Origin of the sequence: Bhargavaea beijingensis (genome assembly GCF_900101985.1) — a bacterium.
Classification (GTDB): domain Bacteria; phylum Bacillota; class Bacilli; order Bacillales_A; family Planococcaceae; genus Bhargavaea; species Bhargavaea beijingensis.
Map to the genome: position 1 here is coordinate 113587 of NZ_FNAR01000002.1, position 115343 is coordinate 228929.

General features: G+C 54.1%; 109 protein-coding genes, 2 pseudogenes and 3 riboswitches (1 of these 114 running past the window's edge). Of the genes and pseudogenes, 68 read left to right on the forward strand and 43 right to left on the reverse strand.

From position 1 onward, the window contains the following. The 3 genes from BLT01_RS02360 to BLT01_RS02370 all read left to right on the forward strand — a co-directional run. Window positions 1-395, forward strand: partial view of a potassium channel family protein gene (locus tag BLT01_RS02360; RefSeq protein ID WP_092094199.1) — the final stretch only. 643 nt of this gene lie to the left of the window's left edge; 395 of the gene's 1038 nt are visible here — the last part of the coding sequence; its start codon lies off the left edge, out of view; it ends in the stop codon at window positions 393-395. A gap of 149 nt (window positions 396-544) precedes the next feature. Next, window positions 545-2476: a mechanosensitive ion channel gene (locus BLT01_RS02365; protein ID WP_176764996.1), complete on the forward strand. Its 1932-nt coding sequence runs from the start codon at window positions 545-547 to the stop codon at window positions 2474-2476. Between the two features lie 80 nt (window positions 2477-2556). After that, entirely contained in the window at window positions 2557-3018 is a 462-nt protein-coding gene (locus tag BLT01_RS02370) for a DinB family protein (RefSeq protein WP_176764997.1), read from the forward strand. Between the two features lie 119 nt (window positions 3019-3137). On the opposite strand, the gene BLT01_RS02375 is transcribed toward BLT01_RS02370, so the two are convergent. The 6 genes from BLT01_RS02375 to BLT01_RS02400 all read right to left on the reverse strand — a co-directional run bounded on the left by BLT01_RS02375 (window position 3138) and on the right by BLT01_RS02400 (window position 6956). After that, window positions 3138-3326 carry a hypothetical protein gene (locus tag BLT01_RS02375; protein WP_092094203.1) on the reverse strand — a complete coding sequence of 63 codons (189 nt, stop codon included), beginning with the start codon at window positions 3324-3326 and terminating at the stop codon, window positions 3138-3140. 41 nt (window positions 3327-3367) lie between these two features. After that, window positions 3368-3997, reverse strand: a complete 630-nt coding sequence (locus BLT01_RS02380; RefSeq protein WP_092094205.1) for a response regulator — start codon at window positions 3995-3997, stop codon at window positions 3368-3370. Further along, window positions 3994-5106, reverse strand: a complete 1113-nt coding sequence (locus BLT01_RS02385) for a sensor histidine kinase (protein ID WP_092094207.1) — start codon at window positions 5104-5106, stop codon at window positions 3994-3996. The genes BLT01_RS02380 and BLT01_RS02385 overlap by 4 nt, the downstream gene beginning before the upstream one ends. Next, a complete protein-coding gene (gene liaF, locus BLT01_RS02390) occupies window positions 5103-5801 on the reverse strand; it encodes a cell wall-active antibiotics response protein LiaF (RefSeq protein WP_092094209.1) in 699 nt (232 codons plus the stop codon). The genes BLT01_RS02385 and liaF overlap by 4 nt, the downstream gene beginning before the upstream one ends. A 136-nt stretch (window positions 5802-5937) precedes the next feature. Next, window positions 5938-6588, reverse strand: a complete 651-nt coding sequence (locus BLT01_RS02395; protein WP_092094211.1) for a PspA/IM30 family protein — start codon at window positions 6586-6588, stop codon at window positions 5938-5940. Window positions 6589-6611: 23 nt separating this feature from the next. Further along, window positions 6612-6956, reverse strand: coding sequence for a lmo0954 family membrane protein (locus BLT01_RS02400; protein WP_092094213.1), 345 nt, complete (start codon window positions 6954-6956; stop codon window positions 6612-6614). A 214-nt stretch (window positions 6957-7170) separates the two neighbouring features. Between BLT01_RS02400 and BLT01_RS02405 the strand changes: the two genes are divergently transcribed. The 5 genes from BLT01_RS02405 to BLT01_RS02425 all read left to right on the forward strand — a co-directional run bounded on the left by BLT01_RS02405 (window position 7171) and on the right by BLT01_RS02425 (window position 13110). Continuing rightward, complete coding sequence (locus BLT01_RS02405) at window positions 7171-8316, forward strand: thiolase family protein (protein WP_092094215.1); 1146 nt, start codon at window positions 7171-7173, stop codon at window positions 8314-8316. Window positions 8317-8361: 45 nt separating this feature from the next. Next, window positions 8362-9132 (forward strand): SDR family NAD(P)-dependent oxidoreductase, encoded by a 771-nt coding sequence (locus BLT01_RS02410; RefSeq protein WP_092094217.1) that lies wholly within the window; start codon window positions 8362-8364, stop codon window positions 9130-9132. A 104-nt stretch (window positions 9133-9236) separates the two neighbouring features. Beyond that, on the forward strand, window positions 9237-10403 hold the full coding sequence (locus BLT01_RS02415) for an acyl-CoA dehydrogenase family protein (RefSeq protein WP_092094219.1): 1167 nt from the start codon (window positions 9237-9239) through the stop codon (window positions 10401-10403). After that, window positions 10400-11383: a CaiB/BaiF CoA transferase family protein gene (locus BLT01_RS02420; protein ID WP_092094221.1), complete on the forward strand. Its 984-nt coding sequence runs from the start codon at window positions 10400-10402 to the stop codon at window positions 11381-11383. The genes BLT01_RS02415 and BLT01_RS02420 overlap by 4 nt, the downstream gene beginning before the upstream one ends. A 113-nt stretch (window positions 11384-11496) precedes the next feature. Next, on the forward strand, window positions 11497-13110 hold the full coding sequence (locus BLT01_RS02425; RefSeq protein ID WP_092094223.1) for a long-chain fatty acid--CoA ligase: 1614 nt from the start codon (window positions 11497-11499) through the stop codon (window positions 13108-13110). Between the two features lie 141 nt (window positions 13111-13251). On the opposite strand, the gene BLT01_RS02430 is transcribed toward BLT01_RS02425, so the two are convergent. Continuing rightward, complete coding sequence (locus tag BLT01_RS02430) at window positions 13252-14595, reverse strand: MFS transporter (RefSeq protein ID WP_176764998.1); 1344 nt, start codon at window positions 14593-14595, stop codon at window positions 13252-13254. Window positions 14596-14773: 178 nt separating this feature from the next. Between BLT01_RS02430 and BLT01_RS02435 the strand changes: the two genes are divergently transcribed. Further along, window positions 14774-16108: a flavin monoamine oxidase family protein gene (locus BLT01_RS02435; RefSeq protein WP_092094228.1), complete on the forward strand. Its 1335-nt coding sequence runs from the start codon at window positions 14774-14776 to the stop codon at window positions 16106-16108. Between the two features lie 51 nt (window positions 16109-16159). On the opposite strand, the gene BLT01_RS02440 is transcribed toward BLT01_RS02435, so the two are convergent. From BLT01_RS02440 to BLT01_RS02455, 4 genes are all read right to left on the reverse strand, one after another. Beyond that, window positions 16160-16837 carry a TetR/AcrR family transcriptional regulator gene (locus BLT01_RS02440; protein WP_092094230.1) on the reverse strand — a complete coding sequence of 226 codons (678 nt, stop codon included), beginning with the start codon at window positions 16835-16837 and terminating at the stop codon, window positions 16160-16162. Window positions 16838-17425: 588 nt separating this feature from the next. Continuing rightward, the gene (locus BLT01_RS02445) at window positions 17426-18385 is read right to left on the reverse strand and encodes a metal ABC transporter solute-binding protein, Zn/Mn family (RefSeq protein ID WP_092094525.1); all 960 of its coding nucleotides are present in this window, start codon (window positions 18383-18385) and stop codon (window positions 17426-17428) included. A gap of 81 nt (window positions 18386-18466) precedes the next feature. After that, window positions 18467-19336, reverse strand: a complete 870-nt coding sequence (locus BLT01_RS02450) for a metal ABC transporter permease (protein ID WP_092094232.1) — start codon at window positions 19334-19336, stop codon at window positions 18467-18469. After that, window positions 19333-20073 carry a metal ABC transporter ATP-binding protein gene (locus BLT01_RS02455; protein ID WP_092094234.1) on the reverse strand — a complete coding sequence of 247 codons (741 nt, stop codon included), beginning with the start codon at window positions 20071-20073 and terminating at the stop codon, window positions 19333-19335. The genes BLT01_RS02450 and BLT01_RS02455 overlap by 4 nt, the downstream gene beginning before the upstream one ends. A gap of 173 nt (window positions 20074-20246) precedes the next feature. On the opposite strand from BLT01_RS02455, the gene BLT01_RS02460 reads away from it, so the two are divergent. The 3 genes from BLT01_RS02460 to BLT01_RS02470 all read left to right on the forward strand — a co-directional run bounded on the left by BLT01_RS02460 (window position 20247) and on the right by BLT01_RS02470 (window position 23155). After that, window positions 20247-21551, forward strand: a complete 1305-nt coding sequence (locus tag BLT01_RS02460; protein ID WP_092094236.1) for a DUF4139 domain-containing protein — start codon at window positions 20247-20249, stop codon at window positions 21549-21551. Window positions 21552-21706: 155 nt separating this feature from the next. Next, complete coding sequence (locus BLT01_RS02465; RefSeq protein WP_092094238.1) at window positions 21707-22318, forward strand: DedA family protein; 612 nt, start codon at window positions 21707-21709, stop codon at window positions 22316-22318. Between the two features lie 6 nt (window positions 22319-22324). Then, on the forward strand, window positions 22325-23155 hold the full coding sequence (locus BLT01_RS02470) for an undecaprenyl-diphosphate phosphatase (protein ID WP_092094240.1): 831 nt from the start codon (window positions 22325-22327) through the stop codon (window positions 23153-23155). A gap of 229 nt (window positions 23156-23384) precedes the next feature. On the opposite strand, the gene BLT01_RS02475 is transcribed toward BLT01_RS02470, so the two are convergent. Continuing rightward, window positions 23385-24371 carry a nuclease-related domain-containing protein gene (locus BLT01_RS02475; RefSeq protein WP_092094242.1) on the reverse strand — a complete coding sequence of 329 codons (987 nt, stop codon included), beginning with the start codon at window positions 24369-24371 and terminating at the stop codon, window positions 23385-23387. A 346-nt stretch (window positions 24372-24717) separates the two neighbouring features. Here BLT01_RS02475 and BLT01_RS02480 point away from each other — a divergent pair, with 346 nt between their 5' ends. The 3 genes from BLT01_RS02480 (at window position 24718) to BLT01_RS02490 (ending at window position 29000) form a co-directional block, all read left to right on the forward strand. Continuing rightward, on the forward strand, window positions 24718-25908 hold the full coding sequence (locus tag BLT01_RS02480; protein ID WP_092094244.1) for a M14 family zinc carboxypeptidase: 1191 nt from the start codon (window positions 24718-24720) through the stop codon (window positions 25906-25908). 201 nt (window positions 25909-26109) lie between these two features. Continuing rightward, on the forward strand, window positions 26110-27153 hold the full coding sequence (locus BLT01_RS02485) for a M14 family zinc carboxypeptidase (protein ID WP_092094246.1): 1044 nt from the start codon (window positions 26110-26112) through the stop codon (window positions 27151-27153). A gap of 308 nt (window positions 27154-27461) precedes the next feature. After that, window positions 27462-29000 carry an AbgT family transporter gene (locus BLT01_RS02490; protein WP_092094248.1) on the forward strand — a complete coding sequence of 513 codons (1539 nt, stop codon included), beginning with the start codon at window positions 27462-27464 and terminating at the stop codon, window positions 28998-29000. Between the two features lie 86 nt (window positions 29001-29086). Here BLT01_RS02490 and BLT01_RS02495 read toward each other — a convergent pair whose 3' ends face one another. Continuing rightward, window positions 29087-29818 (reverse strand): IclR family transcriptional regulator, encoded by a 732-nt coding sequence (locus tag BLT01_RS02495; protein ID WP_092094250.1) that lies wholly within the window; start codon window positions 29816-29818, stop codon window positions 29087-29089. Between the two features lie 141 nt (window positions 29819-29959). Here BLT01_RS02495 and BLT01_RS02500 point away from each other — a divergent pair, with 141 nt between their 5' ends. From BLT01_RS02500 to BLT01_RS02515, 4 genes are all read left to right on the forward strand, one after another. After that, complete coding sequence (locus BLT01_RS02500; protein ID WP_092094252.1) at window positions 29960-30835, forward strand: dimethylarginine dimethylaminohydrolase family protein; 876 nt, start codon at window positions 29960-29962, stop codon at window positions 30833-30835. A gap of 44 nt (window positions 30836-30879) precedes the next feature. Continuing rightward, window positions 30880-32487 carry a M20/M25/M40 family metallo-hydrolase gene (locus tag BLT01_RS02505; RefSeq protein ID WP_092094527.1) on the forward strand — a complete coding sequence of 536 codons (1608 nt, stop codon included), beginning with the start codon at window positions 30880-30882 and terminating at the stop codon, window positions 32485-32487. 27 nt (window positions 32488-32514) lie between these two features. After that, complete coding sequence (locus BLT01_RS02510) at window positions 32515-33282, forward strand: dimethylarginine dimethylaminohydrolase family protein (RefSeq protein WP_092094254.1); 768 nt, start codon at window positions 32515-32517, stop codon at window positions 33280-33282. 165 nt (window positions 33283-33447) lie between these two features. Further along, window positions 33448-34860, forward strand: a complete 1413-nt coding sequence (locus tag BLT01_RS02515) for an amino acid permease (protein WP_245696845.1) — start codon at window positions 33448-33450, stop codon at window positions 34858-34860. 136 nt (window positions 34861-34996) lie between these two features. On the opposite strand, the gene BLT01_RS02520 is transcribed toward BLT01_RS02515, so the two are convergent. Both BLT01_RS02520 and BLT01_RS02525 read right to left on the reverse strand, forming a co-directional pair. Further along, window positions 34997-35332, reverse strand: a complete 336-nt coding sequence (locus BLT01_RS02520) for a zinc ribbon domain-containing protein YjdM (RefSeq protein WP_092094256.1) — start codon at window positions 35330-35332, stop codon at window positions 34997-34999. Window positions 35333-35478: 146 nt separating this feature from the next. Beyond that, on the reverse strand, window positions 35479-36213 hold the full coding sequence (locus BLT01_RS02525) for an MBL fold metallo-hydrolase (RefSeq protein ID WP_092094258.1): 735 nt from the start codon (window positions 36211-36213) through the stop codon (window positions 35479-35481). Between the two features lie 186 nt (window positions 36214-36399). On the opposite strand from BLT01_RS02525, the gene BLT01_RS02530 reads away from it, so the two are divergent. From BLT01_RS02530 to yedF, 16 genes are all read left to right on the forward strand, one after another. Beyond that, window positions 36400-37092 carry a response regulator transcription factor gene (locus BLT01_RS02530; RefSeq protein ID WP_092094260.1) on the forward strand — a complete coding sequence of 231 codons (693 nt, stop codon included), beginning with the start codon at window positions 36400-36402 and terminating at the stop codon, window positions 37090-37092. Then, window positions 37089-38456, forward strand: coding sequence for a sensor histidine kinase (locus BLT01_RS02535; protein WP_092094262.1), 1368 nt, complete (start codon window positions 37089-37091; stop codon window positions 38454-38456). The genes BLT01_RS02530 and BLT01_RS02535 overlap by 4 nt, the downstream gene beginning before the upstream one ends. A gap of 69 nt (window positions 38457-38525) precedes the next feature. Then, complete coding sequence (locus tag BLT01_RS02540; RefSeq protein ID WP_176765000.1) at window positions 38526-39224, forward strand: PepSY domain-containing protein; 699 nt, start codon at window positions 38526-38528, stop codon at window positions 39222-39224. A gap of 314 nt (window positions 39225-39538) precedes the next feature. After that, window positions 39539-40111, forward strand: a complete 573-nt coding sequence (locus tag BLT01_RS02545; RefSeq protein WP_092094266.1) for a PepSY domain-containing protein — start codon at window positions 39539-39541, stop codon at window positions 40109-40111. Window positions 40112-40320: 209 nt separating this feature from the next. Continuing rightward, window positions 40321-42669: an Ig-like domain-containing protein gene (locus BLT01_RS02550; RefSeq protein ID WP_092094268.1), complete on the forward strand. Its 2349-nt coding sequence runs from the start codon at window positions 40321-40323 to the stop codon at window positions 42667-42669. 40 nt (window positions 42670-42709) lie between these two features. After that, a complete protein-coding gene (locus BLT01_RS02555; RefSeq protein ID WP_092094270.1) occupies window positions 42710-43282 on the forward strand; it encodes a class D sortase in 573 nt (190 codons plus the stop codon). A gap of 385 nt (window positions 43283-43667) precedes the next feature. Beyond that, window positions 43668-44363, forward strand: coding sequence for a response regulator transcription factor (locus BLT01_RS02560; RefSeq protein ID WP_092094531.1), 696 nt, complete (start codon window positions 43668-43670; stop codon window positions 44361-44363). Window positions 44364-44481: 118 nt separating this feature from the next. Beyond that, window positions 44482-45507 (forward strand): sensor histidine kinase, encoded by a 1026-nt coding sequence (locus tag BLT01_RS02565; protein WP_092094272.1) that lies wholly within the window; start codon window positions 44482-44484, stop codon window positions 45505-45507. Window positions 45508-45919: 412 nt separating this feature from the next. Next, complete coding sequence (locus BLT01_RS02570) at window positions 45920-48418, forward strand: NEW3 domain-containing protein (RefSeq protein WP_092094274.1); 2499 nt, start codon at window positions 45920-45922, stop codon at window positions 48416-48418. Window positions 48419-48592: 174 nt separating this feature from the next. After that, window positions 48593-49756, forward strand: coding sequence for an ROK family transcriptional regulator (locus BLT01_RS02575; protein ID WP_092094276.1), 1164 nt, complete (start codon window positions 48593-48595; stop codon window positions 49754-49756). A gap of 17 nt (window positions 49757-49773) precedes the next feature. Next, window positions 49774-50901 carry an extracellular solute-binding protein gene (locus tag BLT01_RS02580; protein ID WP_245696846.1) on the forward strand — a complete coding sequence of 376 codons (1128 nt, stop codon included), beginning with the start codon at window positions 49774-49776 and terminating at the stop codon, window positions 50899-50901. A gap of 108 nt (window positions 50902-51009) precedes the next feature. Continuing rightward, window positions 51010-52107, forward strand: a complete 1098-nt coding sequence (locus BLT01_RS02585) for an ABC transporter ATP-binding protein (protein ID WP_092094279.1) — start codon at window positions 51010-51012, stop codon at window positions 52105-52107. A 49-nt stretch (window positions 52108-52156) separates the two neighbouring features. After that, window positions 52157-53845, forward strand: a complete 1689-nt coding sequence (locus tag BLT01_RS02590; protein ID WP_245696847.1) for an ABC transporter permease — start codon at window positions 52157-52159, stop codon at window positions 53843-53845. A 26-nt stretch (window positions 53846-53871) separates the two neighbouring features. Then, window positions 53872-55272: an argininosuccinate lyase gene (gene argH / locus BLT01_RS02595; RefSeq protein WP_092094281.1), complete on the forward strand. Its 1401-nt coding sequence runs from the start codon at window positions 53872-53874 to the stop codon at window positions 55270-55272. A gap of 193 nt (window positions 55273-55465) precedes the next feature. Beyond that, a complete protein-coding gene (gene yedE, locus BLT01_RS02600; RefSeq protein ID WP_092094283.1) occupies window positions 55466-56677 on the forward strand; it encodes a selenium metabolism membrane protein YedE/FdhT in 1212 nt (403 codons plus the stop codon). Continuing rightward, the gene (gene yedF, locus BLT01_RS02605) at window positions 56667-56894 is read left to right on the forward strand and encodes a sulfurtransferase-like selenium metabolism protein YedF (RefSeq protein ID WP_092094285.1); all 228 of its coding nucleotides are present in this window, start codon (window positions 56667-56669) and stop codon (window positions 56892-56894) included. The genes yedE and yedF overlap by 11 nt, the downstream gene beginning before the upstream one ends. Window positions 56895-56940: 46 nt before the next feature. Here the strand turns inward: yedF and BLT01_RS02610 are convergent, their stop codons facing one another. Beyond that, window positions 56941-57339 (reverse strand): VOC family protein, encoded by a 399-nt coding sequence (locus tag BLT01_RS02610; protein ID WP_092094288.1) that lies wholly within the window; start codon window positions 57337-57339, stop codon window positions 56941-56943. A gap of 262 nt (window positions 57340-57601) precedes the next feature. Between BLT01_RS02610 and BLT01_RS02615 the strand changes: the two genes are divergently transcribed. From BLT01_RS02615 to BLT01_RS02685, 15 genes are all read left to right on the forward strand, one after another. Continuing rightward, window positions 57602-58396 (forward strand): ABC transporter ATP-binding protein, encoded by a 795-nt coding sequence (locus BLT01_RS02615; protein WP_092094290.1) that lies wholly within the window; start codon window positions 57602-57604, stop codon window positions 58394-58396. Then, on the forward strand, window positions 58383-60335 hold the full coding sequence (locus BLT01_RS02620; protein WP_092094292.1) for an ABC transporter permease: 1953 nt from the start codon (window positions 58383-58385) through the stop codon (window positions 60333-60335). The genes BLT01_RS02615 and BLT01_RS02620 overlap by 14 nt, the downstream gene beginning before the upstream one ends. Window positions 60336-60478: 143 nt before the next feature. Then, window positions 60479-61813, forward strand: a complete 1335-nt coding sequence (locus tag BLT01_RS02625; protein ID WP_092094294.1) for an LLM class flavin-dependent oxidoreductase — start codon at window positions 60479-60481, stop codon at window positions 61811-61813. A gap of 54 nt (window positions 61814-61867) precedes the next feature. After that, a riboswitch (guanidine-I (ykkC/yxkD leader) is annotated at window positions 61868-61972 on the forward strand. A gap of 88 nt (window positions 61973-62060) precedes the next feature. Beyond that, window positions 62061-62405, forward strand: coding sequence for a DMT family transporter (locus BLT01_RS02630; RefSeq protein ID WP_092094537.1), 345 nt, complete (start codon window positions 62061-62063; stop codon window positions 62403-62405). Beyond that, window positions 62387-62701 carry a DMT family transporter gene (locus BLT01_RS02635; RefSeq protein WP_092094296.1) on the forward strand — a complete coding sequence of 105 codons (315 nt, stop codon included), beginning with the start codon at window positions 62387-62389 and terminating at the stop codon, window positions 62699-62701. Before BLT01_RS02630 ends, BLT01_RS02635 begins: the two co-directional genes overlap by 19 nt. A gap of 88 nt (window positions 62702-62789) precedes the next feature. Beyond that, the gene (locus BLT01_RS02640) at window positions 62790-63293 is read left to right on the forward strand and encodes a DUF2628 domain-containing protein (protein ID WP_176765001.1); all 504 of its coding nucleotides are present in this window, start codon (window positions 62790-62792) and stop codon (window positions 63291-63293) included. A 182-nt stretch (window positions 63294-63475) separates the two neighbouring features. Then, window positions 63476-63654, forward strand: a riboswitch (cobalamin riboswitch). 327 nt (window positions 63655-63981) lie between these two features. Continuing rightward, on the forward strand, window positions 63982-66183 hold the full coding sequence (locus BLT01_RS02645; RefSeq protein ID WP_092094300.1) for a ribonucleoside-diphosphate reductase subunit alpha: 2202 nt from the start codon (window positions 63982-63984) through the stop codon (window positions 66181-66183). An 81-nt stretch (window positions 66184-66264) separates the two neighbouring features. Continuing rightward, the gene (locus BLT01_RS02650; RefSeq protein WP_245696848.1) at window positions 66265-66762 is read left to right on the forward strand and encodes a flavodoxin; all 498 of its coding nucleotides are present in this window, start codon (window positions 66265-66267) and stop codon (window positions 66760-66762) included. Further along, window positions 66759-67811, forward strand: coding sequence for a ribonucleotide-diphosphate reductase subunit beta (locus BLT01_RS02655; RefSeq protein WP_092094302.1), 1053 nt, complete (start codon window positions 66759-66761; stop codon window positions 67809-67811). The genes BLT01_RS02650 and BLT01_RS02655 overlap by 4 nt, the downstream gene beginning before the upstream one ends. Before the next feature lie 123 nt (window positions 67812-67934). After that, window positions 67935-68609 (forward strand): transposase, encoded by a 675-nt coding sequence (locus BLT01_RS02660; protein WP_092094304.1) that lies wholly within the window; start codon window positions 67935-67937, stop codon window positions 68607-68609. 68 nt (window positions 68610-68677) lie between these two features. Further along, window positions 68678-69637 carry a 2-hydroxyacid dehydrogenase gene (locus BLT01_RS02665; RefSeq protein ID WP_092094306.1) on the forward strand — a complete coding sequence of 320 codons (960 nt, stop codon included), beginning with the start codon at window positions 68678-68680 and terminating at the stop codon, window positions 69635-69637. Window positions 69638-69741: 104 nt separating this feature from the next. Then, on the forward strand, window positions 69742-69951 hold the full coding sequence (locus BLT01_RS02670; protein ID WP_092094308.1) for a hypothetical protein: 210 nt from the start codon (window positions 69742-69744) through the stop codon (window positions 69949-69951). A gap of 72 nt (window positions 69952-70023) precedes the next feature. After that, complete coding sequence (locus BLT01_RS02675; protein ID WP_092094310.1) at window positions 70024-70440, forward strand: VOC family protein; 417 nt, start codon at window positions 70024-70026, stop codon at window positions 70438-70440. A gap of 6 nt (window positions 70441-70446) precedes the next feature. Beyond that, window positions 70447-70755, forward strand: coding sequence for a hypothetical protein (locus BLT01_RS02680; RefSeq protein ID WP_092094312.1), 309 nt, complete (start codon window positions 70447-70449; stop codon window positions 70753-70755). A 211-nt stretch (window positions 70756-70966) separates the two neighbouring features. After that, window positions 70967-71911: a nuclease-related domain-containing protein gene (locus BLT01_RS02685; protein WP_176765002.1), complete on the forward strand. Its 945-nt coding sequence runs from the start codon at window positions 70967-70969 to the stop codon at window positions 71909-71911. A gap of 242 nt (window positions 71912-72153) precedes the next feature. Here BLT01_RS02685 and BLT01_RS02690 read toward each other — a convergent pair whose 3' ends face one another. The 10 genes from BLT01_RS02690 to BLT01_RS02735 form a co-directional block, all read right to left on the reverse strand. Then, entirely contained in the window at window positions 72154-73356 is a 1203-nt protein-coding gene (locus tag BLT01_RS02690; RefSeq protein ID WP_092094316.1) for a M20 family metallopeptidase, read from the reverse strand. A gap of 19 nt (window positions 73357-73375) precedes the next feature. Next, window positions 73376-74242: a MetQ/NlpA family ABC transporter substrate-binding protein gene (locus BLT01_RS02695; RefSeq protein ID WP_092094318.1), complete on the reverse strand. Its 867-nt coding sequence runs from the start codon at window positions 74240-74242 to the stop codon at window positions 73376-73378. A gap of 16 nt (window positions 74243-74258) precedes the next feature. Continuing rightward, the gene (locus BLT01_RS02700; protein ID WP_092094320.1) at window positions 74259-75128 is read right to left on the reverse strand and encodes a MetQ/NlpA family ABC transporter substrate-binding protein; all 870 of its coding nucleotides are present in this window, start codon (window positions 75126-75128) and stop codon (window positions 74259-74261) included. 46 nt (window positions 75129-75174) lie between these two features. Continuing rightward, window positions 75175-75837, reverse strand: coding sequence for a methionine ABC transporter permease (locus BLT01_RS02705; protein ID WP_092094322.1), 663 nt, complete (start codon window positions 75835-75837; stop codon window positions 75175-75177). Then, complete coding sequence (locus tag BLT01_RS02710) at window positions 75827-76852, reverse strand: methionine ABC transporter ATP-binding protein (protein ID WP_092094324.1); 1026 nt, start codon at window positions 76850-76852, stop codon at window positions 75827-75829. Before BLT01_RS02710 ends, BLT01_RS02705 begins: the two co-directional genes overlap by 11 nt. Before the next feature lie 81 nt (window positions 76853-76933). Further along, a riboswitch (SAM riboswitch) is annotated at window positions 76934-77046 on the reverse strand. A 387-nt stretch (window positions 77047-77433) separates the two neighbouring features. Beyond that, window positions 77434-78135 (reverse strand): ABC transporter permease, encoded by a 702-nt coding sequence (locus tag BLT01_RS02715; RefSeq protein ID WP_176765003.1) that lies wholly within the window; start codon window positions 78133-78135, stop codon window positions 77434-77436. Further along, complete coding sequence (locus tag BLT01_RS02720; RefSeq protein WP_092094539.1) at window positions 78135-78980, reverse strand: ABC transporter ATP-binding protein; 846 nt, start codon at window positions 78978-78980, stop codon at window positions 78135-78137. Before BLT01_RS02720 ends, BLT01_RS02715 begins: the two co-directional genes overlap by 1 nt. Before the next feature lie 155 nt (window positions 78981-79135). Further along, window positions 79136-80173, reverse strand: a complete 1038-nt coding sequence (locus tag BLT01_RS02725; protein WP_092094328.1) for a LytTR family transcriptional regulator DNA-binding domain-containing protein — start codon at window positions 80171-80173, stop codon at window positions 79136-79138. A gap of 147 nt (window positions 80174-80320) precedes the next feature. After that, entirely contained in the window at window positions 80321-81466 is a 1146-nt protein-coding gene (locus tag BLT01_RS02730) for a M20 peptidase aminoacylase family protein (RefSeq protein ID WP_218123184.1), read from the reverse strand. Beyond that, entirely contained in the window at window positions 81444-82292 is an 849-nt protein-coding gene (locus BLT01_RS02735) for a MurR/RpiR family transcriptional regulator (RefSeq protein ID WP_092094332.1), read from the reverse strand. Before BLT01_RS02735 ends, BLT01_RS02730 begins: the two co-directional genes overlap by 23 nt. Before the next feature lie 131 nt (window positions 82293-82423). On the opposite strand from BLT01_RS02735, the gene BLT01_RS02740 reads away from it, so the two are divergent. From BLT01_RS02740 to menC, 6 genes are all read left to right on the forward strand, one after another. Beyond that, entirely contained in the window at window positions 82424-84001 is a 1578-nt protein-coding gene (locus BLT01_RS02740) for an ABC transporter substrate-binding protein (RefSeq protein ID WP_092094334.1), read from the forward strand. 79 nt (window positions 84002-84080) lie between these two features. Continuing rightward, window positions 84081-85031, forward strand: coding sequence for an ABC transporter permease (locus BLT01_RS02745; RefSeq protein ID WP_092094336.1), 951 nt, complete (start codon window positions 84081-84083; stop codon window positions 85029-85031). A 16-nt stretch (window positions 85032-85047) separates the two neighbouring features. Then, window positions 85048-85956, forward strand: coding sequence for an ABC transporter permease (locus BLT01_RS02750; RefSeq protein ID WP_092094338.1), 909 nt, complete (start codon window positions 85048-85050; stop codon window positions 85954-85956). Window positions 85957-85999: 43 nt separating this feature from the next. After that, window positions 86000-87019 carry an ABC transporter ATP-binding protein gene (locus BLT01_RS02755; protein ID WP_092094340.1) on the forward strand — a complete coding sequence of 340 codons (1020 nt, stop codon included), beginning with the start codon at window positions 86000-86002 and terminating at the stop codon, window positions 87017-87019. Beyond that, on the forward strand, window positions 86997-88010 hold the full coding sequence (locus tag BLT01_RS02760; protein WP_092094342.1) for an ABC transporter ATP-binding protein: 1014 nt from the start codon (window positions 86997-86999) through the stop codon (window positions 88008-88010). The genes BLT01_RS02755 and BLT01_RS02760 overlap by 23 nt, the downstream gene beginning before the upstream one ends. 14 nt (window positions 88011-88024) lie before the next feature. Next, the gene (gene menC / locus BLT01_RS02765) at window positions 88025-89149 is read left to right on the forward strand and encodes an o-succinylbenzoate synthase (protein WP_092094344.1); all 1125 of its coding nucleotides are present in this window, start codon (window positions 88025-88027) and stop codon (window positions 89147-89149) included. Between the two features lie 406 nt (window positions 89150-89555). Here the strand turns inward: menC and BLT01_RS02770 are convergent, their stop codons facing one another. Next, a complete protein-coding gene (locus BLT01_RS02770) occupies window positions 89556-90419 on the reverse strand; it encodes a glycerophosphodiester phosphodiesterase (RefSeq protein ID WP_092094346.1) in 864 nt (287 codons plus the stop codon). Window positions 90420-90843: 424 nt separating this feature from the next. On the opposite strand from BLT01_RS02770, the gene BLT01_RS02775 reads away from it, so the two are divergent. The 4 genes from BLT01_RS02775 (at window position 90844) to BLT01_RS02790 (ending at window position 92880) form a co-directional block, all read left to right on the forward strand. After that, the gene (locus BLT01_RS02775; protein WP_092094348.1) at window positions 90844-91044 is read left to right on the forward strand and encodes a hypothetical protein; all 201 of its coding nucleotides are present in this window, start codon (window positions 90844-90846) and stop codon (window positions 91042-91044) included. Window positions 91045-91159: 115 nt separating this feature from the next. Next, a complete protein-coding gene (locus BLT01_RS02780; protein WP_092094350.1) occupies window positions 91160-92056 on the forward strand; it encodes a hypothetical protein in 897 nt (298 codons plus the stop codon). Then, window positions 92053-92259, forward strand: coding sequence for a hypothetical protein (locus BLT01_RS02785; RefSeq protein ID WP_092094352.1), 207 nt, complete (start codon window positions 92053-92055; stop codon window positions 92257-92259). The genes BLT01_RS02780 and BLT01_RS02785 overlap by 4 nt, the downstream gene beginning before the upstream one ends. 102 nt (window positions 92260-92361) lie before the next feature. Next, entirely contained in the window at window positions 92362-92880 is a 519-nt protein-coding gene (locus tag BLT01_RS02790; protein ID WP_092094354.1) for a YfiT family bacillithiol transferase, read from the forward strand. A 53-nt stretch (window positions 92881-92933) separates the two neighbouring features. Here BLT01_RS02790 and BLT01_RS15145 read toward each other — a convergent pair whose 3' ends face one another. Beyond that, a complete protein-coding gene (locus tag BLT01_RS15145; protein ID WP_176765004.1) occupies window positions 92934-93218 on the reverse strand; it encodes a hypothetical protein in 285 nt (94 codons plus the stop codon). A gap of 159 nt (window positions 93219-93377) precedes the next feature. Here BLT01_RS15145 and BLT01_RS02795 point away from each other — a divergent pair, with 159 nt between their 5' ends. Both BLT01_RS02795 and BLT01_RS02800 read left to right on the forward strand, forming a co-directional pair. Then, the gene (locus tag BLT01_RS02795) at window positions 93378-94046 is read left to right on the forward strand and encodes a GntR family transcriptional regulator (protein WP_176765005.1); all 669 of its coding nucleotides are present in this window, start codon (window positions 93378-93380) and stop codon (window positions 94044-94046) included. A gap of 20 nt (window positions 94047-94066) precedes the next feature. After that, window positions 94067-95269 carry a trans-sulfuration enzyme family protein gene (locus tag BLT01_RS02800; RefSeq protein ID WP_092094358.1) on the forward strand — a complete coding sequence of 401 codons (1203 nt, stop codon included), beginning with the start codon at window positions 94067-94069 and terminating at the stop codon, window positions 95267-95269. A gap of 241 nt (window positions 95270-95510) precedes the next feature. Here BLT01_RS02800 and BLT01_RS15150 read toward each other — a convergent pair whose 3' ends face one another. After that, window positions 95511-95678, reverse strand: a complete 168-nt coding sequence (locus BLT01_RS15150) for a hypothetical protein (RefSeq protein WP_176765006.1) — start codon at window positions 95676-95678, stop codon at window positions 95511-95513. A gap of 514 nt (window positions 95679-96192) precedes the next feature. On the opposite strand from BLT01_RS15150, the gene BLT01_RS02810 reads away from it, so the two are divergent. From BLT01_RS02810 to BLT01_RS02815, 3 genes are all read left to right on the forward strand, one after another. After that, on the forward strand, window positions 96193-97185 hold the full coding sequence (locus BLT01_RS02810) for a nuclease-related domain-containing protein (RefSeq protein ID WP_092094362.1): 993 nt from the start codon (window positions 96193-96195) through the stop codon (window positions 97183-97185). Between the two features lie 94 nt (window positions 97186-97279). Continuing rightward, window positions 97280-97438: a hypothetical protein gene (locus BLT01_RS15155; protein WP_176765007.1), complete on the forward strand. Its 159-nt coding sequence runs from the start codon at window positions 97280-97282 to the stop codon at window positions 97436-97438. Window positions 97439-97674: 236 nt separating this feature from the next. Then, a complete protein-coding gene (locus BLT01_RS02815) occupies window positions 97675-98823 on the forward strand; it encodes a glycerate kinase family protein (protein WP_092094364.1) in 1149 nt (382 codons plus the stop codon). 1406 nt (window positions 98824-100229) lie between these two features. Here the strand turns inward: BLT01_RS02815 and nhaC are convergent. Continuing rightward, window positions 100230-101609 (reverse strand): Na+/H+ antiporter NhaC, encoded by a 1380-nt coding sequence (nhaC, locus tag BLT01_RS02825; RefSeq protein WP_092094368.1) that lies wholly within the window; start codon window positions 101607-101609, stop codon window positions 100230-100232. A 469-nt stretch (window positions 101610-102078) separates the two neighbouring features. On the opposite strand from nhaC, the gene BLT01_RS02830 reads away from it, so the two are divergent. Both BLT01_RS02830 and BLT01_RS02835 read left to right on the forward strand, forming a co-directional pair. Next, window positions 102079-103044, forward strand: a complete 966-nt coding sequence (locus BLT01_RS02830; protein WP_092094370.1) for a S8 family peptidase — start codon at window positions 102079-102081, stop codon at window positions 103042-103044. Further along, window positions 103041-103832 carry an endonuclease I family protein gene (locus BLT01_RS02835; protein ID WP_092094372.1) on the forward strand — a complete coding sequence of 264 codons (792 nt, stop codon included), beginning with the start codon at window positions 103041-103043 and terminating at the stop codon, window positions 103830-103832. Before BLT01_RS02830 ends, BLT01_RS02835 begins: the two co-directional genes overlap by 4 nt. 713 nt (window positions 103833-104545) lie before the next feature. Here BLT01_RS02835 and BLT01_RS02840 read toward each other — a convergent pair. From BLT01_RS02840 to BLT01_RS02890, 13 genes and pseudogenes are all read right to left on the reverse strand, one after another. Continuing rightward, window positions 104546-105256 carry a PoNi-like cognate immunity protein gene (locus tag BLT01_RS02840; protein ID WP_092094374.1) on the reverse strand — a complete coding sequence of 237 codons (711 nt, stop codon included), beginning with the start codon at window positions 105254-105256 and terminating at the stop codon, window positions 104546-104548. Beyond that, window positions 105238-105396: a hypothetical protein gene (locus BLT01_RS15160; protein ID WP_176765008.1), complete on the reverse strand. Its 159-nt coding sequence runs from the start codon at window positions 105394-105396 to the stop codon at window positions 105238-105240. The genes BLT01_RS02840 and BLT01_RS15160 overlap by 19 nt, the downstream gene beginning before the upstream one ends. 149 nt (window positions 105397-105545) lie before the next feature. Further along, window positions 105546-105881 (reverse strand): PoNe immunity protein domain-containing protein, encoded by a 336-nt coding sequence (locus tag BLT01_RS02845; protein ID WP_245696849.1) that lies wholly within the window; start codon window positions 105879-105881, stop codon window positions 105546-105548. A gap of 522 nt (window positions 105882-106403) precedes the next feature. Then, the gene (locus BLT01_RS02850) at window positions 106404-107117 is read right to left on the reverse strand and encodes a PoNi-like cognate immunity protein (protein WP_092094541.1); all 714 of its coding nucleotides are present in this window, start codon (window positions 107115-107117) and stop codon (window positions 106404-106406) included. A gap of 3 nt (window positions 107118-107120) precedes the next feature. Continuing rightward, window positions 107121-108188: pseudogene (locus BLT01_RS15375) on the reverse strand (T7SS effector LXG polymorphic toxin); the annotation flags it as partial. Window positions 108189-108264: 76 nt separating this feature from the next. Further along, the gene (locus tag BLT01_RS02860; RefSeq protein ID WP_092094380.1) at window positions 108265-108981 is read right to left on the reverse strand and encodes a PoNe immunity protein domain-containing protein; all 717 of its coding nucleotides are present in this window, start codon (window positions 108979-108981) and stop codon (window positions 108265-108267) included. 19 nt (window positions 108982-109000) lie between these two features. Then, window positions 109001-109165, reverse strand: coding sequence for a hypothetical protein (locus BLT01_RS15165; protein WP_176765009.1), 165 nt, complete (start codon window positions 109163-109165; stop codon window positions 109001-109003). After that, window positions 109162-109779 (reverse strand): hypothetical protein, encoded by a 618-nt coding sequence (locus BLT01_RS02865; protein WP_092094382.1) that lies wholly within the window; start codon window positions 109777-109779, stop codon window positions 109162-109164. Before BLT01_RS02865 ends, BLT01_RS15165 begins: the two co-directional genes overlap by 4 nt. A 245-nt stretch (window positions 109780-110024) precedes the next feature. Continuing rightward, window positions 110025-110738 (reverse strand): PoNi-like cognate immunity protein, encoded by a 714-nt coding sequence (locus BLT01_RS02870; RefSeq protein WP_092094543.1) that lies wholly within the window; start codon window positions 110736-110738, stop codon window positions 110025-110027. A 4-nt stretch (window positions 110739-110742) separates the two neighbouring features. Continuing rightward, entirely contained in the window at window positions 110743-112308 is a 1566-nt protein-coding gene (locus BLT01_RS02875) for a T7SS effector LXG polymorphic toxin (protein ID WP_245696859.1), read from the reverse strand. 199 nt (window positions 112309-112507) lie between these two features. Continuing rightward, window positions 112508-112716 (reverse strand): annotated as a pseudogene (locus BLT01_RS15015) (PoNe immunity protein domain-containing protein); the annotation flags it as partial. After that, window positions 112691-113179, reverse strand: coding sequence for a hypothetical protein (locus tag BLT01_RS02885; protein ID WP_092094388.1), 489 nt, complete (start codon window positions 113177-113179; stop codon window positions 112691-112693). The gene BLT01_RS02885 and the pseudogene BLT01_RS15015, both read right to left, overlap by 26 nt. A gap of 1081 nt (window positions 113180-114260) precedes the next feature. Then, complete coding sequence (locus BLT01_RS02890; protein WP_245696850.1) at window positions 114261-114968, reverse strand: GDSL-type esterase/lipase family protein; 708 nt, start codon at window positions 114966-114968, stop codon at window positions 114261-114263. 102 nt (window positions 114969-115070) lie between these two features. Here BLT01_RS02890 and BLT01_RS02895 point away from each other — a divergent pair, with 102 nt between their 5' ends. After that, a complete protein-coding gene (locus BLT01_RS02895; RefSeq protein ID WP_092094390.1) occupies window positions 115071-115292 on the forward strand; it encodes a DUF2188 domain-containing protein in 222 nt (73 codons plus the stop codon). Window positions 115293-115343: the final 51 nt, after the last annotated feature.

Here is a 115343-nt window from a genome sequence, read left to right on the forward strand (position 1 = left end):
GTGCCGAGAAGGAAGGTTCCGAGGAAGTGCTGAAGCGCGCAGGAGCCACCCGGGTCATCAACCCGTCCAGCATCGGCGGCAGAGAGCTCGCGCTGTCCGTCGTCAGCCCGTCCGGCATCGATTTCATCAACGACCTGATGATGGCCGAAAAAAAGGAATTTGTCGTTGGCGAAGTGATCCTCGGGGACCGTTGCCCGCTTGTCGGCAAGTCGGTCGAGTCGTCGAAACTCCGGCGGGAATACGGGGTTACACTGCTTGCGATCAACCGGGAAAAAGGCGTGCTCAGCAACCCGGATCCCGACGAGCCATTCAAGGCCGGAGACAAGCTGATCGTCGCGGGCAATCAGGACAGCATCGCCTCGCTCGACGGGAAAGTGAACGGGACAACCGAATAAAGCGTCCATATCATCTTGACGGACCCAGCCGAAAGGCTCCGGATACCCGGGGTCTTTCGTCCTTTTCTGACGTTTCCGGGTTTATGGGTACATATGAATAGGAATAGTCATACCAGGATAGCAATCTACCAAATCGGAGGGGACGCGAGTTGAACGCATTTGAATTTGAACGGTATTTCGGATGGTTGCCCGAGTTGCTTCTCGGCATCGTCGTACTGATTGTCGGGTTGATCATTGCGAAAATACTGGAGAACATGACGGAGAAGGGTCTCCGGAAAGCCCGCGTCGATGAACGCACGGGCATGACGAAGGACAAGACAAAATGGACGCCGGCCCTCATCCTTTCAAAGATTGTCTTCTGGGGCATCCTTCTTCTCGCATTCATGATTTTCTTCAATATGGTGAATATGGGTCCCGTCGCCCAGCCGTTCGGTGAGATTTTCACCGGATTCGCAGGGCTGGTCAAGGGCATCATTAAAGCAGGCCTCATTCTTCTCGCCGCTTGGATCATTGCGACACTTGCAAGAAAAGGCATCCGGCTGCTTGGCGGCAAAGTCAATCTGGACAAGTGGATGCAGAAGACGGGGCAGAAAGGCACTGCCGATTCCTCCAAGTGGGTGGATACGGCGGCGAATATCATCTTCTATCTGATTCTGTTGCTGTTCCTGCCGGCAGTCCTTGACGCCCTTAACCTGAGCGGCATCGCAGGGCCGTTCACGGATCTTCTCAACGGCTTCCTCGGGTTCATCCCGAATCTTGTCGGAGCGGCGATCATCCTTGCGGTGGGCTACTTCGTTGCGAAGCTCGTCCGTGACATCCTGACGAAGTTCCTGGAAGCGGCGGGCCTGAACCGCCTGGCTGACAGGCTGCACCTCTCGGACTATGTGAAGGGCTCAAGCCTGGCGAAGGCGGCCGGCACGGTCGCGTTCATCCTGATCATGATTCCGGTCGTGATTTCAGCCTTGGAACGGCTGAACATTGAGGGGATTTCCGGACCGGCAATCGCGATGCTGAACGATGTCTTGGGGATGATTCCGAACATCGCGGTCGCTGTCCTCCTTGTCTTGGCGGGTGTTTTCCTTGCCAAATGGCTGAAAGGCGTCATCGTTACGCTGCTCGGCACCCTTGGACTGGATTCGCTGGCAGGGAAGATGGGCATGAAAGAGTCTGCCGGAGCAGGCATTTCGCTGTCGGCCATCATCGGGACGATTGTCCAGATTGTCGTCATCGTGCTGTTCGCGGCAGAGGCGCTCCAGCTGGTCGGGCTGGACTTCATGACCGGTCTCGCGACAGCGATCTTCGCCTATCTGCCGATGGTTGTTGCGGCGGTCGTCATTCTCGCAGTCGGTTTCTGGCTCGCGAACCTCGCCGAGCGCTTTGTCGGCAGCATCTTGAAGGGACCTTCGGGACAGCCGCATGTGCTTCGCTATGTCGCGAAGTATGCGATTCTCGCATTCGCTTTCTTCATGGCGCTTAGCCAGCTTGGCATTGCACCGATGATCATCAACACTGCGTTCCTTCTGATTCTGGGCGGCCTTGCGCTCGCGTTCGGCCTGGCATTCGGCCTTGGCGGACGGGAGCACGCATCCCGCTACCTGTCCAAAATGGAGATGAGCCTGCAGAGTTCGGAAGTGTCCAAGCAGGATTGGGAACAGGAAAAGCAGAAGATGAAGAAGGAAAGCGAACAGGCCAAACAACGTGCAAAGACAGCCATGGGACAAGAATCATCCGCATTCAACAAAAAACAGGGACTGTCGGGCCGGTATGATTCCGGGATTGCAGAAGCCAACTATGGCCGCCCGCTCAGTCAGGGAGAAGGAGAAGAGGATATGACAAAACACGAAGACTATCCGAACAAGCGCGACTACGATCCGCAGCGCGGCAATCGCAACGAAGGCGAACTGCCGTTGGCGGACCCGTCCGAGTCCAACTCGACAGACGTCTTCCGAGAAAACGAAGACGATAAAACCGGCAAGGGCGAACCGTCTGCATTCGAAGGTGATGAAGGCCGCGATAAAGGCTACAACGACACCGCCCCGAATGAACAATATCCGGGCGATGACCAAGACCGCCGGAAGTAATGGATCCCTGCAAGCCGCCGCCCCCTATCCGGGCGGCGGTTTTGGGTGTTTGGTGCGCACTGGATGAAGGAGGAATTCAGATGGAAACGATTGAACAGATGAAATTCGCACGGGGTTACACGCTCGGCCGGCTGTCGAAGCTGGAAGGAGCGGACTGGGACAGAGTGCACCCCGGCTTCAGCAACAACATCCGCTGGAACGCCGGCCACATTTTCGTCTCGCTCGAGAATTTCGCGAAGATGATCGCCCCTGACTATGAAATCGAGCAACCGGAATGGGCCGGTCTCTTCAACACGGGGACCAGCCCGGTAAATTGGGACGAAGAAGGTCCTTCCAAGGAAGAGATTTTGTCCGCGCTGAAGGTTCAGACCGACCGCATCGCCGGGGCGCTCGGCGAAAAGCTTGATGCCCGGCTCGGCCGCCCGCTCGAGATTGCCGGCCACGAGATGGACACCGGAGAAAAACTCCTGCAGTTTGCCGTCTGGCACGAAGGCATCCACGCCGGCATCCTGAACGCCATGGCGCATTTGGCAAAGGCGTAAGAGAAAATATCAAAAGCCGCTTCCGGCACGGGAGCGGCTTTTATGATGGTGCGGGGGGAATCGGGACATTCGCGCAGGGTACCGAGACACTCGCATAAATCGCGCCTCTTTCCGCCAACTCACTCCCCGCCGCCTTTCCGCCGCATCCACAACATCACGAGTGCGCCGGAGACGCCAATCACGGCGATGATGATGACCATCATCCACCGGAAGGAAAGCGCGGGCAGGACGACGTTCAGGAACAGGACAGCGGCGATCAGCAAGATGACCGCCACGGGGATCAATTTGGAATTCTGGTTGTTGTTCAATCACATACACCTGCTTTTCCGCGGCCTTGCCGCGGATTTTCTTATTCAGCGAGGCCGTTCTGGTAGGCGTACACCGCGGCCTGCGTGCGGTCGTCGACGCCAAGCTTCGAGAGGATGTTGGAGACATGCGTCTTGACGGTCTTGAGGGCGATAAACAGCTCGTCGGAAATGTCCTGGTTCGTTTTGCCTTTTGCAATCAGAAGCAATATCTCCATCTCGCGGGCGGTGAGTTCGTCATGCGGCGCGCGCGCCGTACCGCGCATGCGCTGCATCATCTTCGTCGTCACCTCGGGCTCGAGCACCGTCCGTCCGCCGAGCGTGTCGCGGATCGCGTCGGCGATGCGCGACGCTTTGGAAGTCTTCAGAATGTAGCTGGACGCCCCGGCCTCAAGCGCCGGGTACACCTTGTCGTCATCGAGGAAGCTGGTGACGACCATGATCTTCGCCTCCGGCCACTCCTTCATGATGGCGGCCGTCGCCTCCGCACCGTTCATCTCCGGCATCACCATGTCCATCAGGATGATGTCCGGCCGCAGCCGGAGCGCGAGATCGACCGCCTCGCGCCCGTTCGTAGCCTCGCCGACCACTTCCATGTCGGGCTGGACCTGAAGGTAAGCGGACACGCCGATCCGCACCATTTCATGGTCATCCGCAAGCAGTACCCGGATCATTTCGTTTCCTCCATTTCTTCCGGTTGTCCGTCCGCCTTTTCCTCTGTGTGGGGAAGAGGGGCGGTTTCCGCTTTTGTTTCCGGCTGGCCATCTTCTTCGGGACGCGTCACCGGGAGTTTCACTTCGACGATCGTTCCCTGCGACGGCACCGAGACAATCTTGCATGTGCCGCCGATCTCCACGGCGCGTTCGCGCACATTGCGCAGACCGTAGGATCCGCTTTTGCCGTCGCCATCCCGGAAACCGACGCCGTTGTCCTGCACACGGAAAATCGCGAGGCCGTCCCGCTCGACGAACAGCACATCGAGCTCGGTCGCCTTGGCGTGGCGGAGCGTGTTCGACAGCGTTTCCTGGGCAATCCGGAACAGATGGTCCTCGGCGCCCTTGGAAAGGGGGACGTCCTCGATTCGGCCGCGGATCGTGAAGTGGACCTTTTCATCCAATTCGTGAAGGAGGCCGCGGAGCCCTTCCGACAGTGTCTTGTCGTTGAGCGGGGCCGGGCGGAGATGGAGGAGCAGTGCCCGCATTTCGACTTGCGCCTGCTGGACGGTTTTCTCGACCTGTCCGAGCGTCCGTGATGCCGAACCGGTCTCGGCGCGTTCCTTTTCCGCCATCGCGGACAACAGCATCGAGGCGGCGAACAATTGCTGGGAGACGGAGTCGTGCAGCTCGCGGGCAAGCCGCTGGCGTTCCTGCACGAGCCGCTCCTGGACCATCTGCTCCTGGTTTTCCGCCCGCGTGTCGGAAATCTCCTTGAGCCGATCGCGCTGGGTGGTGAGGAGGCTTTCCACTTCACCGACCGCGCGCTCGGTGGGGCGGGGGAGCTTTCGCGGCTTTTTGGCGGGCACCGTCTCAAGCAGGCCGTACAGACGCTGTTCGACCGCGCGGATGTTCGAACGGACAAGCCCCGACGCCCAGAAAGCGATCAGCCAGCCGGCGGCAAACGAACCGGCCGCAATCCAAACGGCAGCCGGCAGGCCGTAACGTTCTTCTTTGATCAGGAACCACCAGTCTTTGTCGGGCACGCCGAGCAGAAGGAAGAGGATGCCCGCTGACACGGCAAGAAACAGGAGGGACAGGGCGGCACCACGTGTGAGCACATGCCTCATTTCCGCATCACCTCCACGTCCCCGAACCAGGTAGCGACCGTGATGATCAATTCGGACGCCGGGCGTTCTTCCGTACCGTAGCCATCCTTCATATGAAGCTGTTCATTGAACAGGCGGTTCTGGTGACGGCCGAACAGCCGGGAGTCGCCGAGAAGCGTCGTGTAATGCACGCGGACCGGAATCTCATAAGGCACGTCGACGCGGACCTTGCCGATGCCCTGCCGGATGGAGATGAGCGATGTCCCCTTGGGAAGAACCGTCTCCGTCACGTCGACGTGAAGATCGCCGAACAGCCCCTGGATGTGGACGTCTTCCCACTCATAGGCGCTGAACGGGGTAGACTGGACGGAAAACAGCCGGTTTTTCAGGATGCCGTTTGGTGTCTCGGTGCGCGTTTCGCGGAGCGGCCGGGTGATTTCCTCTGCCGGCACGCCTTTCCAGAGGCTCAGGAAAATGTAGACGAGCACGCCGAATACGAGCAGCCGCAGGCTCCAGAGGGACAGCACCGCGATTCCGAGAAAGAATACGCCCGTCCAGAGAAGCCATTTGTTGCGGTGCCGGAAACCGAAATAGGCCAGCGCGCCGCCGATGAGGACAAAGATGATGCTGCCGTCCTGGAAAAACGCAGCTTCGACAAACACAAGCAGCACAAACGCAACGAGGGTAAAACGGATCTGATCGGACGAAACATGCATGGCGCGGACCTCCTTCCGGGCGAATTAAGGACCAAGCGGAGCGGGCAGCCGCCCGTCCCGCTAATCTTAGACTAATGTTAAGGGAAGGGGGATCTCCCCCTTCCCATCTTACAAAATCTTGGCGCCGATGTCCCCGTCAAACGGTCTCCTGATCGGCTTCTTTGGTGTTTTCGGCCTGTTCGATGATGGCAAGCGCATCCAGCCGTCGCTCCATCGTGTCATGGCCGTGTTCTTTCTCGATCTTTCCTCCGAGCTGTTCGACGTATGCCTTCATTTCGGAGTAAGGGGCAATCCCGCTGCTTTCGTCCTGAATGACTTGGTCCATGCGGCGGTGGGCACGCGTGACATTTTCCTTGCTCATCAGCTGGAGCTGGCGCACTTTCATGTCCTTGATTTTATGCTTCATCTCTTCGTACTTGCGCTCAAGACCGATCAGTTCGGCATCTGTTTCGGCAAGCGTGCGGTCAAGTTCATTGACGCGGTTGCCGTAGGCACGGATTTCGTCACGGGCAAAGCCGACCAGATCTTCCACGCCCGATTTCTCGGCAAGTTCCAGCTGGCCGCGGCGCTTTTTCAGCATGGCTGCCGCTTCATTCCGTTCCTTTTCCAGTTCTTCTTTCAGCTTCGCCTGCCGGTCCAGCAGGCGGCCTGTCGCTTCTGTCTGCTTTTCAGCCTGGCGCAGGTATTCATTCAGAAGGGAGACGGGGTTCTTTTCTTCCTTTTTGTCCAGCAGCTCATGAAGGTCGGCCTGGACGGTGTACTTGATGCGGTTGAACAGTGAGTTCATAGCGATTCCTCCTTGTGGGGGTCTTATTTCGTGATGTTGTTCCACTCGCGTTCGAAGTTGGCGAACGGGTCGCTGTCGGTTCCGGACAGCACCGCTGCACGGGCATTCCACTTTTGGTACACATACCAGAGCACCGCAACCGCAAGCAGACCGATAAATGCCGGGATATTGCCGATGGCAGTCAAGAGGCCGATGATGCCGACCGCTGCCCAGCAAAAGCGCGCGAAGCCGGATGCGCTCCGCTTGTAGTAGTGGTAGCCGGCATACATGATGGCGGCCGAGATGGCGAGACCGATGATCGCGCCGAGATTGGCAAGGACGGTGATCCCTGCGACGATTCCGATGGTGATCAGCAGAAATTTCTTCAAGTTTTCCGCCTCCTTTCGTTGTTAACCTTATTGTAGGCAGAGACACGTTTTTTCCGAACGGGCTGCGTGTTGATTTCCACCTAGGTCCAGAGGCTGATTTCCGCCGGGACCGGATTGTACATCCGGCCGTCGAATGATATGGACGTTGAGAGCGTTTTCATGATACGATTCTTTCAAGAATAGTCTTTCTATTTCGATAAAAGGGGGAGAGAGAATGAGAGAAGTTGTGATCGTGGAAGGGGTCCGCACGGCGGTCGGCCGCCGCAAGGGGGCGCTTTCCGGCATCCGTGCGGATGAACTGGCGGCGGCCGTATTGGATGAACTCGTGAAGCGCGCGGGTGTCGGAAAGGAACAAGTGGAAGATGTCATCCTCGGCTGCGTGACGCAATCGGGGGAACAGGGCGGCAACATCGCCAGGACGTCAGCACTAATTGCCGGATTCCCGATCGAGGTGCCGGGCGTTACAATCGACCGCCAGTGCGGATCGAGCCAGCAGGCCGTCCACTTCGGCGCGCAGGCGATTGCCGCGGGAGACATGGACATCGTCATCGCGGGCGGCGTGGAAAGCATGACGCGCGAGCCGATGTTCTCGAACGTCGGGGACGCGGAGCCGAGCGAAAAACTCACGTCGCATTACGAAATCATCAACCAGGGCCTGTCCGCTGAACGCATCGCCGAAAAATGGGGCATGAGCCGGCGGGAGCTGGATGAATACAGCGCAAAAAGCCATGAGCTCGCGTTTGAGGCGATCAGGGAAGGCCGGTTCAGGGACGAGATCGTTCCTGTGGAAACGGCGGACGGAAACCTATTTGACACGGATGAGGGCCCGCGTGAAGGGTCGACGCCGGACGTGCTCGGCGGCCTCAAGACGGTATTCAAGGAAGATGGCGTCATCACGGCCGGCAACGCCAGCCAGATGAGCGACGGCGCATCAGCGGTGCTGCTGATGTCCCGCGAAAAGGCGGACCGGCTCGGACTCAAGCCGAAGGCCCGCATCATCGCGCGTTCCGTTGTCGGCTCGGATCCGACATTGATGCTGACGGGGCCGATCGCCGCAACGGAGAAAGTGTTGGAGAAAGCCGGCCTCTCGATCGGTGAGGTGGACACCTATGAAGTGAATGAAGCATTCGCGCCGGTTCCGCTTGCATGGCTCAAAGAAACCGGAGCGGACCCGGAGAAGCTGAACGTGGACGGAGGCGCCATCGCGCTCGGCCACCCGCTTGGAGCGACGGGAACGAAACTGCTCGTCACACTCATGAACCGTCTCGAGCGGACCGGCGGACGATACGGGCTGCTCGCGATCTGCGAAGGCATGGGCATGGCCAACGCCACGGTGATTGAACGATTGGATGAAGAATGACGGAATGCTTTGAATGAGCGTTCAGTCAGAATAGGGGGATTCAGGATGGACATGAACAACGTAAAGGCGATCATCACCGGCGGGGCATCAGGCCTCGGTGGCGCGACCGCGAAACGAATCATTGAAGCCGGCGGCAAAGTCGCCATCTTCGATGTGAATGAAGAAAAAGGCGCGGCATACGCGGCCGAGCTTGGGGAAGGCAGTGCCTTCTTTTATCAGACGGACGTCGCCGACGGGGAAGTCGTGGCCGCAAACGTGGCAGCCGCAAAACAGGCAATGGGCGGACTCAACACGGTCGTCAACTGTGCCGGCATCGGCACGCCCGGCAAACTGATCGGCAGGAAAGGCGTCCACCCGCTTGAGCAGTTCGAGCAGGTGATCCGCGTCAACCTGACCGGAACATTCAACGTCATCCGCCTCGCCGCGGACGCCATGACGGACAACGAGCCCGGACAAGACGGGGAACGGGGTGTCATCATCAACACTGCCTCCGTCGCCGCATTCGAAGGCCAGATCGGCCAGGTCGCCTACAGTGCATCCAAAGGCGGCGTCGCCGGCATGACACTCCCGATCGCCCGCGAACTTGCTGCATACGGCATCCGCGTCATGACGATCGCCCCTGGCCTCATCAATACGCCGATGTTCGACGGCCTGCCGGACAACGCCCGCACCGCTCTCGAACAGATGGTGCCGTTCCCGAAACGCCTCGGCCAGCCGGAAGAATACGCCCGGCTCGTCGAATCGATCGTCACAAACCGCATGCTGAACGGCACCGTCATCCGCCTGGACGGCGCCATCCGGATGCAGCCGAAGTAAGAGGAGTGGAGGGAGCGGACGCTAACTGCGGGGATTCGAACGCGAAATGGTGAGTTGCGGCCGCGAATCCAATCCAACTGAAATGAACGAAGGGAGTGGTCGCCATGCCGCGTTATCGATGGGAGACGGAAGAACATGACCTGTTCCGGGAGTCACTCCGGAAGTTTCTCGAAAAAGAAGCTGTGCCGCATTATGAACAATGGGAACAGGACCGCCTGATTCCGAAGTCGTTCTGGAAAAAACTTGGGGAGCTCGGGTTCCTCTGCCCGCAAGTGGATGAAAAGTACGGAGGGCTCGGCCTGGATTTCAGTTTCGGTGTCGTGATTGAAGAGGAGATGGAGCGTGTCGGAGCCGGGCTCACCGGTGTCGGGCTGCACAATGATATCGTCGTGCCGTACATCGAAGCGTACGGGACCGATGAACAGAAAAAACGCTACTTGCCGGGCTGTGTGACTGGAGACTCCATCACCTCGATCGCCATGACCGAACCCGGGACCGGTTCGGACCTTGCCAACATCATGACGACCGCCATCAAAGACGGGGACCATTACGTCGTGAACGGCCAGAAGACGTTCATCACGAATGGGATCAATACGAACCTGGCACTGGTCGCGGTGAAGACCGACCCGAAGGCGGAGCCGAAACATCGCGGCGTGAGCTTGCTCCTCATCGAAGAAGGGACTCCGGGCTTCACGAAAGGCCGGAAGCTCGACAAGGTCGGCATGTATTCACAGGACACGGCGGAGCTTTATTTTGAGGACTGCCGAGTTCCGGTTTCGAACCTGCTCGGTGAGGAAGGCAAGGGATTCCGTTACATGATGGAAAAGCTGCAGCAGGAGCGGCTCACCGTGGCGATCGGCGCACAGACCGCGATGGAAGACATGCTCGAAAGTACGATCGGCTATGTCAAATCCCGCGAGGCGTTCGGCCGGCCGGTCGCCGCGTTCCAGAACACACAGTTCAAGCTGGCGGAGCTCGCGACGGAAGCCGAACTCGGAAAGGCGTTCCTCGAGTCGCTGATCGCCGACCATCTCGACGGCAAAGACATCGTGACGAAGGTGTCGATGGCGAAATACTGGATCACCGAAACCGCGCGCAAGGCCGCTGCCGAATGCATGCAGCTCCACGGGGGCTACGGCTATATGGAAGAATACAAGATCGCCCGCTGGTACCGCGACATCCCGGTCATGTCGATCTACGCCGGCACAAACGAAATCATGAAAATGATCATCGCGAAAAACATGGGGCTGTCGGGAGGAAAAAAGACATGACCGGCAAGAGCGAAATCTGCGATCACACTGCTGTCCGCCCTCCAGGAGGCGGATTCCTCGAAGGCATAAAGGTGCTGGACGTCACATATTATCTGCCGGGACCCTATTCGAGTTACCGCCTCGCCGAGATGGGCGCCGACGTCACGAAGGTCGAGCCGCCCGGAGGGGAACCTGCCCGCCGCTTTGCCGGAGGGCTGATTCATGACAAAAAGAACGCCGGAAAGACCATCGTCGAGCTGGATCTGAAGTCGGAAGGGGGCCGCACGCGGATGAACGCATTGGTCAGGGAGACGGATGTCCTGATTGAATCGTTCCGTCCCGGCACATTGGAGCGCCTCGGCTTCGGCGCGGACAAGCTGTCCGCGCTTAATCCGGGACTCATCTATTGCTCAATGACCGGCTACGGCCTGGAAGGCCCATACGCCAAGGCCGGCAGCCACGACCTGAATTACCTGGCGCTGTCCGGCGTGCTGTCACAGCTCACGGATGAAAACGGCCGGCCGGTCCAGCCGAAAAACACGCTGGCCGACTTTGCCGGCGGGCACTTCGTCGCCGAAGCCGTCCTCGCCGCACTTGTCCGGAAGATGAAAACCGGGGAAGGCGCCCGCCTCGACGTCTCGATCACCGATGGGCTCACCCATTGGCAAAGTGTCCATCAGGCATTTGAACAAGCCGGCCTGTCCGACCGCGGAGTGCCGGACCTCGACGGCTCACGCGCCCGCTATGCCATCTACCCGACCGCCGACGGCCGATACGTCGCGCTCGGCGCGCTCGAAGACAAGTTCTGGCACGCCTTCTGCGACTTTGCCGGCCATCCGGATTGGAAGGACCGGGACGATCACCACGAAGAAGTCGCCCGCTACTTCCAGGCGGAACCTCTCAGCCACTGGCTCGACGTCTCCCTCCGGACCGACTTCTGCCTGACGCCGGTTCTCCGTCCGGGCGAACTGGACAATCATCCGCACTGGAAAAAAAGCTGACCCGGCGTCGGTAACACTTACAGCCGGCCAGCCGCCATACATGCCATGCCGCCTCATCCGCAACCAGACCATCACCATCGCCAAACTACCATACAAGAGGAGATGGATGTTAAATGATGAAAACGCCGCTGATCCTAAAGACGTTCGTAGATCGCGCGGAGCGCTATTTCCCGGACAAGGAGATCATCTCGAAGACCGCCACACAGACGCACCGTATCCCGTACCGCGAATTCGCGAAACGCACCCGGAAGCTCGCATCACTCCTCACCGCACTCGGCATGGAGCGGGGGACGAAGGTCGGCTCGTTCGCATGGAACACGCACCGGCACCTGGAAGCCTACTTCGGCGTGCCTTGCGCCGGCGCAATCTTGCACATGATCAACATCCGCCTGTCGCCTGAGCATATCGTCTATGTCATCAACCATGCGGAAGACGAGATTCTGCTTGTCGACGACGACTTGTTCCCGCTGATTGAAAAGCTCGCGCCGCAGCTGAAAACGGTCAGGCACATCGTCGTCATGTCGGATTCGGACAAGCTTGCGGACACCGCTCCGGAAAACGTCCATTCCTATGAAGCACTCATGGCAAAAGCGGCGGACGACTTCGAGTTCCCGGATGACCTCGACGAAAACACGCCTGCCGGGATGTGCTATACAAGCGCGACGACCGGCAATCCGAAGGGCGTCGTCTACACGCACCGAGGACTCGTCCTGCACAGCTATGCGCTCGGGCTGGTTGACGGCATGGGGATTTCGGAGCGGGACATCGCGCTGTCGGTCGTCCCGATGTTCCACGCGAATGCTTGGGGCATGCCGTTCGCCGGTGTTTTCTTCGGCACCACACAGGTGCTTCCGGGACCGGGCGGATTCAACCCCGATGTCCTCCTTGACCTGATTGAACAGGAAAAAGTGACCCTCACCGCGGGCGTGCCGACCATCTGGCTTGGGGTTCTAAAGGCGCTCGAGAAGAAACCGCGCGACATCAGCTCACTTCGCGCCATTGTCTGCGGCGGCTCCGCTTCTCCGAAAGGGCTGATCAAGGCATTTGAGGAAAAGTACGGCATCCCGTTCATCGTCGGCTACGGCATGACCGAGACGTCACCGCTCGTCAGCTTGTCGAATTACACCGCTTCTGTGGCAGAACTGCCCGCAGAAGAAAGGCTCGATCTCCGTGCCTCGCAGGGCATGACCATCGCAGGCATCGACACCCGTGTGGTCAATGAACACGGCGAAGTGCCGTGGGACGGAAAGACGATGGGCGAACTGACCGTCCGCGGTCCGTGGATCGCGGACGAATACTACAAGGACGAGCGCACGAAGGAAGCATTCCGGGACGGCTGGCTCTATACCGGCGACATTGCCGTCATGACGCCGGAAGGTTATATCAAAATCACAGACCGGACCAAGGACCTGATCAAGTCGGGCGGTGAATGGATTTCCTCAGTCGACCTCGAGAACGCGCTCATGACCCACGAAGCCGTCTTCGAAGCCGCCGTCATCGCCGTCCCGCATGAAAAGTGGCTCGAGCGCCCGCTTGCGTGCGTTGTCCTGAAAGATGGCATCGACCGGACCGATGAGAAAAAGCAGGAACTCCTCGACTATCTCGAAGGCGAATTCGCCAAATGGTGGGTTCCGGACAACGTCGTTTTTGTCGATGAAATCCCGAAAACCTCCGTCGGAAAGTTCCTCAAGGCGAAACTGCGCGAGCAGATGGGGCAGACGGTGTAAAGATTAATCGATGTTATCAAGGATTCTGCGCCGTATTTCTTGAATGGAGATATCAGTGAAAGCGATGTATTGGCGGAACTACATCAACCAAAATAAGAAAACCGGTCCTCTGCGTGCAACATTGCAGGGGACCGGTTTTCTTTATTGATTAGCGCCCAATATAGTCTTGTTTTGAACACTTGCTTCTGTTCCGGAAAGAGCACTAGTTTCTTCCAACGACATATTGGCCGTTTCAGGAGCCCACATTATTGAGATGACTGTACCGAAAAGCAGAATGGCCGAGCCGAAAAGCATCGACGGGCCAATTCCAATTGTCGCAATGCCAATCGGCAACAGATAGGTTCCGATAGCAGCGCCGATCCGGCTGGCACCGCTCGCAAAACCCATCGCTGTTCCGCGAATTTCTGTCGGAAACAATTCAGGCGGATAAACGGACTGCAGAACACTTTGGACCGAGTATGCCAAAGCATACACACCAAAACAAATAATAACGAATAAGCTATTGCCCTCAGGAAACAGTCCCAACAGTGTAAGTGGAATAATAGTGATAGCAAACGGAATGATCATCAATTTTCTGCGGCCAACCCTGTTAACCAAGAAACAACCGATAACCGCTCCGAAGAGGACCAGCGCATTTAAGATGAGTTCCCCAGTTAGAGGGTCCTCGATGTTTAAACCTTCTAGTACGACCGGAACAAAGCTAAATATCGCGAAGTATGGGGCGACCTGACAAGCCCAAAAAATTGAAGCGAACGCAAGGCGCTGACGGTATCCTTTCTGGAAAATCATTGAGTATGATGTAGGTTTGTTGATTTCGTTTCTTATGGTCTCGGGATCCAAGTCTTCACCCAGGTACTTTTTAACAACTTCTCTTGCCTCGTCAATTTTGCCTTTGTTGATAAGCCATTTAGGGGATTCAGGAATTCCCAGCCTGAGCAGGAAGATAATGATGGCCGGAATAGCGCTGGAAAGCAACATCCATCTCCAAGCGGATTCACCAATGTCTGCAAGAACAATACTGACAAGTACAGCTCCAATATAACCCACATAGAAAGAGGTCAAAACAGTTGCTAACATCGGTCCCCTGTTTCTTTTATTTGTATATTCTGCAACAAGAGGGGAGGCCAGAGCATAGTCGGCACCGATTGCAACACCTAATAAAAATCTGAGCAACACAAGTTGGCTGACGTCTTGTACGAAAAATTGGCAAACTGAAAGTATGACAAAGGCAGCCAGATCGAAAATCATTAATTTCTGACGACCTATTTTATCTGTAATATATCCGAATACTACAGCCCCTGCTAATATTCCGACCAAAATGGAACTTGCCAGCAGGCCATGATCGTACGGAGAAAGCTGGAACTCAAAATTCATAGCGAGCAACACCGGGCCGATAATCCCCAAGATGTATCCATCCAGAAAATATCCTCCCGAAGCAATCAGTGTAACTTTCCATTGCATCCAGTCTGTCCTAGATAACTTCATTCTGAATTCTCCTCCCTTCAGTTGAAAACGCATTCATAGAATGAACGTGTTTTATTTTATATTAAATTTCGATGAATGTAAATAGTTGAAATATTTATTGCGCAACTTTAAATAGTCATGATAAGATAATTCAGAACTTATTCATAAAATGAACATGTTTTCTGAAAGGGTGGGAATAATGAAAGACGTAATTATTACCGGTGGAGGTCTTGCAGGGATGTCGGCCGCATGGGAATTAAGGGATAAAAATATACTTTTGTTAGAATCTGAACAGCGTTTCGGAGGTCGTGTGGCTTCTGAAAGAAGGGGGAAGTACTGGCTTAATTGGGGAGGACATGTGTATAGTGGTGCAAATTCGGCAACTGACCGCCTGCTTCGGTCGGTGGGGGTAGAGGCTTCGTCGGTACCCGGTGCGGTGACCGGTCTTGCAATGAACGGAAAAGTCTTGCTGGACGGCAGAGTGGAAACTTATCCGTTTCGCATGCCGATGTCTTGGAAATCAAGGCTTGCCATTTTAAAAGCTGGGGCAAAAGTCAGGTTAGCTGTCATGAAGTATGGGAAAGTAGTCTCTCCCAGGCCAGGTGAGGACTTTAGGCAGCATCAGGAAAGAATCTACAATTATAAAAACGACAGGACGTTCACTGACTATGTAGGGCAACTTCCCGAAGATGCTGATGCGATTTTCCGGCCAACAGTCAGCCGTTCGGCTGGTGATCCGGAAGAAGTATCTGCAGGTGCTGGGATCGGTTACTTCCACTTGGTATGGGATAAAGGAGAAGGGCTTTCCAGAAATATTCATGGGGGGCCCTCCACACTGATTAACACAATTGCAGAATCTCTTGGAGACAAAGTGCAAAGTGGTGCAACGGTTGAATCCGTGATTCAACAACCTAATTCCGTGCTCGTTACATACAGGCAAAACGGAAAGCTCTTCAAAGAGGAAGCCCGGTACGCGATTCTCGCAACGCCTGCCCCGGTTACAAAAAAAGTCGCAGCAAATATTGACCCTGAGATCGCCGAAGCTCTGGGAAAGATTAAATATGGACCTTATGTAAGTGCGGCTTTCTTGACTGACGAAAACCAACCGGAAATTTGGGATGACGCATATGCGATTGCTACGCCTAAACGATCATTCAATGTTTTCTTTAACATGTCCAATTTGGTGCGTTCGTGGGAGGAACAACGTGGCAAAGGAAGCAGTATAATGACATTTTCACCGGCAACATTAGCCAGAAAGCTTATCGACAAAAGTGATGATGAAATCATTGAAACGTATTTGAGAGATATTGAAGAGATCTTCCCGGGTTTCCGTCAAAAAGTCGTTGAAGCCCAAGTGAGAAAATTCCCGCTCGGCTTGGCTTATTGTTTTCCGGGACGGGCAAAGCTGCAAAAAGCGCTTACGAAACCTGCAGGCCGTCTGTTTCTTGCAGGAGATTATTTAGGTACCTTATATACAGAAACAGCGATAAAGACAGGTTACGAAGCCGCAAGAGAAATTTTGCGTAAACTTTAAATAATACTCCGGCCCGAGGCTCTCTTTGGAGATCTCGGGCCGGAGTATTATTCAATGCTCGTTCACTGTCGTGCTTTCGTTTAGAAAATGAAGGGTCAGCTCTCGCACATATTTTCCGCCTTGTTCCGCGAGTTCTACTGGTGAGGAAGGGACGCGATTATTGATTAATGAGACCAGCATCCCTTTCCATGTCAGAATAGTAATCGATAACAAAGAGTCAATCTGAGTTTGTGAAATGTTCCGGTCCTTCACCGCATCATAAAGGAGAGAGTGGTTTCTTGAAAATAAATCGTTTTCCAACACAATAAATCGCAATTGTTCAGGAAGGCGGTTAAGCTCGTTTTCATAGATTGTGTAATAACGGTTAATCAGCTCATTTGGATTTGTCCCCAGGTCGGAGAGGAAGATGATGTTGAATATGTCCGGCTTTAAAAACGAGTGCTTGTAGAAACAATCCCATGCCAAGAAATATTTCTCCAAGCTATCTTCGGCTTTGCTCATATAGTCAGCCAAGTCTTCGTTATACCCTTCCATCAGACGCATGGACGCAAAAAAGACGAGATGAGAAAATTCATCAAAGTAGTTATAAATTGTTGATCCGGTGAAGCCGGCCAGGTCGGCCACCTTTCTGACAGTAATATTTTTGGTGCCTTCTTTGCGTATGACTTCTTCTGTCGCCTCGATAAAGTAATTGTACATTCTTCTCGTCTGGAGTTCACTACGGCTCACAAACACTCCCCCCTATCAAATGCTGGCTGCAATGAATGTTCTAATTGTATGGTTATATTTTGGGCGCCCGAGGCGCTTATCAACAGTCTTTCTTATACTAGTTCTAAAAGTTCCTCATTCTTTACATTAAACATAGGTGTTCTTCGAACAATCTTTTCTCTATCTTATACAAAAGGTATGAAGATTAAAAGGTATTCAAAAACTCACCTCTTCACCAAGTTATTCAGGGATTAATATTCGTGAGTTTTAATGCAACATGAGTGGTTCATCTTCCTAGATGAACCACTCATGCTTGTAGAGCCCGGCGAGTAAGTTGATGGTACTTAGCGCAGGCAAGGTGTTTACCGTCGGCAAGTTCCTCAAGGCGAAACTGCGCGAGCAGATGGGGCAGACGGTGTAAAGGGCAACGGGAAGGCGCATGGAGTCCGGAAGTTTGCAGAAGCAGAGGAGCGGCGGAAGCGTCAAGGACATCAACGCCCGGCCTGCCTTTTTCCGCTGAACCGCTAAGCTCACACCGCTTGATCATAAAACCGCACCATACAAAAGCCGGCGGGGAACAGGTCCATCCTGTTCCCCGCCGGCTTTATTTTATTTCGATAATCCATCATGGATGTTCTCAATATTGTACCGGAGAAAGTCGAGGTAGGTTCCGCCTTCCGATCCGGGCTTGCCGAGTTCGTCCGAGTACAGTTCATGCACAATCGGAACACCGGTCTCCTTTGAAACGGTCTCCATCGGGCGGCGGTCGACGTTCGATTCCACGAACAGAGCCGGTACCTCCCGTTCGCGGATCAGGTTCACAAGCGACTTGATCTGTGCGGGGGAGCCGTTTTCTTCCGTGTCGATTGCCCAGATGTAGCCTTCCTCCAGGCCGTATGAGTTCGCCAAGTACTGGTAGGCGCGCTCGCTCGTCACGAGAATGCGGTTTTCTTCCGGAATGTCGGCGATTTTGTCTTTGTATTCCTGGTCAATGCCGCGGAGCTGGTCCAGCAGTTTTTCCGCGTTCCCCTCATATTCATCCTTGTGTGCCGGGTCCGCTTTCACGAAGGCATCCCGGGCGTTCTCGACCATTTGGATGCCGACGGTCGGGTCGAGAAAGGCGTGCGGATTGATTTCGCCTTCCTGGCCTTTGTTGTCGGATAGATAAAGCGGCTCTACGCCTTCCATGAGTTCAAACACTTTCGACCCGTCTGCCCCGGTCGTATCGAGAAGGCGGAAAAACCAGCCTTCCTTGCCGCCTTCAAGGTTCAGTCCATTATAGAAGATCACATCCGCGTCCGCGGTTTTCTTCACATCTTCAGGAAGCGGTTCGTATTCATGAGGGGCGGTTCCGATTGGCACCATGCTATGGACGGAAACACGGTCGCCGCCGACTTCGTTCACGATGTCGTGGAGGATCGAGAAGGTCACGACGGCATGCAGTTTGTCTTTGCTGCCGTCCGCTGGATCCTTGGCGGGTGGGCCGGCACTATCTTTGCTGCCGCATGCACCGAGTGTGAATGCCGCCATAAGCAAAAGGACAAGCACCGCCCAATTCGATTTCTTCAATTGAAAATCTCCTTTCTTCTGGAACTCAATCATTTATTCAGCGGGAGAGGGTTCCCTTCCAGTTCTCCGGCATGCCGGAAATCAGTCGCCGGTGTATGCCGCTTTGCGGTTCCTCGAGGTGCGGACGCTCCTCCAGAGCAGTCCCTGCTTCGGCGAGAAAAACAGGGCGAGGAGGAAGAGGGCGGTCGCGGCAAGCACGATCACGGCTCCCGAGGACAGGTTGTAATTAAAACTGATATACAGCCCGATCAATGAGGAAAGTGCGCCGAACAGGGCCGACAGCCCGATCATGACGGGCAGCCGATCGGTGAGCAGGTATGCGGTCGACGCCGGCGTGATGAGCATCGCGACCACGAGAATGATGCCGACGGTCCGGAGTGAGGCGACCGTGACGAGAGTGAGCAGCACCATGACCGCGTAGTGGATAAGCCGGTTCGGCAGGCCGAAAGCCGCGGCGAGTGTCGGGTCGAACGTCGTGACGAGCAGCTCCTTATAAAACATGGTGACCGTGATCAGGACGATCACACCGATGGCGAGCGTTGTCCACATGTCGGCGGAGCGCACCGCCAACACATTCCCGAACAAGATGCTTGTCAGATCGACGCTGCTTGCCGCTTTTGCCATGAGTATGATCCCGAGGGCGAAAAAAGCGGAGAAGATGATGCCGATTGCCGAATCGTTCTTGATGCGGCTTTTTTCGCTGACGAAGCCGATGCCGACCGACGTCAGCACACCCGCGACAACCGCTCCGTAGAAGTAGTTGACCCCGAGCATATAGGAAATTGCGACGCCCGGCAGGACGGCGTGGGAGATGGCGTCGCCCATGAGCGACATGCCGCGCAGCACGATAAAGCAGCCGATGACCCCGCAGATGATGCCGACTATCACCGAAGTGAACATCGCCTTCTGGAGGAATCCGTAGTCAAGGACATCTGCAAGAAAGCCGCTCATCGGCTTTCACCCCCGGCAATGAGGCTGCCGAATGCGCCGTACGCCTGACCGAGGTGTTCCGGGCGGAGTACTTCCTTTGCAGGACCGTACGCCACCACCTCCCCGTTCAGCAGCAGGAGATCATCAAAGTAGGCCACTGCCTTCGACAAATCGTGGTGGACGACATAGATGCTTTTGCCGGCGTCCCGCAATTCCTTGAGCAGGCCGATGATGACGTCTTCGCTCGCTGCGTCAACACCGACAAACGGTTCGTCTAGGAACAGATGATCCGCGTGCTGGAGCAGGGCGCGGGCGAGGAACACCCGCTGCTGCTGTCCGCCTGACAGCCGGCCGATCTGCCGGGTTGCATATTCCTCCATGCCGACTTTCCGGAGGCTTTGGAGCGCTTCTTCTTTTTCCGGACGGCCCGGTCTTCGGATCAGGCCGAGCGAAGGGTAAGAACCGAGCAACACGGTGTCCCGCACGTTAATCGGAAAGTCCCAGTCGATCGAGCTTCTCTGAGGAACATATGCAATCCGGTGCCGCATCTTTTTCAGTGGCTTTCCATCGAACCGGACCGTACCGCGGTCGATGGCCAACAAGCCGAGCACCGCTTTCATGAGCGTTGATTTCCCTGCGCCGTTCGGGCCGATGATGCCGGTCAGGCGGCCGGACGGTGCCGAAAAATGCACGTCCCGGAGCACTTCTTTGCCGTCATACGAAACGCGCAAATCGTTTACAGCAAGCGCCATATTGATATCATCACCTTTGCTTTAATTAAAAAAGTTTCCCGTGTGCAACTTTTTGTTTTATTCTATCCCTGCTGGCGGCAAAAGTAAACTGTTTCGGTAGTTGAAAGAGAGTTAGCGGCAAAAGAAACCGCCCGCATGAGCCGTGGTATAATCAGGAAATAAGAACAGGGGGGATATTCATGCCGGCTGACATTTCGGGCAAGAGCGCGGTGTCGCGCGCGCTGACCGTCTACAACGATGGTTTCGCGCTGGTCAAGGAAACGAGGAAGCTGCCGGAGTTTCCGGCTGACGGGGTGCTGCGCTATCTGGACGTCGCACAGCGGATCGAGACCGAGTCCATTCTTGCGGAAGGGCTCGCTATCCGGGAGATGAATTATGAATACGACCTTGTGGACAAGAATAAATTATTGGAGAAGTATATCGGGAAAGAGCTCACGATCATCGCCACGGAATCCGGCAAACGCTCGCGTTACCGCCTGTTGAGCGTCGCGAACGGGTTGGTCGTGGAGGATCTGGAGACGGGCGAGATCGTCCTTGATCCGAAAGGGCAGGTCCGCCTGCCGGAGCTGCCGGGCGGGCTGATTTTGACGCCGGCGCTTGTCTGGCATGCGAAGCCGCCCGCATCAGAGGTGGTCCGCGTCAGCTACCTGACAAAGGGGATGTCGTGGGAGACGGACTATGTCATCTCGCTGCCTGCGGAATCAGGCGCGGAAGAAGGGTTCAGCCTGACCGGCTGGATGACGCTCCGGAATGAGTCGGGGATGACGTACGAGGATGCGGTGCTCCGGGTGCTTGCCGGTGAGGTTCACCGGGCGGAAGAGTCGGAACCGTATCTGGTTTACAGCGCTATCCCGGAGCACAGCATGCCGGAACCCGAATCATTCGCCGATTACCACCTTTATACCATCCCGGGCACCATAACGATCAAGGACCGCCAGCAAAAACAGGTCCGGCTAATCGGAGCGGAGAAAGCCAAAGGACGCACCATTTACGAAGCGGGACCGTATGACCGCAATCCGGCCATTTTCTTTGAGTTCGACAACACCGGAAAAGCCGGCCTCGGTTTCCCGCTGCCGCAGGGGACGGTGAAGTTCTACCGGAACAACCCGGCAGACGGCACGGCGGAATTCGTGGGAGAAGACCGGATCGGGCACACCGCCAAGGGCGAGCGGGTCCGCCTCCGGCTCCGCAGCGCATTCGACATCACCGTGGATTCCGGGCGCACGTCCTCAGGGAAAGAGGGCCGTTACGACTTTGAATCCTACATGTACAACATCCGGAACGCGAAGGACGTCCCGGTCACGGTCATCGTCCGGCACCCGGTCCATGATCGCCACTGGGATATCGCCGAGTCGGATCTTCCGGCGGAGCGGAAATTCAGCGACGTCCTGCTCCCGGTTACGGTGCCGGCAAATTCCGGGAAGACCGTCCATTTCACACTCCGGATCGACCGGTCGATCACCATTGCCGGGGAAGAGGAATAACAGGGAACCTTCCATGGCCCGCTGCGTCTTTATGAACTCCGGAAGCGCGTCCCACGCCGCCTGCAGGCCGTCCGGCCAAAGCGGCGCACGGCCCGTCTTCCCAAAAACAGGGATGTCTAGTAAACTGTCTAAAGGCTGAAATTTGGAGGAACCCGATGGAGAATTGGATCACGGACGTCATGGAGCAGTTCGGATATGCCGGTGTGTTTGTGCTGATCATGCTGGAGAATGTGTTCCCGCCGATTCCGTCCGAGGTGATCCTGACGTTCGGCGGGTTCATGACGACGGCCAGTTCGCTCACGAAAATCGGGGTGATCGCGGCTGCGACGGCAGGTTCCGTCGCGGGCGCCGTCATTCTGTACGGCATCGGGCTGCTGCTCGGTGTGGAGCGGCTCGGGAAGATTGTGGACCGCTGGGGAAAGGTGCTCCGCCTGACCCGGGACGACATCCATCAGGCGGATGCGTGGTTCGATAAATATGGGCCGTGGACGGTGTTTTTCTGCCGGCTCGTGCCGCTGATCCGGAGCCTGATCTCGCTCCCGGCGGGCATGTCGAACATGAATTTCCTTCTGTTTCTCCTCCTGACGACTCTCGGCAGCCTGATCTGGAACACCGTCCTCGTGTCGCTTGGAGCCGCTGTCGGGGACAACTGGGAAAGAATTGTAGGGTATATGGATATTTATTCTAATGTTGCATATGCGATCATCACTGTGCTGGGGATCGCGGCAATAATCTGGTACATCAACTTCAGAAGAAAGCGGGCTTAATGAAATATGGATTGGTTTGACCTGTTAAAAGCAATCATTTTAGGCTTCGTCGAAGGGATGACGGAGTTTGCGCCGGTCTCCTCGACCGGCCATCTGATCATCGTCGACGACATGTGGCTGAAGACGGAAGAATTCCTCGGAAAGTACCCGGCGAACACGTTCAAGATCGTCATCCAGCTCGGGTCGATCCTGGCCGTCGTCTTTGTATTCTGGAAGCGCCTGTTCAGCCTGATCGGGCTGTACCAGGTGGAAACGCGCGAAGGCGGAAGCACGCGGTTCAACCTGATGCACGTCATCATCGGCATGCTGCCGGCCGTCGTGCTCGGCTTCGCATTCAAGGACTTTATCGACGACCACCTGTTCAGTGTGGAGACCGTCATCTGGGCGCTTGTCGCCGGAGCGATCCTGATGATCGCGGCCGACAAATTCGGCCCGAAAACGCCGCGCGTCACGTCGCTTGACCAGCTGACGTACAAACAGGCCTTCTCGATCGGCCTCGTCCAGTGCCTCTCGCTCTGGCCGGGCTTCTCGCGCTCCGGCGCGACCATTTCCGGCGGTGTCCTGTTCGGCCTCAGCCACAAAACGGCCGCCGACTTCACCTTCATCATGGCCGTCCCGATCATGGCCGGCGCGAGCCTCGTCTCCGTCGTGAAAAACATGGACATGATGTCGATGGACTACCTGTCCTTCTACATCGTCGGCTTCGTGAGCGCGTTCGTCTTCGCCCTCCTGTCGATCAAATTTTTCCTCAAACTCATCGACCGCATCAAACTCACCCCATTCGCCATCTACCGCCTCGTCATCGCCGCGGTGCTGGCATGGATCGTGTGGATGTAAGTTGAAAGTGAAAACCCCGCTGCTGCGGGGTTTTTTTGTGGGCGGGGGCGTATTGAGACATTCAGGCGGTGTATTGAGACATTCAGGCGGTGTATTGAGACATTCATAGGCGGTATCGAGACATTCATAGGCAGTATTGAGACATTCATAGGCGGTATCGAGACATTCATAGGCAGTATCGGGACATTCAGGCGGTGTATTGAGACATTCGCAAGGGGTATCGGGACATTCACCTCTCAAAGAGATCAAGTTGGCGATAGTCGATCTCGTAATAAGTCGACCGGGCGTTCCCCTTTCTCGTGAGCGGGAGCCGATTCAGCACCCGCACCCCGGTTCTCCTTGAGCACTGAAATATTATGCAGAATTGCTTTACTGTAATGGTATTGCTGCGCAGCAGAAACCAGGTCATCAAGGTTTTTATATACGGATCCTTGATACGCAGTCCACACGGGCGGCACGACCACGTCATCTCGGAGATTTTATCAAGTAGATAGCCGCAATCGCACCTGGGGCCCCAGTCAACCCTCTCCGGATCAATTCCATATTTCCTGAACAGGGGATAGGGAATATACGGAGAAAGGCTTGACCGGATCGTGTTGGCGAGAATCTCTACTTCTTGCAAACTCATGACAGGTATGAATTGCAATGACTTTGCAATGAAGCCGCGCAATTCGCGGAGCTTGATGACTGGCAGCCCCTTAGGAATGGTTTCGATGATCGGATTGGTCGTGAAGACAACGGAGCCGCCGATCGGTACGGAAAATCCCCGCATCCTAAGCCAAGTTTCCAAACTTGCCCGCTGGTCCTCGAATTGGGCGGCAGGGCAGTCCATGGAAAGGATGATCTTACCGTCCTCTACTTTCTCAAGTTGCGCAGGATTTTGGACAAAGCGCAACCGGCCTGCGATTTGTTTGGTTTCGAAAATCAGAATGACTGCAGGTGTCAGGACGAGAGCATCCAACTGAATGGTTACACCCGGAATAATCTCCAAAGTGGTATCAGACAATACCACACAGTCGTTCGGCAACCCAGATGAACGGAGCACTTCCAATACCCGTTCCTCGCCCGCCAGCCCGGCTTTCCGGTTTTTCTGCTGGTGCTCCAATTCGTTTCGTTTGATCTCCCAATCGGGAAGCACTTCCAGCAAGCGCTCGTGTGCAAATACGTTCCAGTAAGTCGCCCCTTTTTTCGTGATTTCCCCCACCGTCCCTCTCATTTTCTTCCACCGTACCACGGAATTTCCAAGCCCGAAAGAAGGGCGGAAACCGCTATGCGGCGCGGGTTTGGCCGTTGTTCAATTTTGCTTGGCCAAACGGAACCAAGATTCAATTTTTCCTATACAAAATGAGTATTTGGCCCCATCCGCTATTTATTTCGAACTACGGAATGACTCGCGGTTTCCGTCCATCGAATCACCCCGCGGCCCCTCCGTTCGGCACTTCTTTTCCCAACGATCCGACAGCGTTCTGTATCCAAATAACTGAATATTTAAACAGGTATTGAGCAACTCCTCAATCATTGCTATTCTTGCGGTGAACAGACTTGAAGGGGTGTGGGGACGGATGAAGAAGTGGGTTGGCGTGACGGCGGCGATCGCCATGGCGGCAGGGATTGCCCTGCCTGCAGCACCGGGGGAGGCGCTGGCGAAGGAAGAGTCGCATCATGAGTTTTCGATCAAAGGATTCACCGATTATGCGGAGCTGACGAAAAAGCTGCAGCAGATCGAGCAGACGAGCAAGGGACTGGTGTCGGTTGACGTGGCGGGCCAGTCAAACCAGGGCCGCGATATCTACACGGCACGGGTCGGTACCGGGGATAAGGTCGTCCTCATCCAAAGCGAGATCCACGGCAACGAAAAGACCGGGACCGATGCGATCCTGAGTCTCCTGAAGACAGTGTCGGGCAGTTCGCCTTATGCCGGGCAGCTCCGTGAAGAGATCACGTTCGTCTTCATGCCGATGATGAACCCGGATGCATCCGTCGGGGACAAGCGCCGCAATACGATGACGTGGGCGGATGTGGTCGAAGACTTTCCTCAGCTCAGCGGTGCACAGCCGTCGTGGAACTATCTGGACCGCGGCATCAGCCAGAGCTACGATTACGGAAAAAACCCGGGCTTCGACGTGAACCGTGACTTCAACCCGGACCTCGATTACGTCCCGCAGCCGGAAGACTTCCCGGGAAGCTCGTCCGACCCGGGCTGGTTCATCACACCGGAATCCCAGACGTCCCGTGACGTTTACAAATCGCTCGTCGGGGAGTTCGGCAAAGTCGACGTTTTCATCGACCTTCACCACCAGGGCATCTACTACGTCGAGGGCACGTCCGATGAAGTGACGCTGTCGCTGTCGGCGCAGTTTGTACCGGATCCGTCGAGTCCTGACGGCGCGGACTACGCCGGGTACGCGGACACATATAATTATGATTTTTCGCGACAGCTGAACGTGGCTGCCTATGATGCACTACAAGCCAAGGGCGATTCAATCTTCAACAACATCACGCTCTATTCGCAGGGGCTCGACCTGCCGGGCACGGCGCTCGGTTCGTATGCGCTGAACGGCAGCGGCACCGTCCTGTTTGAAGTGACCGGCCAGACCCAGTCGTTCGGACAGAAAAAACGCGGCCAGCTTGTGAAGGCGGTGGAGACCGGGCTTCTCGGCATCGTGAACGCCGTTGCTGACGGCTCCGTCCATGACCTGAATCCGGAAGATTACGAGGAGATCCCGCTGACCGCTTATCGTCCGGCGGACTAAAATCAGAGAAGAGGGCCCGGCAGCCGCCGGGCTTCTTTTTCAATCAAACGGCCAATGAGAGAGGATAAAAGACCCATCTTTTCTTCCCCGAAAGGTTCGTAAAGACCCGGCGGACAAGCCCGGAAACCCGCCTAACGCCATATGGAAGCGGTTACTTTTGGCGTGTACGATAGAATCAGATAGTCGAAGGGAGTGGGGAAGATGAAGAAAACGATGATATCCCTGGTTGCCGCGGGGGCGCTCGTTCTGAGTGCGGCGCCATTGCAGGCGGGCGCGGTAGGGAACGGACCGAACTACGGGGGAAATGAGACGATCAACACGTCGATTCTCCATACGTACAGCGAGCTGGCGTCGTTCCTGCAGACGCAGGAGGCCAAGCAGAAGGACATGGAGCTTGAGGTGATCGGCCAGTCGGTCAAAGGGCGCGATCTGTATCTCGTGAAGTACATGAAGAATCCGGAAAACCCGACGATCCTGTTCCTGACGCAGCAGCACGGCAACGAGCAGCTGACGACGGAAGGCGCGATTGAGTTCATCAAGCATCTCGGGACGGGCAAGATGAAGGGCGTGACGGACAACGTCAACATCCTGATCGTGCCGATGCTGAATCCGGACGGGGCGATGGGGGATGTCGACTTTTCGCTGGATGACTATGTCGCTTCCGGGGACCGCCACCTGACGCGCTACAACGCGCTCGGCGTCGACCTGAACCGCGACCACGTCACGAAGATCCAGCCGGAAACACAGGCACTGCATTTTAATGTCATGCAGAAGTATGACATCGATTATATGATTGACCTGCACCACCAGGGCGCGGACCGCGTGATTAACGGGGATGAGCTCGTGTCCGGCTCGATCCTGTATCCGACAACGCCGAATGTGGATCCTGAAGTTCTCGAAGGCTCGAAAAAGCTCGGCGCGGTCGTTTATGATGCCATCAATCCGAAGGGCTGGGGCACGCTGGGCAAGTATCCGGGCGGATCGGCCGAAACGATTTCCCGTAACGGCATTGCGGTCGAATACGGCATTTCCACGCTTCTCTTTGAAATGCGCGGCATGTCCGATCATGCATACGAAGACTACGTCCTCGGCCAAAAGAGCAACGGCTACCTGATCAAGCAGACGATCACGACACTGGAGTCGACCGTCAAGGCGATTGGAGACGGCTCGATTGACTCGAAAGACACGTCGTTCTGGGACACGCTTCCTGAACAGACAAGCCGCCAGTCCGAAGAAGACGAGTGATAACTGGAAGCTCCTGCCCCGGGCAGGGGCTTTATTTCTTTGCGGATATTCAGGCGCGGTGGGAGTGTTAAGGAAACCTCTCTGAGTGTTAAGAAAAGCGCCGCGAGTGTGAAGCAGATCTTCGACCTTCCAGTCCAGGCCGGATCTCCCCCGGGCCCTCAGATTGCAAAGGTTCCCCCAATTCTCCCAATTAGAACATATTGAAACCGCCTTCATTTCTTTCCCGGTCCGCGATATACTGACCAAAGCGTAATTTTCCGAACGCTAAAATGACTGAATATTAATTGTCATCTAAGAAAGGAGAAAACATGGAAGCGAACAAGAAAAAAGGGTTCGTCCAAAAATTCCTCGATATGATCGAAACGGTCGGGAACAAGCTGCCCCATCCGGTCACGCTGTTCGCCGGGCTGGCACTTCTTGTGCTGGTCCTTTCAGCGATCGTCTCGTCCTTCGGCATCTCGGTAGAGCACCCGGGCAAAGAAGGGGAGATCATCGAGGTCAAGAACCTTCTCAATAAAGAGGGAATCCACTACATATTCACGAGCATGACCGATAACTTCATCGGTTTTGCGCCGCTCGGCGTCGTCCTCCTCACGATGCTCGGCATCGGGGTCGCGGAACATTCCGGCCTCATCTCCGCGCTCCTGCGCGGCTTCGTCATGTCGGTGCCGAAGCGTCTGATCACGCTCGGCCTGGTGTTCGCGGGGGTCATGTCGTCCGTCGCATCCGATGCGGGCTATGTCGTCCTGCCGCCGCTCGGCGCGGTCATCTTCGCCGCGCTCGGCCGGCACCCGCTGGCGGGCCTTGCCGCCGCATTTGCCGGGGTATCCGGAGGGTTCAGCGCGAACCTGCTTTTGTCGGGCACGGACGCGCTGCTCGGTGAGCTGACGATCCTCGGCGCAGCCATCATGGACCCGGCGTACGCCGACGGCATGAATATTGCCATGAACTACTACTTCATCATCATCTCTGTCTTTGTCCTGACATTCGTCGGGGCATGGGTCACGGAGAAAATCGTCGAGCCGCGTCTCGGCGAATATAAGGGCGAGTTCCGCGAAAGCATGGACAAGCTCACGGCTGTTGAGAAAAAGGGCCTTGTGTGGGCAACTGTTTCCCTTCTCGTCGCAGCGGCACTGATGGCACTGCTCGTCCTGATTCCGGGCGCGCCTCTCCGCGGGGATGAAGGGGATATGCCGATCATTCGCTCGCCGTTCATGAGCTCGCTCGTTCCGATCATCGCCATTCTGTTCTTTATCCCGGGCGTGGTCTACGGAGTGGTCACCAAAGCGATCCGCAGCGACAAAGACGTCGCCGAAATGATGGGCAAGACGATGGCGACGATGGGAATGTTCATCGTCCTCAGCTTTACCGCCGCCCAGTTCGTCGCTTACTTCTCCGAGTCGGGTATGGGTCTCGTCCTCGGCGTCTACGGCGCAGAATTCCTGCAGAGCATCAAGCTGGAAGGCATTCCGCTCGTCCTGCTGTTTATCGCGATTGCCGCGTTCATCAACCTGTTCATCGGCTCCGCTTCGGCAAAGTGGGCCATGATGGCACCGATCTTCGTGCCGATCATGATGCAGCTCGGCTACTCGCCGGAGCTCACGCAGATGGCGTACCGCGTCGCGGACTCCTCGACCAACATCATCTCGCCGCTCATGACGTACTTTGCCATCATCATCGCATTCGCACAAAAGTACGATAAGAAAATGGGGATCGGGACACTCGTCTCCACGATGTTCCCTTACTCCATGGCGTTCCTGATCGTCTGGTCGGCCGTCCTCATCATCTGGATGGTCCTCGGCCTTCCGCTCGGTCCGGACGCACCGATCTACTACAACGGAAACTGATCATAAGAAGAACCCCCTCGCTTCGGCGAGGGGGTTTTGCTGTGTTGGGGATGAGCAAGAAAGGCGCCACGAGTGTTAAGCAAACCTCACCCAGCCCCCAGTTTCCTCCCGATCCGGTCACCCGCTTCCATCACCTTCTCCGACAGATAAGCAAGCCGTTCGTTCTCCAGCCCGTAGTCGAGGAAGCCGATTGAGACGGCGCCGATCACCTCGCCGAGCCCGTCCTTGACGGCGACGGCGACGGAAGCGGTGCCTGGGGTGCGTTCGCCGTGGCTTTCGGCAAAGCCGGCATCGCGGATTTGCTGAAGTTTGATGTAGAAGTCGTCCCGCTTTTCTTCAGGAATGAGGGTTTCGACGATCCGCCTGACGCGGTCTTCCGGCATGGCCGCCAGGATCGCCTTATTGGCCGCTCCGATATGGAGAGGGATCCGGATGCCGAGCGGGTCATTGATGCGGATCGGGTTTTCCTCGCTGTCGATGCGCTCCATGACAATCGCCTCATTGCCGGACGGCCGGCTCAGATAAACGCTTTCCTTGACTTCCCGTGACAGCCGCTCGAGCTCGGGGCGGATTTTCGTGACGTAGTCCATCGAATCATAGAGCCGCAGGCCGTATTCCATCCACACCGGACCGAGGCGGTACAGTTTGGTTTGCTCGTCCTGCTCCACCATACGCTGCCGGGCCATTCCCTGAAGAATCCGGTGCATCGTGCTGAGCGCAAGCCCGCTTTGGGCGGACAGCTCGGAAATGCTCATCTCCCCCTGATCAGCGTCTGATAAAAGCGCCGCTATTTTCATCGATCGTTCAAGTGCCTGCATGGGTAGGTGATCCCTCACTTTTCCGCCAAGCGGAAATTTCAAAATATATTGACAGTATAGCATGCATTGACTATATTGAGAACAATAAGTTTCCAATCAATGAAATTGCTTTCCGTTTATCGGAAAAAGGAGGGCCTGATCATGTCTTATCTTTCATCGATGTATCAACCGATGCAACGGGTCATCGTCAAGCGGCCGCAAGAAGCGTTCAAGAGCCAGGAGCACCTTGATGAACACTGGCGGACATTCAACTACGTGAGCGTTCCGGATTATGCGGAAGCGCTCCGTGAATATGAAACGTTCCTCGGAATACTGGAAAAGCACGTTCCGCAGATTGACTATCTGCCGGAGGCGGAGGAGACGGGGCTCGACTCCCTCTACGCGCATGACCCGGTCAAGTTCACGCCGGCGGGGGCCATCATCCTGAAGTCCGGAAAATCGCTCCGGCAGCCGGAAGCGCCCGTCTACAAACGGTTCCTGGAGGAAAAAGGCATACCGGTCATCGGCGAGCTCGAAGGAGACGCAGTTTCCGACGGCGGGGATATCGTCTGGGTCGATGACCGGACGATTGCAGTCGGCAGGGGCTACCGGACGAATGATGAAGCGATCCGACAACTGCGGGAAATCACAGCGCCTTTCGTTGATGATTTCATCGAAGTCCAGCTTCCGCATGACCGCGGGGAGGCGGAGTGCCTGCACCTGATGTCTTTCCTCAGCATTGTCGACAAGGACCTGGCCGTCGTTTATTCGCCGCTCATGCCGGTGTTCCTCCGCCAGCGTCTGGTCGAAAACGGGGTCCGGCTGATCGAAGTTCCGCAGGACGAGTACGACAAGATCGGCTGCAACGTACTGGCGCTTGCCCCGCGCATCGTGGTGATTCCGGCGGGCAATCCCGTGACGAAAGCGGGCCTGGAGGAAGCCGGTGCCACGGTTTATGAATACAAAGGAGACGAGATTTCCTACAAGGGGACCGGCGGGCCGACTTGCCTGACCTGTCCGGTCGTGAGACGGCCATGACGCTGATCCATGAAAAAAAGTCATCCAGCAAGGGGGAACAGCCGATGGGACGCCGATGGGATACACCGGAAGCGCGCCGCGCGCTTTTTTGCGAGCTTGTGAGCTGGGACAGCAGGACACTGTCGGAGGGGGAGCGGCTGTTTGCGCAGCGGCTTGAGACCAAACTCCGCGACATGCCCTATTTTTCGCAGCACCCGGACCGGGTCGGGCTTCATGACGCCGGCCTCGGCCGCCATGCGGTGACCGCGCTGTACAGGCACCCGGATGCCGACGAGACGGTCGTTCTCATCAGTCACTTCGACACGGTCCAGACCGACGAATATGGAAGCCTTCAGGCGCTGTCCACGCTGCCGGAAGAACTGACAGCGAAGCTTCATGAGTGGAAGCACACGCTGCACAAGGAAGCGCGTGCCGACCTGGAATCGGGCGAGTACCTGTTCGGCCGCGGCACGATGGACATGAAGGCGGGGCTCACCGCACATCTCGCGCTGGTCGAACAGGCCATCGGCGAAAAGTGGCCGGTGAACCTGCTGCTCCTCACCGTACCGGATGAAGAAGTCAATTCCGCGGGAATGAGGGCGGCGGTGGATGTCCTGACCGATCTTGAAAGGAAACACGGCCTCTCCTACAGCCTGTTCCTGAACGGCGAGCCGTCTTTTACACAGGAACCGGGGGACACGAAGGAATACATCTATTCAGGCACGATCGGCAAAATCATGCCGGCTGCGCTGTTCTACGGCAAGGAAACCCACGTCGGGGAACCGCTCCAGGGACTGACCGCGAACTACATCGCTTCCTATCTGACGCAACAGATGGAATTCAGCGCCCTATTCGAGGAAACGGCTTACGGGGAAAAAACGCCGCTTCCGGTGTCGCTTTACCAGCGGGACCTGAAAGATCAGTATTCCACCCAGACACCGTACCGCGCTGCCGCACTCTACAATGTTTTCCTGTATAAACGCACGGCGGCGGATGTCATGGAAAGGTTCGAGCAGACCGCAAGAGACGCGGCGTCCGCGTGCAACACAGCCTACCGCGAGCTGTGCCGACGCAACGGCGTGGGCGGGATCGGCGAGGTCAGTGTCTGCCGGTACGAGCAGCTTGTCGCCCATGCCGATGAAAAACTCGGGGCGGATGCCGTCCGGAAACTCAAGGAGGACGCGATCGCCAAGGCCGGCAGCGACGAGCGGGAGCAGAGCTTCGCGGTGGCGGACCGGCTCATGATCGAGTGCCAGGAACTGGCGCCGGCAATTGTCCTGCTGTACGCGCCGCCTTATTACCCGGCGGTCAACTCGACGGAAGACCCGCTCGTCAGACAGGCGGTCACGCTCATGCAGGAAACCGCACGCACGCTAGGAAGCGAACTGGGCCAGGTCCACTACTTCAACGGCATCTGCGATCTGAGCTATGTCAACTACACGGACGATGGCGACGGCTGGCAGGCCTACGAGCGGAACACACCCGTATGGGGAGACACATACAGCATCCCGTTCGAAGGCATGAAGCAGCTGCAGGCTCCCGTGCTGAATATCGGTCCGCTTGGCCGCGATGCCCATCAGCGCACCGAACGGCTCCATATCGACAGCGCCTTCCGGAGGCTCCCGATCATGCTGGAGACGCTCATCCGAGAACTGTTTATTAATAAGAAATAAAATCGCATCCAGAAAGGAAAATCCTCCATGTCCCAATTCCAGAACGTCATCGTCAAGGCACCCGCAACAAGTTATGTCAACGGCCTGACCACGTCCGACCTCGGCACGCCCGACTATGAAAAAGTGGTCGCACAGCACCATGCATACGTGGAAGCGCTGAAAACCTGCGGTGTTGAAGTCACCGAGCTGCCGGCGGATGAACAGTATCCGGACTCCGTTTTTGTCGAGGATCCGGCTGTTCTTACAAAGGAATTTGCCGTCATCGCCAACCCGGGTGCCGACTCCCGCAACGGGGAAAAAGAGGCGATCGGGGAAGCACTGAAAAACTTCTACAATAAGTTCTACCACATTGAAGCCCCGGGTTATCTGGACGGGGGAGATGTCCTCCAGGCGGACAACCGGTTCTACATCGGTTTGTCGGAGCGGACAAACGAAGAAGGGGCCCGCCAGCTCAAGGAGATTCTGGAGAAGGAAGGCTACGAAGCCGATATCCTGCAGCTCAAGGAATTTTTCCACCTGAAGACGGGCATCGCCTATCTCGGCAACAACCATTTGATCGTCGCCGGTGAATTCGTCGGCCATCCGGCCTTCGGGGACTACAACCAGATCGTCATCAGCAAAGAAGACGAGTACTCCGCGAACTGCATCCGTGTGAACGATTACGTCCTCATCCCCGCCGGTTACCCGGAGACCAAACGCAAAATCGAGGAAGCCGGCTATCAGACAATCGAACTCGACATGAGTGAAATCCGGAAGCAGGACGGCGGCCTGAGCTGTTTATCGCTCCGGTTCTGAAACCATGCATCAGGAAAAGCCCGCACACCAAGGGGGATGCGGGCTTCCCTTAAACAATCAAGAAACTGAAAATTGGTTCTATTGACCATTTATGTAAGCGCGTTCAGGGAAATTAAAACCAGGCGGTTCATCGGAAGGGGACGGGCCGCCGGTCAGGGGGATAACATGAACGATCCAAGCAATCTCATGATGCCGCAGGAACTGAATCGGTCAATGAAAAGCCGGCATCTGCTCATGCTGAGTCTCGGCGGGGTGATCGGGACCGGGCTGTTCCTGAACGCCGGTTATACGATCAACCAGGCGGGACCGGGCGGAGCCATTCTCGGCTACCTTGTCGGCGGCCTGATTCTCTACATGGTCATGACGTGCCTCGGGGAACTCGCGACCCATATGCCGGTCACCGGTTCTTTCCAGACATACGCCACGAAATTCATCAGCCCGTCGGCCGGATTCTCGCTCGGCTGGATGTACTTTGTCGGGTCCGCGGCAACCGCGGGCGTGGAGTTCACCGCAGCGGGCATCCTGATGCAGCACTGGTTCCCGGATGTGCCGGTCTGGATCTGGTGCGCGGCCTTCATGCTGCTCCTGTTCGGGCTGAACGCGCTGTCGACACGGGGCTTCGCGGAAGCGGAGTTCTGGTTTGCCGGCATCAAGGTGCTCGCGGTGATCGCCTTCATCGTCATCGGGGTGCTGGCCATCTCCGGAGCGGTCCCGCTCGCCGACCGCCCGGCGCCGGGACTCGGCAATCTCGCGCCGGCCGGCTTGTTCCCGGCGGGGATTGCCATCGTCTTTGTGACGATGATGAACGTCATTTTCTCCTACCAGGGATCGGAACTGGTAGGGGTCGCGGCAGGGGAAACGGAAAACCCGGAGAAAAACATCCCGCGGGCAATCCGCACGATCCTCGTCCGCATCATCCTGTTTTACATTGCGTCGATCATCATCTTGTCCTCCATCTTTCCGGCGTCCGAACTCGGCCTTCTGGAAAGCCCATTTGTCACACTCATGACGATTGCCGGGGTGCCGTTTGCGGCGGACATCATGAACTTCATCATCCTGACGGCCATCCTGTCCGTCGGCAACTCCTGCCTCTACGCTTCGACACGCCTTCTCTGGTCGATGGCAGGGGAAGGGATGGCACCGGCGACGTTCCGCAAGCTGACCAAGCGGAAAGTCCCGCTGAACGCACTGCTCTTCACGATGGTCTTCTCGCTCCTGTCGCTCCTGACGAGCTTCATGGAAGCCGACGCCGTCTTTGTCCTCCTCATGTCGGTCGCCGGCATTTCCGTGACCATCTCCTGGATGGGCATCGCCGCCAGCCAGTTCATGTTCCGGAGAAAATACGTGCGGGACGGCGGCCGCATCGAAGACCTGAAGTTCAAAGCGCCGCTTTACCCGATCCTGCCGCTGTTCTGCATCGCCTTCTGCCTGCTGATCCTGGGCTTCCTGTTCGTCGACCCGACACAGCGCATCGGCCTCCTCTACGGCGTCGGCTTCTTTATCGCCTGCATGGTGTTCTACAAGATGAAGGAACTGCGCGCGAAGAAAGTCATGGCGGAAGCACCGGCGGCAGAATGAGGACGCTGTGCCTGTGTGTTTCTTAACACGCACTCTTCATCGCCCTAAAATCGAATTTTAATGGAAGTCATGACACGATAAAAAAGCAAACGGCACGGACTCTGGTCTTACCTGGGGTCCGTGCCGTTTGCTGTATTCAGGCCTTTTTTACAAATTCAGATTTCAGTTGCATGGCACCAAATCCATCGATCCTGCAATCAATATTGTGGTCACCATCAACGATACGGATCCCTTTTACTTTCGTACCGATTTTGAGGACTGATGAACTGCCCTTCACTTTTAAATCTTTAATGACGGTCACCGTATCTCCGTCTTTCAAACTATTGCCGTGGACGTCTTTTACAACGTTTTCCTCACTTTTTTGTTCATCTTCAAGTGTCCACTCATTTGCACATTCAGGACATACGAATACATCGCGGTCCTCGTAAGTATACTCCGACTGGCATTTGGGGCAATTCGGCAAAACAGCCATGATCGCTTATCCTCCTTAACCTTAGATGAAAATTAATATAAATGTCTGCAGCACCAACTACAACATTCTATAGGATTAGCCAGAAATAGCAAATTAGACCCACAAAGAAAAGGGTTCCGCCATCCCCTCCCGGCGGAACCCTTTTCTCATACTTCTATGACCTCTCCCGCTGCCGCGAGCCGCGCGCTCCCGCCGAATGCTTCCTGGGCGGCGGATAAAATCAGCTGCACGTCGCCGTCCTGGGGCAGGTGGGTCAGAAGCAGCCGCTTCACACCCGCGAGACGCGCAAGCTCGCCGGCCTCGCTGCCCGCCATATGCCCCGGCGACTTGCCCTTGTATTCCTCATACAGATTCGCTTCGCTCACAAGAAGGTCCGCACCCGATGCAAACTCCGCGAGCGGCTCGTGGAACTCGGTGTCCGCAGTGAACACGGCCGTTTTGCCATCCGCCTCAAACCGCGCCGCCAGGCAATACACCGGATGCACCGTCTCGGCGAACGTCACCGAAAACGGCCCGATTTCATACGTTTCACCCGGCGACACCGCATGCCCCTCGGCGACTTCCTTATATGTCAGCCTCCCGAAGCCGTCCGCATCGCGGTCATGCCCGTAAAACGTCAGCTTCCGGAGCGGGCGCCCCGTATAGTACGCGATCAGATGATGATACTGCAGGCTCCCGACATCCGCCACATGATCCGCATGATAATGGCTGATCACGACCGCATTGATCTCATCGAGCGTGATGTACCGCTGCACCTGCGCCAGTACCCCGCTCCCGCAGTCGAACAGCACCCGGAACCCCTCATGCTCGATCAGGAACGCCGACGTCGCCGACTCCGCCTTCGGATAGCCGCCCCAGATCCCGACAGGAATCACGTTCATCCAAAACCCCTCCTCAGAAAACTCGTTATCAACAGTGTACCACCGGAGCGCCCGGTGAACCCTTTTGGTGAGAAATGCCGTGCGCCGCACGCCCTCTGCGACCTGCAGGCTTTGAGCCCTTCCGCCCTTGACGCCTTAATCCGCCGCCATCATAGTAATAGGTAGAAAGTGAAGGAGGCGGACGGCATGGCAGAACGGATCCTGATTGTGGAGGACGAGGAAAACATCGCGCGGGTGCTGCAGCTCGAGCTGGAGTTTGAGGGCTACGAGGCTGGGGTGGCACACGCGGGAGATGAGGGGCTGATCAAGTTCCGCGATGGCGGATGGGATCTTGTGCTGCTCGATCTGATGCTTCCCGGGCTGTCCGGGCTGGATGTGCTCCGCCGCATCCGGGCGAGCGATACGGCCGTTCCGGTCATCCTCCTCACGGCGAAGAGTGATGTGGAAGACAAAGTGGCGGGACTTGATCTCGGAGCGAACGATTACGTCACGAAGCCGTTCGAGATCGAAGAACTTCTCGCGCGCATCCGGGCGACGCTGCGCGTGGCGAAAGCGTTGTCAGCACCGAAAGAGGAAACGCCTGAGCATATCCATTCATTCGCAGGGCTCTCCATTAATGAAGAAACACGCGACGTGACCCGTGACGGGCGCGCCATCGAGCTGACCCCGCGGGAGTATGATCTGCTGCTGTATTTCCTGAAGCATCCGAACCGCGTGTTCGAGCGCGAGCAGCTGCTGGATGCGGTATGGGGATTTGATTATTACGGCGACACGAACGTCGTCGACGTGTATGTCCGTTACGTGCGCAAGAAGATCGGTGACGGGCTCATCCATACGGTCCGCGGAGTCGGCTATGTGCTGAAGGAAGCACCGAAATGAAGCTGAAAACGAGGATTCACGTATTCACGACACTTCTCATGTTCTTCATTCTCGCCGGGCTCAGCATCGGCATTTATTTCCTGTTCGAGAAAATGACATACGAACGGCAGGCGGGTCAGCTGATGGCAAGGGGGGAGAAGCTGACCGCCGAGCTGAATGAAATCGCTCCGGCAGATGCGAACATGGTCATCCGGGCCTACATGCCGCCGGACGGCGCGCTGCACATCATCGGGGCGGACGGGCGGGTGATCCGCAAAGTGGAGAGTGACAGCCGGCTGCGCAATTTCACGGCTGAACCGTCCGGCAACGGCCCGTACACCATCACCGACATAAAAGGCGTGCCCGCCGTGACGGTGGCCATGCCATTTATCAGCACAGGCGGGGAAGTGGCCGAACTCCGCATCACCCAGCTTGCGGACGACATTGCGCACGAGCTGTCCTTGCTCCGGCTGATTCTCACCGGGCTCACCGCCGCCGCGATGATACCGGTCATCGTATCGAGCGTCGCGCTGGGCCGCATCGTCACCCGGCCGATCAACGTGCTCACCGGCACGATGCGCGAAAACCGGGAAAAGGGCGCCTATGAGAAGATCGATGAAGGCCATGGACGGGACGAACTGCATGAGATGGCGCTTGCCTACAACGACATGATGGACCAACTGGGACGGAACTACGAAAAGCAGGAGCGCTTCGTTTCCGATGCCTCCCATGAGCTGAAAACGCCGATCACTGTCATCGAAAGCTACGCGCGCCTGCTGAAGCGGCGCGGATTCGATGACCGGAACGTCGCGGATGAGGCCGTCGGCGCCATTTTGTCGCAGGCCGTCCGCATGAAAGAGCTGACCGCACAGCTCCTGGACCTTGCCCGGTCCGACCGGGCAGCCGCTTATTCGTTTAAACAGGCGGATATCCGGGACATTGCCGAAGAAACCGTCCGCCCGATGCGGCAGGCATACGGCAGGGAGTTTGTGGTCGAAGGACCGGAGAAACTCCTTGCCGACACCGACCCGGACAAACTTCGCCAACTGCTGTTCATCCTTTTGGATAACGCACGGAAATACAGTGACGGCGATGTGAGGCTCGCATTGGAAAAAACAGACGGCCGCGTCGAACTCTCTGTCGCCGACCACGGCCCGGGCATCCCCGAAGCGGACCTGCCGCACCTGTTCGACCGCTTTTACCGCGTCAACAGTGACCGGAACCGAAAAACCGGAGGCACCGGCCTCGGACTCGCACTCGCCAAGGAAATCGCGGACGGGCTCGGGGCAGAACTGACTGTGGAAAGCGTCATCGGCGTCGGCACGGTATTCAGGATCTGTTTTGCTTCAAGCCGTCCTAAAAGGCACCACGCCGTGACGGAATAACCATCCGGTTCTCACCGTTTTTTAATGTTTGCTTTGTATAATAGGCGAAAAGGAGGGGGGTCGTTCATCATGGAAAAACGGAAATGGCTATGGCCCTCGGCGATCGGAGCGGCGGCTTTGATTGTGATCATTGTGGCTGTCATGGCGCTTCGCGGTGGCGGGGAGGCGATGGCGGCGGCTGACGCCGAAGACAAGCTGAAACAGATGTACGGAGGCGAAGTCCGGGAAATCGTGCAGGACGGCGACGTCTACCGTGTCACGCTCGAGCGCATCGACGGCGTGTTCGAAGCGGTCGTCGACAGCGATGACGGCGCGATCATCTCGCTGGAAAAGACCAAGAGCGTCGACCCGATCCCGGAAGCGGACATGAAAGAGAAAATCACGGAGCAGTATGGCTCGGAGCCGTCATCCATCGTATTTAAAGATCACGTCTACAACGCCACCATCGAAGATGAGACAAGTCTGACAGAAGCAGAATACGATGCCGTCACCGGTGAGCAGATAAAAGAAAAGGTAACGGAAAAAGAATCCTCGGAAACGCCTCCCGACAAAGAGGAACCGTTAAAGCCTTCCGTCCGGCTCACCTCAAAGGAAGCGGCATCGATTGTCCTGAAAGAGTTCCCGGGTGAACTGGATGATGTCGAATTTGAGGAAAGCAGTGACGGCGGCTACTATCTCGTCCAGGTGGAAACTCCTGACGACCGGGAAGTCGAAGTCCAGATCCACGCCATTTCCGGCGACATCCTGACATGGATCTGGGATGACTGAGCGTGCATCTGCCTCAACAGAAGAAACGCAAGGGCCGGGCGATCCCCGGCCCTTCTCTTATGGAATTTCCAAGACGGTTTCGTCATTCGGCCGTCTGATTTCATCATTCGGGAGGAAAGTTTCGTCATTTGCTTAATGAATGATGAAACCTGGACGCCGAATGACGAGACTAAGGCGATGAATGACGAAACCAACGTATTAAATGACGAAACCTATGCTTTCTCCACTCTCACCAAACTCTAATCTTCTCCTCACTGTCCCTTAATCAGAAAGGGATAGAATAAAGACAATAAGAAAACGAGGAGGAAACAAACATGAAAAAACGTTGGGTAATCGCACCGGTCGCAGCAGGAATTCTGGCAATTGGAGGCATGGCCGCATTCGCGGAAGACACCGGGAAACTTGTCCAGGCCGACACGGCTGAAGCGAAAGTGAAACAGGCGGCATCCGGATGGATCTCCGCAGATGAGGCAAAATCGATCGCACTTGAAGCGGCTGGCGGCGGGGAAGTCCGCGAGATGGAACTGGACCGCGATGACCGTGAGTATGAATTTGAAATTCTCGGCGAATCCGGCGAAGTGGATGTTAAAATCGATGCAAAATCCGGCAAGGTGCTGGAGACGGAGCAAGACGATCAGGACGATGACCGGGACGACCAGGATGACGATCACCAGGCGGCACCCGACAACCTGATTTCCGAGGAAGAAGCGATCCGGATCGCGAAAGACAAGACCGGTTCGGCTGCTGAAGTCACTGAAGCAGAGCTCGACGAAGAAGACGGCCGCTGGCACTATGAGCTGGAACTTCGCGACGACCGCCACGAGTATGATGTCGACGTAGACGCAGAAAGCGGAGACGTTATCGACTTTGAAAAAGACGAAAACTAAGTTTCACAGAAAGACCGCTTCCCAATCGGGACAGCGGTCTTTTTTTACAGGAAAAATATTTTATATTAAGGGAAATCTTTGAAGGAATTCAATCGCGCTAGGTCGAATAGAGTAGGTCAAACCGGGAAGATTGCCCTACCGACTGAATCAGCGGACGTGCGTATCACCGGTCTATCAAAATAAGTACTTGATGGAAAGGAAGCGTACGCATGAACCCGCTCAACCGTAAGAAAACAGAAGGCAGCCGGATCAGAAAGACATCCGCAGTTGCAGGAATTGCCGCAGCCCTAGTATTTAGCACAATCCCGTTCGGAGGGCCGAACCGGACGTTTGCGGAGCAGTCTGAAGGCGCACTTCAGCTGGAGGCTGCCGTACATGACATGGACACGCACTACAGCCTTGATCTGCACCTTACAGGAAACGCGGATGAACAGGAAGGATCCGCCCAGGCCGTTGCCTTTTATTCCCCCTTCCTCTCGGAAAAATGGTCAGCGACCGGAGCGGTGAACACGGCGATCCGGCCGTCCGCAGTCACAATCTCTCAGCTGCCGGCACTTAAAGAAGGGCTGGACCCGATTGCTGAGAAAGCCCGGGAGATCACCGGGAAACTGACTGCGAAGCTTTCCGAGGAAGTTGTGTCGGAAGACCCGGAAACCGGTGAAACAGAAACCGTGACAGTTTCCGACCTGATTGCAATAGCAGGACTTCCTGAGGTCGAGACAGCCGCCGCTTCTCTTGCAGATCCAAGCGGACTTGCGTCTCTGCCGGTGTATGAGAAAGAGATACCGGTTTCGGCTTACGGAGAAGCGTTCCTTGCCGATTTCTCGGAAGGACTGGACCAACACTTGGAAACAAAGATTGAGAGTGTCGTCTGGGATTCCGTTGAAGGGGTCCGGGCGAATGTGGAAGCGCTCGAACTGATTATGAAGGAACAGTCGGAAGCGGCAGATGCCCCTCAGTCGGAAACCGGTCAGCTGATCGATGAAATCAACGCCGAAATCATTGAGCCCGGCAAAGAACAACTGGAGACGTTGATTGAACAAGCCCATGCTGCCATCCAAGGGGAAGACTCCGAGTGGACAGGCGTCCTGGACGAGCTGCGCAAAGTGGACTCCATCGAGGCCGGGACGACCATGCGGGTGGAAAAGCCTGTTGGGGCCGATAATCCGGTGACCATCCAGGCCGGACTGACAAGCACCTCCCCGGGCCAAGATGAATTGGCGTTTCTGGAAGCAAAGGCCGAAGCGGACTTTGGGGAAAAAGGGGACCCTGTCAAACTCCCTAAAGGGCCGGCTAATATTTACTTGTTCGCAGGGGAACCGTTCGCTTTTGGCGAGGGACTGGCCGGGGCGACGGTATTCGCCAGGACTCAGTCCGGTAAAGACCACCTCGGCTCTGCCGTCGTAGAGCCGCCAATTTTTTATTTTGCAGACGAAATAGAGATCGAGAATAATGGTTTCTTTGGAATGGAACTGCAGCGCCCTCTGATTCAAGGGGAAGTCATTGAGTTTTACCAGAGAACGGAAGACGGGCAGACAAGTGAGTCCGTATTTGTCGAAGTCCTTCCGGCTCCGGGCGATGACGAATGGGAACCGACACTCGAGATGCCTGTGGTCGATGATATCTACGATATCGACTATGTCATCACGGGAACAGCGGATCCGGGGAATCTGGTCGCCGCTGTTGATCTGGGGATGGAAGAGGTGATCGGTTTTGCTGACGTGGAAGAAGACGGATCATTCTGGATGGAGTTGGAAGAGCCTCTGGAGGCGGGAACCGAAGTCGGCTTTATCCAAGTGAATGAAGAAGAATACAGTGACCTTGCCATCAAAACGGTTCTGAAGGCGGAAATGTCACTGGACCCTCCGACAGTGGACCCGCTGGATGACGATGATCTCAGCATCACCGGTGCTGCCGGCGCCGGCAACGTTGTCCTGGCAGGAATCGGAGAAGAGCTGATCGGAATTGCGGAAGTGGAAGAAGACGGCCGATTTGACATTGAACTTGCCGAACCTCTTGAAGCAGGAACAGTCGTGGAACTGTACCAGCTTTCCGAAGACGGCCAGTATAGTGACACGGTATCGGTAACAGTCCAGAAAGCCGGGGATGCAGTCGTTCAAAAGCCGACGGTCAACGCGATCACCGATAAAGACCGGGCAGTGACGGGCAAAGGCCTTCCGGGCCATACCGTCATCGGTTATTCGGACAATGAGGAAATCGGCAAAGCGGAAGTCGGCAAAGACGGCACATTCAGCATTGGGCTGGAAAACCCGTTTTCTGCAGGCACCGTGCTGGAATTCCGGCAGGCTGATGAGGATGGGAAGCTGAGCGAACCGGTCCAAGTGACCGTTGGGAAAGCCGAATCCGGCACAGCCTCGGACAGCAAAGGGAATTCAGAAACCGAGTCCGGATCCAAGGGGACGAACGGAAGCAGTTCCGGACAGAAGCTTCCGAAAACCGCGACAGCAACCGGCGCTATGGGACTTGCCGGAGGCGGCGTGCTCCTGGCCGGCCTTCTGATGAGGCGTTTTGCAAGAAAGGCCAGAAGCAGCCAATAATGCTGCGGGTGAACAATTCCTTCGAAGGGAGGAGAAGCGCATGAAATGGATCAGCAACATCTTGATTATCATCGGAGCGGCAGCGCTCGTGTTTGCGGGCTGGTCCTATTTCAGCCACTCGAAAGCGCAGGAACAGTCGCTCTTGGAAGCCCAGGAACGGCTGGAAAAAGGCCAAAGCGGCACAGATCCGGATGCAGGCCCAGAGGATTTCAAAGCCGCATATGGAGACGCGATTGGTCTGCTGCAAGTGCCGAAGCTCGGCAAGGAATTGCCGATCGTCGAAGGCACCGACCCGGACGCCCTGATGAAAGGTGTGGGGCACTTGACGGAATCGGTGTTCCCGGGACAAAACGAGCAGATTTTGCTTGCCGGCCATCGCGACACGGTGTTCAAGAGATTCGCGGAACTCTCGATCGGCGACACGTTCAACGTCCAATTGCCGTACGGTGAGTTCGAGTACGAGATCCGGGACACGGAAATCGTGGATGCCGAAGATACCTCCGTGATCCGCAGCATGGGCGAGGAAGTCCTCGTTGTCTCGACATGCTACCCGTTCGATGCACTGGGCTCAGCTCCTGAACGGTTCGTCTTTTACGCGTACCCCGTGAACTGACTGGAAACACTAACCCTCCATCTTCTTTTGTTCTTTTGATGGAGGGTTATTTGCTGCAAAAAAAGATCCGCCGACAACCGGGCGGATCAAAAGACCTGCATCTCTAAAAGGGGGAAATAGAGAAGTGGGGCTGATCATAGGATACCCGGTCCGCCGGATCTTAATCCCGGAACGTGAAATTTTCTTTAATGCCCCGCCCTTCCCTTCTTATTTCTCAAAAAAATACCCGCCGACATCGCCGGCGGGCCAGGACCTGCATTCTCTAAAAGGGGGAAATAGAGAAGTGGGGTTGCTAATAGGTTACCCGCCTTTCGGGGAGTTATTCATGTTTTTCCAAAAAACTCTCGGAGTTTCCGGTAAACTGGTGGAAAAGGGGGTCTTCGTAATGGCGTTCACAGTGTTTATGGTGGAGGATGACGAGGCGATTTTCCGGTCGCTGTCCGAAAAGCTCGGGCAGTGGGGGCTGTCGGTCACGGGCCCTGACGATTTTCACCGGGTGATGGAAGCGTTCCGGGCGGCCGGTCCCCATCTGGTGATTCTCGACATCGGACTGCCGGCGTTTGACGGATACCACTGGTGCCGCGAGATCCGTGCGGAGTCGAACGTGCCAATCGTCTTTTTGTCGTCGCGCGACCATCCGATGGACCAGGTGATGGCAATGTCGATGGGCGCAGACGACTTTATCCGTAAACCCTTCCATTCAGATGTCCTTTTGGCGAAGCTCCAGGCCATTCTGCGGCGCACATATGCCTACGCCGACGAAAAGCCGGACGTTGCGGAATGGAACGGAGCGGTGCTTGACCTAAAGCGGGGCATCATCCGCTCCGGCGGCAAGGAGGTCGAGCTGACGAAAAACGAATTCTTCATCCTCGCTGTTCTCGTCGAATCGCGAAACGAAATCCTTTCCCGTGACGAACTGATCCGCAAACTCTGGGACGACGAGCGTTTCGTGAACGACAACACCCTCACGGTTAACATCAACCGGTTGCGGAACAAGCTTGAAGAAATCGGGCTCGGGGATAAGATTGTGACGAAAAAGGGACTGGGGTATGTGGCGGTGGAGAACGGTTCGCCTGACTGAACACTCAGTCAAACCGGTTATCACCCATTTCCCCAAAGATATCGCTCGTTTTTATCCGGATATCGAACACTTTTGAAAAGATATCAACCACTCCCGCCCAGAAGGAGGCAAGTTCAACATGCTCATCCCCTATCTAAAATCTCGTCTCCCATGGATCCTTTTCTTCCTCGGCGCTCTCCTTCTCGGGGACCTGATCATCATCATCGATGACGGGATCGAGATCGAAGCGGCCTCCGTCCTGTATATGAACGTCCTTTTAGCCGCGGCATTCGCTCTCTTCGTCCTCTGGCGGTGGCGGCAGGAGACGGCGTTCCTTCGGAAAGCATCGAGCCTGACAGATCAATTGCTCCGGGATTGGGAGGAGCTGTTGCCTGAGCCTCCATCCGATCTTGACCAAATAACGGCGGAACTACTCACCGCAGCTTCCCGTTCTCATCGGGAGGAGCTGGCGAAGGTGGCTGATGCACAGTATCTGGAGACGGATTACCTGGCAGCGTGGGTGCATGAGGCGAAGGCGCCGCTGACGGCGATCAAGCTGATTGTGGATGAACACCGGGGCAATCCGGCCATGCGCAGGCTTGAGGCGGAGTGGCTCCGGCTTCATCTGCTGATCGACCGGCAGTTGTATATCTCGCGCATGCCGACGCTCGCGGCCGACTTTCTTCCCGGGACGGCAAGCGTGCGCTCGCTCAACGCGCCCGAGATCCGCGAACTCGCCGCCTGGTGCATGGAAAAGGACGTAGCGGTCGAACTGGAAGGAGAGGACTACCTCGTTCGCACCGACGAAAAATGGGCGCGGTTCATCATCCGGCAGATCCTGACGAACGCCGTGAAATACAGCCCGGCCGGCGCCACAATCACCATCACAGCCGATCGGTCTTCCAAGGGGAATGTCCGGGTCCGAATCAAAGACGAAGGGCCCGGCATCCCTGCACACGACCTGCCGCGGATCTTCGAAAAAAGCTTCACGGGCAGCACCGGCCGCATCCACAATGCCGCCACGGGTCTCGGCCTGTATCTCGCAAATACGGTAGCCGCAAGGCTGGGCATCCACCTGTCCGCCGTTTCGAAACAAGGACAGGGCACCGTCCTCACGCTGACCTTCCCGAAAGATAATGAGTTTGATCGGATCATGGGTGGCTAAATCTTCACACTTTTCCCTGAAGCGGCAGCCGGACAGATTCCATCATGACCCCTGACGTGATTCTCGCGAGGAAGAGGATCGTTTCCAGCCGGATGCCGTTCCCCTTGAAAGACAGGCACCCACTCCAGTCAGCGAATCAGGGGCCTTCATCTGTATATCAGCTTTGAGCATCCGGGAAATCCCGGATTTTTTTTCGGTGAAAACCAATAGTGCACTTGAATATCAGGTCTTTTGGCGTGCGTCTTAATGCTTAGAGGAAGAAAAGCAAATAGTCAAATGGTTAGATTAAAAATATTCAGACTATATGTATACTAAACCGAAAGAGAGCACTCATCTTTAGTTAGTTAGTAACCTTTACTAACTAATGTGAATGCGCTTTCTCTTGAAACCATTTGATGAAGGGGCGAGATATGTGAAGAGGCTTTGGTATGGGATGATGTCCATCTTATTGGTGCTGTCCGTGCTGCCACAGGTTGTTCTGGGAGAAAACCAGGATGGACACGATGTGGAACTGTGGAATGCGGTGAAGCCGCTGGATACAACGGTCACGTTCCTCAATACAGGGGCCCACCCGGATGACGAGCGCAGTGATTTCCTCGCATATTTGTCGAGAGGGCTTGGGGTGAAGACGGCCAGCCTGATCGCCAACCGCGGGGAGGGCGGGCAGAATGCCATCGGAAATGAACTGGGGAACGGTCTCGGTATCATCCGTTCCAACGAAATGATTGAAGCGGCAAAAGTCAACGGGGTTAAAGCCTACCACCTGAGCGATACCACGTCGGATGCCATCTATGACTTTGGATTCTCAAAATCTCCGGAGGAAACACTGGAGAAATGGGGAGAGGAAGTCACTTATTCCCGTCTCATTGAGTTCATCCGCACCTACCAGCCGGATGTGGTGATGCCTTCCTTCCTGAACGTGGACAGCCAGCATGGACACCACCGCGCGATCAATGTCCTGTCTGTGAAGGCATTTGAGGATGCGGCCGATCCTGCAGTCTTCCCCGAGCAAATCAAGAACGGACTGGAACCTTGGCAAATCAAAAAGCTGTACCTCCCGGTTTCCCGGGATGAAGCGACCGTATCCATTGAGATCGGTGACTACGATCCGGTTTACGGGATGAGTTATCCACAGTTAGGTGAAGCGTCACGCTATCTGCATAAGAGTCAGGGCATGGGACGTGATATTCCTGTGGAGCCTCGCCAGGTTCACTTGAAACTTGCGGAGTCTGCTGTGCCGGAGAATTCGGATAAGCTGTTCGAAGGTATCCCTTATGATTTTGCAGCATGGGCGGATAAAGTCTCTGACAAAGAACTCAGCGAATCTCTCGGTTCTCTTCAGCAAAAATTGGACCGGATCGTTGAACTTTATCCAGACCGCGGAGCCATCCTACCAGATTCTCAGAAGGCACTGCGTGATGTAAGGGAACTGGCCGGGAAAGTGGCTGCTTCCAAGCTGGATCAGGACGTCAAGAATGACCTTCTTCATAAACTGGAGCTGAAAGAGGAGCAACTTCTCGAAGTAAGCCGGGTGGCTTCCGAATTGTCGGTGGACATTTCAATCGGCTCTTACGTGCTGACCCAGGGTGAGCAGACGGAAGTGGAAGTGACAGTCACGAATGAAGGAAACCAAAAACTTCATCATATCGAAGCAGCCCTTCTGACCCCGGAGAACTGGAAACATGAAAAAGCTGTTAAGCTCAAGCATCTGAAACCGGGTGAATCCAAGACAGCCAGCTTCACTGTAAAAGTGCCGGATGATGCGGAGTACTTTGAGCCTTATGCCGAAGCTTCTATCCAAGCGCAGCTTTCATTCAAGGAAAATGGAGTGGACACGACATTTGGCAGCGACCTTGATAACACGGTCAGTGTCTTGCCTGAACTGGGCGTGACGCCGGATCCGGCCAATATTACGGTGAACACGGCTGATGTGCAGGAAACGATTCCGGTCAGCGTGAAAGTGAAAAACTACGCTGACGCTTCTCAGGAAGCAACGGTTTCTCTGAACCTTCCCGCAGGGTGGAGCAGTGAGCCGGCAATGGCAGAAGTGAATCTGGAAAAGCGATTTGACGAAAGAAGCGTTTCCTTCAATCTGATTCCGCCATCTGAGGTGGAGGAAGGCGACTTTACAATCAGGGCCATAGCCAAAGCGAATGGGAAAACCCATCACACAACTGTCCAGGAGATCAAGTACGAGCACGTCAACGACTCGTATTACTTGTATCCTTCCTCCATTAACGGCGTTGCATTTGAACTCCTGAAGCCGGAGAATCTGAAGGTCGGATACATCGACAGCGGTTTTGATTCGATCGCCGATTCGTTCATCAATGCCGGTTTCGACATCACCAAGCTGACGCCCGAAGACCTGGCTTCAGCAGATCTTTCACAATATGACACAATCGTGACGGGTATCCGCGCGACACTCGGCAGGGAGGACCTGCTCGCAAATAACGATCGGATCAAAGAGTACGTGCATAATGGCGGGCACTTCGTTATGCAATATGTGACCGCTTCCGATCCTTGGGATGCAGAGCTGACAGCCCCTTACCGACTGAAAATCGGAACCCCGTCCATCCGCTGGCGCGTGACAGACGAGAATGCAGACGTGACGGTGACCAAGCCGGATCACCCGCTATTCAATTATCCGAACAAAATTGCGGACAGTGATTGGGACAACTGGGTACAGGAACGCGGACTGTATTTCCCGATGGAATGGGATGAGCGGTACGAGACATTCGTGTCGATGGCCGACCCGGGAGAGGATCCATTCACGAGCGGAATCCTCATGGCTGAGTACGGAGAAGGGACCTATCTGTACACGAACCTGGTATTCTATCGTCAGATCGGAGCCCAGGTTCCGGGTGGATATCGTATTTTTGCTAACCTGATCAGTTACGGAGCCGATCGATAAAATGGTTCGCCTTAAACATAGACTGCATAGACCGTATTTACGGTCTATGCTTTTTTAGGAAGAAAATCAAAAAAGTTCATTGAAAGCGGTTTACAATTACAGAATCATTGATTACAATGTTTTCAGACAAGTTAGTAAGTTAAGTTAACAAACTAACCATTTAGGGGCAGTGCCATGCAATATGTGAATGACGAATCAAATATCAACCGCAATGCACGGCAGGTGCTCAGGTGTGTCTTGGAAACAGAACCGACGACCCGGACGGCGATTGCAAAAAAGCTGTCTCTCAGTAAGCCAACCGTATCCGCGGCCATCACCAGGCTCATTGATGAAGGCTGGGTCACCGAGACAGGCAGCGGGGAGGCCTCCGCTAGCGGAGGGCGCAAACCGGTCAACTTGATGTTCAACCCGAAAAAGGCACGCTGTATCGGGATTGATATCGGAGGCACAAAGGTGGCTGTCGGCATCACCGACTTGAAAGGGGAGCTTGAAAGTTACCGGACCTTTCCTACCCAACAATACTTGAACGAGGATTTCTTTCCTGCAATCCGGAGAATGACCGAAGATATGATGATGGAGCTGTCTCTGGAAAAAGAAGAAATCCTGGGCATCGGTGCCGGTATCCCAGGAGTGACCAACGTACAAACCGGTATCGTGGAAGAAGCACCGGCTTTGAAATGGAGAGATTATCCGGTTCGTGAAAAGCTGGAAGAAGTGTTTCCTTACCCCGTGTACGTTGACAATGACGTGAATATCGGAGTGCTTGGGGAGCACTGGACGGGACGGGGCAAAGGCAAGCAAAACCTGATCTATATTGCCATAGGGACGGGGATCGGCAGCGGAATCATTTTGAACGGCCAGCTGTTCCGGGGAAGCCACTACAGTGCGGGGGAGCTCGGTTATATGGTGACAGACAGGAATCTTGCAAAAACGTATCGTCCTTCCTATGAAGGCTATGGATTCCTTGAAAGCGTTGCGGGCGGAACATCTGTCGGCACGGCATTGTCTGAGCGCCTTGATAGAGAAGTGACAGCTGCAGAAGCGTTCAATTTGTACCGATCAGGAGACAGAGATGCCGCCGAAATCCTTGGGAATGTACTGGAACAACTCGGGATTGCAGTGGCAAATTACGTATCGCTGCTGAATCCGGAGATGATTATTTTAGGAGGTGGTCTGTCACAGTCTTTCGATGTGATCCAGCCGATTGTCTCAGACAATGTAAAGCGGTACGCACCGAAAGAATGTGAAATCGTCAAGACGGCATTCGGTCAAGAAGCTGGCGTAATCGGCGCGGTTGCTCTGTTGCTGAAAGAGCACGAGGGACTGTACAACATTTGAAAAAGGGGGCAGTTTGAATGGGGAAATGGATGAAGAGAAGTTGGTTGCTCGTTATGGCGGCACTGTTTGCACTTGCTTTGGCAGGATGTATGGCCGGTTCCGGCGGAGGAGAGGAAGAGGATGCTTCCGGAACCCCATCGGATGATGCGGGCGGCGAAGCCGACAAGTCGGAAGACCTTGAGGAAAAGGTTGTTATTTACTCTCCACACGGCAGTGATATTTTGGGGGACTTCAAACAACGTTTTGAAGAAGAATATGGCATAAAGATGGAGTTCCTGGACATGGGCTCCCAGGAAATTCTTGACCGGATCCGCTCCGAGAAAAACAATACACAGGCTGACGTCTGGTGGGGCGCGCCTCAAGTGAACTTCGATCAGGCAAAGGACGAAGGGCTGCTTGCTGAATATAAGCCGTCCTACGCGGATGCGCTGGATGACATGTATTATGACGAAGACTGGATGTGGACCGGCACATCGATGACGCCTGAAGTCATCATGTACAACAACAAGGAAATCTCCGAAGAAGAAGCGCCGAAAGACTGGGATGACCTGATTGATCCGAAATGGCAGGATGAGCTGATCATCCGCTATCCGCTCGCATCCGGCACGATGCGAACCATCTATTCGGCCATGATCTACCGGACATACAAAGACACGGAAGATACGAAGGAAGGCTACGAATGGCTTGAGAAGCTGGACAACAACACGAAAGAATACTCGGCCAACCCAGAACTGATGTACAACCAGCTCGCAAAAGGCGTCGGCTCCCTGACCGTCTGGAATATGCCGGATGCCGTCATGCTTGCGGAAGAAAAGGGTTATCCGTTCGGCTATGTCCTGCCGGCAAGCGGAACACCGGTCCTGACCGAAGGTATTGCGATCGTCAAGGATGCGCCTCATCCGAAAGCGGCAGAAGCGTTCTATGAGTTCGTCAACACACCGGAAGCAGCAAAGCTGCTCGCGGAAAAATACTACCGCATTCCAACGCGGGATGATGTGACCGACCTTCCGGAATGGATCACTGAAGCTGAAGATGATATCAAGCCGATGGACATTGATTGGGCACTGTTCCAGGAAAAATCCGATGAGTGGATGGACCATTGGGATAATCAGATCAAGAACGCAGAAAAAGAAACTGGCGAGTAACCTGCAGGCGGCATGGGCTCCATATAGCGTTTACTTTTGACGTTGGACTATCGCAGGGAGCAATGCCTGCGATAGTCCAGTGTTTTTACAGGGAAGGGAGTGGTTGCTGTGTCAACCGTTCATTTATCAGCGATTACCAAGCAGTTCGGCAAAGTCACGGCGGTGGAGGATCTGGACCTCCTGATCAAAGAGGGGGAATTCTTTACTTTTCTCGGGCCGAGCGGCTGCGGCAAAACAACGACACTCCGTATGGTTGCCGGGTTCTATTACCCGACCAAAGGGGTGGTGAAGTTTAACGACCGGGTCATGACAACCGTCCCGCCTGAAAAACGGAATACCGGCATGGTGTTCCAGAACTATGCACTGTTCCCGCATATGACAGTTTTCGAGAATGTCGCATTCGGCCTGAAAGTCCGGAAAATGAGCAAAGAAGAGACGAAAAAACGGGTGGAAGATGTATTGCGCAAAGTTCGGCTTGACCAGTATGCCGAACGTCAGGTAAGCCAGCTTTCAGGAGGCCAGCAACAACGGGTGGCTTTGGCGCGTGCGCTCGTCATCGAGCCGGATATCCTGCTGCTGGATGAGCCGCTCAGTAACCTGGATGCTCGGCTTCGGGATGAAATGCGCGCGGAAATTCTCCGGCTGCAGAAAGAATATAAAATTACGACGATCTACGTCACGCATGACCAGGTTGAGGCCCTGACGATGAGCGATCGGATTGCTGTCTTCAACTCCGGCAAATGCCAGCAGGTCGGCACGCCGACTGAAATCTACAATGAACCGGTCAACGACTTTGTCGCTGAATTTATCGGTGAGACGAATCTGCTGGGTGTCAGCGAAGCCGGCTTGGGAGAAAACCACCGGTTATACCATGTGGATGCGCTGGGCAGTAAGGTGAAGGTAAACAACACTTCCTTGAATGTTGCCGGGTATACCGAAAATGATGAACTGCGGTTATCGGTCAGGCCGGAGGCGATAGAGGTCTCCGCCCAGCCGGTCGCGGGGGAAAATGTTTTTCCCGGCAAGGTGAAATTGGTCCAATTCACCGGGGCGGCTGTACATACCTATGTAGAGATGAACGATCGGCTGACACTTGTCGGAACCGCTCTTAACCAGGGGCCAAGCACTTATCTGAAGGAAGGTGCGGAAGTCTATGTCCGCCTTCCGGAAGACCAGATCCGGATTGTGCCGAAAGCGGGGGTGTGATTCATGGAAAATTGGAATCCGCACGCCTTTTGGAAGGGAGGACACCATCATGCTGAATGCTGAAAAAAGAAGGACTCTGGTGCTTCTCATCCCGGTTGTCCTCATTCTCACCGGCTATGTGCTTTATCCGACATTAAGGACTGCCTATGAGAGTTTCCTGCATAACGGCGTTCCTTCCTTCCAGAACTATGAAGACTTCTTCGGTTCAAAGGCAAAGGCCAACCTGCAAGCGCTATGGAATTCGGTCTGGATATCCCTGCTATCGGTTTTGTTCAGCGCGCTGATCGGTGTTCCGCTTGCCTATATCTTCAATCGCTATGAATTTCCGGGCCGCCGGTTTTTCTCCAACATTGCGATCATGCCGATCGTTCTGCCATCCCTTGTTGGGGTGATGGCGTTCATGTTCCTTTACGGTGAGGCAGGCCTCATACCGAATGCGATCAAAGACCTGCTGAATCTCTCAGAAGTGCCGTTCAAGATCGGCGGGATATCAGGCATCCTGATTGTCCATGCCTATACGATGTATCCGTACTTCTACATGACGACGGCATCCGCGTTATCCAACTTGGATCTCTCACTTGAGGAAGCGGCTTCCAACCTTGGCGCGAACCGTTTCAAGGTGTTCTGGCAGGTCACTTTCCCGCTTCTGACTCCAGGGTTCGTGGCGGCATCGCTCCTGGTCTTCATGGTCTCAATGGCCAGCTTCAGCGCGCCGTTCCTGCTTGCAGGGGGCTTCCGGGTGCTGAGCCTCCAGATCTACTTCTCAAAAATCAATGGCGATCTGGAGATGGCGGCCACTCAGTCTGTTATTTTGTCAATCGTGTCGATTGCGTTCCTCCTGTTTATGCGCTGGTATCAAGGCAGGAAGGACTACAGGATGGCATCCAAGGGAATTGGTGCCCATCGCAGTGAAGTCAACAATCCGATGCTCAAGTGGACCATGGTCACGCTCGGTGTCTTCGCCGTGATTATCCTGCTTCTGCCGCATGCAACACTGCTCATCCTGTCGCTCGTTCCTGAAGGGACCTGGACCTGGCAGACGTACCCGGCTGTATTCAATCTGGAAAACTATAAAATGCTGTTTGACACACCATACATCTGGGAGCCTGTGCGCAACAGCCTGATCATGGCAGTTATCGCCTGTTTCGGTGTGTTTGTCTTTGGGATCTTCACGTCCTATGCGCTTGTGAAGCGGAACTTCATCGGGAAGAACCTTTTAGACATACTGGTCATGATCCCTTGGGCGCTCCCGGCAACGGTGATCGGGATGAATCTGATTCTGGCGTTTAACTCACCAAACCCGTTCTCGTTCGGACAGATCCTGGTCGGGACGTTCTGGATTTTACCACTCGCCTACTTTATCCGTTTTCTGCCGCTTGTTGTCCGCTCAACCAACGCGGTGCTGGAACAACTGGATGACTCCATTGAGGAAGCGGCTCAGAATCTGGGGGCCAAGTGGTTTTATACATTCCGGAAAGTTGTCATTCCGATCATCATGCCTGGTGTACTGAGCGGTACGTTGCTTGCCTTTGTCCAGGCGGTCGGGGAGTTCCCGACATCCGTCCTTCTCTACACAATCGGAAATCGGCCGATTTCAATTGAAATCATGAACCAGCTCCGCATGTTCAACATCGGGCAGGCCGCTGCATATGGCATGATCCAAGTCGCGCTGATTGCAGTCGTCATGTTCATCTCCAGCAGGTTCCTTGGGGTCAAAGCAGAAAAGTCTCTCGGTTAATAAAATGAATTCGAGGTGCCAGCAATATGAGTGCTTGGAAAAAAGAATTTGTTGTGGCGGACGGAGACGTTTTCCCCGGAAAAACATATGTGGACGTTCTTCTCCGCCCTGTGTTCAATGACCAACGTGATTACCTATTTGACGCGATGTTTGAGGTCCACGCTGCCCACACCCAGATGCTCGCCGAACAGAAGATTTTGGCCGAATCGGAGGCCGGCAAGATTCTGAACGCCATCCGGGAAGTCTGGAAGATGGACCGGGCTGAACTCAAATATTCCGCGGAGCATGAAGACCTGTTTTTCCTCGTGGAGTCGGAGATCGGCGAACTGATCGGTGAGGAACTGGCGGGGAAGATGCATATCGCAAAAAGCCGGAACGATATGGGCGAGGCGATGTACCGGATTGTTCTCCGCAAGTATTTGGCTGAGACGGTCGAACAGGCAGAGGCATTGGCGGAAGCGCTGCTCGCGCAGGCGGAGGAACATGTGGAGTCCGTCATGCCGGCGCACACGCACACACAGCCCGCCCAGCCGACGACGTTCGGGCATTATCTGGTCGCGATTTACGACAATCTGATCCGGGACATCGAACGGCTGAAGCACGCCCGCCATACCGTGAACCAGTCCCCGATGGGCGCGGCCGCGATTACGACAACGGGCTTCCCGATCAGCCGGGAGCGGATGGTGGAGCTGCTCGGATTTGAGGGGATGATCGAGAACTCGTATGATGCCATCGGTACGGGGGATTATCTGATCGAAGCCGCCCAGAGCCTGGTGAGCCTCATGACGAACATGGGCCGCTGGATCCAGGAATTCCTCCGCATGGCGTCCAAGGAAGTCGGCCTGCTTCGGGTGGCGGATGCGTACGTGCAAATCTCGAGCATCATGCCGCAAAAGCGGAACCCGGTGTCGATGGAGCACTCCCGCGCGCTCGCTTCAAGTGCCGCTTCGGAAGGCCTCGCGGTCATCCATATGATCCACAACACGCCGTACGGCGACATCAACGACACCGAGGATGACCTCCAGCCGCATCTCTATGCAGGATTCGAAAAAGCCAACCGTGTTCTCCGGCTGATGCACGCGGTCGTGACCACGCTCACGTTCAACAAAGACCGTGCCCTCCGGCAGGCAAGAGAGAATATGATCACCATCACCGAATTGGCGGACGTGCTCGCCAGAGACTACGGTGTGTCGTTCCGCCGGGCCCATCACAAGGCGAGCCTCATCGCCCGCGAAGCCGACCGACAGGAAAAGGAACTGTACGAAATCCCGCTTGAAACAGTCAATGGCTGGCTCGGCGATGTCCAACTCACCGCCGAGGACTGGAATGCCATCGCCGACCCCGTCGCCTTCGTCGAACGCCGCCGCATCACCGGCGGACCGGCACCGGATGTGGTGCGGGGAATGATTGCAAAACGGAAAAAGTGAAGCGATGCCGCGGCATCGCTTTTTCTGGTAGGGGCGGCGCGCAGGGGCTTGCTTAACACTCGCCCAATGCCCGGTGGCAGGAAGTCGAATTGACGTGTATACACAGGAAGACTATACTTTTTAACAGAAACAGCCAAGTCTCCGACGGATCCCGCATCCGTCTTTTTTCAGTAGAACAAAAGGAGTCCTCATCATGAAAACCCTCTATAACCGGGTGTTCGGCCAGTATTGGAACCCCGTCATGACGCTGGTGGTCGCCGGCATCTTCAGCGCGGCCTACTTCGGGCTCACCGGTACGGTGTGGGCAGTGACGGGTGAGTTTACAAGGCTCGGCGGCCATGTCGTCGAATTTTTCGGAGGCGATGTCTCGGGCTGGGCTTATTTTGACCTTGTCCACCTGGAAGGCTCGTCGTTCGCCCGCTCCGACGGCTGGATCGTCTGGGGGATGCTGATCGGCGCGCTTATCACCGTCCTTCTCGCCAACAACTTCAAGATCCGCAAACCTCAACAAAAACGGCGCTACGTTCAGGGCCTGATCGGCGGCGCGATCGCCGGGTTCGGCGCGCGCCTCGCGATGGGCTGCAACCTTGCCGCATTCTTTACCGGCGTCCCGCAGTTCTCGTTTCACTCTTGGATTTTCATTGTCGCAACCGGTATCGGCACCTTTATGGGCGTAAAAGTTGCCAAGACCAAATGGTGGAAAGGCAAGCCGAAGCTCATGAAAGGCGGTCCCGCACCCGTCCCGAAGCGGGAAAAACGGATTGTCCAGCCATATGTCGGCGGTCTGATTGCCCTGCTTTACGCAGCACTGATCGTCTGGTTCTTCGTGACCGGACGTCCGCTCCTCGGCACCGCCGCTATCTTTGGCGCCATCTTCGGCATCCTGATCGAGCGCGGCCAGATCTGCTTTACATCGGCATTCCGCGACCTGTGGCTTACCGGCCGCACACTCATGGCGAAAGCGATTGTCATCGCCATGGCCGTCAGCTCGTTGCTGACCATCCTCATCATCGCGAACACCGGCATGACGCCAATCACCCAGGTCGCTTCCATCGGCACGTTCGTCGGCGGCTTCCTGTTCGGCCTCGGCATCGTGCTTGCCAGCAGTTGTGAGACCGGCATGATGTACCGCCTCATGGAAGGCCAGGTGCTGTACCTGTTTGTCTTCGCCGGCAATCTCATCGGCGTCACCGCGCTCGCCTTTGCCTGGGACCACCTCGGCGTTTACAACGTGCTTGTGGCCGGAGGCGAGAAACTGAACCTCATTCCGGCAATGGGACCGGGCTGGGCGATCATCGCCACGCTCACCATGCTCGCCGGATGCTACCTGTTCATCGTCATCTATTCAAAACACAAACGCGGCACACTCATCCTGCCGAAAGGGGAAAAACAAATTGTCAGCTGATTTCACACTCGACCTGCGCGGCGAATCCTGCCCGTACCCGGTCATCTACACACTTGATGCATTAAAGGACATGCAGAAAGGCCAGATTCTCCACGTCGTCACCGACTGCCCCGGCTCGTTCCGCAACGTCCCGGAAGAAGTCGTCAGCGCCGGCTACAAACTGGCGAAAGAACCCGAAAAAGCGGGACAGGAATACCTGTTTTATATTGAAGCATGAAAAAAGGGACGCCGCGATGGCGTCCCTTTTCTTCGTATTTAACACATCACGGCAAGTTAATCTGCCAAGACACGCCGAACCGATCATTGATCCAGCCGAATTTCCGGCTGAAGCCGTGGTTGCCGAGTGCCATCAATTCCTGGCCGCCTTCTGCAAGCCTGCTGTACAGATGGTCGATTTCCTCCTCGGTGTCGGCGTCCACATAAACGGAAAACGATGGAGTGAAGTCGAACTGGTGGCGGATGCTGCTGTCGATACATTTGAATTCGCGGCCGTTCAGTGTGAATGTCGCGAGCATGACGGTTCCTTCCTCGCCGCCCGGCATGTCGGGGCCGTAGCGGACGATGTTTGTGATCTCGGAGTTCTTGAAAAGCGAGGTGTAGAAGTTCATCGCTTCTTCCGCGTCTTTGTTCTGGAACATGAGGAACGGGGTGATGGTGGTCATGGCGCATCTCCTTTTCAAATGATTTTCCGGGGCTTCTCTTGAAAGGATACCATGAATGTCCCGATACCCTGCGTGAAAGTCTCAATTCCTCCGATGAATGTCGCGATTCTCACGCACGCCACCCACGACCTTACAAAATCGTCACTTACGGCTCCGCTATTGTCACCCATTTCAAACGACCGCAGTCGTCTCTGCGCGCTATGATAAACTCAATAAATCGGGCGGGATAACACCAGCAATCCCGCCGCCGGGAGGAATCATCATGGTGACAGATACCAACCAGATACAAGCCCGAACGGTGCTCCAAGCACATCAGGTCCGCAAGTCGTTCGGCTCGAAACTGAATTCAACCGAAGTGCTGAAGGGGATTAATCTTCAGGTTCGGGAAGGGGAGTTTGTCGGGATCATGGGGCCGTCGGGCGCGGGGAAGACGACGCTTCTGAATGTGCTTGCGACGATTGACCGGCCGACCTCGGGAACGATCATGATTGACGGTCAGGAGACATCCAAGATGAAGGATGCGCAACTGTCAACGTTCCGCCGTGACAAACTCGGCTTCATCTTCCAGGATTACAATCTGCTGGATACGCTCACAGTCAAGGAAAACATCCTGCTTCCTGCATCGCTCGGCGGACTCTCGAAAAAAGCCGCAGAGGAGCAGTTCAACGACATCGCGGGCATTCTTGGCATCAAGGAGCACGGCCACAAATACCCGCATGAAATCTCCGGCGGGCAGAAACAGCGGACATCCGCCGCGCGTGCCCTCGTCAACCAGCCGTCCATGGTGTTCGCCGATGAGCCAACCGGGGCGCTCGACTCCAAGTCGGCCGCGGCGCTACTCGGGACACTTGAAGACGTCAACAAATCCCGCGGCGTGACCATCATGATGGTCACGCACGATGCGGTCGCTTCCAGCTACTGCAACCGCGTCATTTTCCTGAAGGACGGGGCGATGTATTCCGAGCTATACCGGGGCGACAAGCAGCGCCAGGCGTTTTTCCAGGATATCCTGAACGTGCAGGCTGTGCTCGGGGGTGACCGCGTTGACGCTCGCTGACCTCGTCCTCCGCAGTATGCGGAAGAACCTGAAGCACTATTATCTGTATTTCTTTGCCTTGATTTTCGGCGTGACCCTGTTCTTCATCTTCTCGACGCTCCAGCATGACCATGCGGTGATGGAAGAGACGGCGCTGTCCGCCAAGATGGCGTCAGGGTTCCAGGCTGCGACGGTTCTGCTGTTTGCAATCCTGCTGATCTTTGTGACGTATGCCAACGACTTGTTCCTGAAAAGAAGGAGCCGGGAAATCGGTTTGTATCAATTGGTCGGCCTGACGAAAGCCGGTGTCACTCGGCTGCTGATCATCGAGAATGCGCTTCTCGGCGCAGGTGCATTGGTTATCGGCATCGGAGCAGGTCTTCTCGTCTCCAGGCTCTTTCTCCTCTTGCTCATGAAGCTTGTCGGCTATAGCGGCTTTGTCAATCTGACGTTTTCCCCCCAGGCCTTCGTTGAAACAGTTGTTGTGTTTGCCGTTTTAATCGTCATCACGTCATTCCGGATGTTTTGGAAAGTGAGAAAATCGAATCTGATTGATCTGTTCAATGATGAGAGGAAAGATGAACATCCGAAACATCCGAAACCGCTCCGCTCCGGTTTTCTTGGCCTTCTCGGTCTTGCGATGATCATCACGGGTTACTGGTTCGCCAACTCATCGTACATGCTGAATATGTTCCTCATGCTGAATATGCTGCTTGTCTTGGCCCTTGTCATTACCGGCACGTATCTCGTGTTCCGAGTGACGATCGGCTGGTTTCTGACGCTCATCCGCCGCAGAAAAAACGGTCACATCGGCCTCCCGGGGGCACTGTCCATTGCTCCATTGATGCACCGGATGAAGGCCAATGCCAAGTCGCTTACCGTGATCACCACCTTGTCAGCGATGACGCTCGCGATGATCGGATTTGCCTACTCGCTCTACTACTCGACGGAGCAGGAAACGCGCGCCGTCATCCCGCATGATTTCATGTTCGATGAAATGGAACAGGGTGCAGCGCTCCCGCCGGAGGAAGCGGCAGAGCAATTCAGTGCCGAGCTTGACAAAGCCGGCATCGGGTATGAATCTGCACCGCTCACCTACATCACAACAGTCGGTTCGTTCAGCGGAGACAACCTGCCGGACATCCTCGGGCTCGAAGGCCGGACGCTCGAAGCGCTCCTCTTCGATGCCGGCCAGCTCCGCGCATCCGGCTTGGATGTACGGGAACCGCAGAAGGGCGAGGCTGTTCTTCATGACTCTTCCATCAGCTGGGTCATGAAAGACAGCTCATTCCCGTTCACCGCAACACTTGCCGCCGGTGAAGAAAAAGCCGAGCTTAACGTTGAACAGCTCGGAGAGGGAGATGTGGCAAGTGGCTGGCCGGGTGTCCTCACCCAACTGGTCGTGGATGGGGACACTTACAGCCGGCTGGCAGCCGCTGCTCCCCCTGAAGCCCTGCATACCGTTGTCGCTTTCAACCTCACCGACAAGGATGACCTGAAGGAAGCATCGGAACTTTTTAGGCAGTTTGAGCCGGGTGATTTTAAGGCCGATTACTTTGCCTCTTACGAAGATGCCATCGCCTCCAACGGCATCATCATTTTTATCACCGGCTTCCTCGGTCTTGCATTCCTTGTCTCTACCGGCAGCATCCTGTACTTCAAACAGATGGGTGAAGCGGAACAGGAGAAGAGAAGCTACACAACCCTTCGCCAGCTTGGCTTTAAAACGGGTGAGATCATGAAGGGCATCCGCAGAAAGCAGACGTTCGTCTTCGGTATCCCGCTCCTGATCGGGATCGCCCATTCGATTTTCGCCATCAAATCCGTCTCCATCTTCTTCATGACGACGGATATCAAGCTGCCGGTCGCCATCGCCATGACTGCCTATGCGCTGATCTACTTGGTGTTTGCATTTCTTACCATCGGATACTACAGAAAAATGGTGCGCGCCGCATTATAACTAAAACACCTTTTCCGACTCGGAAAAGGTGTTTTCGACATTTCCCGGGAAATAAAGTCGGAAATTGTCGTGATTTTTGTGTCTTTACACCTGTAAACTAGAGGGGTAAGATGAAGCTAACTATCATCCGGGAGGCATGCAACATGGGCAAAGGAATGGTTCTGGGAACGATGATTCACGGAGCGGGGGAGCGGCGGACGGATTGGCGGCATCCGGCGATTCCGGCTGATGCGAGTGTCGACTTTGATTTCTACAAAGACCAGGCACTTGTGTCGGAACGCGGGAAATTCGATTTCGTCTTTGTGGCGGATGCGATGTACATCACGCCGCAGTCCGCTCCACACTACCTGAACCGGTTTGAGCCGCTCACCATTTTGTCTGCGCTTGCGGCGGTCACTTCAAGAATCGGGCTTGTCGCCACCCTTTCAACTACGTATAGCGAGCCATACGCCGCTGCCCGGCAATTGTCCTCGCTCGACATGCTGAGCGGCGGGCGCGCAGGATGGAATGCCGTCACATCCGGACTCGGCGGAACCGCATTGAATTTCGGACACCGCCGGGACATGCACCCGGAGCACAATATTCGCTACCGGATGGCCGCCGAATTTACGGAAGTGGTCCGGAAGCTGTGGGATTCATGGGAGGACGATGCATTTGTCCGGGACAAGGTGAGCGGTGAATTCTTCGATCCGGAAAAGATGCATGAGGCGGACCATGACGGCGAGTTCTTCTCGGTAAAGGGCGCGCTCAATATCGCCCGGTCGCCGCAGGGCCAGCCTGTTATTTTCCAGGCCGGCAAGTCGGAGGATGGGCGCCGGTTCGCGGCGGAAACGGCGGATGTCGTATTCGCCATCGACGGGGAGATCGGCGCGGCCCGCGAATACTACGCCGATATGAAAAAGCGGGCTGCAAGTGCCGGCCGGAATCCGGACGAGCTGCTCGTCATCCAGGGCATCAGCCCGATTGTCGCGGAGACCGAGGAAAAAGCGTTCCGCATCCGCGAAGAACTCACCGCCACCGTCTCGCTCGAGGAGGCGCTCGCGGACCTCGGCCGCCACTTCGACCATCATGACTTCAGCCAATACGACCCGGACGCGCCGTTTCCGGATCTGAATGGCCTGGGCGCGAACGGATTCCAGAGCGATACCGAGCGCATCATCCTTGGGGCCCGCCGCGACGGCCTCACCCTGAGGGAAGCGGCGATGCGTGAAGCCGCTCCGAGAACGCCGTTCATCGGCACCCCGGAACAGGTCGCCGAGCGGATCGGAGAATGGTACCGGAGCGGTGCCGCAGACGGCTTTATGCTGATCGCCAATCTTCCGGGCCTTCTCGAGAGCTTCGTGGACGGTGTCGTCCCAATCCTCACGGAGCGCGGCCTGTTCAGGGGAGAGTACGAGAACATGACCTTACGTGATCATCTTGGATTACCGTTCAGGGAAAACCGCCATGCACGGCTCAAGGAGGCAAGCCTCGTCTGAGGAAGCGCGGTGAAAACTCGCCGCCTTTTTGCTATAATGAACTCAACCTCATATGAATATGCCCCCTAGGGTTCCGCGGCGCCGAGCGCGCCGGACTGGTCCGAGAGGGGGCACACGGCGAAGTTTGCCGTGCCACGGAAGGACAAAAGCCTGGGAGATGCTGTCGGATCAGCATGCTCCCGGGCTTTTTTGGTTGGAGTGGGTGCTGAACCGGCGGGATGAGGAAACCGCAAGAGGAGGAAGCCACATGAAAGAATGGGGAAAAATCATCATCGCGGCCGTCTTTGAAGTCGGCTGGGTGATCGGGCTCAAACACGCGGACAGCGCTTTGGAATGGCTCGCCACCGCGGCGGCCATCTGGGCAAGTTTCCACTTGCTCATCGTCGCCGGGCGCACGCTTCCGGTCGGCACCGCCTATGTCGTCTTTGTCGGGCTCGGCGCGGTCGGCACCGTCATCGCCGAAATCATCCTGCTCGGCGTGCCGGTCAATCCGGCCAAGCTGATCCTGATCGCCGTCCTGCTAGCCGGAGTGGTCGGGCTGAAAGCTGTCACGGATCAAGGAGGGAAAAAAGAATGGCATGGCTCTCACTGATCGCCGCCGGCCTGTGTGAAACAGCCGGCGTCATGACCATCAGCCGCCTCAACCAGCAACGCGACGCCCGGTCGTTCCTGCTGCTGCTGGGCGCATTCGGCGCAAGCTTCATTTTGCTCGCCTACGCCATGGCATTCATCCCGATGTCAACGGCCTACGCCATCTGGACCGGCATCGGTGCATCCGGCGGCGCACTTGCCGGTATGTGGCTTTACGGAGAGTCGAAAGACTGGCGCCGGGTGCTGTTCATCCTGATGATCCTTGGGGCTGCGGTCGGGCTGAAACTGGTGGAATGAGGGCAGCAGAATCGTAACGGCTAGAGAAGGTTCTTCCATTTTATTTCCTCCTTCAAGTATAATGGAAGTTAAAAAAGGGGGCGGAGGCATGGAGGCAGCCAGTCCGATCGATGAGAAGGCCATGACCCGCGAGGAAAAGTTGCTGTACCTATATGTCGGTGGAAAAGCGGATGTGTACGAGAAAAAATGGGAAAAAGGCCGATTTTCCTGGAACTGGGCGGCTTTCATCTTCGGACTCTTATGGCTCGGATATCGGAAAATGTACGTCCCGCTCCTCGTCATCCTTGGCCTTTTCCTGCTGTTTGATGCGGCGGCCTATCTGATGGGGGACTTTGAGGCGAGCTGGGATTTCGGCATCGGATTCGTGGTTTCCGCAGTTTTGGGAATTGGCGGCAACCAGCTTTACCGACAGGACGCTGAACGGAAAATCCGGAAAATACAGACCAGTCACCGGCCGGAGCATGTGGAAACGGCTGTGATGAAAAAGGGCGGAGCCGGCTTCGTCAGCCTTTTGCTCGGTTTCCTGCTTTTGTTGGCGTACGGATTGATCACGGGGGCGCTTTCGGTTTTCATGGAATGGATGTATCTCTGAGTTGAGGGCTGCCATGGAGGGGAAACCCGTGGAATAACCGAACCCACTTGCGGAGCGACTCTCGTCTGGTATAGTAGAAACCGCGTGTGGCTGACACGTTTCGACGATTTTCATAGCCTTTCGTCCTATTTAGGTTTGAAACACAATATGTTAGGCTATATGAGCGTTAACAACACTATATATTGTAGTCACGATGGGTTGGTACCGATCGCGGTTTAATAGGGAATCCGGAAAAGCCGGAGCTGTCCCCGCAACTGTGAGCGCCGACGACCGCCAAAAAAGCCACTGCAGCGATGCTGCGGGAAGGCCGGCGGGAGAGAGAAGCGCGAGCCAGTAGACCTGCCTTCCCATCGCAAGCGACACTTTCTTCGGGGGTTGAGAGGTGGAAGCGAACGGGCGCCGGCCTTTCATATTTTTCATTCATCCATTTATTCATCCCCGGCCCCGATCTTCCATTACCCACACGCCAAAAAGCGGAAGCCCCGCCGAAGACTATTCTTCGGATGGGGCTTTTGCGCGTCTGCCGGAAGGGAGTGCTTGGAAAGCCGGATGAGGGCCGCTTCCCCCACTCAGGGGGACAGCGGATGCACCCAAAGTCACTTTCAACGCACTCATGTTCCTTTACGAACCACTCGCGCTCCACTTGAACGCACTCATATCCCCGCACCCATCAAAAGGAGGAATTCCCATGGTCACCACCAAACCGACAGATCAGCTCGACATCCTCACCATGCTTGAACAGGAATTCACGTCAGAAAAAGTCGCCCCGCTCCGCCGCGCGGCTGAAGGTTATAACGGCCCGTCCCTCACGCAGCACCTGATCCGGGAGGCGCTCGGCCGCGTGGATGAATCGGAAACGTACTGGACCGATGTGGCGGCGCGCGTGCTGCTAACCCAACTGTACCGCGACCAGCAGGAGCGCCGCGGCACCAAAGACGTTTATGGGGATTTTGCGCGCCATGTCCGCACGCAGGTCGAAGCCGGCCTCTACACATCTGCGCTCACCGAACAATACACCGACCGCGAACTGGAGGAAATCGGCACATTCCTCGAGCCGTCGCGCGACCTTCTGTTCACGTACACCGGCCTGAAGACGCTGACCGACCGCTACGTGGCGACGGATTTCAATAAACAACCGGTCGAGCTGCCGCAGGAGCGCTGGCTCGTGATCGCCATGACCCTGATGAGAAACGAAACCGAAGACCGCCTAGGGAAAGTCAGCGAAGCGTACTGGGCACTTTCGAACCTTTATATGACGGTCGCGACGCCGACACTCGCGAACGCCGGGAAACCGCACGGCCAGCTGTCGTCATGCTTTATCGACACCGTCGATGATTCGCTTCAGGGGATTTACGACTCGAACACCGACATTGCGAACCTGTCCAAATACGGCGGCGGAATCGGCGTCTACATGGGGAAGGTCCGCTCCCGCGGGGCCGCAATCCGCGGATTCAAGGGCGCGTCATCCGGCGTGCTTCCGTGGATCAAACAGTTGAACAACACCGCGGTATCCGTCGATCAGCTCGGCCAGCGCCAAGGCGCGGTCGCCGTCTACCTTGATGTTTGGCACAAGGATATCCTGACGTTCCTCGATCTCAAACTGAACAATGGCGACGAGCGCCTGCGCGCCCATGACATCTTCACCGGTGTCTGCCTGCCGGACCTTTTCATGGAGCAGGTCGAGGCGCGCGGCGACTGGCACTTGTTCGACCCGCACGAAGTGCGCGCCATCATGGGATGGTCGCTTGAGGACTTTTACGATGAATCATTCGGGGCCGGCTCGTTCCGCGAGCGGTATGCCGAATGCGTCGCCCACCCGGATATCCATTCCGAAAAGGTGCCGGCAATCGACATCATGAAGCGCATCATGCGCAGCCAGCTCGAGACCGGCGTACCGTTCATGTTTTACCGCGACGAGGTCAACCGGATGAACCCGAACAAGCATGAGGGCCTCATCTATTCGTCCAATCTGTGCTCGGAAATCGCCCAGAACATGAGCGCGACAAGTGCCTCGCAGGAAGTGCTGGAAGACGGTGTCATCGTCAGCCGCCGCACCCCGGGCGACTTCGTCGTCTGCAACCTGTCTTCCGTCAACCTCGGGAAAGCCGTTCCGGCTGGCGTCCTCGGCAGGCTGATCGACATTCAGGTGCGCATGCTCGATAACGTCATCGATCTAAACCAGATTCCTGTCCTGCAGGCGCAAGTGACGAACCAGCGCTACCGCGGCATCGGTCTCGGCACATTCGGCTGGCACCACCTGCTGGCGCAGAAAAACATCCAGTGGGAGTCGGAAGAGGCCGTCGAATTCGCAGACAAGCTGTATGAGGATATCGCCTACTACACGATCCGCGCGTCCGCGAAGCTGGCCGGGGAGAAGGGCGGGTATCCGCTTTTCTCCGGATCGGACTGGCAGACCGGCGCATATTTCGAACGCCGCGGATATAAAGGTGACCGATGGGAGGCACTCCGGGAGAAAGTCGGACAAAGCGGCGTCCGCAACGGCTATATGATGGCGGTCGCCCCGAACTCCTCGACCTCCGTCATCGCGGGTTCCACCGCTTCAATCGATCCGGTCTTCAAGCCGTTTTATCACGAGGAAAAGAAGGACTATAAGCTGCCGGTCGTGGCACCGGACCTTGACCACCGGACTTACGACGTCTACCGTCGCTCTGCCTACATCGTCGACCAGCGCTGGAGCGTCCGGCAAAACGCCGCCCGCCAGCGCCACATCGACCAGTCGATTTCGTTTAACCTGTACGTCCCGAACACCATCCGCGCCAGCGTGCTGCTGAATCTCCATCTCCAGGCATGGAAATCGGGCCTGAAGACGACCTATTACACCCGCTCCACCGCGAGCGACATTGAAGAGTGCGAGTGGTGCCAGTCGTAAGGGACGGGGTCTTCGGGCGAGTGTTGAGAAAACCATGCTGAGTATTAAGCAAATCCGCCCACTGCCAGAGGAGGGAGATCGATGAGATTTCTGATCGCCTACGCCACTTATAGCGGCAACACGAAAGAAGCGGCTGAGCTGATCGCAGACTTTCTTGAAAAAGCCGGACATGCCGTCGAATTCCACTGGATCGGCGGGGAGCCCGTCCCGGACGTTTCGGAGCATGATGCGCTAATATTAGGCTCATTTACCTGGGCGGAAGGCAGCGTTCCCGAGGAAGTGAAGGATTTTATCCTGGATGTCGGCCATAAGCCGCCCAACACCTTCATCTTCGGGACCGGCGATACCCAGTTCGGGGGTGACGCGCTGTTCTGCAGGGCCGCCGTCAAATTGGCCCGGTTTTACGAGTCCCCGCTGCCGCCGCTCAAGATTGAACAGAGTCCCCGAGGCGGGCAGCAGGAAGCTGTCCGGGTATGGACGTCCCAAGTGGCGGAGCGGGCAGGCCGGGAATCAGGTATCCTACTGAACGCTCGCTCGGCCCAACATCGTTGCACATCAGAAAGGAGCCACCAATCATGACTACACAATCCACCGGACTGCTGACCCGCGTGAAGGTGCTGGACCCGGTCAAGCCGAACCGGGCGACGGCGATCTTCGGCGGGGAGGCAAGCGGCATTCTGAACTGGAATGACCTGAAGTATCCGCATTTTTATAAGCTCCGCCAGCGGATCCGGTCTTTGTTCTGGACGGCCAATGAGGTCGACATGACACAAGACGTGAAGCAGTTTCCGAACCTCTCCCAAAATGAACAGGAGGCGTTCCTGAAAATCATCGGCCTTTTGGCGACGCTTGATGGGCCGCAGACGGACGTTGCGGCAAAGCTTGCGCATTATGTGACGGATCCTTCGGTCAAATCCCTTTTCGCAACGATCGCTGACCAGGAAAGCGAGCACAACCACAGCTACGCGTATGTGTTGAGCTCGGTCACGACGTTCGACAACCAGGTCCGTTCTTTTGAGACCGGCCGCCACGACCCGGTCCTCCTGAAGCGGAACGAGCGGATCGCCGAAGTCTACAATGATTTCGCGACCGAACCGACCACCGAAAATGCGCTCAAGGCGATGGTGTACACGACGCTTCTGGAAGGCCTGTTCTTTTACTCCGGTTTCGCGTTCTTCTATAATCTCGCCCGCAACGGGAAGATGGTCGGCACGTCGACGATGATCAGCTACATCAACCGAGACGAGCTTGAGCACGGGAAGGCGATGAGTGATGTGTTCCGGGCGGCGATGGGGGAGAATCCGGAACTGAACACGCCGGAATTCGCGGATTGGATCTATGACGCCTACCGCCATTCGGTCGGGCAGGAAACCTTGTGGAGCCGCTATGTGCTGGACGGCGTGGACGGCATCGATCCGGAAGAGATGGAAGGCTACATTAAATACAGGGCCAATAAAATGCTCCGGATGCTCGGCCTGTCGGAGTTGTATCCGGAACACACGGACAATCCGATGAAATGGATCCGCGCCTATGTCGACAGTTTTGACGATACAAAAACGGATTTTTTCGAGCAGACTTCCCGGCAGTACACGAAAACAAGCGACCTGAACGGGTTCGACGACCTGTAATCCCTTTTTATCAGTCCAAATTCCTGCAGAAAAAATGCAATTTCCTCCTATAAGTATGGACATTTTACATCATCAATTTGTTATAATTGCGTCAATGATAATTTGTTCAAGGGGGAGAACTGCATGGCGGCTAACGTGATGGAAGACAAAGAAGCCAAACCACAAAAAACATTTGAGGAAAGGCTCCGCGCGGTGAATGAAGTCTTTGAAAAGAAGCGGAAAAAGGGAGCGGTCGCCCGTGAATTCGGCGTCCATCCGAACACGCTGAAAAACTGGCTTGATGCCTATGAGGAATCCGGTGAGGAGGGCCTCATCCCGAAAAAACGCGGCCGCCAGCCGAAATCCCCGGGCATCGATCCGAACCGTCGCCTCCGCGAGCTGGAGCGCGAAGTGCGCCGGCTGCGCGAGGAAAATGAGATCCTGAAGAAATTCACGTCGATGGTCGACGTGAAGAAGACCGAGCGTTTTGATGCCATCCATGAAATGAAGGATGAACACAAGGTCCGCCGGCTCTGCATGACGCTCGACGTGTCGGAAAGCGGGTATTACAACTACGTGAACCGGCCGGAAAACAAGCTATCCGAGCGCGACCGTGAAGACATCGCCCTGATGCGCCACCTGATGGAGCAGGAAGATGTACTGGATCCGGACTGGATTTTGCTTGAGCTGAGAAAAGCCGGACGCACGATCAACCGCCGGCGCCTTCTCCGCCTTCTCGACCAGATTGACGAAGTCGAGGTGGTGGAGGTCGAAGAAGACGACCATTCCGAGGAAAAGGAAGCCGTCGCGGCCAAATAATACGGACCCAAACCGCCGGAATCCAAGTTCCGGCGGTTTTTCACCATGATCGAAAGGGGATGCGGGGAATGAGGAAAGTATTTATCACAAGAAAGTTGCCGGAAGAGGCGGTCAAAGGGCTGCGGGAAGCATTCGAAGTGGACATGTGGGAGAGCGAGGACGAGGTTCCGCCGAAAAAAGTGCTCATCGAGAAGGCGAAGACGGCCCACGCGCTCTGGACGAATGTGGCCGATACCGTCGACCGGGACGTGATTGAAGCAGGGGAAACGCTCCAGGTCATCGCAAACCTTGCCGTCGGCTATAACAATGTCGACATGGATGCGGCCAAGGAACACGGAATCTTCGTGACGAACACGCCCGGCGTCCTGACGGAGACGACCGCGGACCTGGCGTTCACGCTCATGCTCGCAGCGGCGAGGCAAACCGGCCAGGCGGAGCGCTTCCTGCGCGAGGGCAAGTGGACGTCCTGGTCGCCGATGGGCTTCACCGGCATGGACATTTTCGGTGCCACACTGGGCATCGTCGGCATGGGCCGCATCGGTGAAGGCGTCGCGCGCCGCGCCGCCGGCTTCGACATGGACGTGCTCTACCACAACCGTACGCGCAAGCCGGAGGCCGAGTCGATGTTCGGCTTCCGGTACGCGGAGTTGGATGCCTTGCTTGGGCAGTCCGACTTCGTCGTCATCCTCACCCCGCTCACCGACGAAACCCGCGGCATGATCGGCGAACGCGAGCTCGGCCTCATGAAGGAAACCGCCGTCCTCGTCAACGCCGCACGCGGCGGCATCGTCGACGAAGATGCCTTATATGATGCCCTGAAAAACGGCGGCATCTGGGCTGCCGGACTCGACGTCTTCGAAGGGGAACCGATCGGATCCGACCACAAGCTCCTCGCCTTGCCGAACGTGACTGCACTCCCGCATATTGGCAGCGCCAGCGTCAAAACCCGCCTCGCCATGATGCGCATGAACGCGGAAGACATTGAAGCGGTGCTGTCGGGCCGCGCCCCTGAAAACCGGGTGGTGTAAAGATGCAGAAACTCCTGGTGGCCGGGCTGGTCACACTGGCCGGCGTGCTTCTGAAGCCGAGGAAGGTACAGTCAGGCCGAATCAGATAAAAGAGGAGAGACACCATGGTCCAAACCAGACACATGATCGGCATTCTCGCAGTCACCCTCCTGCTCGCGGCGGCCATTCTCCTGGCCGCGCAACACCACTTCACCAAACAGGAGATCAGCGCCCTGACCGAAGGCTGCCTGGACAATGGGGGAACGGTTGACCTTACGATCTATAGCACGATAACCAATTCGTATGAGTTTGCCTGTGTGAAGCCCCGGCGTTAATGACTTGTCAGCCACGGAATCGGGTATCCTATAAGAGTCAAGACAAATAGAAATGAAAGCGGGGCGGATTTCATGAAAGAATGCATCACACCTTATCTCACATTCTATGGCCGGGCAAAGGAAGCGGCCGTGTTTTATTCGGACTTGTTCGGAATGGAGAATCTCGGCATCCAAACCTACGGCGAAGCCGACTTCCCCACACCCGAAGGCGCCGAGGAATTTGTCATCCATTGCCACCTGAAGCGCGGCAGCTTCCAGCTTATGCTCGCCGACTCCACCGAGCCGCAGCCGGAAGTTCCCGTCCGCAGCATCTCCCTCGTTATCGACTGCGACTCCGAAGAGGAACTCCGCCGCCTCTACAACGCGCTCCTCGACGAAGGCCGCCGGATCATGGAACTCCAGGAAACGTTCTGGGGCGCGATCTACGCGAAAGTCGAGGACCGGTTCGGATTTACTTGGGATTTGAATTATTCAAAGGACCAGGAGTAAAAGCTGATGTGTCTGGGAGATGACAAACCGGCTGGCGATGCGGCCGCAGAGATTGCGGCTAATATGGAAGGACCCCGCTCACTTCCCGGATGGGAGATGGCGGGGTTTTTGTATGGGAATGCGAATGGCGAGTCTTCGTGCGGGAATGACGAAACTTTGAATGGGAATGAGGAAATTGGAACGGCGAATGCGGAAACTGCATCCAAGGCAAATGCCGAAACCTCGCCGCTGAATGATGAAACTGGCGCAGTGAATGAAGAAACTAAATGCGTGAATGATGAAACCAAAGCTGTGAATGCCGAAACCACCATGTGAGCCGGTGCCAATTGTGACTTTGTTAACCCGGCAAAATCTCATTTTGATACACTTCCCAGATCATATTTCCAATTTGGCATCAAGAAATGCCCCAATTTGTGATCTCTCCGAGCTGAGTATCTTGCTGATTCCCGGCGTGATAGGGTTTTACAAAGGGGGGATTGAATTGGGGGTACGGCCATATCCATTATAATTGCTGATGTTGGAATGCATGCAGAGGAGATTATATCCGGGCCATCGGGAACTGGAGAGGATTGGCGATCAGATCAGGAGGCTGGAAGCAGGATTCAGCGGGGAACAAAAGGTTGATCAATATCTGGAAGGGTTACGGCTGCCGAGGGAATGGTGGGTTCTCCGGGATATCCGTCTCAGGATGAATAAGTCGCATGTCGCGCAGTTTGACACATTGATGGTGACGGATCGCGGAATCGGCATCATTGAATCAAAGCTGTTCAAGGGGACACTTCGCTATCAGGAGAACCCCCGCAGGCTGGAACGCATCGAGGAAGACGGCTCGATTCTCACGTTCGACTGCCCGATCATCCAGCTTGAAAATCAAAAGGAGGCTCTGATCGAATGGCTTCGCCAAAGAGAACTGATGACGAGTGTCAAAGGCGTGGTGGCCTTTGCCTCCCGCAACACGTGGCTCGGCTTGCCTGAACATGCCCCGTTCGTCTCGGTAAAGGAATTGCCCTACATCATGCGGCGGGACTTCGGGACAACTGCCGCAACCGGCGGCACCCCTGCTCATATGATTGTGAACCGGATCCTTGCAGAGCAGTTGGGTCCTGAGTGGGTGCGGGCCGATCGGCGATATGATATCCATCCTGATGACTATAAAAGAGGTCTCTTATGCGAAACCTGCCATAACATTTTGGGGTGGAAGACCAGAAGAACCCTGGACTGTCCGCAATGCGGACAACCAACGGGCAATCCGTATCGGGACGCCTTGCTGGACTGCTTCTTGCTGATCAACCCCGTCATCACAACCCGGGACTACTGCAATTTTACTGGGATCCCCTCGGTATCGACCGGACATCGGCATCTGAGCAGTTTTGAGCTGGACGTACTCGGAAGCACCTGCAAACAGGCTTTCCGGTTTGATCCGAAGAGGCATCTGGCAGGAAAATCACTGATTCAGAAACGGAGCCGCTGACGGTTTCGTCATTCGTCCGTCCGGTTTCGTCATTCGTTAAGCCAGTTTCGTCATTCGTCCGAACAGTTTCGTCATTCATGTCCAGGAGGAGGATGAATGACGAAACCACTGCCGCGAATGACGAAACCGCAACCCCGAATGACGAAACCACAACCCCGAATGACGAAACCATCATCACCACCGCCACTCCAGCCCCACATCAAAATCCCCGCTCCAGCAAAAGCCGGAGCGGGGGAAATCTATCACCCACCCTTCGCCGCAAGCGCCCGCTCGAATTCCTCCCGGATCTTCCGGAGCAGCGGTTCTTCCGTCAGCAGCCGATAGCCTGCCGCGGCAAGGGCTTTGGCGCCGCGGATGAGGGCTTCGTCGCCCATAGGGGAGGCGGCGGCTTCGCGGAATTCGAACGTGTGGCCGATCAGGTCGTCCGGCCCGATCTTGATGTGCGGGTGGGCGGTCGGGACCGCGTAGCTGATGTTGCCGGCATCGGTGGAGCCCTTGCCGGAGCGTGTTTCATGGACGACATGCTCGCCGACCGCTGACAGTTCCTGCCCGATCGCCTCATCAAGCACGCGGTTCAAGACAAAGTCGCGGACTTCGTTCTGGAAACGCTCGATCTTGACCGTGGCACCGGTCGAGAGGGCTGCACCTTCCGCGACGGCGCGGACTTTCGCGGTAACTTCTTCGGTCCGGGCCCAGGTTTCCGCGCGGATAAAGAAGCGGGCGGAGGCATAGTCCGGGATGATGTTCGGTGCGTCGCCGCCGTGTGTGATGATGCCATGGATCCGGACATCTGCAGGCAACTGCTGGCGGAGTGCGCTGATGCCGTTGAACAGGCCGATGACGGCGTCCAGCGCGTTGATGCCTTTTTCCGGGGAGCCGGAGGCATGCGCGGAGCGGCCGTAAAAATGGAAATCAAGCGGATCGACGGCAAGCGTTTCGCCGGTCGGGGATGTCTTGGCGCCCGGATGGATCATCATGGCGACGTCGACATCCTCCAGGAAGCCGTGGCGGACAAAGCTTCCTTTCGCGCTGCCGTTCGGGCCGCCTTCTTCGGCCGGCGTGCCCAAAACGACGACCCGTCCTCCGGTTTCATCCAGACGTTCCCCGAGGGCAATTGCCGCGGCAACACTCGTTGTCCCGATGATGTTGTGCCCGCAGGCATGTCCCAGTCCCGGGAGCGCATCATATTCCGCCAGGTAAGCAACGGACGGGCCTTTTTTTCCGCTGTCTTTCACGGCGTGGAACGCCGTTTCATGGCCGGCGACATCCTTCGTAACGGTGAAACCGGCTTCCTCAAGCAGTGCGGACAGCCGGCCGCTCGCATACACTTCCTCATTCCCGATCTCGGGCCGGGCATGGATATCATGGCTTACCCCGATATAACGCTCGCGGTTCTCATCGATCGTCTCCCAAACTTTCCCTCTCACATCCTGAACAATGGTCATTCCGGTTTCCTCCCCTAAATCACTTTTTCAGATCTTCAAATGCCTTGTCGAGTTCTTCCTGGGTGAGTTCGACGAGGATGGATCCGTCGTTCGTGTCTTCCTTGACGGCCTCGGCGATGTCTTTTTCCTGATAAAGCTCTGCGATGCGCTTGTACGTTTCATTGTCTTTGTCCTCGGCGCGTGCCGCGATGATGTTGACGTACGGGTGGACGTTTTCGTCGGTTTCATCTTCCACGAAGATCGCATCTTCTGCAGGGGAGAAGCCGGCCTGTCCGGCTACGCCGTTGTTGATGACCGAAGCGGCGACGTCAGGCAGGACGCGCGGCGTCTGCTGGGCGTTCATCGGAAGAATCTCAAGGTTCAGCTTGTTTTCCGCAATCTTGGACGGGTCGCCGAACATGCCGAAGTCGTCTGCCAGGGTGATCAGACCGGCACTCTCAAGAAGAAGGAGCGCGCGTGCCTGGTTGGACGGGTCATCCGGGATGGCGATCTTGTCGCCTTCCTCCAGTTCGGCAATGTCGGAGATCTTCTCGGCATACAGGCCCATCGGAGCGAACATCGTGGAACCGATCGGGATGATGTCATGGCCGCTTTCCGTGACGTACTGGCCGAGGAACGCAATGTGCTGGAAGGCGTTCAGGTGGATGTCCTTCTGGGCGAGGGCGTTGTTCGGAAGCGTGTAGTCGGCGAACTCGACCAGTTCGATCTCGATGCCTTCTTTTGCCGCCTTTTCCTTCAGGAGCGGCCACTGCGCGCCGTCCGCGCCGTTGACGCCGATCTTCACTTTGACCGTTTCCCCGTCTGTTTCTTCTCCGCTTGCGCCGCCGCATGCCGCAAGGGCGAGGGAGGCGATGAGGGCAATAGCCAGAACCCCAATTTTCTTCATCGTCATTCTCCTTTTATCAATCGTTTTTTAATCTGTCGTATGATTCATCAAGCTGCTCCCGGCTGAGATTAATCAGGATCGAGCCGCCGTTCGTGTCTTCTTTAACTGCCTGTTCAATGTCCTCTTCCTGATAAAGTTCGGCGATGCGCCGGTAGGCTTCGTTGTCTTTGTCCTCGGCGCGAGCCGCGATGGTGTTGATGTAAGGGATGATGTTTTCATCGTTTTCATCTTCCAGGAAAATCGAGTCTTCGACAGGGGAGAGGCCCGCCTGCCCGGCAATGCCGTTATTGATCACGGAGGCCGTGACATCCGGAAGCGCGCGTGGCGTCTGCTGTGGTGTCATCGGGATGATGTCGAGGCCGAGCTTGTTTTCTTTGATCTTCGTCGGGTCATCGAACAATCCGAAATCATCCGAAAGGGTCAGGAGCCCCGCGCTTTCCAAGAGGCGAAGCGCGCGTGCCTGGCTGACCGCGTCATCCGGAATGGCGATTTTATCGCCTTTTTTCAGTTCGGAGACATCCTTGATCTTATCGGAAAACAGGCCCATCGGCGCGAACATCGTAGAGCCGATCGGGACAAGCTCATTGCCGCTTTCCCTGGAATACTGGGCAAGAAAGGCGATCGTCTGGAAGGCGTTCAGCTCGATGTCCTTCTGGGCGAGGGCGTTGTTCGGAAGCGTGTAATCGGCGAACTCGACCAACTCGATCTCGATGCCTTCTTTCGCCGCCTTTTCCTTCAGGATCGGCCACTGCGCGCCATCTGCGCCGTTCACGCCGATCCGTACTTTGACGGTTTCACCGTCCGTGCTTTTTCCGCTTGCGCCGCCGCATGCCGCGAGGCCGAGGGAAGCAATCAGGGCGATTGCCACAATCCAGAACTTTTTCATAGCAGCAGATCTCCTTCTTTGGGGGATAAGTGCGGAGCGGCTTTGATCACCGCCGCATGATTTTCCTTGAAACCGTGTTCCCGAGCCACTGCGCCAGTTGGACCAGAACGATCAGGATCAGCACGGTGACGATCATGACGCTGGCGTCAAATCGCTGGTAACCGTAAGTCATCGCGATATGGCCGAGGCCTCCGCCGCCGACCGTTCCGGCAACGGCCGAGAAGTCGATCAGGGTGACCGTCACGAACGTCAGGCCGAGGACGAGCGGACCGAGCGCTTCCGGAATGAGGACCGTAAAGATGATCCGCATCGGGCTTGCGCCCATCGCCTGGGCCGCTTCGATGACGCCGGGATCGATGCTGACGAGGTTGTTCTCGACGACCCGTGCAATCGTGAAGCTGGCTACGATCGTCATCGGGAAGATGGCGGCAGCCGTTCCGATCGTCGTGCCGACCACAAGCCGTGTCAGCTGCGAGATGGCGACGAGGAAGATGATGAACGGCACCGGCCGGATGATGTTGATGATGAGGTTCAATAGATTAAAGACGAACTTATTCTCCAGAATATTGTTCTGGCGGGTCACAAACAGGAGAAGCCCCATAATGATTCCAAGGATCGACCCAAAGATGAGTGTGGCAATGACCATCGTGATCGTCTGGCCCGTCGCCTCGACGATCCGCGGCCAGAAGGATGTCCAATCAACGTTCAATTTCCTGCACCTCCCCGATGTCAGTCAGTGTGGCAATTTCCTTGATGGCGTTTTGGACGGCCGCGGGAGCGCCGAGGAATGAGACAATCAGATTCCCGAACAGCCGCTCCTCCAGCTCCCGGACGGAACCGTACACGATGTTGAAGGTGATGCCGTGCTTGGCCGTCACCGTCGAAAGCACCGGTTCGTTCGCAACCGGCCCCTTGAACTGGAGCCGGTACAGCTTGCCGCCTCCCGATTCCCGCCATTCGGCGAGGACATTCGGGGAAGGGAGGTCCTGCTGGACGGAGCGGATGAACCGCCTCGTCGTCCCGTGCTGCGGGTCCGTGAACACTTCGAACACGCCGCCCGACTCGATCACTTCACCGTTTTCCATGACGGCGACCTTCGTGCAGACCGACTGGATCACTTCCATCTCATGGGTGATCAGGAGGATCGTGATCCCGAATTCCCGGTTGACCTGTTTCAGGAGCCGCAGCACATCAGCCGTCGTATCCGGGTCCAGCGCGGAAGTCGCCTCGTCACAGATCAGGATGTCCGGGTTGGTCGCGAGCGCCCGGGCAATCCCGACGCGCTGCTTCTGCCCGCCCGACAGCTGATCCGGATAATCCTTCGCTTTGTCCGCCAGCCCGACAAAACGGAGAAGCTCCTCGACACGCTTGTTGATCTCATGCCTCGGAGTGCCGGCAAGCTTCAGCGGATACGCAATGTTTCCGGCCACCGTCCGCGAATTGAACAGGTTGAAGTTCTGGAAGATCATCCCGATGTTCCGCCGCTGCTTCCTCAGCTCTTTGGCGGAGAGGGAGGTCACATTGACGCCCTGGATTTCGATCGAGCCCTCACTCGGCCGCTCCAGCAAGTTCACCAGCCGCAGCAACGTGCTTTTACCGGCACCGCTAAAGCCGATTATTCCGTAGATGTCGCCCTGCTCGACTGTCAGCGACACATCCTTTACCGCGTGAACCTCACGCTTTCCAAGCCGGAACGTCTTGGACACTTGTTTAAATTCAATCATCCGGCGAACCTCCCGTTGTCAAAATAAAAAAATCTTCTTAATCTCACAAAGAGAAAAAGAAGACCTGTCAGGGCCATCTTTTTCTCATCTTCCAGATGCAACTGCATCTGCAGGAATTAGCACGGTGCCGCCAACAATTGGGGTCCGCTGCCGAGACGTCCTAGGGCCTGTCCCTCGGTCTCTCTGGATAAGAAAAGATGTACATATTCGATTAGTGCAACAATTGGAACTAACTCTACTTCGAACCGACAGGGAAGTCAACGACTTTTAAAAAGTATTTCTATTCTGATTAATAGTCAGTCGCCATGGAAGCGCTTGCTAACTGTTGAGGCGCATGGAAAGTGAGGAGGATAAAAAAAGTCGGGGACTCCGGGCTAAGGGAAACTGTTCAATAGCCGGTTTCGTCATTCGACGGTTTGGTTTCGTCATTCGTCCGTTCAGTTTCGGCATTGGACCGGAAAGTTTCGTCATTCCCCTCAATATGGCGGCCGAATGACGAAACTGGAGACCCGAATGACGAAACTTCTTCATCGAATGACGAAACTGAGCTCCGGCACTTAGTTGCCGGAGCTCAAAATCAATCAGTCCATCCGTCGTTTCCGGTAAACCACCACAGTCGCTGCAACAGACACCAACGCCCATACGGTCAGGATAAGAAAAGATTCCCCGACGAACGATCCGCTTTCCAACCCGGACCAGATCTTCATCAGAAGTTCGTTTGGAAGATAATCCAGCACGGTCAAAATCGTTTCATTCGTAATCATCGACTTGAACATCGACGACATTCCGAAAATCAGCATGACAGGCATGCCGATGATGCTCGTTTCCATGACGGTACGGGACAGCAATCCGAGAAGTGTGCCGATCGCGAGGAACAAGACGAGCGCGATGACAATGCTCAAAGCAAACAGCGGGAGGGAAGGGACCTTAAACTCAGCGAGCCAGATGCAGCCAGTCACGACCGCCACGGTCATGATCCCGCTCAGCAGGCTTTTTCCAACAAACACTTCCGTCACGCTTGCCGGAGACAGCAGCAGTCCGCGCAACGTATTCTTTTCCTTTTCCTCCGCAACCATCGCCGCCTGCACGAAGGCACCGGCGATGACCAGGGCGAAGACGATCGGGAAGGCGATCATTTCAGCACTGTCCTCGCCGATTCGCCCGAGCCAGGCGGCGAAGAAGAGGGGCAGCGCCAGTGTAAACAGCACGTACGAGTTGCGCTGCAGGTCTTTCCAGTCTTTGACGAAAATCGCATTGACACGCTTTATCGAAAATGAGGTCATTATAGGTTCCTCCCGGTCAGTTGTACGAACAGGTCGCCGAGTGTCGGTTCATTCGAGTGGATCGTCAGCAGGTTTCCGCTGGCCATGTAGCCGGCAATTGCGGCAGCGCCGGATTCATCCGGCTCGACGGTGACAGTCGTTTTGTCTTTCAATAAAAGCGAAATCGTCGGGCTGCCGGACATTGTCCGCAGGTTTTGGGGCGTATCGAACAGCTTGATTTCTCCGTCATGGAGGAAGGCGACACGGTCGCACAGCGCTTCCGCTTCATCCATGTCATGAGTGGTGAGGAAGATGGTCGTCCCTTCCCGGTTCAGCTCCCGCAAGCCTTCATGAATCTGCTTCGTCGTCGTCGGATCAAGTGCCGAAGTCGGCTCATCCAGAAACAGGAGCGCCGGCTTGTGAAGGATGGCCCGGGCCAGTGTGACACGCTGCTTCATTCCCTTGGAAAGCTTTTTGACGGGGGTCCGCTCCTCGCCGAGAAGATTCACCATTGCCAGCACTTCACGGATACGCTCTTTTCTGACTCCGTACAAATCCGCATAGAGTGCGAGATTGTCCTGCACCGTCAGCCGGTCATACAGGCCGCTGTTATCGGTGAGGATGCCGATCTTCTTCATGCGCGCAGGGTCTTTTAACAGGTGGGCCGGCTCCCCGAACACCCGGACATCTCCTGCCGTCGCGGCGAGCTGGGCCGTCAGGATCTTGATTGTCGTCGTCTTGCCCGATCCGCTCGGTCCGAGGAATCCGATCGTCTCGCCCTTGCGGACACAGAAATCCACATTTTTCAGCGCGGGTTTATCTCCGAATGATTTGACGAGGTTGTTGACCTCAATGATCTGTTCCATCATGTTCGCTCCTTTTCTGCCGTTCGTTTTCTTGACCCCACTTTACCGCGCCGTTTAAAAGAACGCAGTAAGATCAAGGCGAAAGGAGCCCGAGACATGGTGAATGGAGTCTATTGCCGATGAACGGAGCGCTAATATTAGTGCTGACAGAATGGTCAGATGCCGAGGAACGTTTTCAGCTCAGCATACTTGCCCCTGGAGAGGGGAACGGTGCTTTTATTGGGATCCTCCAGAATCAGGCTGTAGCTGTTGCGTGTCCATGTGATCACTTCGCGCACACGCTGGAGGTTCACGATATACGACCGGTGGCAGCGGAAAAACCCGAACGGCTGCAGGCGCGTTTCGAGGTCCGCCATCTTGATGGCACACGGGAACGTTTCGCCCTGGACATGCAGCTGCGAGAGGCCTTCCACACTTTCAACGAATACGATCTCCGTCGGATCAAACAATATCAGCTTGTCATGGACTTTTGCCGGAATCTTGTTGAACTGGAGCTGGGGAACGGGAATGTCGTCTTCATGTACAGGCTCCGTTTTTTCTTCAGAAACAGGCTCCTCTGCAAGTTCGAACAGTTTCAGTCCGCCTGCATTGAGCCGGTAAACGGTATTGCCCAGTGTCACCGCATTCTCCAAATTGCTCGTCGTCATAAGCACTGCGCCGCCACCCGCCGTGAATTCCGAGAGCACCCGCTGAAGGATGATCCGGCTCTCCACATCCAGATTCTGCTCCGGCTCCTGTAAAACCACCAATTCCGGTTGATGGATGAGCGCCCGTGCCAACTGCACACGTCGTTTTTCCGAATATGTCAGTTTTGAAATCCTCGTCCGGCCGCATTCCTCCAGCCCCAGTCTCCTGAGCAAATCCTCAACCGGAGACCCGGCACCATGAAGATTGCGGAACAGCCGGAGCTGCTCGTCCGGCGTCAGCCGATCATATAAGGCATCATCCAGCAGCATCAAACCAACCCGCGAGGCCAGGTCCCGGAAATGCCGTCCGACCGGCTCTCCGGCAAACCGAACCTCCCCGTGGGAAGCGGGAGCCATCCCCGTCACCATCCCGATCAGCTGCACCCCTGCCTCATGCTCGCACTGCACAGCCGTTACCGCACCCGGCTTCACACTCAAATCAAAACGGGGAAAAACGACCTGATTCCCCGCCATCTTCTCCACCTGACGAAACTCCAAAATCCCCAAGATGCCAGCCTCCTGATGTCTGAGTCTTCTTATTACTATCAGTTTAGAGAAAAGAGGGAGTGCGGGCAATCCTGGCAAGTATCTTTGCTGAGATTAATAGTAACCGTCATAAAAAGGAGCCTCCGGTTATCCGGAAGCTCAAAATGATCATCGACTTGTCTGTTCGAGTTGGTAAGTATTTAAGATTGCCCGGTGGAGTATTTCGGCTCCATTGATCAGGGCTTCCTGATTAAAGGTCATCGCAGGGTGGTGTAATCCTGGACCGAGATCACATCCGAGTCCGACCATCGTGGCCTTTAAAGAGGGTTTGTTAACGGAATAATAATGAAAATCGTCGCCTCCTGGTGTAAGGAGTGGCTCATCAACCTGTTGTTCTCCCAAAACGTCTGCTATGGACTGCCGCATGATACCAACTGCCTCCTGGTGGTTTTCAGCCGCAACTATTCCATGAGTGTGGGTGATGTTAATCTCTGTCTTGTAGAAGCTTTGAAGTGAGGAGAGTATCTCTTCAACCTTTCGGGTAAGTTCTTCCATCAACTGGTTATTCTGAGCTCTTAAATCTAACGAAAATGTTGCATTACCCGGAACAATATTCACATTCTTTCCGCCTGCTTGGAACTGTGTCATTTTCACAGAGTGGGGAATGCGGGGATCCAAGTGGATTTGGCGAATCATGTTTACAATCTGGACGCCTACTTCGATGGAATTGATATTTAGATGCGGTCTTGCTCCATGTGCATCATGTCCTTTGATTTCTCCCACAATCATTTTGGTTGCACCGTGCACAATGACTGGAGTTGCTCTTCCAAGACTCGTTTCTTGTCCGGGTCGAAGGTGAATTCCAAATAAGTAGTCAACATCATCGATGACTCCCTGTTCAATCATCTTCAATGCTCCGGACCCTTTTTCTTCCGCCGGTTGGAAAATCAATTTTACAGCGACTTTGTCTGCCAACTCCGGTTGCTCTCTCAGTTTCCACAACACACCCAAAACCATAGCCATATGGGCATCATGACCGCAAGAATGGTTCGGCTGGAACTTCCCGTCCACTTCCTGCCATAGGGCATCCATATCTGCTCTTACCGCTACTACCGGCAACCCTTTTTCGAAGTCCCCGAACTTCCCGATAACTCCAGTGCAATCTTCGAACGTCGTTACCTCGCAGTCGTTCTCTTCTAATATATCTCTAATATACTTCGTGGTTTCCACTTCTTCCCAACTTATTTCGGGATGCCTGTGAAGGTACTCAAACGTTTCCTCTACCTGCTTTTTAATCGAAGTCATAATCGTCATTTTTTCTCTCGCCGTCCTTTATAAAATATTTGAACATGCTAGCGGGAATATCTGACTGGTCAACTTGTTTTACGATTTCAGTCAGTACGGAATTTACGATTGATAATATTACGGGGCCTTTCCTCAGCAAAGAGGCATCAGACAGGTTAATCGAGATCACATGATCAGCGAACTCTATTGCGGGTGATACTCGTGAGTCGGTGATCAAGATTACGGACAGCCCCTTTTTCTTCGCCTCTTCCGCAAACCGGATTGTATCCATCGCATATCGATAAAAAGAAAATACAACTACACAGGAATTTTTGGGGGTGATATCGAGCAGTCTCGCATCGATATCCGGGCGATACAAATAGGCATTTCCGGTTATGTAGTTTAAGTTGAAGAAAAGCCAATAGGCAAAAGCCTGCGATTGATAATAGCCGACGACTATCACACGCTCGCTCTGACTCATCATTGCTGCAATGGATGATAGGCTATCTGGATCCATGTTCTCAAGGTTAGATTGAAGTATGTGTATATCGTCCTTTACATTTTGAGCAAAAGGATTCATCTCGTAGGGTTCTTTTTCCGGTAGGGGTGCTCCTTGATGAAAGTGCATCATTTCTTTTCGTACTTCCTCTTGAAGCTGACTGAACCCCTCGTAGCCGATAGAACGGCAAAACCGGATGATCATGGTTTCACTGACACCGATAATTTTTCCGATTTTCTTCGCAGGATGGATCGCAAATGTAATAGGATCATGCAGCAAACATTCCGCTACCTTTTTCAATCCTTTACTGAGATCCGAAAAGACAAGTTCGGTTTCCGTGACATACTTTGGCGTCATTTCATCACCTTTTTAAAGTTTTCGCAACATTTTGTATTGAAATGAATTATACACTTCATTATAATTCTTAACAAGTGATAATATTCTAATGATTTTGGATATTATCAGCGAAAACTAAAGGGGTGGAAAGTGTGAAGGGTAAATCGAAAATTGTCGGGCTGCTGCTGCTTATGCTGGTCTTGTTTCTCGCAGCTTGTAATGGAGATTCCGAACCGGAAGTCGAGGGCTCGGAACAAGGGAGTGGAGGGGAAGTCAAGACCGGGGGAACTTTGGAAGTGGCATATCCTACACAACCGCAGACATTAGATCCGCATGGAACTACTGCTGAAGCAACTAGGGATGCGGCAAAAGTGATTTACGAGGGCCTCGTTACCATTAACGAAAATTATGAGGTCATTCCGCAGTTGGCTGATTCATTTGAGGTAAGTGACGATAATAAAAAAGTTACTTTCAAATTGCGAGAGGGTGTCCTATTCCACAATGGAGAAGAAATGACCTCTGCTGATGTCGTTGCATCGATGCAGAAGTGGGCAAAGAGCAAACCGGAACTTGGAGAACATGAATGGGTGGCAGCCGATGACTACACGGTGGAACTCAATCTGTCTAATCCCTCTTCTCTGATCATGCACTTCTTGGCTGATGTTGGTAATCTTGCGGCAATCATGCCTAAGGAAGTAGCAGAATCTGCAGATGCGACCGGAGCAAAAGAATATATCGGAACTGGTCCATTCCAATTCGTTGAATGGAAGCAAGACGAAGTCATCCAGTTCAAGAAGTTTGAAGACTACGTAGCAGATGAAGATGCCACGGATGGTCTTGGTGGCAAAAAGGAAGCGTTTGTCGATTCGATCAATTGGAGGTTCGTACCAGATGCTTCTACTCGTGTAAATGGTCTGATGAGCGGTCAATATCACTTCGCGCACATGCTGAGCTACGACTCGATTCCTCAGGTGGAAGGCAATCCGCAAGTTGAAGTGGATGTATGGCCATATGGAATTGAAGGGCTTGTCTTTAATAAAAAAGAAGGGCTGTTCACGGATGTAAAGGCTCGCCAGGCCGTTAACTATGCACTGGACATGGAAGTCATTATGAGCTCTGCGTTCACAGGAGAGGATTACTATGACTTGGATCCAAGTCTATTCCTTGAAAGCCAAGTTGACTGGTACACAGATACAGGTAAGGAAAACTACAACCAAAAGGATGTAGACAAAGCGAAACAATTACTCGAAGAATCAGGTTATAACGGAGAAGAAATTGTGATTCTCACGAGCCGTGACTATGAACACCATTACAACGCAGCGGTTGCAACTCAGCAACAATTAGAGGAAATCGGAATGAATGTAAAGCTGGATGTTTATGACTGGCCGACTCTTCTGGAACGCCGCAATGATCCGTCCGCCTACAATATTTTCTATACAGGGTTCTCGACAACGTTCACCCCTCATCAGTTTGTATTCCTTGATTCCGCAACAGAATGGCCGGGCTGGACAAATAACCCTGATATCGACCGTTTGCTGGATGAAATTAACGTTGCTGCTTCCCAAGACGAAGCAAAAGAACTTTATGCACAACTGCAACAGCTAATGTGGGAAGATCTGCCGATCATCAACACGGGGACAAACTCACGTGTATCCGGCTATTCCAAGGACCTGAGCGGTTATACCAACCTGTCCGGTCCAAACTTCTGGAACGTGTCCATCAACCAATAAGTTCTGTTCATCTCCCCTATATGACTATATAGGGGAATGATGATTTTACTTGATTCCAACTCAGAAGAGGGGAGTAACTTTGAAGGCATATATACTCAAACGTCTGCTATCGATGATTCCGGTTCTCCTCATCGTCGCGATCTTTGTATTTTTCCTGATTCATATGATACCCGGTGACCCAGCTGCAGTGATGTTAGGTCCTGAGGCCACACCTGAAGAAGTGGAGAGCCTTAAAGAAGAACTGGGGTTGAACCTTCCGATTTATCAACAGTTTTTCGAATGGTCTCTTCATGCTCTACAAGGAGATCTCGGTAACTCACTTTATATGAACCAGCCTGTTCTTGATGCCTTCATCGGTCATTTGGGCCCCACGTTATCACTTGCATTGCTTGCTCAAGGGGTGTCCATTTTTCTGGCAATCCCGATTGGTGTTCTGGCGGCAAGAAAACGGGGCACTGGCGTCGACCGGACCTTTATGATTATCGCCATGCTCGGAATGTCCATCCCCAGTTTCCTGCTTGCATTATTGCTGATGCTAGTATTCGGCGTTCAGCTGAATTGGTTGCCAGTTGCAGGATACTCGTCACTGGGTGAAGGACTGTGGGAGCATTTAAAGTATCTGATTCTGCCGGCAATCTCACTCGGTACGATACAGGCGGCAGTCATTGCCAGGATGACCCGGTCTTCTATGATCGACATTTTGAGCATGAATTTTATCAAAACAGCCAAAGCAAAAGGGCTCAAACAAAAAGTGGTGATCTACAAGCATGCCTTTAGAAATGCGTTGATTCCGATTCTGACCATTTTGGGAGAAACATTTGGTGCATTGATTACCGGAGCGGTTGTGACTGAAACCGTGTTCAACCTGCCGGGAATTGGTCAACTGGTGATCAACGCGATTACCAGAAGAGACTATGCGGTCATCCAAGGAACGATTCTGTTGATCGCGGTCACTTATCTTTTCTTGAACCTGATCATTGACCTGCTCTATGGCCTTGTCGATCCGCGGGTCCGACTAAACCGTAAATAGATAGGAGGGGTTGGCATTGGAAGTAGCAAAGCCTATCCAACAAAATCGACTTGCTGCACTTGAAAAAGACATAAAAAAGGAACGGCGCCAGTTGGCTGTTAAACGCTTCTTTTCAAATAAAACTGTTTTGGCCGGTTCCATCATGCTGATTTTTCTGACACTGTTTGCATTTATCGGGCCACTGATCAGCCAGTTTACCCCTCTGCAGATTGACCCTGCCAATCGTTTGGCAAAGCCTTCTTCCGAGCATTGGTTTGGAACAGATAACTTTGGAAGAGACTTATTCAGCCGGGTGGCACATGGAGCACAAGTCTCTATGGGGGTGGGTCTCTCCGTAGCCGTTTTGACAGCAGTGATCGGTATGGTGATCGGCCTCTATGCTGCGTATTACTCGACGCTTGACCATATTCTGATGCGCGTCAGTGACGCACTGATGGCATTCCCGGATATTCTGCTGGCAATCGCCATCATGGCTGTTTTGGGGCCACAGCCAGTCAATGTAGTGATTGCAGTGACACTCGCAAAAATTCCGGTGGTCGCAAGGATTGTCCGTTCGTCGGCTTTAGTCATCAAGGAACAGACTTATATTGAAGCGATGAGGGCGCAAGGGGCAAGTTCCTGGAGGATCATTTGGAGGCATATCCTTCCCAATACGGTGTCGCCTTTGATTGTGCAGGTAACGTACGTCTTTGCCATTGCAATTATTCTTGAGGCGGCACTCAGTTTCCTTGGAGCAGGTGTTCCGGCTCCAGATCCAAGCTGGGGAAATATCCTGTATGACGGCAAAATCGTAATCTATAACGCATGGTGGATGACTGTATTCCCGGGTGCCTTTATTGTGATGGCTGTATTGGCACTGAATCTCTTCGGCGACGGGCTTCGTGATCTGTTGGATCCTCATTCTAATAAAGCATTGAAGGAGTAAGGAACATAAGCGTTCAAACCATTCAAGACAGGGGGGATGAGTGATGGAGGATTGCCCATTGCTGGAAGTGAAGGAGTTGAGGACCCGCTTTTCTTCTGAAAAGGGAACAATCACAGCCGTGGATGGGGTGACGTTCAGGGTGGATCATGGTGAAACCTTAGGAGTCGTCGGGGAGTCCGGATGCGGAAAGAGTGTGACAGCTGAATCAATCATGCGATTATTGAACGAAAAATCGACGAGATACGATGGAGAGATAAATTTCAAAGGCCGGAACTTGCTGTCACTGCCTGAGAAAAAAATGCTAGACATCCGAGGAAATGAAATATCGATGATTTTCCAGGATGCCATGACGTCACTAAATCCCGTCTTTACGATTGGTGATCAGATAGCGGAGTCTATTATTGTCCACCAAAATCTCGGAAAAAGAGAAGCAATGGAGAAGGCAGTGGAAATGCTTCGTCTGACGGGCATCCCTTCTCCGGAAAAAAGAGTACACGAATACCCTCACGAAATATCCGGCGGTATGCGTCAGCGTGTCATGATTGCAATGGCGCTTTCCTGCAAGCCTAGCCTGCTCATCGCCGACGAGCCGACGACAGCCCTGGATGTAACGATACAGGCTCAGATATTGGAAGTGATCAATGACCTCAAAGAGGAACTGAACATGGGAGTGATGATGATTACCCACGATTTGGGGGTCGTTGCTGAAGTTTGCACCCGTGTAGCCGTGATGTACCTTGGACAGGTGATCGAAGAGTCCGATGTCGATACGCTGTTCGACAGCCCACGGCATCCGTATACAAGGGGACTGCTAAAATCCATTCCGACAATAACGGGAGATCGATCGCAAAAACTGCACACGATTCAGGGGGTTGTTCCTGCACTTGATAATATCCCGAAAGGCTGCCGGTTTGCACCAAGGTGTCCGTATGCGACAGACCAATGCATCAGCGAATCACCATTACTTGAAGCCCTTGAGAACGGGCAGAAGATCAGGTGCTGGCATCACGAAGAAATTATGAAACGGGAGGGCGTGACTGATGTTATTACAACAGCAACTTGATGGAGATAAACCAGAGCAAAAAGACTCGTGCGCCCCCTTGCTGCAGGTAAGGAACCTTAAGAAGTATTTTCCGATTACTTCTCCATTCGGACGTTTAAAAGGACATGTAAAAGCAGTTGAAAGTGTGAATTTTGATTTGTACGAGAAGGGGACACTGGGTCTCGTTGGAGAGTCCGGATGCGGAAAAAGCACAACCGGCCGATCCATTCTCAGATTGATTGAGCCGACAGAGGGCTCCGTGAATTATAGGGGGAAAGAACTTCTTCAGCTGAATCAGAGTGAATTCAAAGGGTTCCGCAAAGACATGCAGATGGTTTTTCAAGATCCACATTCTTCTCTTAACCCTAAGAAGAGAATCGGTGAATTGATTGAGGAACCAATGGAAATTCATAAAATCGGAACAAAAGCCGAACGAATGGAGCGGGCCATGGATCTCCTTAAACGGACCGGCATCCGCGAAGACCAGTACTTTCGGTTCCCGCATGAATTTTCGGGGGGTCAACGCCAACGGATCGGCATTGCCAGAGCTCTGGCGGTAGACCCCTCCATCATCGTTTTGGATGAACCTGTCTCGGCCCTGGATGTGTCAATCCAGTCCCAGGTGCTGAACCTTCTGGAAGAGATACAGGACGAATTCAAACTGGCTTATCTGTTTATCTCCCATGACCTCAGCGTTGTCCGGCATACCGCCGATGAAATCGGTGTCATGTACCTTGGACACATGGTTGAGAAGGCGCCGACAGATGATTTGTTTGCAAATCCATTACATCCGTATACAAAAGCCTTGTTATCGGCAATACCCATCCCGGACAGGAAACAGAGGAGAGAACGAATCATCATCAAGGGAGACGTTCCGTCACCGATTGATCCTCCTACGGGGTGTGTATTCCACACGAGGTGTCCGTTTGTCATGGACCAATGCAAGACCATTAAGCCAGAGATGCTGCAGCAATCTGACGGTCATCAGGTTGCTTGCCATCTATATAATTAAAGGGGATGAGCCGGATGAAAATTGAAAAAATCGTATTGAGACGTATGCAACTGGAACTGAAGGAACCTTTCCAGACAAGTTTTGGTACACAGAAAGAACGAGAATTTTTTATTGTAGAAGCCTATAGCAAAGATCATGTAGGCTATGGGGAATGCGTGGTCAATTCCCGCCCGCTCTATAGTGAGGAAACCGTTAAGACGGCATGGCATATTGCGGAAGACTTCTTGATTCCGGCGCTATACAGCAAGGGAGAGATCAATCACCCGGATGAAGTCAGTGAAATCTTCAAGCCGTTTCGAAGGAACAATATGGCGAAGTCTGCAATTGAAGGTGCAGTTTGGGATCTGTATGCAAAAGAAAACAACATCTCTCTTGCTGAAGCCCTTGGCGGTACCAAAAAACAGATTGAGGTTGGCATCAGCATAGGTATTCAGGAATCTCCAGAGAAACTTATTGAAACAGTCGAGAAGTATCGCTCAGAAGGATACAAACGAATGAAAATCAAAATCAAGCCTGGAACCGACATCGAAATGTTAAGCGAAGTCCGGAAAAAGTACCCGAATATCGCCATGATGGCTGATGGAAACTCCGCCTATACACTGGATGATGTTGAGCTCCTTAAAGAACTGGACGCTTTGAACCTCACCATGATCGAGCAGCCGCTGGCACACGACGATATTATTGATCACGCTACACTACAAGCACAAATCAAGACACCGGTCTGCCTGGATGAAAGCATCCACTCTCTGGAAGATGCAAAAAAGGCAATTAAATTGGGTAGCTGTAAAATCATTAATATTAAAATTGGGCGGGTTGGCGGCCTGACAGAAGCAAAGAAGATCCATGATTATTGTGCTGAACAGAACATTCCGGTCTGGTGCGGAGGAATGCTGGAGTCGGGAATTGGTCGCGCGCACAACATTGCGATTACGACACTTTCCAATTTTACTTTGCCTGGAGATACAGCAGCGTCGTCAAGGTATTGGGCGGAAGACATCATTAATCCTGAAGTTGTGGTAACGGACGGAGTAATTATTGTTCCTGATCAGCCGGGCATCGGCTATGAGCCGGTGGTAGAGCTATTAGACAAATACACTTTGGAACTCAAAGAATATGAGAACGAGGCTTTGACAGTTTAAGTGATTGTTCCGTGTAGCATTGGCGCAGTGATAATGGGAGCTCTGGGCCAATGAGAGCTTTGATTCGTGCTAAGATTAGGCTTTATGAAGGGTAATGTTAAGTGGAAGCGGGGCTGCCTGGTGGGCAGCCCCGCTTCATTTTGGAGTAAAACTCCGCGTTGGTTTCGTCATTCATCCGTTCAATCTCGTCATTGGACGGAAAAGTCTCGTCATTGGCGAGGAAAGTTTCGTCATTCGCCCCTGATAAGAGGGCGAATGACGAAACTGAGCCCGTGAATGACGAAACCGGAGGACGGAATGATGAAACTGAGCCCGTGAATGACGAAACTGGTGCAGCGAATGGCGAAATCGGAAGGCATCATAAAAACAGGGCCGCCTCGGTGGCAGCCCTGTTCCCATCCGCACGTCAGTGATTTTTCACCGGGTGCTTGTACACATGCTCCGTGTAGTCGGTGATGATGCCGTCCACGCCGAGGTCGAACAGGCGGAGGGCCTGCTCCTGTGAGCGGGAAGTGTACGGGTAGATCTTCATGTCGGCATCATGGACGTCAGCCACCATTTCGTGCGTGACGATGTTCATGTTCGGGTTAAAGTAGTCGGCGTATGTGGCGAACTCCGCCAACTGCTCGTCCGTCACATTTGCCCAGCTTGCCCCGGCGAGCACGCCGTGAGGGACGTTCGGCAGGAGCTCTTTGGACGTCTGCATCGACTGATGGTTGAATGACTGGATGATGATTTTTTCGTTGTTCGGATTGTGCAGGTTGCGCTCGATCAGCGCTTCCGCGACTTTCTCTTCAATTCCCGGATACAGTTCCGGCGCCTTCAGCTCGATCAGGATGCCGACCTTGCCGCGGAATGCATCAAGGATTTCTTCGAATGTCGGGACCTTTTCACCGGCAAACTCCGGGCCGAACCAGCTGCCCGCATCCAGCTGGCGGATTTCATCGAAAGTCAGGCTGCCCACTGCGCCAGTGCCGTCTGTCGTACGGTCGACGGTCGTGTCATGGATAGCGACGAGCTCGCCGTCTTTTGTCATCTGGACATCGATCTCGATATAGTCCGCTTTCATCTCAAAGCCTTTGTGGAACGCCGCCATCGTGTTTTCCGGCGCATGTCCGGACGCCCCCCGGTGTGCCACATTGATCATTTTCTGCTGTTCCTGCTTGGAAATGACGCTGTTCAGCTCGACGGGCTCAGCCGCCCCTGCAGTTCCTGCAAATGAACTCATCGCAATGCCGGCCCCTGCCAAAATCGTTACCATCCGCTTCATCCAACCACTCCTTGTCCGTTTGTCGTCTCCAGTATAAGAATTGAATGTGAAGCAGAGATGAATAGACTATTAATAAGTGTTGAGATTCTATTAACGATCTTCATAGAAGATCAGCAATCAGCCCCCGGAACCATCCGGCAGGGGGCTGATTTCTTATGTAATTGCGGCACTACCGGGCGCTCACCCCGGCCGGAGCGGCGCGTGTTTGTTTTCCACTCTCCGTCAAGAGTGCCCATCCGCGCAGGACAGGGCGGTGCCGCGGCCCTGTGATGGATACAGGATATGCAGGAGAAAGCCGATGTATACATACACCGTTAATCAACAGTCCGTTCTTACAGGTGCCGGTCCGCTTTTATTCACACGCCCAGCCCACATTCCCAACTGTGCATACGATGCATGTGATTCCTCAAAAAGGAGAGATCGTGTGGATCCGAGATTGGCGCAGCTTCTTCAAATGACGAGTTTGTACGGGACGTTGGCGAAGTTTTATGAACACAGCGACCCGGAAAAACATATTTATTTCTACAAGAAGCACATCCAGTATGAGATGCAACTCGTACAGACGTATTGGGCTCTGCATGGCCAGCCGGAGACGCATGCCTGGGATGACCATTATCACGCGTAACCCAAAGGAGCCGCCCCGGCTCCTTTTGCCGTTTCCGCTAACTTTTGATTAACGGACGCCAGCGGAGAAGAACGGGAGCGGTGCTGCATATACTGGCTCAAAGGGAGGGGAAGCGATGTGGACTGCCTTCTGGTCGGCCCGGCTGCGGCCCTTTTTGACGCGGTACTTGCCGCTGGTGCTGTACTTTGCCGGGCTGCTGTTTTTGCTGGGGGTCATCTTCCGCAATGTGCTGGCGTTCGGGGGCGTCCGGGAGTTTACCGAAGCGGAGCTGGAGAAGCTCAGTTTGTTCAAGCTGGCGCTGGTCGCGATCGGGGATTCGCCTGAGCTCCAGAAAATCTCGGTCAGCGTGTGCCTGATTTTGCTGTGGGTGCTGTTTTTTGTCGTCGTCCGGCTTGGCATGAAAAACCTGCAGCGACTGAAGGTCATGAATTTCGAGCTGGAAGCGGAAAGCCCGGAAAAGAAGATCGAAGTGCTGAAAGGGGAAGTGGAAGATTCGATCCACCCCGCGAAACTGATGAAATTCTTTTCGGGGCACGAGGTGTATGACTTTGTGTTCGAAGTGCTGCTCGAGGAAAGCTTTCAGCCCGCGGACCGGATGCGCCCGATCGGCGAGGTCTATGAATCTCTTCTTTCCGGCTACCTGGAGCAGACGGCCGATCAATACCGGAAGCATTATGGACACAGCTTTGACTATGAAATCATCACCGGCGCGGAGACGGGATCGCTCTCCAAGCCGATCAAACTCCTCGTGAACAAAGCGCGCCACTCGGCAGAATCGGTTTTCGTCAACCGCGAGGCGGACATCTGGCCGAAAAAGAACACGTTCGTCCACCGGCATGTGTTCGAAGAGCAGGAATACTTCACCATCCTTACGAGCTACGCCTATGCATTCCGGACGAGTGACGACTTCCTGTTTTCTGTGCTGCACAACATTCTGATCAGCAACATCGACCGCGCCCTCCACGTTATCACCCTTTCACAACATCTGTTAGAGGAAGGAGATTCACAATGAGAAATCGCCGGATCAACAAAGCGTTCATGGAAGCAGCTTCCCTGCGGGCGCAGCAGCAGATGAAGTCACATCTGGACCGCCTGAAGGAAGAGGGGCCCGCCCGCACTTGCCGAATCGACCCGAGGATCGCAGAGAAAACCCGTCTGTCGGACAATGATGGAGCGGTGCTGGACATCAAAAAGAGAATCAGGAAAATCGACTGACGGGCATGCGCTGTGAAGGTGCATGCTTTTTCATTTGCAACGGCGATTCCGGTCCGATATATTGAGTGATAATCACAAACTATTCCGAAAAGGGGTGTTCGCATGAATAAAAGATTCCCGATCGGCCAATTGAAGGTGCCTGATCAGGTCACATTAAACGACGTGCAGGGCTGGCTCAACCAGATCAAAACGTACACGCCCCGGCTGAGGGAGACGGTCGATTCCTTGAGCGAAAAAGAGCTGGGCCGGCAATACCGGGAAGGCAGCTGGAACGTCCGCCAGCTCGTCCACCACATCGCCGACTCCCAGCTGAACATGTACCAGCGGCTGCGGCTCGCGCTGACAGACAACAGCCCGACCGTTCCCGGATTCGACCAGGACAAGTGGGCGGTTCTGCCGGATACCGGGCTTCCGGTGGAACCTTCCGTCAAAATGCTGGAAGGGATCAATGAGCGCATTGTCGCACTTGGCCGGAGCATCACCGAAGATCAGCTGAAGCGGTCATTTATCCATGAGGAAAACGGTGAAATCCCGGTTGCAACAAAGCTCGCAAAGCTATCATGGCACGAGGAGCATCATTTGGAGCATATCAAACTGGCCTTGTCAGATTCGGGTCAATAATTAATGAAGAAACGCCTGATTTCCCAATGGGAGATCAGGCGTTTTATCTTGGTTCATTGGAAAAAATCCGAATGCTTGCCTCTTCCGGCAGGCTTAAGCAGGATCTGCTGACCGTCCGCCATGTCTACATCGAATTTCCCGCCGATCAGAAGAGTGGGGTTGTTCATTACAACAAGGTTTGAAACCATCTCTTTTTCTGCGCGCAGCGTTTTGAAATGCTCGATCAGCGGCTGGTCGTCCGTGTGGATTTCTACATATTTCGGAGAATACCGGATTTTGCCCGAAGCCTGTTGTTCCCATTTTCCATGAGCCAGCTGACTAAACGTCACCCATTCCATTTCAACCCCCCGTCCTGTCGATTGGTCCCTATTCGGTCCTATTCCCGTAAACTCCGTGTCCCGAAACCTAAGATCAAAAAAGTGTTGACGGGCAATTCTGTTTTCTGTACGATTTGTATACAAAGAATGTATACAAATCCGGCGAGAAGAAGGTGCCCCATGCGAAACACTGCCCAGGAATTCGCCTATTGCGAAATCAAAAAACGGATCATCGACGGGAAACTGGTCCCGGCGCAGCCGGTGGTGGAGGAAGAGATTTCGGCAAGGCTGGAAATCAGCCGTACGCCTCTTCGGGCGGCCCTGCAGCGTCTGGAACACGAGAAGCTGGTTGAGCGGCTGGAAAACGGCCGCCTCAGGATTGCTGATATTTCCGCCAAGGAAGTCAAAGAACTCTTTACCGTACGCTGCAAGCTGGAGGAAATAGCCGTTTTTGAGGCGACAGCACACGCCACGGAAGAAGATCTGGCGGAACTTGCCGGTCTCGCGGACAAGATCCGGGCCGCTCTGGAGTCGGGCAACCTGGACGACATCCTGGAATACGGCTCCCGGTTCCACACAGCCATCTACCGGCTGAGCCGGAACGAGACGGTCACCGATTTTCTTTCACTGATCAATGACCGGATCCGCCGCTACCGCCGTCTGGTTCCGAACCACAGGCTGGAGAGGGCGATTGCGGAAGGGGAAGAGCATGACCAAATTGTCCGCTGCATGGCCGAACGCGATGCGGAAGGCGCGGGGACGGCGATGAAGCAGCACATTGAAAACAGCCTGAAAACCGCCCTTGAAGCCGTCGAGCAATATGAGCGGAACAAACAAGAAGTCTGGTAAGCCAGAAGGAGGCAGTGACGATGACAATGAAGAAACGCTTTAATACCGAAGCGATCCATGCCGAACAGTGCCCGGACGAACAGTCCGGAGCGGTGTCCCAGTCCATCATTCCGGCGGTCGCCTACTGTTTCGACGACGCGGAATCCGCGGTCGAAGTCGTTTCGGGCCTGAAAGACGCCACGTATTACGGGCGTTACGGAAACCCGACCACCCGGACACTCGAGAAAAAAGTCGCCCGGCTTGAACGGGCGGAAGACGCACTCGGCGTCAGCAGCGGCATGGCGGCCATCTCCATTGCCCTCATGGCGAACCTCCGGAGCGGCGACCACGTCGTCGTCACCAAGGACGTGTACGGCGGCACACACAAATTCCTCTCCAACATCGCAACACGCTATGGGATTGAATACGACTTTGTCGACTGCACGGATGCCGGGACAATCGAACAGGCCATCCGGCCGAACACGCGGGTCCTTTACATCGAGACACCGTCCAACCCGACCCTGACACTGATCGACATCCGGGAAGTGGCCGCGGTCGCCAAGCGGCACGGGCTGAAAACGATCGTAGACAACACCTTCATGACCCCTTATCTTCAAAAGCCGATCGAACTCGGGGCGGACATTGTCGTCCACAGCGCGACCAAGTACCTGAACGGCCACGGCGACGTCATCGCCGGCATCATCTGCGGCACCAAAGCGGACATCGAATTCATGAAAAACAACATCATGGGAGACCTCGGCCAGAACCTGAACGCCTGGGAAGCCTTCCTGATTCTCCGCGGCATCAAAACCCTCGGCATCCGCATGGAACAGCACTGCCGAAACGCCCAGGCCGTCGCGGAATACCTAGAACAGCACCCGATGGTCAAACGCGTCTACTACCCGGGCCTCCCGTCCCACCCGCAGCACGGCCTGGCAAAAAAACAAATGAACAACACAGGCGGCATCATTGCCTTCGAGTTGAAAGGTGACGTTTGTACCGGGAAAAACTTCATCAGCGCACTGGACATCGCCATGATCTCCTTTAGCCTCGGCGACCCCGAAACCCTCGTCCAGCACCCCGCCTCGATGACCCACTCCTCCATCCCGGAAGACCAGTTGCATGAATTCGGCCTCTCCCAAGGCCTCATCCGGTTATCGGTCGGACTGGAAGATGTGGAAGACATCATCGAAGATTTGGAACAGGCGCTGGCAACGGTACAGGGGGCAGTGGTGGGAAGGTGAATACTTGATGGGAAGAGCCGTTGATTGCGGCTCTTTTTTGGTGGGGTGAGGGAGGGCATCGGGGCTGGGCGCGAGTGAGTGCTTTCAAACTGCGGGCGAGTGCTTCGACATCGGTGGAGAGTGCGTCCAAATTTATCGTGAGTGCTTCCAAACCATGGGCGAGTGCTTCGAAAATCGGACGAGCGGTCCAGGTTTCTCCTGGAGGTGAGTGCTTCGAAATTTGCAGCGAGCGCTTCCAAATTCATCGAGAGTGCTTCCAAATCCCGCGCGGGTGCTTCGGATGATCGGATGGGTGGTCCAGGGTGCCCCTGGAGATGAGTGCTTCGAAATTGACGCCAAGTGCGTCCAAATTCATCGCGAATGCTTCCAAATCCCGCGCGAGTGCTTCGAAGATCAGGCAAGTGGCCAAGGTTTCTCCCTCTGGAGGTGAGTGCTTCGAAATTTGCAGCGAGTGCGTCCAAACTTATCGCGAGTGCTTCAGAACCATGGGTGAGTGCTTCGAAAATCGAACGAGTAGTCCAGGGTGCCCCTGGAGATGAGTGCTTCAAAATTGACGCCGAGTGCGTCCAAATTCATCGCGAGTGCTTCGAAACCATGGGCGAGTGCTTCGAATGATCAGGCGAGTGGCCAAGGTCTCCCCCCTGGAGGTGAGTGCTTCGAAATTTGCAACGAGCGCGTCCAAACTCATGGCGGGCCCTTCGAACCGCTTTTCCAGTGCAACGAAATTTCCCGCGGCCACACTCAACTCAGTGACGAATCCGCCCAATTGTGTCCACCTTAAATCAGCAAAATCAAAATTCACCCCTACATCCCCCTGCGAATTTCAAAATTGGCATCACTTTTTGCTTCCTTTTCTAATTTTGCCGAGTTGTGTATCAAGCACATTCCAAGAGTGGTATTTTCTTGGATAGGGGGTGTTGACCATGGGGCCACGAAAGTATCCGGTGGAACTTCTCCGGCTCAAGCGGCTGCACGTGCGGATGTATGCCCATGACCCGGAGCGGGGATACGTAGCGGAACTGATCAGCCGGGCGGAGGCGGGCTACAAGGGAGAGACAACTGTGGTTAATTACCTGCGCGGACTCAGGCTGCCGGGCAAATCGATGCTCCTAAGGAATATTCGGCTACAGATCAGGGAGGAGTATGTCGCGCAATTTGATACGCTGCTGATTACAGAGCGGGGGATATGGATCATCGAAGCGAAAATGATCCGCGGGTCGCTCCAGTTGCTTACGAATCCGAGTAGAATGGAGCGCACCGATGAATCCGGTGCTGTTCTGACGATGGACTGCCCGATTCTCCAGCTGGAAAATCAGAAGACCGGGCTGGGGGAGTGGCTGGAGGAGAGGGGCTTGTTCCTGCCGATCCGCGGTGTGGTCGCATTCGCCACCCGCAACACATGGACCGGCCTTCCGGAAAACGCTCCGATCGTCTCGGTGAAAGAACTCAAGTCTATGCTGATAAAATCGGTCAACCGGTCACCTCCGCCGGACCCGAGCTTTAGTTCCCTGAATGAAGTCGTGAACCGTCTGGTCGCGGAAGAGTTGGGGCCAGACATGAGATCATTCGAAGAAATGGGGATTAAGCACGGCCCGTTGAAAGAGGGAACCATTTGCGAGAACTGTTTTGCTTCCCTGGAAAGGAAGGGGGAGAGAAAATTCCTATGCCCCCTATGCAAAGCGCAGGTTGAAGGGAACCCCGTCACGCGTGCGCTCCGCGATTATTTCCTAGTCTTCAAGCCATGGATCACAAACCGAGAATTCTGCAAGTTTGCCGGCCTCCGGTGTCTTTCCACAGGCAATCGGTACTTGATGCAGCATGAACTGGACCGCGGACTGAGATCGGTTCATCACTTCGATGCAAGAAAACATTTGGAGGGAATGGAGCTAAGGAAAGTGAAACGCGATTCACTTTAGTGTTTTCGGAATTAATTATTGTTAAATGTAGGATTTTGTTTTACAAATTCGGGTAATTAATCTATAAATCTTTTTTTTGAAGGAGGGAGGGACCATGGAAAAAAAGGAACGGACCCCAGAAGTAATGATGTTTTCCTATGAACTCTTGCGGCTTTACAGCGACCGGATCCGATGCCGTGACAAAGAAATGCAGTCAAAAATAACCGATGACATTACACTATTAAAACAGGCATTAAAGGAATCGGTGGCTTGAAAAGTCGGAACTACCGAAAAAGGCATGCGCTAAGACGGCGCATGCCTTTTTACAATTTGTCCGCGTTCAAGTGAGTGCTTCCAAACATAACACGAGTGCTTCGAATCCCCATCCGAGTGCACGCAAATCGCCTGCGAGTGCATCGAAAGGGTTTCCCATACCCTAAGCAGAATAAGAGAACAAACAGTAGAGGGACTGCCGCCGGGCAGTCCCTCTTTAAAAGGAAGGTGATTCCGGTGAATATCCTCATCGCCATCGATTCATTCAAGGGCAGTCTCACTTCGGTCGAGGCGGGCGAGGCGGCTGCAGCCGGCATCCGAGCGGCCAGTCCGGACGCCGAAATCGAGGTCGTCCCGCTCGCGGACGGCGGGGAAGGCACCGTGGACGCGCTCGTCCGGGCAACGGGCGGCCAATCCATCCGCACCCAAGTGACCGGCCCGCTCGGCAATCCGGTCGACGCCGAATATGGAATCTTGGGCGACGGAACAACCGCCGTCATCGAAATCGCCGAAGCATGCGGCCTGCCGCTCGTCCCTGAATCTAAGCGCAATCCGCTTACAACCACCAGTTACGGTGTCGGCGAACTGATTCTGGATGCCGTATCGCACGGCGCTGATTCGCTCATTGTCGGCCTCGGCGGCAGCGCAACGAACGATGCGGGGGTCGGTATGCTGCTGGCGCTTAGCTGCCGCTTTCTGGATGAGACTGGGGAAGAAGTGCCGCGGGGCGGGGCGGCGCTCGGCGCCATCCGTTCTGTAGACGTCTCCGGCCTGCCCCCTGCCATTAAGCATTTCGACATCCAGGTCGCCTGCGACGTAAACAATCCGCTATACGGTGAGCAGGGGGCCGCTCATATTTACGGTCCGCAAAAAGGCGCAACACCAGAGATGGTGACGAAATTGGACGGGGGGCTACGCAACTTCGCGGAAGTGGTGAAGGCGGGGCTCGGAAAAGACGTCCAGGCCATTCCCGGAGCAGGAGCTGCCGGCGGTCTCGGTGCCGCCTTTGTCGGGTTTCTGAACGCCGGACTCCGGAGCGGGATTGAACTGGTCCTGGACGCGATCGGGCTGGAGGAAAAGGTCAGGCAAGCCGACTATGTCATCACAGGAGAAGGCCGAATGGACGCCCAGTCTTCCATGGGCAAGGCGGCGATGGGAGTCGCGGCACTGGCGAACAAACACGGCGTTCCGGTCATTGCACTTGCCGGCAGTGTCACAAAAGATGCGGCTCGGCTGAACGACAAAGGATTGACCGCCTATTTCTCGATTCTCCAAGAGCCGATTTCCCTTGAAGAAGCGATCCGCCCGGAAATCGCCCGCCGGAATATGGAGACCGCAGCGGAGCAGGTGTTCCGGCTGATCAGAGCGGTGAAACCAAGGGAATGAAAAAAGCGCCAAACTTGGCGCGCCGACCTACCACTACTCGGCTTCCGCTCCGGCGGAAGCCCTCCTTTTGAAGATTTGGAGGCACTCAGCGTCATTTTGGAAGCACTCACTCCCGATTTGGAAGCACTCAATACCGGCGATAAAGCACTCGCCATATCTCGTTGCCTCCGCTCCTTTTCCTCCTCCGCCAGCAACTCTTCAAAAAACGCCCCATACCTCTCCCTCGCATCCGCCGGGAAGCGAGCGCTCAGTCGGCCCAATTCGCCGCATTGCGTTTCGGCAGTGTCCAGGACAATCAGGCTTTCCAGCGGCTCGGCCAGCACGATGAAACGGGAGGGGAGACCGATACTTCCCCTCAGCCGCAGTGTTTCCCCTTTGATGTAGGGTTCGCAATCGCCCGGGATGGCAAAGTGGCTGATGCCGCCGAGAAAGCCGCTGCTGTAGAACACACAAATGTCCCGGAACGTTTCCGGAAGCCGGATGCCCAATGTCTTTTCGATGTCATCCAATTGCGTTTTTGCCGTTCCCTCGGCAGGGAAGTATGTGGTGTACCGCTGCTTAAGCGGAATTATCTGAATGCACCTACCCCGTCATCTGGTGATGAATAAAATGCCATGAATCATAGGGTAACGATCATCATATAACCTAAAGGGGGATTGCTCAGACAGTTCGCTGCCGGGTGACCCGGGATGAAGGGGCTTTCTTAACACTCAACCAGCCGCGAATCCGTTTGAGAACCACGCCATCGGTGGTATAATAATGTCGATAAGAGTCGAACCCGCCAAAAAGCCACCCGGGGGCAACCGGATGGCCCAGCGGATGCGGTGCAGGGGAACTCTGCCCGAAATATGGATCAAGCAAAAAATGACCTCACCATCGAGCGGCTATTCTCAAACGGGGGGGTCATTTTTTCTGTGCTGATTCCATAATAGTAGCGACAAGCGCCGCAAATGCGACAGCAAACATAAGTGCCTCATGAATAGACACAAGCCTCACCCCCTTTCGGCTGGGAGTGGGCAGATCACCCTTGCATGCCGCACCGCTGTCCTATAATTATACCATTTGCCGATCAAAAACTTACTAGGCAAAGAGTAGGGAATACTATTCTATATAAAGGAATAAAGTAGCATTTTTGTATAAACGTTGTCTCTGAATTCGAGAATGAAGATGCTGATTGCCCTATAGGGGAGCGCATGCCGCCTTGATGGTCAACTATGGACAGATTTCAAAAAGAAGGTGCCCGCTGCGGGGCACCTTCTTTTCAATTATTATAGTAGTCATATCATAAGTATAATAAACGAAGTCGGTCCTCTGCCATCCTTATTCATTCAACGCAAGAATGTTCCATCCATTCCTGCTTGACCGGATGCCTCGCCGCCATATTGCTGCTCAAGCTCTCCCCTAGATCAACTCGGCTGTTTGGACAACCCGATCTGGGTCACGCCGCTCAGGATCGTCAGGACGGGGCTGAGCAGGCAAAACAGGGCGAATGGCACGTAGTCCAAGGTCGGGACACCCAGCACGCCGGCGATGAACACACCGGCGACTCCCCACGGGACAAGCGGGTTGATCACCGTGCCGGTGTCCTCGAGCGCCCGGGATAACGTCTTTTTGTTGTAACCAAGCTTGGTGTATTGCCCTTCAAACGCTTTACCTGTGATGAGGATGGACAAGTACTGCTCGCCGACAAAGAAATTCAGGCCGATTGCCGTGAGGGCTGTTGCGGAAACGAGGCGCACCGCGCTTGTCAGCAGCGCTTCGACTGCCTGCAAAATCGTCGGGATGATCCCCAGCAAAAACAGCAGCCCGCCCATGCCGAGCGCCAGCAACACCAGCGAGATGGAGAACATCATGCTTTCGATACCGCCGCCGGAAAGCACGGCATTCAATTCCTCCACATCGCTGTCCATGACAAATCCGGAAAACAGAATGTCGGCCATTCCCGGAAACGTGATGGACCGGTCCTGGATAAAGGCGATCACCACACTGCTGACAATCCCGGCAGACAAAGTCGGAATCCCCGACACTTTCATCATCGCAAGAACGGCGACAATGACAAACGGGATGAACGCAGCCCAGCCAATATGGCTGTACTCTTTAAGTGCCTGCAGAAACGTTTCGATGTCTTTCGTGTTTTGTCCTCTTTCCGGCGAAAGCACCACAAACACGATGGCCGTGATGATAAACGCCGGAACAGTGGTCCACATCATGTTCTTGATATGTTCAAACAGGGGGACGCCGACGGTTTCGGAAGCGAGGTTGGTCGTTTCCGAAAGCGGGGACATTTTATCTCCCAGAAAAGCTCCGGAAACAATGGCGCCCGCCGTCACCGCCAAAGAGGCATCCAGCGCGGTCGCCATGCCGATAAACGCCACGCCGATCGTCGCTGCGGTCGTGAACGCGCTGCCGATCCCGATTCCCACAATCGACGTCACGACGAAAACAGAGAAATACAGCGGCAAATCCGAGAACAAGTGAAAGCCGTAATACATGAGGCTCGGAATCGTCCCGCTCGCCATCCAGCTGCTGATCAGCATGCCGATAAAGAAAAAGATGTAGACGGCACCCAGGCCCGACGATGCCCCCTGAATCAATCCCTTTTCGAGTTCATTAACGGGAAGGCCCTTGATCTTTCCGTACAGCATCAGGAAAATGATCGCAAAAATGATGGGAAGATGCGGGACCATGCCAAGCGCGATGATCCCGACGCTGATGGATGCGAAAATCACCAGCAACACCAAAACTGCTTCCCAAACCGGTAACCTTAACTTTGCCGACTGCAACATGGTTCTCTCCCCCTTTTTAAAAAAACGCACAAAAAAAGCCCTTCTCCAAATAGGGACGAAGAGGCTTCGCGGTACCACCCTAATTGACAAGAAAAGCTTGCCCACTCTAATCATCTGTCTCAAGCATGCAGATGTAATTCACTTGGGGTCCGCTCGGATTTGCACCAACCATCCGATCTCTTTTTGCTGCGGGAAGCCGAAGCTACTGCGTCTGCTGACAGATTGTCGTTATTTGCCGTGCTGAAGTGTAAGTCTAATTTACGGATGATCCGGCGATTTGTCAACAAGCGGCCTGAAAAGGGAACGGAGCCGGCCGGGGAAATAGCCCCGGTAAGACCGGTGTCCCGGGAATAAGGGCGGTGCCCAATCCCCTACAAATGGCACTGTCATAAACGATTCGGAATTGTTAAAATTAAAAACAACATCATGAACCGGCTTCGATTTGAATCTCTAAAGGGGAGGGGAAGAGATGAAGCATTACGTTCGCGTGATTCCTCACACGGTGGTTCAGCAGGAAGAGTCCGTCAAAGAAGTGCCGAAGGGTGTGGAACTGATCCAGGCGCCGAAAATCTGGGACGAGACCAAAGGCAAGGGGATCAAAGTCGCTGTTTTGGATACGGGCTGTGACGTCAATCACCCTGATCTGAAGGAACGGATTATCGGCGGCCGCAATTTCACAGATGACGACAAAAGCAACCCCGAGATTTATGAGGATTACAACGGGCACGGCACGCATGTGGCCGGCACGATCGCCGCGCAGGAAAACGATGCGGGTGTCGTCGGGGTCGCCCCGGAAGCCGACCTCCTCATCGTGAAGGTCCTGAACCGGAACGGGTCCGGCCAGTACGAGTGGATCATCAAAGGCATCCACTATGCGATCGACCAGGGCGCCGATATCATTTCCATGTCCCTCGGCGGCCCCGTTGATGTCCCCGAGCTTTACAAAGCCGTCAAAGCGGCGGTCGGGGAAAACATCCTCGTCGTCTGCGCGGCGGGCAACGAAGGCGACGGCGATGACTCGACGGACGAATTCGCCTATCCCGGCTGCTACAACGAAGTCATCAGTGTCGGGGCGATCAACCTCGAGCGCGACCCGTCCGAATTCACGAATTCCCATAACGAAGTGGATTGCGTGGCCCCCGGCGAGGAAATCCTCTCCACCCATCTGAACGGAAAATACGCCACGCTCAGCGGCACATCGATGGCCGCCCCTCACGTCTCCGGAGCACTGGCGCTGATCAAAGTGTACGCCACCCAGCAATTCGGAAGAAAGCTGTCGGAACCGGAGCTGTATGCCCAACTGATCAAACGGACCGTTCCGCTCGGCAACTCGCCGAAGCTGGAAGGAAACGGCCTCGTCTATCTGACCGTTCCGGAGCACCTGGCACAAATCTTCACCGAAAAAGTAAAAGCCGCTGTCATGAGTGCGACATGATCAAAGAACCCAGCATTTCGGAAGCGCGGATTGCCGCCCGGACCACCTATATCAACCGCGTGCTGAATGAACCGTATTATGACTCGGAGAAGGATAAAGAAGTGCGGTCCGTCTACTACAGCCAAGTGGATTTCGGGGAAGGAAACCTTCCGGAACACATCCATCCTCTGCTCGCCGGCACGCACAGCCGCCCGCTAAAGTATGCACCGCATCAATACGTCTATCCGTGGGTGGACCTGCAGGAAAACTTCAAGCTGAAAAGCCTGTACTCCGGCACGAGCCTCGATCCGCTCAAGACCATCGAAGAAGACCTGATGCTCCTGCAGACGGAGGACGCCGGCAGCAAGAAACCCGTCTTCAACACGGAACATGTCGTGCCCCAATCCTGGTTCGGTGAAAAAGAGCCGATGAGAGGGGACCTCCATCACCTGTTCGCCTGCGAACCCGCATGCAACAGCATGAGAAGCAACTACCCATACCATGATTTCGAGTCGTACATCCCTGAATTCCGGGCAGAAAAAATCCGGAGCGGCTGCGGAATGGCCGAAGACGGCAAATTCGAACCCGAATATGGGAAGGGGATTGTGGCGCGGGCCGTATTTTATTTTGCGGTGAGATATAAAGACGTGCTGAGGAAAATGGACCTGGAGCTGTTGCTGGCATGGCACCAGGAACACCCCGTGAACGTCTACGAAAAACACCGAAACGCCGCCATCCAGGAACTCCAGGGAAACCGCAACCCGTTTATCGACTATCCGGAGCGGGCGCGGGAGATGCTTGGCAGATGAAGAAAAGCCGCCTGAATCGGGCGGCTTTTTGGTTTCTATTGGGGGCGTTCCCGAGAGTGAGTACTTCCAAAACGGGGACGAGTGCTTCGAACGGGAGCCCCAGTGCTTCCAAATCCTTCGTGAGTGCATCAAAACTTCGCCCCAGTGGCTCGAATGATAGTTCCAGCACACTTAATTGCGGAAGGCCACGGCCTTCCTGCCGGATGAATCGTCCCCCTGAGATTCCGCCAATCAGGGGTGAGTGGTTACCTATGGACAGTGAGTGGTTACCCCGGATAGCTCATTTCCCGATGGGAGGACATTCAGACTTGGGATTGATTTCTGCGGCTGATCAATCGCCGGCTGAATCCGGCGTTCCCTTAGAAGGTTTTTGCCTTTGGGGGGAGGCGAGTGCTTCGAACGAGAGCCCAGTGCTTCCAAATCCTCCGCGAGTGCTTCGAAACTTCGCCCAAGTGGCTCGAATGATAGTAATTGCGTAAGGCCGCGGCCTACCTTCTGATGAATGGCCCTCCACTGAGATCCGGCCAATCGGAGGTGAGTGGTTACCAACGGACGGTGAGTGGTTACCCCGGATGGCTCATTTCCCGATGGGGGCCATTCAGACTTAGGATTGATTACGCACCATGATGACGACATCATTTAACCTGCCTATTTGATCCCAATCGACAGCAAGTACTTGAAAAAGAAAAGCACCAATTGCGGACGCTTTTCTTTCAGTCTTTATAATGAACCATGTCGTACGGGTAGTAGGGGACGTCTTTCAGGTTGCTATCATCCAGCCCCAAGATCTTCGCAACTGCACCACTCTCATAGCTCCAATAACCATTGTAAATGTCATCTTGATGCTTATGACTGTCATGCCACTCGGTGTCCTCGTGCCCAGGATACCAATGGTTTTCAAGGTATGCCTTAATCATCTGAATTTGCTCTTGTTTATCGTTTAAACGAGTGATGCTGATTAATTTTTGATAAGGGTCTTCTTGCAGCAAATAATCGGACAATATCTGTGGAGACGAAACCTTTGATGACAACAAGTAATCAATCAGCGAATCTTTCAAGTCGTGTTCTCTAATCAGTTTTTCTAATTGCTCGAAGTATTTTTGATCAATATCCAACATGATTCCAATAGAGAGAATCCAAAGCATCTCCAGATAATGGCCTTTCCATGCCTTCTGCATTGACTCAATAACATCTGGAACAAAATCCTTGATTTCCTTGAGATCCCTTCCGCCTGAATACATGGCATTTAATTTATTGAAATGAAATAACCTTATTGCTCTAAGTCCGTTTTGTGCTCCTTTATCGTGTATCCCACGCTCTTCAATAACGGAGTTCAATAACTCTTTGAACTCTAAGATTGATTCATCTTCAAATTTAATATATTTATCAAAGTACTGTTCATCTCTTAAAGGATCTCTAACCATTTAACCACTCCTATTTTGCCGAGGTTCCTTCCACGCTCATTGATCAGCTGCTCCGCCAAACCCTCAAACTCAACGATTGCGGAATGATATTGTTCGATATAGTCCTTGAAATAATCCTTGTCTTTCAGGTGGTCTCTCATCAGCATCGATCCCCTTCACTAGCTTACGATACCAACAGTTTACCATTTGGAGATGAGGGCATCAGTGCTGTCTGGGATGTGAGCGGTGACAGGGTCTTTAAAGGGGAAGGGTTTGAAAAAGAAAAGCGCCCATTGCGGACGCTTTTCTTTTAGCCTTTATAGTGAACCATGTCATACGGGTAGTAGGGGACGTCTTTCAGGCTGCTGTCATCCACCCCGAGAATTTTAGAAACTGCGCCGCTTTCAAAGCTCCAGTAGCCGCTATAGATCGGATCCGGATGTTTGTGCGTGTCATGCCAGCCAGAATCTGAATGGCCATTGTACCAGTACTTTTCAAGGTATTTTCTCAAATTCTCCACTTTATTTTCAGCATTAATGACATCTACCAGCTTAGCATAAGGGGTCTTAAACTTAAGATGGCCCTCAAACGTTTCACTACCGTGCAGCTTACCTTGAATCAAAAAATCAAGAAGTCCGTCCTGCAATTCATAACTTCTTACCAATCCCACAAGCCGATGGTGCTTTTTCTAATCGCTTTGAAGAATGGACCCATGGATCACCCATTTGTTTTCCGGATTTTGTCTGTTTAAGTCTTGAGCGATTGTATTTCGCCTCAGCAACAATGAATTTTGGCGGAGGACCGGCATCTTCGTATACTCCATCTATACCTTTAGTAATACTCTGGTCTAACTTCGTAACTCGATCTCTGCTAATTCTATTGTATCCCTGACTCTCATAATGCACATCCATCATCTTCATCTCGCCGTAGTTGCCTTTTTGTTTATTAGTTCGGAGTTTAACATCTCCGGATTCGACGGATTTGATGATGGAGCGCTGCTGAATCTGCGCAACTTCAGGGGCGGTGAAGTGGCGTTTTCCTTTGAGCGCCGTATTGTTGGCGTCGGTTTTGAACCACTTGCCGACGGGGGATTCCTTTCCTTAAAACCATCCTAAACAAATTACCAATAGGTTAACAACAGAAGACGCCCAAAGCGGACGCCTTCTGTTTAATCGTTATAGTGGACCATGTCATACGGGTAATAGGGGACATTCTTCAGGCTGCTGTCATCCAACCCCAATATCTTTACAATAGCCCCGCTTTCAAAACTCCAGTAGCCACTGTAGATATCATCCCTATGTTTATGGGAATCATACCAGCCTGCATCACGATGTCCTTTGTACCAGTACTTTTCAAGATAGGTTTTCATCTTTTCAATCTGGTTCGTTTCTCCATCTGTTTGAATCACTTCAACCAAATTAGCGTAGGGATCCTCAAACAATAGGTTTTCTTTAATGGTTCTGGTGCGTTCTTTCTTGCCTTGAATCAGGAATTCAATCAGACTGTCGTGCAAGTCATACTTTCTGACCAAGCGTTCCAATCGGGCAAATTGTTCATCTTCTATATTGAGCATCACGCCGATTGAGAGCATCCAAAGCATTTTTACATAGTGTCCCCCATCCCAGGAATGTTCGATTGAATCGATCACTTCGTGAAAAAAATCACGTATTTCCGCGATAGAGCAACCTGCTGAGTACATGGCACGTAATTTGTTGAATTTATAATTGGTTAAAGAAATGAATCCGTTCCGAACACCCGGGTCCTCGGCTCCCCTTTGTTCGATTACTATAGAAATCCCATGTTTAAATTTTTTTATTTTCCTGTCTTCCTCAGCCAAGTACTTATCAAAGTAGGATTGGTCTTTGAATTGATCTCTAATCATCATCTAGTCCCCCTTAATAAATCCCCTGTTATCTAGAAATTTCTCAATGATTTCTCCATTAGCTTTAATTCTGATTAATTTACTTTGTACATTATTAGGATTCATAAGTTTTTCATACGCAACTTCTTCAGCTTTTATTTTTCCAATTGCATCCTCTAAACGTTCATCTATCCAGTCGTTGTTCATTTGCCTATGGTGTTTTGTATGTTGTAGCTGTGCTGAATTATATTTAGCTTCGGCTATAATGTACTTCGGTGGTGGTGACGAATTTTCATAAACTCCATCAATTCCTTTAGCAATAGGCTGATCTAACTTCGTTACTCGACCTTCACTAATCCTGGCATATCCCTGACTCTCATAATGCACATCCATCTTCATCTCGCCGTAGTTACCTTTTTGTTGATTGTTTTTCAATTTGGTTTTTCCGGATTCTACAGATTTTATAGCATTCCGCTGCTGGATTTGTGCAACTTCAGTGGCGGTGTAGTGGCGTTTTCCTTTGAACGCGACATCGTTGGTGTCAGCTTTGAACCACTTGCCGATTGGGGTTTCTTTCACCAGTTTAAATCCAAGCTTCCCGGCTTTTACGCCTTTGCCCATCGGCGTCATGCCGAAGATGGCGATGCCTTTTTGCAGGAGGGAGGAGTCCTTGTCGGTGATGGTTTTTAAATCGTCGAACAACATAGTGTCAGCAAACTCTTTTGCAGCGTTGAGGAATCCGTTTTCGCTTTTTGCTTCAGGCTTTTTGGTGCTGTTTCCGATTGCCGCGCTAGGAGCGGTCATCAGCGATTCAGGCGGAAGACCTTCCAGGGTCGAGAATCCGAGTTGAGCAATCCACTGTTCCATTGCCTGGAGTTGGTCTGACACGGGCATCAGCCGGTTTGTCTGTGTGGCGTCGAATTCATTCAGATCACTGACGGTCTGATTCTTTTCCCGGCGTGCATCCAGTACGCCCTCCTGTACCTGACTGTCATCCAAGTGGGGGAGGCTGACGATATCGGCAACCTGGTCCATAATGGCATTGGTCTCATCCGTCAGGTTACTGGAAATCCGGGCAATCTGATTTAGCCCATTCTCTACTTCACTCTAGGTAGTAACTCATAGAAGTGTAGACGAAGAGAAGGCACCCGATGTGGATGCCTTCTTGTTACTTCTTATAATGGACCATATCATACGGGTAATAGGGGACATCTTTCAGGCTGCTGTCGTCGAGCTTGAGGATTTTTGCCACCGCTCCGCTTTCAAAACTCCAGTATCCACTGTATATTGGATCTCGGTGTTTATGAGAGTCATACCACCCGGAATCGCTATGGCCGGTGTACCAGTACTTTTCCAGATAAAGCTTCAATTTTTTTAACTGCTCCTCTTTGTCCGGGTTGTCTATTACATCAGCCAATTTGGCGTAAGGGCGATTGTAAAGAAGTTCACCACTAAGATTTTTTTTGTCACCTTGCTCTTTCCCTTTAATCAGAAATTCCAAAAGACCGTCTTGCACATTGTATTTCCTCACGAGTCCAACCAGTCTGTCAAACTGGTCGTTTGCTACATCTAACATGACTCCAATGGATAACATGCGGAGCATCTCTTCATAGTTTTCTCCATTCCATGACTTCTCCAATACTCCAATGACATCAAGGAAAAAGTCTCGGACCTCATTTATAGGGTGACTTGAGGAATAAAGTGCCTCTAACTTTGATAAGTAATAACCGGTCAATATGATGTATCCGACACGCACTCCATCATCATGTTCGCCTCGTTGCTGTATGACCATCTTTATTGCTTTAGAATACTTTTCAATCCTGGCAGTTTCATCTTGAATAAATTTTTCGAAATAAAGGTCGTCTTTTAAAAAGTCCCTTGCCATTATGATTCTCCTTACAATCCTAATCGATTACTTTCTCGATTACTTCTCCACCCGGTTTTATACGAAGCAATTTCTTTTGGATGTTATCAGGATTATACAGCCTTTCAAATGCTATCTCATCAGCCTTTTCTAAGCCGACTGCATTCTTTAGACGACGTGCCTCAAATACCCAATTATCACTCATCTGTTGATTTCCCTTTTCGGGTCCTTAATAGTAGCTTTGCCAAGTCTCGAGGTATTATATTTTGCCTCTGCAATAATAAACTTTGGCGGAGGAGTTGAATTTTCGTAGACACCATCAATGCCTTTAGCAATAGGCTGATCTAACTTCGTTACTCGACCTTCACTAATCCTGGTATACCCCTGACTCTCATAATGTACATCCATCTTCATCTCGCCGTAGTTGCCTTTTTGTTGATTGTTTTTCAATTTGGTTTTTCCGGATTCTACAGATTTTATAGCATTCCGCTGCTGGATTTGTGCAACTTCAGTGGCGGTGAAGTGGCGTTTTCCTTTGAGCGCCGCATTATTAGCGTCAGCTTTGAACCACTTGCCGACTGGGGTTTCCTTCACCAGTTTAAATCCAAGCTTCCCGGCTTTTACGCCTTTGCCCATCGGCGTCATGCCGAAGATGGCGATGCCTTTTTGCAGGAGAGAGGAGTCCTTGTCTGTAATGGTTTCCAGATCGTCGAGTAGTGCAAAATCCGCTAAGTCTTTTGCGACCTTGAGGAATCCGTTCTCGCTGTCTGCTTCGGGTTTTCCGGTGCTGTTTCCGATTGTCGCGCTAGGAGCGGTCATCAGTGATTCAGGAGGAAGTCCTTCCAGGTTTGAGAAGCCGAGGTTCCTTCATTCTCCATCACCTTCTTCTGCGGATTGCACAGCAAAAATCAATTACCAATAGTTTACCATTGGGGGTTGGCCGAGGGACTGCGACGTTTAGCCCGTTTTTGCTAGAGGGTGGAAGGAGGATGGACGCTGTCTTATAGGTAAGAACTCACAGAAGAGCAGACGGAGAGAAGGCACCCGATGTGGATGCCTTCTTGTTACTTCTTATAGTGGACCATGTCATACGGGTAGTAGGGTACACCCTTCAAACTCTCGTCATTCAGCCCCAAGATCTTCGCAACCGCACCGCTCTCATAGCTCCAATAACCTGTATAGATGGCATCCCAATGTTTATGGCTATCATGCCATCCGGTGTCTTCGTGGCCATCATACCAGTGAATCTCAAGATATTCCTTCAGCTTTTGGACCTGCTGTTTTTGATTATCCAAGTAGATCAGGTTAAAAAGATTTTGGTAAGGATCTTCGTGCAGCAATGGGCTGTTGCTTTCATTGGAAGCCAGACCTCTCGAGGACAAGAGGAAATCGATCAAAGCATCTTCCAATTCATAGGTCCTGATCAGCTCTTCTAGCCGGGCTAAATCAGAGTCATCTATTTCAAGCATGATTCCAATGGAGAGGAGCCAAAGCATTTGGATATAGTGACCGCCGCTCCATGCATTCTCCATTGTATCAATAACTTCTGGTATAAAGTCTCGTATATTTTCTAATGGAACGCCGCCTGAATACATGGCATTCAATTTATTGAAGTTGTAAGTGTTTAATGAAATAAAACCATTTTGCACACCTTCATCTTCTATCCCGCGTTCCGCAATCACGACTTTTAACAGATCTTTAAATTCGTCAATGCTCTCATTTTCGGACTCCAAATACTTTTTGAAATAGTTTTCATCTCTTAAGGAATCTCTAACCACGCAATCACTCCATTTCTTTAAAGCCATCCTTATTAAGATGTTTTATATCTGTTTTCCCCTCTTTGGATACTTTTACAAGATCCTTTCTAACGTTGTTTGGGTTAAGGAGTTTCTCCTTGTTGAGTTCTTTGGTTTTTTGTTTGCCTATTGCATTTTCAAGTCTATCTGACACCCAAATGTCATCCATCTGTCTTCTTCCATCTTTTAAATTCTTTAATCGGGATTTATTATATTTGGCTTCCGCAATTACAAATTTAGGCGGTGGGGATGAATTTTCATAAACTCCATCAATTCCTTTAGCAATAGGCTGATCTAACTTCGTAACTCGATCTCTGCTAATTCTATTGTATCCCTGACTCTCATAATGCACATCCATTTTCATCTCGCCGTAGTTGCCTTTTTGCTGGTTGTTTTTCAGTTTGGTTTTTCCGGATTCTACATATTTTATAGCATTCCGCTGCTGGATTTGTGCAACTTCAGTGGCGGTGTAGTGGCGTTTTCCTTTGAGTGCCGTATTGTTGGCGTCAGTTTTGAACCACTTGCCTACTGGGGTTTCCTTCACCAGTTTAAAACCAAGCTTCCCGGCCTTCACTCCTTTGCCCATCGGCGTCATGCCGAAGATGGCGATGCCTTTTTGCAGGAGGGAGGAGTCCTTGTCCGTGATGGTTTCCAGATCATCGAGTAGTGCAAAATCCGCTAAGTCTTTTGCAACCTTGAGGAATCCGTTCTGGCTTTCTGCTTCTGGTTTTTCGGTGCTGTTTCCGATTGCAGCATTAGGAGCAGTCATCAGTGATTCAGGAGTGATACCTTCGAGAGTGGAGGAGCCAAGGTTCCTTCCATTGTACAAAACATTCTGGGGGTTCTCCATGCCGTTCAGGCCGTTGACGCTATCCATCGTTGCGGATTGGTGTGCCAGTCCTTGCTGGAGCGGAGACCTGGCCACCACTGCGGCCCATTGCTGTGTAGGGAAATCAACGCCAGTCAATCCGCTCTGGAACAAGGATTCGATTTGAGCGATCCACTGTTCCATTGCCTGGAGTTGGTCTGATACGGGCATCAGCCGGTTTGTCTGTGTGGCGTCGAATTCATTCAGATCACTGACGGTCCGATTCTTATCTCGGCGTGCATCCAGTACGCCCTCCTGTACCTGACTGTCATCCAGGTGGGGGAGGCTGACGATATCGGCAACCTGGTCCATGACGGCATTGGTCTCATCCGTCAGGTTACTGGAGATCCGGGCAATTTGATTGAGCCCATTCTCCACTTCACTTTCAATAAAACCTTCATCTATGTAGCCGTCGGGGGCAGGCTCCAGCGCATCCGCTGCGGATTCGATGCCGGCCAATGTGCTGTGGAAGTTCTCTTTGAACAGGAGAAAGTACTCGAGAAAAGGCAGGTGGCATTCCTGATAAAATCTCCTGATGGCGTCTCCGCCCTGGCCTTTCAGTGCTTCGTTCAGTTGGACCAGTTCTCTGACGGAGTCCATAATGAGCGTCATTTCGCTCTCCAGCAGGTTCAATGTCTCCTTATTGCGCGCCAGCCCCTCCTCAAACGCGGGGGCATCCAACACCTTCAATCTCCATCACCTTCTTCTGCGGAATGCACAGCATTGATCAATTACCAATAGTTTACCATTGAGTATTGACCAAGGGACTGCGACGTTTAGCCCGTTTTTGCTAGATGGTGGAAGGAGGATGGACGCTGTCTTATAGGTAAGAACTCACAGAAGAGCAGACGGAGAGAAGGCACCCAATGTGAATGCCTTCTTGTTAATTCTTATAGTGAACCATGTCATACGGATAATAGGGGACATTCTTTAGGCTGCTGCCATCCAGCCCCAAGATCTTCGCCACGGCACCACTGTCAAAACTCCAGTAACCGTGTAGATATCATCCCGGTGTTTATGAGTATCGTACCAACCAGCATCTTCGTTGCTGTCATACCATTACTTCTCAAGATATTCTTTTAATTCCTGCATCACTAGTGCGTAAGTGCTCCATTAATTTATCGAATGCTTGTTCAATAACCCAAAATATAAAAGCAGCAACTGCTCCAAAAAGCATAGACAGGAGAAATGCGGGAATGATCACAGTATCGTACATTGTGAGTATCGCCAGCAGCACAGATATCCCTGCGCCACTGAGCAGATACACCTTTAGCTTTTTAACCTGACTGTCAACATATTGACTGACGGTCCATGACACGCCTATCCCAAAAATAAAATAGATCGGTGCAACGTAAAAAGAATATAAAATAAATAACTCGGTAAAGGCAAAATGATAGACACCTGGTTCCATCTCATCCTTCGGCGTGTATCTCAATAGGCTGATTAATGCCGTTAGGATAGGTGTAGAAACCAGGGCTGCTAGGAATTTTGACAAATAGGCCACCCCATTCTCTCTGATATCTGCGCCGTGAATTCGCCTGCTTGCGCCGCTCAATTGAACGGGTTTACCCTTCTTATTAACCCTTATAGAAGACCATGTCATACGAATAGCAGGGGGCGTCTTTCAGGCTTTTCTATTAGTTTAACTGAAATCGGTTGTTGTGAGTGGGGATTGATGGGAATTCACCGTTTGTACGTTGTTAGATTAGGGGTGGAGGTGGCAATTCATCCAAAAGGAGAAGGAAGGCCGAGGCCTTCCTTCATTAAATGTGCTGGAACCCATCATTCGAGTCACTCGGGCGAAGCTTCGAAGCACTCGCATAGGATTTGGGAGCACTGGGGGCCCCGCTCGAAGCACTCGCCCTCACCACGGCAAACCCCTTCTGAAAGGAACGCCGGCCAAGGCCGGCGATTGAACTGCCGTAGAAATCAATCCCAAGTCTGAATGGACCCCATCGGCGATGAGCAACCCGAGGTAATCACTCGCGGTCCGTAGGTAACCACTCACCCCCGATTGGCGGAATCTCAGTAGGGCGCGAAGGCGGCTTTTCATTTAGAAGGAAGGCCTCGGCCTTCCTCCATTAAGTCTGCTGGAACTATCATTCGAGCCACTGGGGCAAGGTTTCGAAGCACTGGCGGGAGATTTGGAAGCACTGGGGCTCCCTTTCGAAGCACTCGCCACCATTTTGGAAGCACTCGCCCACGCCAATGCAAAACCCTTCTGAAGGGAACGCCAGCCACGGCCGGCGATTGATCTGGCGAAGTAACCATTCACAAGGCTGCAAGGCTCCCATAGGCAATGAGCCACCCGAGGTCATCATTCATCCCAAATTGGCAGAATCTCAGTAGGGGGCGAGGCGGGAGTTCATGCCTTGTTCGTAGGGAAAGTTTCGTCATTCGTTTGCTCAGTTTCGTCATTGGGCCGTAAAGTTTCGTCATTCGCACCGGCGAGTAGCGCGAATGACGAAACCGGGGAGCGGAATGACGAAACTAAGTGTGCGAATGGCGAAACCGGAGGGGCGAATGACGAAACCGGCTGCCGCATGCTGTTTTCGTCGGATGCGTGAGCCTGCCGCTGCCAGGATGCCAGATCACCTTCTAAGACAAAAAGCCACCGGCGCCGCCGGTGGCTTTTCCTATCGCTTCATCTTTTCCATCCATACGTCGTAGCCGGCGCCGTTCAGGTGGACGCCGTCGATTGTGTATCGCTGATCAAGCTGGCCTTTATCATCCAGAAACGCCGGATGCAGATCGATCAAGTGGGCGCCACTTTCTTCGGCGACTTTCCTCAGGATCCCGTTATACTTCGCAATCTCCTCGTCACGGATCGAGTTCCCGATCAAATCATAGTTCACTGGAAGGATCGAAAATAGCGTCACCTCGGTTTTCCCATGATCGAACGCCCCGACGATTTTCCTGACATTCTTTTCGTACTCCTCCGGCCCGATGCCTTCCATGATGTCGTTGATGCCGACCAGTATGTACGCTTCCTTCGGTTCGCGCTCCGCGACTTCCTTGATGCGGTGCAGCACATTATAGGATGTGTCATCGCGGATCCCGCGGTTGATCACGGTTTCGCCGGGGAAATACTCGCCGAACTGTCCGTGGTCGGTCAGGCTGTCGCCGATAAATGCCTTGTCGACCGGGGCATCGGCCGGCGCCGCCTCGAACACGGATTTCTGGTTCAGGTAATAGTCGTTGAACGGCTGGTCGGAAGTGAGCGCACGCCATTGCGTTTTAAGAAACCGCTCGCCGCCGTTCATCTGGATATAAAACGCTGCCGCCCCGACCAGCAGCACATTCAGTGCAATCGAAACAATAAGTGCGGCCTTCATAATCTTCATGATGTCATCTCCCTGCTGAGTCAATAATGGCTTTTTACCCGATTTGGCCGGCCGGGAATCAGGGTAGAGAATAATAAATTCAGAGTGGAAGGAATGAGGCACATGGGCAAGAACCAGCACGTTGTCCCGGTGAACGGCGGATGGGCAGTGAAAGCGGAAGGGGAATCGGAGCCGTCCCACACCGTTGGCACCCAGCAGGAAGCGTTTGAAATCGGCCGGAACATCGCGAAAAAAGAACGCTCCGAACTTCTGATCCACGGTGAAGACGGGAAAATCCGGGAAAGGAACACCTACGGAAAAGACCCGCATCCGCCAAGAGGATAAGGAACGAACCGGCAGGTAACCACTCACAGCCGAAAGGTCATCACTCATAAC

Coding starts and splice junctions, on each gene's coding strand:
- BLT01_RS02575 (WP_092094276.1), top strand. CDS start 48,593: ATGCAATATGTGAATGACGAATCAAATATCAACCGCAATGCACGGCAG.
- BLT01_RS02895 (WP_092094390.1), top strand. CDS start 115,071: ATGGGCAAGAACCAGCACGTTGTCCCGGTGAACGGCGGATGGGCAGTG.
- BLT01_RS02510 (WP_092094254.1), top strand. CDS start 32,515: ATGTCCCAATTCCAGAACGTCATCGTCAAGGCACCCGCAACAAGTTAT.
- BLT01_RS15165 (WP_176765009.1), bottom strand. CDS start 109,165: ATGAGTGATAATTGGGTATTTGAGGCACGTCGTCTAAAGAATGCAGTC.
- BLT01_RS02515 (WP_245696845.1), top strand. CDS start 33,448: ATGAACGATCCAAGCAATCTCATGATGCCGCAGGAACTGAATCGGTCA.
- BLT01_RS02685 (WP_176765002.1), top strand. CDS start 70,967: ATGCAGAGGAGATTATATCCGGGCCATCGGGAACTGGAGAGGATTGGC.
- BLT01_RS02675 (WP_092094310.1), top strand. CDS start 70,024: ATGAAAGAATGCATCACACCTTATCTCACATTCTATGGCCGGGCAAAG.
- BLT01_RS02630 (WP_092094537.1), top strand. CDS start 62,061: ATGAAAGAATGGGGAAAAATCATCATCGCGGCCGTCTTTGAAGTCGGC.
- BLT01_RS02790 (WP_092094354.1), top strand. CDS start 92,362: ATGAATAAAAGATTCCCGATCGGCCAATTGAAGGTGCCTGATCAGGTC.
- BLT01_RS02735 (WP_092094332.1), bottom strand. CDS start 82,292: ATGACGCCAAAGTATGTCACGGAAACCGAACTTGTCTTTTCGGATCTC.
- BLT01_RS02795 (WP_176765005.1), top strand. CDS start 93,378: ATGCGAAACACTGCCCAGGAATTCGCCTATTGCGAAATCAAAAAACGG.
- BLT01_RS02525 (WP_092094258.1), bottom strand. CDS start 36,213: ATGAACGTGATTCCTGTCGGGATCTGGGGCGGCTATCCGAAGGCGGAG.
- BLT01_RS02485 (WP_092094246.1), top strand. CDS start 26,110: ATGAAGAAAACGATGATATCCCTGGTTGCCGCGGGGGCGCTCGTTCTG.
- BLT01_RS02490 (WP_092094248.1), top strand. CDS start 27,462: ATGGAAGCGAACAAGAAAAAAGGGTTCGTCCAAAAATTCCTCGATATG.
- BLT01_RS02530 (WP_092094260.1), top strand. CDS start 36,400: ATGGCAGAACGGATCCTGATTGTGGAGGACGAGGAAAACATCGCGCGG.
- BLT01_RS02890 (WP_245696850.1), bottom strand. CDS start 114,968: ATGAAGATTATGAAGGCCGCACTTATTGTTTCGATTGCACTGAATGTG.
- BLT01_RS02860 (WP_092094380.1), bottom strand. CDS start 108,981: ATGGCAAGGGACTTTTTAAAAGACGACCTTTATTTCGAAAAATTTATT.
- BLT01_RS02645 (WP_092094300.1), top strand. CDS start 63,982: ATGGTCACCACCAAACCGACAGATCAGCTCGACATCCTCACCATGCTT.
- BLT01_RS02780 (WP_092094350.1), top strand. CDS start 91,160: ATGTGGACTGCCTTCTGGTCGGCCCGGCTGCGGCCCTTTTTGACGCGG.
- BLT01_RS02470 (WP_092094240.1), top strand. CDS start 22,325: ATGGATTGGTTTGACCTGTTAAAAGCAATCATTTTAGGCTTCGTCGAA.
- BLT01_RS02480 (WP_092094244.1), top strand. CDS start 24,718: ATGAAGAAGTGGGTTGGCGTGACGGCGGCGATCGCCATGGCGGCAGGG.
- BLT01_RS02410 (WP_092094217.1), top strand. CDS start 8,362: ATGGACATGAACAACGTAAAGGCGATCATCACCGGCGGGGCATCAGGC.
- BLT01_RS15145 (WP_176765004.1), bottom strand. CDS start 93,218: ATGGAATGGGTGACGTTTAGTCAGCTGGCTCATGGAAAATGGGAACAA.
- yedE (WP_092094283.1), top strand. CDS start 55,466: ATGAAAACCCTCTATAACCGGGTGTTCGGCCAGTATTGGAACCCCGTC.
- menC (WP_092094344.1), top strand. CDS start 88,025: ATGAAAATTGAAAAAATCGTATTGAGACGTATGCAACTGGAACTGAAG.
- BLT01_RS02520 (WP_092094256.1), bottom strand. CDS start 35,332: ATGGCTGTTTTGCCGAATTGCCCCAAATGCCAGTCGGAGTATACTTAC.
- BLT01_RS02700 (WP_092094320.1), bottom strand. CDS start 75,128: ATGAAAAAGTTCTGGATTGTGGCAATCGCCCTGATTGCTTCCCTCGGC.
- BLT01_RS02420 (WP_092094221.1), top strand. CDS start 10,400: ATGACCGGCAAGAGCGAAATCTGCGATCACACTGCTGTCCGCCCTCCA.
- BLT01_RS02695 (WP_092094318.1), bottom strand. CDS start 74,242: ATGAAGAAAATTGGGGTTCTGGCTATTGCCCTCATCGCCTCCCTCGCC.
- BLT01_RS02840 (WP_092094374.1), bottom strand. CDS start 105,256: ATGGTTAGAGATCCTTTAAGAGATGAACAGTACTTTGATAAATATATT.
- BLT01_RS02450 (WP_092094232.1), bottom strand. CDS start 19,336: ATGAGCGGCTTTCTTGCAGATGTCCTTGACTACGGATTCCTCCAGAAG.
- BLT01_RS02800 (WP_092094358.1), top strand. CDS start 94,067: ATGACAATGAAGAAACGCTTTAATACCGAAGCGATCCATGCCGAACAG.
- BLT01_RS02460 (WP_092094236.1), top strand. CDS start 20,247: ATGCCGGCTGACATTTCGGGCAAGAGCGCGGTGTCGCGCGCGCTGACC.
- BLT01_RS02495 (WP_092094250.1), bottom strand. CDS start 29,818: ATGCAGGCACTTGAACGATCGATGAAAATAGCGGCGCTTTTATCAGAC.
- BLT01_RS02380 (WP_092094205.1), bottom strand. CDS start 3,997: ATGATCCGGGTACTGCTTGCGGATGACCATGAAATGGTGCGGATCGGC.
- BLT01_RS02850 (WP_092094541.1), bottom strand. CDS start 107,117: ATGATTAGAGATCAATTCAAAGACCAATCCTACTTTGATAAGTACTTG.
- BLT01_RS02475 (WP_092094242.1), bottom strand. CDS start 24,371: ATGAGAGGGACGGTGGGGGAAATCACGAAAAAAGGGGCGACTTACTGG.
- BLT01_RS02405 (WP_092094215.1), top strand. CDS start 7,171: ATGAGAGAAGTTGTGATCGTGGAAGGGGTCCGCACGGCGGTCGGCCGC.
- BLT01_RS15160 (WP_176765008.1), bottom strand. CDS start 105,396: ATGAGAGACCACCTGAAAGACAAGGATTATTTCAAGGACTATATCGAA.
- BLT01_RS02560 (WP_092094531.1), top strand. CDS start 43,668: ATGGCGTTCACAGTGTTTATGGTGGAGGATGACGAGGCGATTTTCCGG.
- BLT01_RS02415 (WP_092094219.1), top strand. CDS start 9,237: ATGCCGCGTTATCGATGGGAGACGGAAGAACATGACCTGTTCCGGGAG.
- BLT01_RS02755 (WP_092094340.1), top strand. CDS start 86,000: ATGGAGGATTGCCCATTGCTGGAAGTGAAGGAGTTGAGGACCCGCTTT.
- BLT01_RS02625 (WP_092094294.1), top strand. CDS start 60,479: ATGGGCAAAGGAATGGTTCTGGGAACGATGATTCACGGAGCGGGGGAG.
- BLT01_RS02730 (WP_218123184.1), bottom strand. CDS start 81,466: ATGACGATTATGACTTCGATTAAAAAGCAGGTAGAGGAAACGTTTGAG.
- BLT01_RS02590 (WP_245696847.1), top strand. CDS start 52,157: ATGCTGAATGCTGAAAAAAGAAGGACTCTGGTGCTTCTCATCCCGGTT.
- BLT01_RS02635 (WP_092094296.1), top strand. CDS start 62,387: ATGGCATGGCTCTCACTGATCGCCGCCGGCCTGTGTGAAACAGCCGGC.
- BLT01_RS02370 (WP_176764997.1), top strand. CDS start 2,557: ATGGAAACGATTGAACAGATGAAATTCGCACGGGGTTACACGCTCGGC.
- BLT01_RS02690 (WP_092094316.1), bottom strand. CDS start 73,356: ATGACCATTGTTCAGGATGTGAGAGGGAAAGTTTGGGAGACGATCGAT.
- BLT01_RS02660 (WP_092094304.1), top strand. CDS start 67,935: ATGGCGGCTAACGTGATGGAAGACAAAGAAGCCAAACCACAAAAAACA.
- BLT01_RS02435 (WP_092094228.1), top strand. CDS start 14,774: ATGAAAGACGTAATTATTACCGGTGGAGGTCTTGCAGGGATGTCGGCC.
- BLT01_RS02505 (WP_092094527.1), top strand. CDS start 30,880: ATGGGACGCCGATGGGATACACCGGAAGCGCGCCGCGCGCTTTTTTGC.
- BLT01_RS02610 (WP_092094288.1), bottom strand. CDS start 57,339: ATGACCACCATCACCCCGTTCCTCATGTTCCAGAACAAAGACGCGGAA.
- BLT01_RS02810 (WP_092094362.1), top strand. CDS start 96,193: ATGGGGCCACGAAAGTATCCGGTGGAACTTCTCCGGCTCAAGCGGCTG.
- BLT01_RS02500 (WP_092094252.1), top strand. CDS start 29,960: ATGTCTTATCTTTCATCGATGTATCAACCGATGCAACGGGTCATCGTC.
- BLT01_RS02385 (WP_092094207.1), bottom strand. CDS start 5,106: ATGAGGCATGTGCTCACACGTGGTGCCGCCCTGTCCCTCCTGTTTCTT.
- BLT01_RS02430 (WP_176764998.1), bottom strand. CDS start 14,595: ATGAAGTTATCTAGGACAGACTGGATGCAATGGAAAGTTACACTGATT.
- BLT01_RS02770 (WP_092094346.1), bottom strand. CDS start 90,419: ATGAAGCGGATGGTAACGATTTTGGCAGGGGCCGGCATTGCGATGAGT.
- BLT01_RS02865 (WP_092094382.1), bottom strand. CDS start 109,779: ATGACCGCTCCTAGCGCGACAATCGGAAACAGCACCGGAAAACCCGAA.
- BLT01_RS02760 (WP_092094342.1), top strand. CDS start 86,997: ATGTTATTACAACAGCAACTTGATGGAGATAAACCAGAGCAAAAAGAC.
- BLT01_RS02555 (WP_092094270.1), top strand. CDS start 42,710: ATGAAATGGATCAGCAACATCTTGATTATCATCGGAGCGGCAGCGCTC.
- argH (WP_092094281.1), top strand. CDS start 53,872: ATGAGTGCTTGGAAAAAAGAATTTGTTGTGGCGGACGGAGACGTTTTC.
- BLT01_RS02830 (WP_092094370.1), top strand. CDS start 102,079: ATGAAGCATTACGTTCGCGTGATTCCTCACACGGTGGTTCAGCAGGAA.
- BLT01_RS02580 (WP_245696846.1), top strand. CDS start 49,774: ATGGGGAAATGGATGAAGAGAAGTTGGTTGCTCGTTATGGCGGCACTG.
- BLT01_RS02655 (WP_092094302.1), top strand. CDS start 66,759: ATGACTACACAATCCACCGGACTGCTGACCCGCGTGAAGGTGCTGGAC.
- BLT01_RS02785 (WP_092094352.1), top strand. CDS start 92,053: ATGAGAAATCGCCGGATCAACAAAGCGTTCATGGAAGCAGCTTCCCTG.
- BLT01_RS02395 (WP_092094211.1), bottom strand. CDS start 6,588: ATGAACTCACTGTTCAACCGCATCAAGTACACCGTCCAGGCCGACCTT.
- BLT01_RS02720 (WP_092094539.1), bottom strand. CDS start 78,980: ATGGAACAGATCATTGAGGTCAACAACCTCGTCAAATCATTCGGAGAT.
- BLT01_RS02670 (WP_092094308.1), top strand. CDS start 69,742: ATGGTCCAAACCAGACACATGATCGGCATTCTCGCAGTCACCCTCCTG.
- BLT01_RS02835 (WP_092094372.1), top strand. CDS start 103,041: ATGATCAAAGAACCCAGCATTTCGGAAGCGCGGATTGCCGCCCGGACC.
- BLT01_RS02465 (WP_092094238.1), top strand. CDS start 21,707: ATGGAGAATTGGATCACGGACGTCATGGAGCAGTTCGGATATGCCGGT.
- BLT01_RS15155 (WP_176765007.1), top strand. CDS start 97,280: ATGGAAAAAAAGGAACGGACCCCAGAAGTAATGATGTTTTCCTATGAA.
- BLT01_RS02715 (WP_176765003.1), bottom strand. CDS start 78,135: ATGACCTCATTTTCGATAAAGCGTGTCAATGCGATTTTCGTCAAAGAC.
- BLT01_RS02615 (WP_092094290.1), top strand. CDS start 57,602: ATGGTGACAGATACCAACCAGATACAAGCCCGAACGGTGCTCCAAGCA.
- nhaC (WP_092094368.1), bottom strand. CDS start 101,609: ATGTTGCAGTCGGCAAAGTTAAGGTTACCGGTTTGGGAAGCAGTTTTG.
- BLT01_RS02665 (WP_092094306.1), top strand. CDS start 68,678: ATGAGGAAAGTATTTATCACAAGAAAGTTGCCGGAAGAGGCGGTCAAA.
- BLT01_RS02710 (WP_092094324.1), bottom strand. CDS start 76,852: ATGATTGAATTTAAACAAGTGTCCAAGACGTTCCGGCTTGGAAAGCGT.
- BLT01_RS02425 (WP_092094223.1), top strand. CDS start 11,497: ATGATGAAAACGCCGCTGATCCTAAAGACGTTCGTAGATCGCGCGGAG.
- BLT01_RS02545 (WP_092094266.1), top strand. CDS start 39,539: ATGAAAAAACGTTGGGTAATCGCACCGGTCGCAGCAGGAATTCTGGCA.
- BLT01_RS02680 (WP_092094312.1), top strand. CDS start 70,447: ATGTGTCTGGGAGATGACAAACCGGCTGGCGATGCGGCCGCAGAGATT.
- BLT01_RS02540 (WP_176765000.1), top strand. CDS start 38,526: ATGGAAAAACGGAAATGGCTATGGCCCTCGGCGATCGGAGCGGCGGCT.
- BLT01_RS02650 (WP_245696848.1), top strand. CDS start 66,265: ATGAGATTTCTGATCGCCTACGCCACTTATAGCGGCAACACGAAAGAA.
- BLT01_RS02535 (WP_092094262.1), top strand. CDS start 37,089: ATGAAGCTGAAAACGAGGATTCACGTATTCACGACACTTCTCATGTTC.
- BLT01_RS02640 (WP_176765001.1), top strand. CDS start 62,790: ATGGAGGCAGCCAGTCCGATCGATGAGAAGGCCATGACCCGCGAGGAA.
- liaF (WP_092094209.1), bottom strand. CDS start 5,801: ATGCATGTTTCGTCCGATCAGATCCGTTTTACCCTCGTTGCGTTTGTG.
- BLT01_RS02550 (WP_092094268.1), top strand. CDS start 40,321: ATGAACCCGCTCAACCGTAAGAAAACAGAAGGCAGCCGGATCAGAAAG.
- BLT01_RS02565 (WP_092094272.1), top strand. CDS start 44,482: ATGCTCATCCCCTATCTAAAATCTCGTCTCCCATGGATCCTTTTCTTC.